Consider the following 115343-nt stretch of genomic DNA (forward strand, 5'->3'; position numbering starts at 1 on the left):
ATGCCGAGAAGACCGCGGAAGAGGCGCGCCTGCTCGGGTTCGACGCCGTCGCCTGCAGTGATCTCGAAGCCACGGCCCGGGTCGCCGACATCATCTCCTGCGCGACGCTTTCGAGCGAACCGCTGGTCCATGGCGCCTGGCTGAAACCCGGCGCCCATCTTGACCTGATCGGCGCCTTCAAGCCGAGCATGCGCGAAAGCGACGACGAGGCGGTACGGCGCGCGACGATCTTCGTCGACACGCGCGCCGGCGCTATGAGTGAGGCGGGCGACATCCTGCAGCCGCTGAAGGCTGGCGTCATCACGGAGGCAGACATCAGGGGCGACCTCTTCGACCTCGCCGCCGGCCGGCACAAGGGCCGTTCGGGGGACGAGGAGATTACATTGTTCAAGTCGGTCGGAGCGGCACTCGAAGACCTTGCCGGTGCGATCCTCGCCTACGAGACTGTCATGGAGCCCCTCGTTCTCCAGGAATTGTGATGGCTGTCGTCCTGCCGCGCCTCCCCGTCACCGAAAGCCTGCCGGCGATCGCAGCCGCGCTCCAGGCCAACAACCGGTCGATTCTGTCGGCGCCACCCGGCGCCGGCAAGACGACGATTGTGCCGCTGCATCTTCTCGATCAGCCCTGGCGCGGCGACGGCCGGATCATCGTGCTCGAGCCGCGGCGGCTGGCCGCGCGGGCAGCCGCCGGCCGCATGGCAAGCCTGCTGGGAGAGGGCGTCGGCGAGACGGTGGGCTATCGTATGCGTCTCGATAACCGCATATCGTCACGGACGCGCATCGAGGTGGTCACCGAGGGCGTGTTTGCCCGGATGATCCTCGAAGATCCGGAGCTTCCCGGCATTGCCGCCGTGCTGTTCGACGAGTTCCACGAACGCTCGCTTGACGCCGACTTCGGCCTGGCGCTGGCGCTTGACGCGCAATCGGTCCTCAGGCCGGACCTGCGCATCCTGGTCATGTCGGCGACGCTCGACATCGACCGGATAGCCGCCCTGCTCGGCGATGCTCCGATCATTCGCAGCGAGGGGCGGAGTTTTCCGATCGACATCCGTTATCGCGATCGGCCGGGCGGGGAACGCATCGAGGATACGGTGACATCGGCCATCCTGCAGGCGCATGCGACCGAGAGTGGATCGATCCTCGCCTTCCTTCCCGGACAGGCGGAAATCCGCCGGGTCGCAGAGCGGATGGAAGGGCGTCTCGACGCCGATACCTTGATCGCGCCGCTCTACGGCAATCTCAGCCAGAAGGAACAGGATGCGGCCATCCGCCCGGCGCCGGCCGGAAAACGCAAGGTCGTGCTCGCAACCTCCATCGCCGAAACATCGATCACGATCGACGGCGTTCGGGTGGTGATCGACAGCGGGCTGCAGCGCCTGCCGGTCTTCGAGCCATCGACCGGGATCACCCGCCTGGAGACGGTTCGGGTGTCGCGCGCTTCGGCCGACCAACGGGCCGGGCGCGCGGGGAGAACCGAGCCCGGCATCGCCATTCGCCTCTGGCACGCGGGCCAGACGGCGGCGCTTCCGGCCTTTACCCCGCCGGAAATGTTGTCCGGCGACTTGTCCAACCTGGTCCTCGACATGGCGCATTGGGGCGTGCTCGATCCACAAGCCCTGTCTTTCATCGATGCGCCTCCGGCCGCCGCGTGGAACGAGGCGCGTGCGCTACTTCGGCTGATCGGGGCGCTGGACCCATCCGGCGCGATGACCGCGAGAGGTCGCCGCATGCGTGACCTCGGCCTTCCTGTCCGGCTTTCCGCCATGGTGCTGGCCGGTGCGGACGAGGGCGCAGCCAGGCCGGCGGCCGAAATCGCCGTGCTGCTGACCGAACAGGGGCTCGGCGGCACGGGCATCGACATCGACGAACGGCTGCGCCTTTTCCGCCAGGACCGCGGCGACCGCGCCGTTTCGGCCCGAAAGCTCGCCCAGCGGCTCGCCTCTGGAGTCACTCAAGCGAAAGGTTCGACATCCTCTTTGACCGCCGCCTCCCCAACCGCAGGGCAATTGCTGCTGCATGCCTATCCCGACCGGATCGCGCTCAGGCGCGGCGGGCGAGGCCGCTTCGTGATGGCCAATGGCCGCGGTGCCGAAATCCCGGAGACCGAGCGGCTGGCAGGCGCCGACATGCTGGTGATTGCCGACCTGACCGGCCGCGCGGCGCAGGGCCGCGTGCTTGCGGCAGCGGAGATCCAGCGCGGGCAAATCGAGGTCACGCTTCCCGATGCCATCCAGCGCGGCGACGAGTGCTTCTTCGACCTTGCAAGCCGGCAGGTCCGCGCGCGGCGGATCACCCGTCTCGGTGCCATCGTACTAGACGAAACGCCCCTGGCGCGACCGACAGGCCCTGCCGCGGCCGCAGCACTCGCCGAGGGTGTGCGGCAGGTCGGGATCGGTGCCCTGCCCTTTTCCAAGGCTGCCGAGCAGTTGCGCCAGCGGGTCGGTTTTCTTCACCGCACGATCGGCCCACCCTGGCCGGACATGTCGGATGCGGCACTCCTCGAGACCCTCGAGGAATGGTTCACGCCCTATCAGTCCAATGCGCGTGGGCTTGACGACCTGTCGCCCGGCACGCTGTTCGACGGCCTGATGGCGCTGGTGCCCTATGGTTTGCAACGCGATCTCGACCGGCTGGCGCCCACCCATTTCACCGCTCCCACGGGCCAGAACCACCCTATCCGCTATGACGGAACAGAGCCCGTGCTTGCAATCCGCGTGCAGGAACTGTTCGGCCTCAAGACCCATCCGGCGATCGGCGGGGGCAAAATGCCGCTGGTGCTGGAGTTGACCTCACCAGCACACAGGCCCATCCAGACGACGCGCGACCTGCCCGGTTTCTGGGCCGGTTCCTGGAAAGACGTGCGGGCCGACATGCGGGGACGCTATCCGAAGCATCCATGGCCGGAGAATCCGGCTGAAGCCTTGCCGACGACCCGCGCCAAGCCGCGCGGCACCTGACATGACAGCATCAAGGAGGCTGAAGGGATGACCACACCGGACACGGCAATGCCATTCGGGCCATCAAGCCGGAGACTGCGCTTGCAGACTCTGGTTCGGCTGCGTTGGCTTGCGGTCGCAGGACAAGGCGTGACCGTGCTCATCGTCGCATTCGGGTTGAATTTCCCCTTGCCGCTCCTCACCTGCGCCGTGCTGATCGGAGCGCTGGCGGTCGCCAACTTCCTGCTTTCCGTTTGGTTTCCGCCGACCTATCGGCTCGAACCGATTGCGGCCTTTGCGGTGCTCGGCCTCGACCTCCTACAACTTGGAGCCTTGCTGTTTATCACCGGGGGTCTGGCCAATCCTTTTGCCCCGCTGATCTGCGTGCCTGTCATCATATCCTTTGCCTCGCAGCCGCTGCGGCATGCGCTAGCGCTCTTTGCGCTGGCCATGATGCTGATTTCGGCTCTCCCCTTCTCGCCCTATCCGCTTCCCTGGTACGCGGGCGACGCCCCGACACTCCAGCCGGTGATGCAGTTGGGCGTGTGGTTCGCCATCGCCTCGATGATGGCCTTTGCCGCGTTCTATGCCTACCGTGTTTCTCAGGAAGCCACGCTGCTTGCCGATGCGCTGTCGGCAACCGAGCTGGTTCTGCAACGGGAAAAGCATCTTTCACAGCTCGACGGGCTTGCCGCCGCCGCCGCACACGAGCTCGGGACGCCGCTGGCCACCATCAGCCTGGTGGCCAAGGAGATGGAGCGCGAACTCGGCAACGACGAACGATTCGGCGAGGACATCCAGCTCCTGCGCAGCCAGAGCGAGCGATGCCGCGACATCCTGAAACGCATCGCGACACTACCCTCCGAGAGCGAGGAGCACATGCGTCACCTGCCGCTCTCCTCGCTCATCGAGGACGTGCTGGCGCCGCATCGCGAATTCGGCATCAAGCTGGAACTGATCGAAAAGTCGGAGCGCGCCAAGGAACCCGTCGGCATCCGCAATGCTGCCATCCTCTACGGCCTTGGCAATCTGGTCGAGAACGCCGTCGATTTTGCCCGTGAAAAGGTCACGGTGACTGTGGAGCACGATGCGTCCAGGGTGGCGATCACCATCGAGGACGACGGCATCGGCTATTCGCCGGACGTGCTGCAGCGCATCGGCGAACCCTATGTGACGAATCGCCATCGCGACGACAAGGCGGGCGGCCTGGGGCTCGGCCTGTTCATCGCCAAGACGCTGCTCGAGCGCTCCGGGGCACGGCTGCGCTTTGAAAACCGCGGAGCGGAACGGCCGGGTGCCAGGGTCGAGATCGTCTGGCCACGGCATCGGATGGAAGCCTGAATACGGCAAAATGACTTTACCGCCTGGCCAATACTGGCCATAACCACACAGTGACGCTCAAGATCGCCCCGCAGGAATGCTCAGTCATGACAGAAAATACTCCGTCCGACCTCTCGCGCGCACCCGGCGAGGGCGTATTGGGCCCGAACCCGACCCTGCTGATCGTTGACGACGACGCCCCCTTTCTGCGGCGCCTGGCGCGCGCCATGGAATCGCGGGGCTTTGCCGTGGAGATGGCCGCTTCGGTCGCCGAGGGAATCGCCAAGGCGAAGGCAGCACCACCGAAATATGCGGTGGTCGACCTGCGGCTCGGTGACGGCAATGGCCTCGATGTCATCGAGGTGATCCGCCAGCAGAAATCCGATACCCATATCGTCGTGCTGACCGGCTACGGCAATATCGCCACGGCGGTGACCGCCGTGAAGCTCGGCGCGCTCGACTATCTGGCCAAGCCCGCCGATGCCGACGAGATCTTTCTGGCGCTGACCCAGCGACCGGGTGAAAAGGCCGAGGTGCCCGAAAATCCGATGTCGGCCGACCGGGTCCGGTGGGAGCATATCCAGCGCGTGTTCGAAAGCTGCGACCGCAACGTCTCCGAGACGGCGCGCCGGCTCAACATGCACCGCAGGACTTTGCAGCGCATTCTCGCCAAGCGCGCTCCAAGATAGGGCTTTAGTCGCGGGCCGGTGCACGCGCGGCCCATTCCGCCATCATCAGCCGCTGGGCGGCGGTGCGTGAAAAATCGAGGGTGACAGACCTGCGGGTGGCGGGTGGCAACTTGTGTTCCGGCGCCTCGCGTAGCAGATGGGCGCCGTAGCCATCCGAGAGCAGAAGGCCGCAATCCGCCGGAAAGATGTCGAGCGGCACGTCCGGATGGGTGGCGAAGAGCAGCCGGTCGCAATAGGCGCGGTAATCCGGCCATTTGCGGTCGACGCGAAAATCTTCGATCGAGGATTTTATCTCGATGATCCAGATCTCACCCCTTTCCGAAAGCCCGACCAGATCGGCACGGCGGCCGTTGGCGAGCGCCAGTTCGGGCAGCACCGCGAGCCGCATGTCATTGAGCAGGACCTGGACGCCACGGCGCACCAGCATGGCCCGCTCGGACTGGCGGCCATCGATTAATGGATTGTTTACCGCGATAGAGAGAATCGTCATGAATCATGTCCAAGGAAGCAGATCCGCATGTTGCAAAAAAACCATGTGCGGTCATTTTGCAGCGCCGGAGTGACCGGGTGGCTGCCCGCCACTTGCCAAGGCGCTTTTAATCAAAAATAAACCATAATCAAAGATGGTCGAGATCACCATCTCCCAGCCCGAATGAACGAGTTTTTCCCATGCGCCTCCGCAATGCTTTGACTGTGATCGGCCTCGTCGCGACGATCGGCCTCACCGGTTGCACGACCACGACTGATACCGCATCCGGCACGCCCGCAAAGGCCGAAACCACAACCGCCAAGATCTTCACCAATTCCTACGGGGCTGTCACGGACGCGGGCTACGCGCTACCGGCGATCCCGATCAATAAGGTCAACCAAAAGTTCCATCGTCAGATCGTCTCCTACCAGACGAAGGAACGGCCGGGCACGATCGTCGTCAATACGCGCGAGCGCTTCCTCTATTACGTTCTGCCGAACGGCAAGGCTGTTCGCTACGGCATCGGCGTCGGCAAGCAGGGGTTTGCCTGGCAGGGCGAAGCCTATGTCGCCTGGAAACAGGAATGGCCGACCTGGCATCCGCCGAAGGAAATGGCCCAGCGCAAACCGGACATCGCCCAGTATGTCGAAAACGGCATGGGCCCGGGACTTCGCAATCCGCTCGGCGCACGCGCCCTCTATCTGTTCAACGAGAAGGGCCAGGACACGCTCTTCCGCCTGCACGGCACGCCGGAATGGGCCTCGATCGGCACCGCCGCCTCGTCGGGCTGCATCCGCCTGATGAACCAGGACATCATCGACCTCTACAGCCGCGTCCGTCCGGGCAAGGGCGCCCGCGTCGTCGTCCAGCAGTAAGCGCTTCGAAGCGTTCCCATGCAAAAAGCCGCCGGATCGCTCCGGCGGCTTTTTCGTTTGCGCTTTGCTCGGCTCAGCCTGCGAGGCTGGCCTTCAGTTCGAGGCGGCGGCGATGCAGAACCGGCTCGGTATAGCCGTTCGGCTGTTCGCGGCCCTTCAGCACCAGGTCGAGCGCGGCCTTGAAGGCGATCGAGCCGTCGAAATTGCCGGCCATCGGCCGATAGGCGGGATCGCCCGCGTTCTGGCCGTCGACGACGACGGCCATCCGCTTCATCGTCTCGAGGATCTGCGCCTCGGTGACAACGCCGTGATGGAGCCAGTTGGCCATGTGCTGGGCGGAGATGCGCAGCGTCGCGCGGTCTTCCATCAGGCCGACATTATTGATGTCGGGAACCTTGGAGCAGCCGACCCCCTGGTCGATCCAGCGCACGACGTAGCCGAGAATGCCCTGGGCATTGTTGTCGAGTTCGCGCTGGATTTCTTCAGGCGTCCAGTTCGGGCGCACTGCCACCGGCACCGACAGGATGTCACGCAGATTGGCGCGCGGGCGGCTCTTCAGGCCCGCCTGGACGTCCGCAACATTGACCCGGTGGTAGTGCGTGGCATGCAGGGTCGCAGCCGTCGGTGACGGAACCCAGGCGGTGTTCGCCCCAGCCTTCGGATGGGCGATCTTCTGTTCCAGCATAGCCGCCATCAAGTCGGGCATGGCCCACATGCCCTTGCCGATCTGGGCATGACCAGACAGGCCACATTCCAGGCCGATGTCGACGTTCCAGTTCTCATAGGCCGCGATCCAGGCCGCCTGCTTCATGTCGCCCTTGCGGATCATCGGGCCGGCTTCCATCGAAGTGTGGATCTCGTCACCGGTGCGGTCGAGGAAGCCGGTGTTGATGAACACCACGCGCTCCTTGGCGGCGCGGATGCATTCCTTGAGGTTGACCGTCGTGCGGCGCTCCTCGTCCATGATGCCCATCTTGATTGTATTCGGTGCCATGCCGATCAGGGCCTCGACGCGCGAGAAGATCTCGCAGGCGAAGGCGACCTCTTCCGGACCGTGCATCTTGGGCTTGACGACATACATAGAGCCGTTGCGCGAATTGGCGCGTCGGCCGTTCGCGCCGATATCGTGCAGGGCGATCAGCGCGGTGACCGCAGCGTCCATGATGCCTTCCGGTACCTCGTTGCCGTCCCGGTCGAGCACGGCCGAGTTGGTCATCAGGTGGCCGACATTGCGCACCAGCATCAGCGAACGGCCGTGCAGCGTGAGGGTCGAACCGTCCGGCTTGGTGTATGTACGGTCTGCGTTCAGCGCACGAGTAAACGCCTTGCCGCCCTTCGAGACCTCCTCGGTCAGGTCGCCCTTCATCAGGCCGAGCCAGTTGCCATAGACGACGACCTTGTCTTCGGCATCGACGGCGGCGACCGAATCCTCGCAGTCCATGATCGTCGTGATCGCCAATTCGAGCCAGATGTCGTTGATATGCGCCGGATCGGTCTTGCCGATCATGCCGTTCGCATCGATGACGATCTCGGTGTGCAGGTTGTTCTTGACCAGCAGGACCGTCTCCGGCTGGTGGGCAGCGCCGTGATAGCCGGCAAGCTGCGCCGGGTCGGAGAGGCCGGTGACGCCACCATCGGACAGCGTGACGAACAGCGCGCCCTTGTCGATCGACAGGCCGGCGACATTGCTCCAGCTACCGGCGGCAAGCGGCGCCGAATCATCCAGCAGCTGCCGACCCCAGGCGATGACCTTGGCGCCGCGGACGGGATTGTAGCCCTTACCCTTTTCGGCGCCGTCGGTTTCGGCGATCGCATCCGTCCCGTAGAGCGCGTCATAGAGCGAACCCCAACGGGCATTCGCCGCGTTCAGAGCATAGCGTGCGTTCATGACCGGAACGACGAGCTGCGGCCCGGCGATCCGGGTGATCTCGGCATCGACATTGGAGGTGGAAACCTTGACCTCGCCGCCTTCCGGCAGGAGATAGCCGATCTCGCGCAGGAAAGCCTCGTAGGCATCCATGTCGATCGGCGCGCCATTCTGCTTGTGCCAGGCGTCGATCTTGGCCTGCATCTCGTCGCGCTTGGCCAAAAGCGTCCGGTTCTTCGGCGCGAGGTCGTGCACGATGGCCGACAAGCCCTTGAAATATATCTCCGGGTCGACCCCGGTTCCCGGCAATGCCTTGTCGATCAGGAACTGGTGAAGTTCGGTGTCGATGGAAAGTCCGTGGCTCTCGATCCGGCTCATGGCCCTGTCTCCTCGCAAATCTGGCTCTAGCTTTCGTGGTGAGACTTTGATCTGTTCTGATTGATTGTCAATCGAGCACAAATTACAAAGATTTGTGCCGGATTGGAAATTATTCTCCGTGGGCCAGGCGCGGCCTGCCGCTCGCCGTGGCGATGAAACGCGCTTCGATGAGCTTGCGGCTGCCGTCGATCTCGGGCGCATCGATCTCCTCGGCGAGGGCCAGCACCGCATCGACGGCGCCATTCTGCCGGGCATGTTCGAGCGCCCCTTGGCTTGCCCTTTCGCGCGCAGCCTCGAATGCCATTTCCTCGTCGGTGAATCGGCGGCCATCTCCGGCGCCGGACAGCATGAAGATGCCGTCCTCCGGCGCGGTGACGAAGACGGTGACGGTGGCACGGACCCGCCCCACCACCGCGCCGACCGCATTGGCGACATCCGCATCCGCCGGGACTTCGCAGGCCACCGACAGCATGTCGCCGATTGCCGGATAGTAGACCGGGGCCGAGGCGCCGAGCCCGACCAGCGGACGGTCGAGCGACAGGGCGAAGCGCACGATGCCGGCCTCACGCCGCAGCGCATGGTCGATCAGCAGCGAGCGGGCCGGATCGACATCGGCCATCCCGGCCTCGGGAAGGACGGCCGAGAGAATAACCTCCGCCGACTGGCGCGTCAGCCGGTCGACGATCCGCCTGCCAAGGTCCTCCGACGAGGTGGAAATCGGCTGGCCGGCGCCATTCCTGCGGCGCATCGCGAGCCTCAGCCCCAGATCCGCCGCCTCCCGATTCCACTGGCCCTGCCGGCCGAGCACATGCATGGCGTCCGAGGGCGTGATGCCACAGATATGCACGAGCCCGCGCGCCACCAGCCGATCAAGCGTCGCCAGCTGCGACGTTGCCGTCATCAGTTGATCAAGCGCCACGGGCTCCGATCCGATGCGAGCGAACAGCGCCGCTTCCTGCGGTGCCAGGCCGGCAGCCAGATGATCCGGCACGCCGGTGCGGACCGCAAGGCGCCCGTCGTGGCGCCCCATATGGGCCGCGCCCAGCTGCCGTTCGAGAACGTCGATGACCGCCTTTCCATGCAGGGTCGCCGCAAGGCTAAGCGGCAACAGCCGCCGGGGCCCGAGATCGATCCGCGCATTCATGCTGCGGTCGTCGATCCTTACCTCCGAATCACCGCCGAGGCCATAGGTGCGCATGGCCACCGCCTCGACCATGGTGCGGTATCCGCCGACCACGGCACCGTCCGCGTCAAGGCGTGGGCGTCCGTCCTCGAGGATCGCCACATCGGTGGTCGTACCACCAATGTCGGAGACGACGGCATTGGCAAGTCCGGTCAGATGGCGCGCGCCGACCAGGCTTGCCGCGGGCCCTGAAAGGATCGTCTCGATTGGTCTCAGCCGCGCCTCCGCCGCGGAGATCAGCGCACCATCGCCGCGCACAACCATTAGCGGCGCAACGATGCCGCGCCTCGCCAGGAAGTCCTCGCAGGCACCGACAAGCCGGTCGATCATCGATACCAGGCGGGCATTGAGCAGCGTGGTGAGCGCCCGGCGCGGACCGCCGAGCTTGGACGACAGCTCGTGGCTGCAGGTCACCGGCAGGGGGCAATGAGCGCGGATGAAATCCCGCACCCGGATTTCATGAGCCGGATTGCGCACGGCGAAATAGCCGGCAATGGCGAAGGACGAGACCTTTTCGCTCAGTTCAGGCAGAGCTTTTTCGAGGGGAGAGAGATCGAGCGGCGTCTCGGTGCCGTGCACATCATGACCGCCGGTGAGATAAATCACGGGATCGGAGCCGAGCGCATCGGCCAGACCGTCGCGCTTCAGGTCGTCGGGGCCAAAGCCGATCATGACGAGGCCGGCGCGTCCGCCCTGCCCTTCGACCAACGCATTGGTGGCAAGCGTCGTCGACAACGCCACCAGACCGATCGCCTCGACCGGGACGCCGGAGGTCTGGATGACCTTTTCCAGCGCTTCCGCAATGCCGATCGCCAGATCATGGCGCGTCGTCAGCGCCTTGGCCTTGGTGAGGATACCTTGTGTTTCGCTGTAGAGCACGGCGTCGGTATAGGTTCCGCCGGTATCGATGCCCAACAGGTAATGAAGTGTCACGCCAACTGCCCCGGTGGTTCAAGAGGATTTGCACGTAAGTGGATCAAGCCCTTATCGCACGGGCAAATGCCGCCGCAATAGCTGACAAACGGCAAATCATGGCCGCGAAACCGCAGCCCGCTCGGTGACACGCATCGGCAGACCGCCGGCCGGCTGCACCGTCAGCTTCTGCACTGGCCAGGGCCGAGTTTCATCAGTCATGTCGAAGCGATAGTGCCGCATCAGGACGGCGAGCGCGATGACGGCCTCCTGCAGGGCGAAGGTCGCGCCGATGCAGACCCGTGCCCCGGCGCCGAACGGCAGATATTGGAAACGGCCGATCCTTTCGCGGTTTTCAGGCAGGAAACGGTTCGGATCGAAGGCGCGCGGGTTTTCCCAGTAGAGTTCATGCCGGTGCAGCGTCCAGGGCATGATGAGGATCGTCGCGCCCTTGCGGATATCGATCGCCGTGCCGTCGGGCGCCTCGAAGTGGTCGTCCGCAACGGCCTGGCGGTTGATCGACGGAGCCGGCGGATAGAGCCTCAGCGCCTCCTCGAAGGCGGCGCGCACCAGCGGCATGCGCTCCAACCAGTTCACCGGATCCGCACCGCTGTCGAGCACGGCGTCGATCTCGGCCTCCATGCGATCCCGGATGTCGGGACAGTTGGCTATGCAGAAGAAGGTCCAGGCGAGCGCCCGGGCGGTGGTCTCGTGGCCGGCGCCGATGAAGGTCAGGATATTGTCCTCGACCTCCTCGGTCGTCAGGCCCTGCGGTCCTTCGACCTCGAGCAGCAGGGTGAGGAAATCGCGGGGCGCCGATTGCGGGTCCCGCGCGATCGCCGCCTTGCGCTTTTCCATGGTCGACCGGACCAGCGCGCGAAACTTGCGCAGCACGCCATGGCCACGCAGCCGGGCGAGCCGGGGAATCCACCCCGGAGCCGCCAGCATGTCGAGCGGATCGATGCGCCCCATATGGTGCAACAGCGCATCGACATCGCCGGCGACGTCATCGCCGTCGGTGGCAATCTCGCCGGAAAACAGCGTCTCGGAGAGGATGAGATAGGTGAGCCCGGTCATGTCGGCGGCGATGTCGCGCACCGTCCCTCGCGCATGGTCAGTCGCGTAGCGCGCGGCGAATTCCTCGCTCTTGTCCAGCATCTGGCGGGCAAAGCCGCGCGCATGGCGCGGGGTGAAGACGGGCGCCATCGCCTTGCGCGAGCGCTTCCATACGTCTCCCTCGGCGGTCAGCAGCCCGTCGCGCAGGATCGGACGCAAGACCAGCTGGCGTACCTTGTCCATCACGTAGTTGCTCGAATTGTCCACCAGCACGTGGCGGATCAGACCGGGATCGTTGACGATCACGGTGGTGCGGCCAAAGAACCGGGTCTCGATCCAGGGCAAGGTATAGGAAGGCACGCCCCAGAAGCTCGAGCGGGTTGCGCAAGACAGTGCGAATGATCTCGAGCCGAGACGGCGGTATGGGACGTGGCAGGGGTGCCGGCGGCTCGAATTGGTTGGGGTTGTCGATACCTTCCATGCCTCCGCTCCGGCTGTGGCTCGCCCAGCCCCGCGCGGACTAGAACAGGCCCTTGAGTTCATCCAGTCGGTCGTTGACCAACCACCCGTAGTAGTTCTCCTGCGGCCAGACGGGTGACCCAGCACCCGCGTTCCGCGCGGCAAGCACTCTCGCTCGCTGCAGCGAATTGCCGACGTTGAACAGAGTCGCCGTCACACCGGGATTTTTCGAAATGTCCATGCCAGCGACCGTGCTGTAGTCGTCGATCGCCTTACACAAGACACCCGCCATGAATGCGAGCGAAATGTCGGGATCCATGATCGCCTTGTAGACGCCGGCCGCGTCGTTCTCATCCAGTCTTGCGATGCCCGATTTCTGCGATACCAGATCCGAGACCATCAAGGCTGTCAGTGGATTGATCTGTCCGAGGCCAAAGGTCTGGCCCGCATAGAAGGGCTGGAAGAACACGGCGCTGAAGCGGTTGTTGGGATAGGATTTTCCCTCGACGCTGCGGCCGCGGAACTTGTCTTCCCAGACATCCTCGCGACAGGACCACAGCTTGTAGGAATCCTTCATCCCGGCGCATTCGGAAAATTCCGGGCGGGCGATAAAATCGGCAATCCGCTCGCCGTCATAGGCGAAACGGAAGCTGTTGCCGGCATAGGCTGCCGCCTTCACATAATAGCTCTGAAGACTGTCATAGGCATCGACGTTGAAGGTATGCTCGCCGACGATCGCGCCGACCATATGGATCGGATCGATGCCGTAGATCGCCGCCGTCTTCTTGATCTTCGACCGCAGCCGATCGTCGGAGGCCAGAAGATCGCGCACCTTCTCGTATTTCAGGTCGAACGTTGTCTTTCCGGCCTGAGTGCGCCGCACGGAAGCACCAGGGATCGAAGGCTGTTCAGCATTACGGTTGCCTTCAGGCACGACACGGAGAGGTCCCGCGTTCACGCCTGCCGGCGCAAGAACGAGCAGCGCCAGAAAGAATGCCCCAGTAATTCGACCCACGATACCATCACTCCAAGTTTTCAATAGGCAATTTGCTTCTCGGCTGCCACCCATACAGAAGCAAGGCCGTGATTGTCGATGTTGCCCTGCGTCACATTTGCGGCATTCCTTCGACGAAGGCCGCAATTTCTACTTGGCGCTACAGGATATAGCGCGACAGGTCGGCATCGGCGGCAATCTCGCCGACATGTTCGGCCACATAGGCCGAATCGATCATGACCTTCGAACCGCCGCGATCGGGCGCGTTGAACGAGATATCGTCCAGCACGCGTTCCATTACGGTTTGCAGGCGTCGTGCACCGATGTTCTCGACCGAGGTATTGAGCTTGACCGCAACATCGGCCAGCGCATCGATCGCATCTTCGGTAAAGTCGAGATCGAGTTCCTCCGTCGCCATCAGCGCCTTGTACTGGCGGATAAGGCTCGCCTCGGTCTCGGTCAGGATGCGGCGGAAGTCCTCCTTGGTGAGTGGCTTCAGCTCGACGCGGATCGGTAGGCGGCCCTGCAGTTCGGGCAGTAGGTCCGAAGGCTTCGACACGTGGAAGGCGCCCGAGGCGATGAAGAGGATGTGGTCCGTCTTCACCGGCCCGTACTTGGTCGACACGGTGGTGCCTTCGACCAGCGGCAACAGGTCGCGCTGAACACCTTCGCGCGAAACGCCTGCCCCCATGCCACCCTCACGGGCGGCGATCTTGTCGATCTCGTCGAGGAATACGATGCCGTCGTTCTCGGCCGAGCGGACGGCCTCGCGCTGGATTACTTCGTTGTCGATCAGCTTGTCGGACTCGTCGCGGACCAGGTCGGCATAGGAAGCCTTTACCGTGGTGCGTACTTTCTTGGTGCGGCCACCCATGGCCTTGCCGAACATTTCCGACAGGTTGAGAATGCCGACATTGCCACCCGGCATTCCGGGAACCTCGAAGCCGGGCATGCTGCTGCCGCTATCGGCGATCTCGATGTCGATTTCCTTGTCGTCCATCTCGCCGGCACGCAGTTTCTTGCGGAAGCTGTCGCGGGTTGCCGGGGAGGCTGTCGCGCCGACCAGCGCATCGAGGACGCGTTCCTCGGCGCCGGCATGGGCCTTGGCCTGGACTTCGGCGCGCTTCTTCTCACGCACCAGGCCGATGCCGACCTCGACCAGATCGCGGATGATCTGTTCCACGTCGCGGCCGACATAACCGACTTCGGTGAACTTCGTCGCCTCGACCTTGATGAAGGGGGCGCCTGCAAGCTTGGCGAGGCGTCGCGAGATTTCCGTCTTGCCGACGCCGGTCGGGCCGATCATCAGGATGTTCTTCGGCATCACCTCGTCGCGCAGATCTTCGTCGAGCTGCTGGCGGCGCCACCGGTTGCGCAGCGCGATCGCCACGGCACGTTTCGCCTCGTGCTGTCCGATGATGAAGCGGTCGAGTTCGGATACGATCTCGCGGGAGAAAAAGTCGTCATGTCGCTTGTTCCAAGAGTCGGAGGAAAGGGGATCAGTTGTCGCTGTCGAGCGACTCGACCACGATATTGTCGTTGGTATAGACGCAGATCTCGGCGGCGATCGCCATGGCCTGGCGAGCGATCTCCTCCGCCGACTTGTCGCTGTCCATCAGGGCGCGGGCAGCCGCCAAGGCATAGTTGCCGCCAGAGCCGATCGCCATCGCGCCATGCTCGGGTTCGAGCACGTCGCCATTGCCGGTGATGGCAAGGGTGATGGTCTTGTCGGCGACCAGCATCATGGCCTCGAGATTGCGCAGGTACTTGTCGGTCCGCCAGTCCTTGGCGAGCTCGACGGCGGCGCGCATCAACTGGCCGGGATATTGCTCGAGCTTCTTCTCCAGGCGCTCCAGCAGCGTGAAGGCATCCGCGGTCGCGCCGGCGAAACCGGAGATCACGTCGCCCTTGCCGATCCGGCGCACCTTGCGGGCATTGCCCTTCATCACGGTCTGGCCGAGGCTGACCTGGCCATCGCCCGCCATGATGACCTTTCCGCCCTTCCGCACAGTAATAATCGTTGTCATTTACGCACCTGTTGGCCCGGCTGCCGGGCGTTCGATTGGGAACGTGAAATCGTTCGGTTGATCCCTATGTAAGTGGACCTCGCGCGAATGCAATCTTGTGACGCATCGCGGCAAAACGCGGCCTGCTTTTGCTGGATATTTAACCGACCGCCTGATAAGGAACCCCTGACCAAGGCATGGAGCTGACCCTGATGGGCGAAACAATGATCCGTCGCACGGGAAGCATTTCCCGCAAAACCAACGAAACCTCCGTTTCGGTAGCCGTCAATCTCGACGGCACCGGCGCGGCCAGGATTTCCACGGGCGTCGGCTTCTTCGATCATATGCTCGACCAGCTTTCGCGCCATTCGCTCATCGACATGGAGATCGACGTGAAGGGCGACCTGCACATCGACGATCACCATACGGTCGAAGACACCGGGATCGCAATCGGCCAGGCCATCTCGAAGGCGCTCGGCGACCGGCGCGGCATCACCCGCTACGCCTCGATCGACCTTGCCATGGACGAGACGATGACCAAGGCGGCGATCGACGTCTCGGGCCGGCCCTTCCTTGTCTGGAACGTTGCCTTCAGCGCGCCGAAGATCGGCACCTTCGACACCGAACTGGTGCGCGAGTTCTTCCAGGCGCTGGCCCAGAATGCCGGCATCACGCTGCATATCCTCAACCACTACGGCGCCAACAACCACCATATCGCCGAGACCTGCTTCAAGGCCGTGGCCCGGGCATTGCGGACAGCCGTCGAAATCGATCCGCGCCAGGCCAGCCGCGTTCCGTCGACCAAGGGCACCCTCGTCTGAGGCCTGCCCGACAGGGAGCCAAGGAAAGCAGCTTGATCATCGCTTTGCGGCGTCTCGAGGCCTTGGCCCCACGGCGTCGCGTTTAGGAAAAGGACGTTCGACGATGCGCGTGGCGATCATCGATTATGGATCCGGAAATCTCCGTTCGGCAACAAAGGCCTTCGAACGTGCGGCGCGCGAAAGCGGCGTCGATGCTGTCATCGAGCTGCACAGACAAGGCCGATCGTGTGGCCACAGCCGACCGCATCGTGCTGCCGGGTGTGGGCGCCTATGCCGACTGCCGCCGTGGGCTCGACGCCGTCCCGGGCATGCACGAGGCGATCGTCGACGTTGTCGAGAAGAAGGCCCGCCCCTTCTTCGGCATCTGCGTCGGCATGCAGCTGATGTCGAGTCGCGGCCTGGAGAAGACAATCACGCCGGGCTTCGGCTGGATAAAGGGGGACGTGGTCGAGATGACCCCGGACGATCCGAGCCTCAAGATCCCGCAGATCGGCTGGAACACGCTCGACCTTCACCAGCCGCATCCACTGTTCGACGGGATCAAGACAGGGCCGGACGGCTTGCACGCCTATTTCGTCCATTCCTATCACCTGGCCGCGGAAAACCGGGACGACGTTATCGCCACCACGGATTACGGCGGGCCGATGACCGCCTTTGTCGGTCGCGCCAACATGGTCGGCGCCCAGTTCCACCCGGAAAAGAGCCAGGCGCTCGGCCTAAAATTGATCGCCAACTTCCTTTCCTGGCAACCGTAAGTCTCCTCGAGTATCGGACATTTCAGCATGATCCTTTTTCCCGCCATCGACCTCAAGGACGGCCAGTGCGTGCGGCTCAAGCTGGGCGACATGGAGCAGGCCACCGTCTACAACACCGATCCCGGCGCCCAGGCGAAAGCCTTCGAGGACCAGGGCTTCGAATGGCTGCATGTGGTCGACCTGAACGGCGCCTTTGCCGGGACAAGCGTCAACGGGACTGCGGTCGACGCGATCCTGAAGGCGACGAAGAACCCGGTGCAGCTCGGCGGCGGCATCCGCAGCCTCGAACATATCGAAAGCTGGCTCGAGCGCGGGCTCGCCCGCGTCATCCTCGGCACGGTCGCCGTGCGCGATCCGGCGCTGGTGATCGAAGCCTGCAAGCGCTTCCCCGGCAAGATCGCCGTCGGTATCGACGCCAAGGGCGGCAAGGTCGCCGTCGAGGGCTGGGCGGAAGCTTCCGAGCTGGGCGTGATCGAGCTTGCGAAGAAGTTCGAAGGGGCCGGCGTATCGGCCATCATATTTACCGACATCGATCGTGACGGCATCCTGACCGGCATCAACTGGGAATTGACGCTTTCGCTGGCCGACGCCGTGTCCATTCCGGTGATCGCCTCGGGCGGGCTTGCCTCGATGGACGACATCCGCCGGATGCTGGAACCGGATGCGGCCAAGCTCGAAGGCGCGATCACCGGCCGCGCGCTCTATGACGGCCGCATCGACCCGGCCGAAGCCCTGGCGCTGATCCGCGCCGCCTGCGCCTGAACGAGGATAGACCATGACGCTGAAAGCTCGCGTTATCCCCTGCCTGGACGTCAAGGACGGACGCGTCGTCAAAGGCGTCAACTTCGTCGACCTGATCGACGCGGGCGACCCGGTCGAGGCGGCCAAGGCCTATGATGCCGCCGGTGCCGATGAACTCTGTTTCCTCGACATCACCGCTTCATCCGACAATCGCGACACGATCTTCGAGGTCGTGGCCCAGACCGCCGACCAGTGTTTCATGCCACTCACCGTCGGCGGCGGCGTGCGCACGATCGCCGACATCCGAAAACTGCTGCTCTGCGGCGCCGACAAGGTGGCGATCAATTCGGCGGCGGTGAACAATCCGGATTTCATCGCCGAGGCGGCCGACAAGTTCGGTGACCAGTGCATCGTCGTGTCGATCGACGCCAAGCAAAGGCGCAAGCAGGAAGCCGGCGGCGACAATCTGAGCGCCTGGGAGATCTACACCCATGGCGGCCGCACGCCGACCGGCATCGATGCGGTCGAGTTCGCCAAGAAGATGGTCGAGCGCGGCGCCGGCGAATTGCTGGTCACTTCGATGGACCGGGACGGAACCAAGATCGGATATGATCTCGAACTGACGCGAACCATTGCCGATGCCGTGCGCGTACCCGTAATCGCTTCCGGCGGCGTCGGCACCCTCGACGATCTCGTCGCCGGCATCAAGGACGGACACGCGACGGCCGTGCTCGCCGCCTCGATCTTCCACTTCGGCACCTATTCAATCGCCGAGGCCAAGCAGTATATGGCCAGCCACGGCATCGCCATGCGGCTCGACTGAGCCCCAGCGAAAGGGATCTGTAATGCGTGACTTCTCCCTCACCGACCTCGAACGGATCGTCGCCGACCGGGCTCAGGCCCGACCCGACGAATCCTGGACGGCGAAGCTCGTCGCCGGCGGCCAGTCGAAAGCTGCCAAGAAGCTCGGCGAGGAAGCAGTCGAAACGGTTATAGCTGCGATCAAGGACGATCGCGAGAACCTCGTCTATGAGAGTGCGGATCTCATCTATCACCTGATGGTCGTATTGAAAATCGCAGATATCCCGCTTAAAGCCGTTCTCGACGAGCTTGAACGGCGGACGGCCCAGACAGGCCTTAGCGAAAAGGCCAGCCGGCAGGATCCATGACCATAGCGACACGGGACTCCGAGACGCCAGAGATGCTCGACCACTTTCAGGCAAACGGCTATTCGCCCTATCTGTTCTTTACAACGGAAGAATGGTCCCAATTCCGGGCCGATACACCGCTGACGTTGACCGCCGACGAGCTGAAGCGCCTCCGATCGATCGACGACCCGATCGACCTCGACGAGGTCCGGCGCATCTATCTGTCGCTGTCGCGTCTGCTGTCCGCCCATGTGGAATCGTCGCAAATGCTGTTTCAGCAGCGCAGTCGCTTCCTGAGTACGGCAGGTGTATCAAAGACACCCTTTGTCATCGGCATTGCCGGCTCGGTGGCGGTCGGCAAGTCGACCACCGCCCGTATTCTCAAGGAACTGCTGGCACGCTGGCCGTCGAGCCCGAAGGTCGACCTCGTCACCACCGATGGATTTCTCTATCCGAACGCCCATCTGGTCGAGCACAACATCCTCAATCGCAAGGGATTTCCCGAGAGCTACGATATTGGTACGCTGCTGCGCTTTCTTTCGGCGATCAAGGCGGGCCTGCCGAACGTCAAGGCACCGGCCTATTCGCACCTCACTTATGATGTGCTTCCGAACGAATACAAGATCATCGATCGACCGGATATCTTGATCTTCGAGGGTATCAACGTACTTCAGTCACGCGATTTGCCGGCAGACGGCAAGATCGTCCCGATCGTTTCAGACTTTTTCGACTTCTCGATCTACATCGACGCGGAGGAAGACCTCATTCATCGCTGGTATGTCGATCGCTTCATGAAGCTCCGGCAGACCGCATTCCGCGATCCGAACTCCTACTTCAACCGCTATGCCACGATCAGCGAAGAGGAGGCGCTGAGGATCGCCGAGGATCTGTGGAAGAATACCAACCTCAAAAATTTGCGTGAAAACATTCTGCCGACGCGACCACGCGCCGACCTCATCCTGCGCAAGGGCGACAATCACCTGGTTGAGCAGGTCGCACTCAGAAAACTGTAGGCGATACATAGCCGGCAGTTTACTCAATATCGCACTATGTTCGCCGGATTCAGCAGAGAGATCAGGGATTGACGCGCCTGAGCGTCAGATTGATGCGCCCACCGTTTTTCAAGAGTGTGGAAGTCCCCGGATAGATCCGGTCTACACCGTGGAAACAGAGGCGCCCCGCCCCACCGATGACGAAGACGTCTCCGCTCGTGAGCTTCAACGACATGGTCGGATCCTTGCGGTTCGTTCCTCCGATGCGAAAGAGGCAGGCATTTCCCAGAGAGACCGACACGACCGGTGCATCAAATGCCTTCTCGTCGCGATCCTGATGCAGGCCCATGCGGGCACTGTCGTCGTAGAAATTGACCAGGCATGCCTCAGGGTGCCTGTCACAGCCGGAAACCCGGTTCCAGATGTTGAGCAACGACGCGGGAATGGCGGGCCATGGCTCGCCCGTGACGGGATGGGTCGGCTGATAGCGATAGCCGCGTTCCTTGTCTGTGACCCAGCCAAGCGAACCGCAATTGGTCATGCGAACCGACATTTCCTTGCCCGTGCCAGGCATGGCAGGAACGAAGAGCGGTGCCACGGCAACGATCTCGCGGATCGCTGTAACCAGTTGTTCTTGACCAACCCTATCAATGAACTCCGGATGGTAGCGGAGCCCTTCGGGCAGCGTGCGCTTGGCTTTTTCAGGCATGGGCGAACGGCGGCCATTCAGCCGCCGCCTTCATTGGAATTTCAGTCAGCGAGAGGAGGAATGCGCAGGACCTGGCCGGGATAGATCTTGTCCGGGTGAGTGAGCATGGGCTTGTTCGCTTCGAAGATCAGGGTGTGCTTAGCCCCCTTGCCCTTGCCGTAATGCGCTTCGGCAATCTTCCACAAATTGTCGCCCTTCTTGACGGTGTAGAAGACCGGCGCTTTTGCGGCAGCGGGCGTGACCGCTTCGGCCTCAGCGATTTTCAGTTCATCAGCCTCGACCTTGGAGATCCCGAGCGTGTTGCCGACGGCAATAACCGCCTTTTCGAAGGCCGACTGGTCCTTTACGGTTCCCTTCAGAACCACCTTGTCCTCAACAACCGCCACTTCCACCTTGTCGGTGCCGAGATTGTGGGAGGCGAGTTCCTTCTTGACCGCCTCGACGTCCGGGGCAGCGTCATCGTCACCGATGCCGAGTTTCTTGCCTGCGCTCTTGATGAAGTCGAAAAAACCCATGATCACTTCCTCCGGGTAGGCGTTGCTCAAGATGAGTATACGGACACTGAAAGACTAGGTTCCATTCGTAGAATAGCAAGCTAATTTAGTCTCCGGAGGGCCGGCCGCGCATCTTCTTGACTTCCGATCGCCCCGATTTTTCCTTCAGCCTGCGCTCGACCGACCCCTTGGTGGGCTTGGTCTTCTTGCGCGGCGGCGGTGGCGGGGCGGCGGCGGCGAGGATCAATTCCTTGAGACGCTCCCGCGCATCTTCCCGGTTGCGTTCCTGGCTGCGGAAGCGGTTCGCCTCGATCATCAGCACGCCCTCCTTCGAGGCGCGCCGTCCGGCAAGCTTGATCGCGTTCTCCTTCACTCTTTCCGAGAGGGAAGGCGATCCGGAAATGTTGAAGAACAACTGAACCGCGGTCGAGACCTTGTTGACATTCTGCCCGCCCGGCCCGCCGGCCAGCACGAACTGCTCGGTCAGTTCCCAGCCGGCAAGGGTGATGCGGTTGTTGATGAAAAGCGCTTCGCTGGCCATGGTCGGTCTCCGCCTGCTCTATTTCACATTCGAGCGCCGCAGAAAACAGGAAAACCCGGCGGGTGGTTCCGCCGGGTTTCGTTCCTTCATCGAAAACTGTCTTACTCAGCGGCGATATTCACGCTCGGAGCAGCAGCGCGGACCGTGTGGTCGACGTGATCCTCGAACTTGGCGAAATTGGTGATGAACATCGCCACCAGTTTCTTCGCCTGCGCATCATATTCCTTACCGTCCGACCAGGTCGAACGCGGGTCGAGGATCTTGGAGTCCACGCCGTCGACGGCAACCGGAACGGCAAAGCCGAAGCTGGGGTCGATGCGCGTTTCGGCCTTCTTCAACTCGCCGCTGAGTGCACCAGCGAGCAGCGCACGGGTCGCCTTGATCGGCATGCGATGGCCGACACCGTAGGCACCGCCGGTCCAGCCGGTATTGACCAGCCAGCAATCGACATTGTGCTTGGCGATCAGGTCGCGCAACAAGTTTCCGTACTCGGCCGGATGGCGCGGCATGAAGGGTGCGCCGAAGCAAGTCGAGAAGGTAGCTTCCGGTTCGGTCACACCCTTTTCCGTACCGGCGACCTTGGCGGTGTAGCCGGACAGAAAGTGGTACATGGCCTGTTCCGGGGTCAGGCGCGCGATCGGCGGCAGAACACCGAAGGCATCGGCGGTCAGCATGATGATCGTCTTCGGATGGCCGGTGCGGCCAGTGTCCGATGCATTCGGGATGAAGTGCAGCGGATAGGCGCAGCGGGTGTTCTCGGTGCGCGAGGCATCGTTGAAGTCCGGAACGCCAGCTTCATCGAGAACGACATTCTCGAGAACGGTGCCGAAGCGCTTGGTGGTCGCATAGATTTCCGGCTCGGCCTCGGCCGACAGGCGGATGGTCTTGGCGTAGCAGCCGCCTTCGAAGTTGAAAATGCCGTGCTCGCCCCAGCCATGCTCGTCGTCGCCGATCAGCGTGCGCTTCGGGTCGGCCGAAAGCGTGGTCTTACCGGTACCGGAAAGGCCGAAAAAGACGGCCGCATCACCCTTGGGGCCAACATTGGCCGAGCAGTGCATCGGCATGACGCCCTTGGGCGGCAGCATGTAGTTGAGTGCCGTGAAGACAGACTTCTTCATTTCACCGGCATAGGACGTACCGCCAATCAGGACGATGCCATTGGTGAAGTCGCAGGCGATGACCGTGTCGGAGCGGCAACCGTGACGGGCCGGGTCGGCACGGAAGCTCGGAAGCGTGATGATCGTAAGCTTCGGCTGGAAGTCGTGCAGCGCCGAGCGCTCGGGACGGATCAGCAGGTTGCGAATGAACAGCGAATGCCAGGCAAGTTCCGTGACGACGCGGGTCGGTAGCTCGTTTTCGGCATCGGCGCCGCCAATCAGGTCCTGGACGAACAGGTCCTTGCCGGCCGCATGAGCCAGCATATCCTTGTGCAGGATGCCGAAGTGCTCGGGAGACATCGGTTTATTGTTGTCCCACCAGATTTCGCCATCGGTGTGAACATCGCGGACAATGAATTTGTCCTTGGCCGAACGGCCGGTGTGCTGTCCCGTTACCGCGCAGAGCGCGCCATCGGCGGTCAGCACGGCCTCGTTGCGGCGAATCGCCTCTTCGTAAAGGTCGCGCTCACGGAAATTGTAGTAGACGCGAGCCGCATCACCCAAACCGATCGCTGCTACCCCTACGAGGGGATTATTTACACCAAGCTCCTCCATGAGCGCGCATCCTTATATTAGGAAAGTGACGTTGAATTTCCGGGAAACTAGTGTCCGAGTTTTCAAAACGCAATAAGCAAATCTAAAAACAATCAATAATTTCAAATATTTAATCGATTTAAATTGAAATATCGTATTTTAAATCGGTTTGCACGCAGGCCTTTTGGTTGCCGTGCATCGGGAAATGCACATCATTTCCCAGGTGCGCCCGCGGGGCCCCTTTATCTTTGCCACAATTTGTTCCACCTTTATACTCAATAAGCGCATCCCAACGTCGCCATAACCTGGGCTGGGGACATTGCCAGGAGTCGCGCTTCATGATGACGGAGACCAATAATATGCAGACGATCGCGCTCGTTGACGACGACCGCAATATTCTCACTTCCGTATCGATCGCGCTCGAAGCCGAAGGATACAAGGTCGAGACCTATACCGACGGCGCCTCTGCGCTTGACGGTTTGCTTGCGCGTCCGCCCCACCTCGCCATCTTCGACATCAAGATGCCGCGCATGGACGGCATGGAACTGCTGCGCCGACTGAGACAGAAGTCAGACGTGCCCGTGATCTTTCTGACCTCCAAGGACGAGGAGATCGACGAACTCTTCGGCCTCAAGATGGGCGCCGACGATTTCATCACCAAGCCTTTCTCCCAGCGGCTGCTGGTCGAGCGGGTTAAGGCCATCCTTCGCCGCGCGGCAAGCCGCGAGAACATTGCGGCCGGTGGCTCTGCAAAGTCCGGCGCCGAGCAGCAGGCCCGCACCCTTGAGCGCGGGCAGCTGGTGATGGACCAGGAGCGCCACACCTGCACCTGGAAGGGTGATCCGGTGACGCTCACCGTCACCGAATTCCTCATCCTGCAGTCTCTTGCGCAACGGCCCGGCGTGGTGAAAAGCCGCGACGCGCTGATGGATGCGGCCTATGACGAGCAGGTCTATGTTGACGACCGTACCATTGACAGCCACATCAAGCGCTTGCGCAAGAAATTCAAGATGGTCGACACCGACTTCGACATGATTGAAACACTCTACGGAGTGGGCTACCGCTTCCGCGAAGCAGCGTAAGCACCAAAGCCGTCGCAAACGGGCCGTTGGGGCAAAAGGGTAGAGATTGGTCAAGCACGTTTCCGATGGGGCAAACGACGAACTGGACAGCCTGACCGAACAGCGCCGTTTTCCGGTTCATCCCTTCACGCTCGTGCGCCGTATATTTGGACATGCGCTGTTTTCCAGCCTGACGCGGCGCATCGTGTTCTTCAACCTCGCCGCCCTCATCGTTCTTGTCGGCGGCATCATGTATCTCAACCAGTTCCGCGAGGGCCTGATCGATGCGCGCGTCGAGAGCCTGCTGACCCAGGGCGAGATCATTGCTGGCGCAATCTCCGCGTCCGCCTCGGTCGATACCAACTCAATCACCATCGACCCTCAGAAGCTCCTGGAACTGCAGGCGGGCCAGAGCATCACGCCGGTTCCGAACGACGAAGACCTCGAATTTCCGATCAATCCGGAACGTGTCGCTCCCGTGCTGCGCCGGCTGATCTCACCGACACGCACCCGCGCCAGGCTTTTCGACGCCGACGCAAACCTGCTGCTCGATTCGCGCCACCTTTATTCGCGCGGCCAGGTTCTGCGCTTCGACCTTCCCCCTCTTGAAGACGACACATCGAGTCTCACCGACAGGATCGCACGTATCTTCAACATGGCGCTGCAGCCATCCAACCTGCCGGTCTACAAGGAAGCGCCTGGCGGCGACGGATCTATCTATCCGGAAGTGATGAACGCGCTGACCGGCGTACGCGGCGCCGTGGTCCGGGTGACCGACCAGAGCGAGCTGATCGTTTCGGTCGCCGTTCCGGTCCAACGTTTCCGCGCCGTGCTCGGCGTACTGCTGCTCTCCACCCAGGCTGGCGACATCGATAAGATCGTTCATGCAGAACGGCTTGCCATCCTGCGCGTCTTCGGCGTTGCGGCGCTCGTGAACATCGTCGTGTCGCTCCTTTTGTCCTCCACTATCGCCAATCCCTTGCGGCGGCTCGCCGCCGCCGCCATACGGGTACGCCGCGGCGCCAAGGAACGCGAGGAGATCCCCGACTTTTCCGCACGCCAGGACGAAATCGGCAACCTTTCCGTAGCCTTGCGCGAAATGACCAACGCGCTTTACGATCGTATCGACGCGATCGAGAGCTTTGCAGCCGACGTCAGCCACGAACTGAAGAACCCCCTTACCTCGCTACGCAGCGCAGTCGAAACGCTGCCGCTCGCCAAGAACGACCAGATGCGCCAACGCCTGATGGATGTGATCCAGCATGACGTGCGCCGCCTCGACCGGTTGATCAGCGATATTTCCGATGCCTCGCGCCTCGATGCCGAACTGGCGCGCAGCGATGCCAAACCGGTCGATCTGGAAGTGCTCCTGTCCAATCTTGTCGAGGTCTCGCGACAAATCAGAAGTACTAAAAAGCCGGTGGAACTCGATTACATCATCGACCAGAAGTCGGGGGCCAAGGCGCGCTTCATCGTCCCCGGCCACGATCTCAGGCTCGGCCAGATCATCAGCAACCTGATCGAGAATGCCCGATCCTTCGTACCGGAAGTGGGTGGCAAGATCACGGTGAAGCTGTCGCGGACGCGTGGCCGCTGCCTCATCCAGATCGAGGACAATGGACCAGGCATCCAGGCCGAGGACATCGACCGGATTTTCGAGCGTTTCTACACCGACCGTCCCGAAGGCGAGAGTTTCGGCCAGAATTCCGGACTCGGCCTGTCCATCAGCCGACAGATTGCCGAGGCGCATGGCGGCACGTTGAGGGCCGAAAACATCATCGAACCTGCAAGCGGGTGCATTCTCGGTGCCCGCTTCATTCTCTCGTTGCCGGTTGAGGCAGCGTCTTGAGTGCCCGTAGCGCCAACATCCACGCAACGGCGATTGTCGTCGGCACGACCGGCCTCGTCTTCCTCGGGCCTTCGGGATCAGGAAAATCGCAACTCGCCTTCGATTGCCTCACCGAGGCGCGCCTCCATGGACATTTCGCGGCGCTGGTGGCGGACGACCAGGTGTTCGTTTCGCGCTTCGGCGCCCATCTTGTCGCTTCACGACCGGCCACGATCAGAGACCTGATCGAACTGCGCCACGGCGGCATAGCGCGCATTGGCAGCATTCCCAGGGCCGTGCTTCACTATGCCATAATACCCGTCGACCGGCTGAGCGTTGAGCGTTTGCCCCCTGGAAAAGCAAAGGCGAACCTTTTAGGTGACATGAGCCTGCCTAGGCTCCAGGTCCCGACCGACCTGCGCTTGCCTTTCTCCTTCATAAATGCCTTGATCCTGTCCTGAATTCGACCCTGCACAGCTAAGGGTGCCGCAGTTTGCGCTTGAACTTCAGATTTTCATCGCCAAGATGGCGTCCCACTGATGGACGAAGTATCTGCGGTGCGCTATCTCCGCCATCTGTGTGCAGGCAAGGGGTAATAGAAGAATGATCGGACTTGTGCTTGTCACCCATGGCAAGCTGGCTGAGGAATTTCAGCATGCAGTAGAGCATGTCGTTGGCCCACAGAATTTCATCGAGACCGTTTGCATCGGCCCTGATGACGATATGGATCAACGGCGCCAGGACATTCTGGACGCGGTCATGCGTTCCGACGACGGACACGGCGTCATCATTCTCACCGACATGTTCGGGGGCACGCCTTCCAATCTCGCCATATCCGTAATGAACACCGGCCGGATCGAAGTTATCGCCGGCGTTAACTTGCCGATGCTGATCAAGCTGGCGGGCGTGCGTGGCGAGAACAACATGGAAAAGGCGTTGGCGGACGCATCCGATGCCGGCCGCAAGTATATCAATGTCGCCAGCCGTGTCCTTAGCGGCAAGTGATCGTTTCGAAAGCTCTCCATGCCGCATTCCCGGGAACTTCTCATCATCAACAAACGCGGTCTCCATGCGCGCGCGTCGGCGAAATTCGTCCAGACGGTGAGCAGCTTCGATGCGACCGTCCATGTGACCAAGGATGGTACCACGGTCGGCGGAACTTCGATCATGGGGTTGATGATGCTGGCGGCAAGTCCGGGCTGCTCGATCGTCGTCACTGCGACGGGCGGCCAGGCCAGCGCGGTTCTCGATGCGCTGCAGGCACTGGTCGCTGACAAGTTCGGCGAGGAAATCTAACCGATACCCAGTCATATAAAGACATAAAGACTTCTTTATGTCTTCTTGCCTTTTGCTTAGATCCCTGCTAGATCCGCATCGGAAACCCGTCTTTTGCAGAGGGGTCACGCATGGTGCTTGCCTCCCGTCCAGAGCGGAGACTGGGCCTGCGCCGTCATCCTAGCCGGAGAGCTTCATGACCGCACACAACGACTACATCGTCGCAGATATTGGCCTCGCCGATTTTGGCCGCAAGGAAATTACAATCGCCGAAACGGAAATGCCCGGCCTGGTTTCCTGCCGCACCGAGTTCGGCACGAGCCAGCCTCTCAAAGGCGCTCGCATCACCGGCTCGCTGCATATGACGATCCAGACCGCCGTCTTGATCGAGACCCTGGTCGCGCTCGGCGCCGAAGTCCGCTGGGCTTCCTGCAACATTTTCTCGACCCAGGACCATGCCGCCGCCGCCATCGCCGCCGCGGGCATTCCGGTCTATGCGATCAAGGGCGAGTCGCTCGAGGACTACTGGACCTATACCGACCAGATATTCCAGTGGCGCGACGGCGGTCTGTCGAACATGATCCTCGACGATGGCGGCGACGCCACCATGTACATTCTGCTCGGCGCACGCGCTGAGGCGGGGGAGGATGTGCTTTCCAATCCGGGTTCGGAGGAAGAAGAGATCCTCTTCGCCCAGATTAAGAAGCGCCTCCAGGCATCGCCGGGCTGGTTCACCAAGCAGCGCGACGCGATCCGCGGCGTGACGGAAGAAACCACCACCGGTGTGCATCGCCTCTACGAGTTGAGCAAGAAGGGTCTCCTCCCCTTCCCCGCCATCAACGTCAACGATTCAGTCACCAAGTCGAAGTTCGACAACAAGTATGGCTGCAAGGAGTCGCTGGTCGATGGCATTCGCCGCGGCACGGACGTGATGATGGCCGGCAAGGTCGCCGTGGTCTGCGGTTACGGCGATGTCGGCAAGGGTTCGGCAGCATCGCTGCGCGGCGCCGGCGCTCGCGTCAAGGTGACGGAAGTCGACCCGATTTGCGCTCTTCAGGCAGCAATGGACGGTTTCGAAGTCGTGACGTTGGAAGATGTCGTCTCTTCAGCCGACATCTTCATCACCACGACCGGCAACAAGGATGTCATCCGCATCGAGCATATGCGCGAGATGAAGGATATGGCGATCGTCGGCAATATCGGCCACTTCGATAACGAGATCCAGGTCGCGGCCCTGCGCAACTTCAAGTGGACAAACGTCAAGCCGCAGGTGGACATGATCGAGTTTCCCAAAGGCAACCGCATGATCCTGTTGTCGGAAGGCCGGCTGCTCAATCTCGGCAACGCCACCGGACACCCGTCCTTCGTCATGTCGGCCTCGTTCACCAACCAGGTTCTCGCTCAGATTGAGCTCTACACGAAGCCGGGAGAATACCAGAATCAGGTCTACGTGCTGCCGAAGCACCTCGACGAGAAGGTCGCTCGCCTGCATCTCGAAAAGCTCGGCGTCAAGCTGACCGAGCTGTCGGAAGAACAGGCAGCCTATATCGGCGTAACGACACAGGGCCCGTTCAAGGCAGATCACTACAGGTATTGATAATCTCCTGAATAACCACAAAATCTAGTAGCCGCAGCCTTGACAAAAGCTGCGGCTTCTTTTTTGGACCTGACCCTTCCCGCAGATTCCCTTAGGCAGTATTGTTCTAGGACTTGATTCGTGGCGCGCCCATCAGGTGCGTCGGCGAAATGGGATGTCTTGTCGACGATGCGGCACATAGGACGGAGACAGACCGAATATGTCGGTAAAAAAGAGCGGTCCGAGCGATCGGCATACGGCAGCGGGTATTGATCCCCGGGCTTCGCATCCGGGCCAGGAACAGCGTGGAAGAAGCGCCTCAACCGGTGAAAAGCCTCGTTCGCGCTCCGGGCGTGGCCTCATGCCCCGCTTCTGGACCGCCTGCATGGGCGGAACGATCCTTGCGGGGCTTTTCGGTCCGAGCCTAGCGCAGACGAGGGCGGGCATGCCGCCGGTTGAAAAGCTCTTCACTTCGGTCGAAATGGTCGGCTATGCCCTCGTGCTCGGCATTCTCTCGGCCGCAATGCTTTCCGCCGGCTGGCTGATCCGCCAACGCGGCCGGCTCGAGGCCGAAGGCGCCGAGATGCGCTCGGCACTTTCCGATGCCAGCCAGCGTATTTCCCGCTACGAGGCTCTCATCGCCGACAAGAACCGCCGGATCGTCATCTGGGACGGACAGAACGGCAAGCCCGAATTTCTCGGCCAGTTGCCGTCCGAAACCGGGGCGCCTCAGACCGACAGCGAGTTTCTCGCCTTCGGACGCTGGCTGAAGCCGGCCTCGGCGGGCGAGTTGGAAAGAGCGATCGAGGCCTTGCGCCACAGGGCCGAGAGTTTCGACGTCGTTGCAGAGACACATCGCGGTGAAGTCATAGAGGTGCAGGGACGCCTCTCGGGAGGGCGGGCCTTCGCCCGATTCGTTGCCCTCAACAATCTGCGCGCCGAACTCGCCGAACTGAAGATCGAACGCAACCGCCTGAGAAACTCCATCGCGACATTCGAATCGCTGCTCGATGCGATCGAGCAGCCGGTCTGGCGGCGCGATGCGGAAGGTCGCCTGACCTGGGTCAACCACGCTTATGGCGAAGCGGTCGAAGCCGGCTCGCCCGATCAGGCCGTACGCGAAAACCGCGAGATCCTGTCCACCCTGACGCGTGAAAAGATCAAGGCAAGTGCGACGCCGGAATCACCGTTCCACGACGTTGTTTCCACCGCAGTCCGCGGCAAGCGGACCTTCTTCGATGTCGTCGATATCCGCGAGTCGTCCGGCTCGTGTGGAATGGCCATCGACGTCAGCGGCGAGGAAGCGCTGCGCGAGGAGCTGGCGCGGACGCTAAAGAGCCATGCCGAGACGCTCGAGCATCTCGAAACGCCCGTTGCCATCTTCGATGGCGAGCGGCGGCTGCAGTTCTTCAACCAGCCGTTCCAGAAGCTCTGGGACCTCGAACCGCGGTTCCTCGAATCACACCCCGATCATAGCGAACTGCTGGATCGGCTGCGCTCGGCGCGCAAGCTGCCGGAACAACTGAGCTGGAAGGCGTGGAAGGAGAACACACTTTCGGTCTATCGCTCGCTCGAGACCCAGACCGATCTGTGGCACCTGCCCAACGGCCAGACGCTGCGCATCATCGCCTCGGCCCATCCGCAGGGCGGCGCGACCTGGGTGTTCGAGAACGTCACAGCGCAGTTCGACCTGGAAAGCCGCTACAATACACTGCTCAGGGTCCGCGGCGAAACGATCGACCACCTGTCCGAGGGTGTAGCCGTGTTCGGTCCCGATGGTCGCATCGAGCTTCTCCAATCCCGCTTTCCGCGCGCTCTGGGGAATCACCGAAGCCGACTCGAAGCAGGGCACCCACATCAAGGCGATCGAAGCCGCCTGTGCACCATCCTATGATGGCGCCGACGGCTGGAAGGCCTTCGCCAAGATGATCACCAGCTTCGAGGACGAACGGCCTTCAAGCCAGGGTACGCTGGAACTCTATTCCCGCCTGGTGCTCGACTACGCGGTGACGCCGCTGCCGAACGCCCAGACCATGCTGACCTTCGTCAACAAGACCGACAGCGTTCTGGCCGAGCGGGCTCTGAAGGAAAAGAACGAGGCCCTGCGCAAGGCCGACGAGCTGAAGAACGACTTCGTCCAGCACGTCTCCTACGAATTGCGCTCCCCGCTCACCAACATCATCGGCTTCACCGACCTTTTGAAAACGCCGGCGATCGGGCCGCTCAACGACCGCCAATCGGAGTATATCGACCACATCTCCACCTCGTCATCGGTACTGCTGACCATTGTAAACGACATCCTCGATCTCGCCACTGTCGATGCCGGGATCATGCGGCTAGACTATGCGGACATTGATCTCAACGAGTTGCTCGACGATATCTCGATGCAGATGACCGATCGCCTGCAGGAGAGCAATGTCTCGCTCGAGATCGCGGCCTCCGCCCATCTCGGCCACATCGTCGCCGATCAGCAACGGCTAAAGCAGATCCTCATCAAGATCCTCACCAACGCGGTTAATTTCGCACCGGAAGGCTCTTCGATCGAACTCAAGTGCTGGCGCGAGGGGCCTGACTTCGTCTTCACCGTCCATGATAGCGGATGCGGTATGTCGAAAGAAATGCTGGCGACCGTGTTCAACCGCTTCTCGACCAATGCCAAGTCCGGCAAGCGCAGCGGCGCGGGTCTCGGTCTCTCCATCGTCGAGAGCTTCGTCAACCTGCACAACGGCCAAGTGTCGATCGATAGTGAGCCCGGTCGCGGCACGACGGTTTCCTGCCGCATTCCCTCCGCGATCGTCGAGCCGCAAGCCATCGCCGCCGCCGAATGACCGACACACCATCGAGCGTTTCGCTGCACCTTGCCACAGAGGCCGATACTATTCGCCTGGGCGAGGAACTGGCCCTGGTGGTGAAACCTGGCGATTGCGTGGCACTCTGGGGCAATCTGGGTGCCGGCAAGTCGACACTGGCGCGCGCACTGCTGAGGGCGATGGCCGATGACGACTATCTCGAAGTTCCGAGCCCGACATTCACACTGGTCCAGAACTACGACCTACGCTTCCCTGTAGCGCATTTCGATCTCTATCGTCTGTCGGATCCGGCCGAACTCGAGGAGATCGGCTTTGCCGATGCGCTCGACAACGGCGTCTGCCTCGTCGAGTGGCCTGACAAGGCCGGTACGAGCCTGCCCGAGGCCCGCATGGATATCACCTTTGGTTTCGACCCTGCCGGCGGGCGTCAGATCACGATCCAGGCGACACCCACCCAGCTTGCACGCATAAAGCGCGTGCTTGCGATCCGGCGGTTCCTGGACGCGCATGGATATGCTGACGCGCGGCGACGTCACCTGACCGGGGATGCCTCGACCCGCGCCTATGAATACATCTATCCGGTGGACGGAAGCGCCCGGCGCATCCTCATGGATTCTCCGCGCCAGCCCGACGGGCCACCGATCCGCGACGGCAAACCCTATTCGCAGATCGTCCATCTCGCAGAAGACGTCTATCCCTTTGTCGCCATCGACCTTGCCTTGCGCGAACGGGGATTTGCCGCGCCGCAAATTTACGAGAGCGATTGCGAGTCGGGCTTGCTGCTAATCGAGGATCTCGGCCCGGACACCCTACTCGACGGTGACGGCAAGCCGATTGAGGAACGATATCGCGAGGCCGTTGCCTGTCTGGCCGCGCTGCATGCCGTCGCATTCGACCGCGACATTCGGCTTCCAACTGGCGGCGTGCATCACGTGCCGGATTATGATCGCACGGCGATGAAAATGGAAGCCGAGCTGCTGATCGACTGGCACCTGCCGTGGAAGCGCAACGGCACCCCGGCGACGGATGCCGAACGCGCTGAATTTCTGGCGATATGGGACGGTCTGATCGATCAGCTCGCCACCGCCGAGAAGACGCTCGTGCTGCGCGACTTCCACTCACCGAACATCATCTGGCGCGGCGAGCAGCAGGGCATCCAGCGGATTGGCCTCATCGATTTCCAGGACGCAATGATCGGCCCCTCGGCCTATGACCTCGTGTCGATCGTGCAGGACGCCCGCGTCACTGTCGAGCGCGACATCGTCGATCAGCTGATGGCCGACTATCTGGCACTGCGCCGCAGGGAACCCACCTTCGACGAAGCGAACTTTCTCAAGGCCTGGGCCATCATGTCGGCGCAGCGCGCCTGCAAGCTCAACGGGCTCTGGGTCCGGCTGATGAAACGCGACCACAAGCCGGGCTACATGAAGCACATGGACCGCACGCTCTGGCACCTTTCGGTCGCCTTCGAGCATGAGGCTCTCACCCCCTTGCGCGACTGGTGTACAAGGGTTGGAATCGGTAAGACCGAATCACGTCCGCAGGCACGATGAAGATCACCAACGCGATGGTACTCGCAGCCGGGCTCGGCACCCGGATGCGGCCGATTACCAATCGAATGCCGAAGCCGCTGGTCCCCATCGCCGGCAAGCCGATGATCGACTATGTGCTCGACACGCTCGCCGAGGCCGGAGTCGAGCGTGCGGTGGTCAATGTCCATCACTTCGCCGAACAGATGGAAGCCCATCTCGCGGGCTATCGCGGCCTGGAGATCCTCATTTCGGACGAGCGCGCCCAGCTGATGAATTCCGGCGGCGGGCTGGTCAAGGGACTTAAACTGCTCGATCGCACCCCCGCCTTCGTGATGAACGCCGACCTGTTCTGGATCGGCGACGATCGGGCGGAAAAGTCCAATCTTGCACTCCTCGGCGATTTCTTCGAGCCGGCACATATGGACATGGCGCTCCTCTGCGTACCGCTAGAGAGGACCACAGGCCACAATGGCAAAAAGGACTTCTCGCTCGGCGCCGATGGAAGGCTCAAGCGTTACGAGGATGGCGATCCCAATCCGGTGGTCTATGCCGGCGCGATCACGCTCATGCCGGAATTGTTTGACGATGCACCGGACGACGCCTTCAACCTCAATATCTATTTCGATCGGGCCATCGCCAGTGGCCGGCTCTACGGCGTTGTGATGACGGGCCAGTGGCTGACGGTCGGCACGCCGGAGGCAATCGGCGAGGCGGAGGAGACCATCCGGCGATTCGGCCACTCCGGCGACGGAGCCTGAGCGATGAGCCAGGCGCACCAACCGCGTGTCCTGACGATACCGGCGGGGCTTCCCTTCCTGAAGGTGCTCGCCGAACGACTGCTCGACGGCACACTCGCGCCGGGCTACCGCTATGAGCCCACCGATCCCCTATCGCTGGCCAAGGTGACGATCCTCGTTCCGACACGCCGCGCTGCCCGTGTCCTGCGATCGGAATTTGTCGAGCTCCTCGGAGGCCGCTCGGCCATTCTGCCGAATATCCGCCCGCTCGGCGAGACCGACGACGATGCCGGTTTCCTCGACGCCGACGCACCGGCACTGCTCGACCTCGCTCCCCCAATCAGCGGCACCGTGATGCTGCTGGAGCTTGCCCGCCTCATCCTGGCCTGGCGCAACCAGCTGCCAGCCATCGTCCGTAGCATTCATGCCGACACGCCGCTGGTCGCTCCGGCAAGCCCGGCTGACGCCGTCTGGCTGGCGCGTGCGCTCGCCGAACTGATCGATGCAATCGAGACGGAGGGCTGCGACTGGGCCGATCTCGCCAAGCTCGATGTCCGCGACTTCGCCTCGTGGTGGCAGCTGACCGTCGAGTTCCTGAAGATCGCCACAGCCTTCTGGCCGGCACGGCTCGAAGAATTGATGCGGTCCTCGCCCGCCCGCCAGCGCGACGCCGTGTTGAAGGCAGAGGCACAGCGCCTCTCCCGGCTTGAGGACGGGCATCCGGTGATCGTGGCCGGATCGACAGGTTCGATCCCCGCTGCGGCCGACCTCATCGCCGCCATAGCCGCGCGGGGCGAAGGCGTGATCGTGCTCCCCGGTCTTGATGGCACGATGCCGCCCGAGGACTGGCTGAAGGTCGGGCTCGAGCCAGAAGCCGGGCGACCGGCGGAGCCGGCGAGCCGCGGGCATCCGCAATACGGGCTGTTCCGGCTCCTCAGGCGGCTGAATGTCGACCGATCCGAAGTCGGGTCACTCGGCACCGTGGACGCCGCCCTGGCGGATCGGGCCGAAATCTTGTCGCGGGCCATGGCGCCGGCCGGCGCGACCGACGGCTGGCAGGCCTGGCGATCCGCCTTCGGCGATGCCCGGATCCACTCGGCCTTTGCCGAGGTTTCACTGATCGAGACCGCCAATGAGCGGGAGGAAGCCACCTCGATCGCGATTGCCCTTCGTCTTGGGCTTGAAAAGCCGGGTTCCAACGGCGGCGAAAGCCGAGTGGCACTGATCACCCCCGACCGTGCCCTCGCCCGAAGGGTCACGGCCGAACTTGCCCGTTTCGGCATCGTCGCCGACGACTCGGCGGGGACGCCTTTCAGCGCCACCCAGCAGGGTGTACTGACTCAGCTCATGCTCGAAGCAGCCCTTCGCCCGGGCGATCCGGTAGCCCTCGTCTCCGTCCTGAAACATCCCCTCGCCCGCTTCGGCATGAGTTGTGAGACCTATCGCGCCGCAGCTGACGCCCTGGAAGCGATTTCGCTTCGGGGGGGCATTCAGGCGGTCGATCTCAGCGAACTCCCGGCCCTATTCGAAGGCCGGCTCGCCGACCACCTTGTCGACCGGCATGCACCACAATGGCGCCTCTCGCTTCCCCCGGAATCGATCGAGGCCGCACGCGACCTTGCGGCCCGAATCTCCCGAGCAGTTGAGCCACTGGTGTCGGTGCTGGTCCGGATTGCCGACGGGCGGGTGTTGACGGACAAATTGCCACTCGGCGACTGGGCCGCGCGGACCGGCCGCACCCTTGAGGCAGTCTGCGCCGACGAACGCGGCGATCTGTCGGCCCTGTGGTCGAACGAGGCAGGGGAAACCCTGGCGACCCAGCTCGGCGAGATCATGGCGGCGGACGGGCTGATCGAGGCCGACGGCCCGCAATGGATCGACATCTTCGCCGCGTTGACGGCGAGCCAGGCTGTGAAGCCCAAAGCGATGCGCCATCCCCGCGTCTTCGTCTTCGGCACGCTCGAGGCGCGCCTGCAGAGCGTCGACACGCTGGTGATCGGTGGCCTGAATGAGGGTTCCTGGCCGGGCCAGACCACCAATAATCCGTTCCTGTCGCGCATGATGAAGGCGGAGATCGGTCTGGAGCCGCCGGAACGGCGGATCGGCCAGCTCGCCCACGATTTCGAAATGGCGAGCGGCACCCGCCATCTCGTCTATTCTCGTGCGCTACGCCAGGGCTCCGCTCCCACCGTCGCCTCCCGTTGGCTGCAACGGCTGCTGGCATTGGGCGGTCAGGATTTCGAGCGCAGATTGAAAGCCCGCGGCGACATTTTCCGCCACTATGCCGCTCTGATCGACCGCAGTGACAGCCAGGCTCCCGCACAGCGCCCCGCCCCGAAGCCGCCCGCCGAATTGCAGCCGACGCAATTCTCCTTCAGCGAAGTCGGACCGTTCCGTCGTGACCCCTATGCACTCTACGCCCGACGCATTCTCCGGCTCGACCCGGTCGACGGTTTCAACGAGGATCCGGGCGCGGCCGAGCGTGGCACGCTTTATCACAAGATCGTCGAGCGATTCGTCAGCGAAGGCCATGACCCGACCAGCCCCGATGCGGCTCAGGCGATGCAACGCATCACCGACGAACTCTTCGACGCCCAACACCTGCCGATCCATATTGACATCGTCTGGCGCCAGCGCTTCGCCGCCATTGCCCGTGCCTTTCTCGACTGGGAACGTGACCGCCGACCGGAAATCAGCAGGACGCTCACCGAGGTGCGCGGGCGGATCGAGCTTGCGAACGGCATCATGCTCACCGGCGTCGCCGACCGCATCGACCTCAGGAGTGCGGGACATGCCGACATTATCGACTACAAGACGGGCCTCAGCCCCAGCCCGGCGCAGGCCCGCAGCCTGCTCGATCCGCAGCTGGCACTGGAGGCGGCAGCGCTTCGGGCAGGGGCGTTCCGCGACGCCGGCCGGTTGACGCCGGAAAACCTTCTCTATGTCCGCCTCAAGCCCGCGCACAGCCTGATCGTCGATCTGGTCAATAACGAACTCTCCGGCCGCGGTGACAACAAGAAATCGGCGGTCGATCTGGCCGAGCAATCGGTGGAGGAACTGGCCAAATTCGTCGAGGCGCTGCGCAGCGGCGAACGCGGCTTCGTCTCACGCCTTTTACCGGCGCAGCAGAGTGATTTCGGCGGTGAATACGATCATCTGGCGCGGGTAGCCGAATGGTCGACCGCCGAAAGCGAGGAGGCAGTTGATGTCGAATGATGATGCGATACTGCCCTCCGGCAACGACCCGGCGATCTGGCTTGACTGGACGAGCCTGCAACAGGCGGTCGCCTCAGACCCGGCGCGCTCGGCCTGGGTCTCCGCCAATGCCGGATCGGGCAAGACCCACGTTCTGACCCAGCGGGTGATCCGCCTTCTGCTCGCCGGCGCCCGCCCCTCCTCCATCCTCTGCCTGACCTATACCAAGGCTGCGGCTTCAGAAATGTCGAACCGCGTATTCTCGCGTCTTGCCGAATGGGCGACTCTGCCGGACGAGGAACTGGCCAAGCGGCTTTACACGATCGAGCAGCGGCAGCCGGATCGCCTCAAGCTTGCCGAGGCGCGCCGGCTTTTCGCCCGGGCTTTGGAGACGCCAGGTGGCCTCAAGATCCAGACCATCCATGCCTTTTGCGAGGCGCTGCTGCACCAGTTTCCGCTGGAGGCCAATGTTGCGGGCCATTTCACCGTGCTCGATGACCGCGCCGCCCATGCGGTTCTGGCTGAAGCCCGCCGCTCGCTGCTGACCGCCACCTCGTCTGAGGATGACGCGGCACTGGCCGAGGCCTTTTCCCAGGTCCTCAGCATTGCCGACGAGTACGGGCTTGAAACACTGCTCGGCGATCTGGTCGCCAACCGCCATGCCGTGCGCGCCTTTGTCCGGACAGCGGAGACACGCGGCGGCGCGGATGCGCTTCTGCGCAAGGGGCTGGATATTGACGCAGACGCCACGGAGGACAGCCTGCTCGCGAAAAGCTGGCCCCTGCCCCCGCTCGATGGGCCGACGCTGACGTCCTATATCCTTCTCGCACGAGAAAAGGGGGGCTCCACGGTCCAGGAGATTGCCGAGCTTCTGGAAAGTGCTGTGCACGAGCCCGATCCGCGCAAGCGTCTTGGCCTCGTGGAGGCCGCTTTCTTCACCAAGGCCGGAAAGCCAAAGGCGGACAAGTCGCTGATCGCCAAGGCGATGAGCACGGCGGCGCCGCAGCTTCACGATGCTGTACTCGAAGCGCGCGACCATTTCGCCGCTATTCAGGATCGACTGCGCACATTCCGCATGTACCAGGCCACCATGGCGGCGCTGACGCTTGCCGCTCGTCTCGATGACGACTACGAGGAGCTGAAAAAGAAGCGCAGCCAGCTCGACTTCGAGGACCTGATCGTGCGCACTTCCGAACTGCTGCTGCGCAGCGACGTGGGCCCCTGGGTGCACTACAAGCTGGACCAGGGTATCGACCATATCCTCGTTGATGAAGCCCAGGATACCAGCCCCGTTCAGTGGTCGGTCATCCGCTCGCTGCGTGAGGACTTCTTTTCCGGTGAGAGCGCGCGCAGCCTGACACGCACCTTTTTCGCCGTTGGCGACGAGAAACAGTCGATCTATTCCTTTCAGGGCGCCAGACCCGAACGCTTTTCCGAAGAGGCCACGGCCACGGCCCGGGCCGTGGCAGCGGGCAGTCAGACCTTCAGTACCATACGCCTGCCCCTGTCGTTCCGCTCCACTTCGGCGGTGCTGTCAGCGGTCGACCAGGTCTTTTCCGTTGCGGAGAACGCTCGAGGCCTGAGTGCCCTCGGCGAAGATGTGGTTCACATGTCGAGCCGGATGGGCCATCCTGGCTCGGTCGACCTGTGGGACATGATCGCGGCAGAAGCCGCAGCCAAGAGCGAAGACTGGACCGCCCCCTTCGACGCAACGCCGGAGAGTGCTCCGTCGGCCGTGCTGGCTCGTCGCATCGCTTATGTCGTTGAGCAATTGATCGCCCAGGAGACGATCATCGACAAGGGCAAGCGAAGGCCGATCCGGCCGGGCGACATTCTCGTCCTGGTGCGCAAGCGCGACAGCTTCGTCAATGCCCTTACCCGCGCCCTCAAGCGGCGCAACAATATTCCGGTCGCCGGTGCCGACAGGCTAAGACTGACCGCGCATATTGCCGTGCAGGATCTGCTGGCGCTCGGCCGCTTTGTTCTGCTTACGGCTGACGACCTATCGCTTGCCGCGCTGATCAAGAGCCCGTTGTTCAACCACAGCGAAGAAGAACTATTCGAACTGGCGGCAAATCGCCCGGCGCATTGCGACCTCTGGGCCCACCTGCAGCAGATGGCGGAAGGGGAAGCGAACCGCTGGAGCGGAACGGCACAGCGGCTCCGCACATTCCACGCCCTGTCGCAATCGCTGCCGGTGCATGATTTCTATGCCCGCGTTCTGGGCGTGCATGGCGGCCGGCGCGCCTATCTTGCTCGCCTCGGCACGGAGGTGAGCGACATTCTCGACGAGTTCCTCAGTTTTGCCCTGGCCTTTGAAACAGCCGGACTGCCAGGCCTGCAAGCCTTCGTCTCCGCTCTCGAAACCGAGGCGCCGGAGGTGAAGCGCGAACAGGACAAGGACCGCGACGAGGTGCGGGTCATGACAGTTCACGCTTCGAAAGGGCTGGAGGCTCCGATCGTGTTTCTGGTCGATGGCGGCGGCAAGCCCTTCAATCACAGCCATCTTGCCAAGTTCCGCCTGATCGAGGGCGAGGACAGCGTGCCGTCGTTTCCCGTCTGGGTGCCGAACAAGGCGCTCGGGAATACCTTGGTGGATGCCGACGTTGAACGACGCAAGCGGATGGCGGAGGAGGAGTATCGGCGCCTCCTCTACGTCGCAATGACGCGAGCCGCCGATCGCCTGATCGTCTGCGGCTATCGTGGTGTTCGCGAGCCCGGCGAGGTCTGGCACCAGATGATTGCCGACGCTCTGCGCGACAAGGCGGATTTCTGCCGCGAGGTTGAATACTCCGGTCCGGACGGACCATGGGAAGGATTGACCTGGCGCCTTCCCGACGCCCCGAGGGAGTTCGAAAGCGAGACCGAAAAGGTTGTCGACAAGCACGGGGATCTTCTGCCCGATGCGCTTCTCAGCCCTCTGCCGGTGAGCCCGGGCTTGCCGCGTCCCCTGAGCCCTTCAGGTGCCGGCGCGATCATCATCGACGAAGCCGATGACGCACTGGTCACCTCGCCACTATTTGGCGAACGCGAATTAAAAGGCATTTCCTTGCAGAAGGGCCGCCTGATCCACCGGATGCTACAGATGCTGCCGCAAGTCGCGGCGGGCCAACGGGAAACGGCCGCCCGCCGCTACGCGGCACGGGCTGCCCGTTTCTGGCCGCCTGCGGAGCGCGCTAAACTGGTCGAAACCATCATGGCGGTTCTCGACCACCCGGCTCTTCAGTCCATCTTCACGTCCCATGCGCAGGCAGAGGTTTCGGTCATGGGCAGTTTCACGCTTAACGGGGAAGAGCGCGCAGTTTCCGGACGCATAGACCGTATGGCCGTGCTCGACGGCCGGGTTGTTCTGGTTGACTACAAGACGAACCGAAACCCACCCCGCAGTTCCGGCGAGGCTCCCCTGTCGCATCGCGCGCAGCTCGCGATCTACCGCGAGATACTTCGCCCCCTCTATCCGGGCAGCACATTCGATTGTCTTCTGGTCTACACCGAGACAGGCTCCGTCGTTTCTCTAGGGGAAGACACGCTGTCGCAGTCCCTTGCCGCGCTCAAGACATCGTGAGATACCGCATATTGAAAATATGCTGCGAGACATCACATATCTAGACATAAATCGATACCGGCAAAGGAGCAGCCCATGGCTACGGTAAAGGTCGACAATTCCAATTTTCAGGCCGAAGTTCTCGACTCGGCGGAGCCCGTAGTCGTTGATTTCTGGGCCGAATGGTGTGGTCCGTGCAAGATGATCGCGCCGAGCCTTGAGGAAATCTCCGTCGAGATGGCCGGCAAGGTGAAGGTTGTGAAAGTCAACATCGACGAGAACCCGGAAATCGCTGCCAAGTTCGGCGTTCGCTCGATTCCGACGCTCGCGATATTCAAGGGCGGCGAAGTGGCCGATATCAAGGTCGGCGCCGCGCCGAAGACGGCCCTGTCCAGCTGGATCGTCGGCGCAGCCTGATCAGCTGCAAGTATCAAGAATATGAAGGAAGCCGGGATCAGCCCGGCTTTTTTCATTTGGGGGGCGTCCCGTTGTCGGCAAGGACATTGCCGACGAGATAGAGGGAGCCACCAATCAGGATGCGTGGCGGCGGCGCATCGGGATCAATCCGCTCGGAGATCTCCCGAAGGGCCTCGGCTACCGATTCCATAGGTGCCGCCACCAGACCGGCGTCAAAAGCCGCCTGGGCCAGTGCGACCGGATCAAGCGCTGCATCCGTTCCGCGGATCGGCACGGTGAACACATCCTGGGCTATGTCGGCGAATGCGCGGAAATAACCGACAGGATCCTTGGTGTTGATCATCCCCGTGATCAGATAGAGCGGACGCGATTGGCGCTCCTCGAAGCCGGCCATGGCTTCGGCAATCGCCTCGCCGGCGCCGGGATTGTGGCCACCGTCAACCCAGATCTCCGCTCCGGCCGGCGCAAAGGCGATCAACCTGCCCTCGATCAACCGCTGCAGGCGGCCGGGCCAATCAACGGATGTCATCGCCCCCTCGGCAGTGGCATTGGTGACCTCGAAGCCTGCGGCCTTTACGGCACGGACCGCTGCAGCAGCGTTGCCGTGCTGATGACGCCCGGGGAGCCGTGGCAGCGGCAGGTCCATCAGGCCGAATTCATCCTGGTAGACAAGCCGGCCGAATTCCTCGTGCGCCCCGTAGTCCTGGCCGAAGACCGCCAACGGACAGCCCAGCCGCTCGGCCGTCGTCACGAGGACGTCGCGTGCAGACTCATATTCCTGCTGGCCGATGACGACGGGCCTACCCCTTTTCATGATGCCGGCCTTTTCTGCGGCAATCAGCTCGACCCGATCACCGAGATAGGGCTGATGGTCGAGCGAAATCGGCATGATGACCGAAACGGCCGGGCTCTCTATGACATTGGTTGCGTCGAAACGGCCGCCGAGGCCGACTTCGATGATCGCCACATCGGCCGGCTGCTCGGAGAAAAGCAGGAAGGTCACGGCCGTCAGTATCTCGAACACCGTGATCTTCTGGCCACTATTGGCGGCAGCGACCCGGCGCAGCGCATCGGCAAATACTTCGTCGTCGACGAGCTGACCCGGCCCGCCCTTGACTCCAATGCGATAACGCTCGTGCCAGCGCACCAGATGCGGCGAGGTATGAACATGCACGCTCAAGCCCTGGGCTTCGAGCAATGCCCGACAAAAGGCCGTAGCCGACCCCTTGCCATTGGTGCCGGCTACATGGATGACAGGCGGCAGCCTGTCCTGCGGATTGCCGAGCAGTTCCAGCAGCCGCCAGATGCGAGTAAGGGAAAGGTCGAAACCCTTGGGATGCAATCCCATGAGTTCGTCGATCAGCTGTTCTGCCTTGCTTGAGGCGGGCTCTGCCATGCTCTTGATTCCGCTCTTTGCCTCGGTCGGCAGACCAAGCCTCGGCTTCAAGCCGAGGCTTTCTCCGGAAGCGCCTTGGTAGCAGACGCGGTGGCATCGGCGTTCACTGGACGCTTCAGCATGATCTTCAGCACTTGCGCGAGCAACGACGGGATGTCGTGGCGCTTGGCAACCATGTCGATCATGCCGTGTTCCAGCAGGTATTCAGAGGTCTGGAAGCCTTCCGGCAGTTTTTCGCGGATCGTCTGCTCGATCACGCGCTTGCCCGCAAAACAAATCTCGGCGCCCGGTTCGGCGATGTGAAGATCGCCCAGCATGGCGTAGGAGGCCGTCACGCCACCAGTGGTCGGATTGGTCAGGACAACGATGTAAGGAAGACCCGCCTCCTTCAGCATGTCGACAGCGACCGTGGTGCGAGGCAGCTGCATCAGCGATAGGATGCCTTCCTGCATGCGCGCGCCGCCAGAGGCCGGGAACATGACGAGCGGGCATTTTTCGGCAATGGCGCGTTCGAACGCCTTCACGATCGCCTCGCCGGCAGCAATGCCGAGCGAACCGCCCATGAAGTTGAATTCATGCACAACGGCAACGAGCTTGACGCCCTCCACCGTGCCGACGCCAGCAAGAATGGTGTCTTCCTGGTCGGTCTTGATCCGGCTGTCCCTGAGACGGTCGGCATATTTCTTCGAATCGCGAAACTTCAGGGGGTCCTGTGCCACTTTCGGCTGCGGCAGGGCCTCGTAGCGGCCATCATCGAAGAGATCGGTCAAGCGTGCCTTGGCCGGCATCTTCATGTGATAGCCGGAGGCAGGGATCACCCACTTGTTCTCTTCGAGGTCCTTGTGGAAGACCATCTCGCCGGTTTCGGGGCATTTGATCCAAAGATTGTCGGGAACCTCGCGGCGGCCCAGCATGGAATTAATCCGCGGGCGCACGTAATTGGTAATCCAGTTCACTTGACTAACTCCTGACTGTCCCAGTCCATATGGGAAGACTATTCGGCGGCGGCAAGGCGGGCGGCATGAACGCCGGCCGATAGGCCGCGCACGAAGGTGGCAACCGACTGCACCGTATCGGCAGACGCTTTGCCATCCTTGTCGAGCGAGGTCGCAACCTGATTGACGATCGCGGTGCCAACAACCACGCCGTCGGCATTGGCGCCGATCAGGCGGGCATGCTCGGCGGTCTTGACACCGAAGCCGACGCAGACCGGAAGATCGGTCTGGCTCTTGATGCGGCCGACCGCACCGGCGATCTTCGACGGATCGGGCAGCGCCGAACCGGTAATGCCGGTCATCGATACGTAATAGACGAAACCCGACGTGTTGGTCAGCACCTTGGGCAAGCGCTTGTCATCGGTCGTCGGCGTCGTCAGACGGATGAAGTTGATATCCCGCTTTCGGGCCGGGATGCACAGCTCATTGTCCATTTCGGCGGGCAGGTCTACGATAATCAGGCCGTCGATGCCGGCTTCCAGCGCGTCGTCAAGAAAGCGTTCGACGCCGTAGACGTAGACCGGGTTGTAATAGCCCATGATGACGATCGGGGTCGTGTCGTCACCCTTGCGGAATTCGCGGGCCATCTGCAGCGTCTTCTTCATCGTCTGGCCGCCCTTCAGCGCGCGCTGGCCGGCCAACTGAATGGCCGGGCCATCGGCCATCGGATCGGAAAACGGTGCGCCGAGCTCGATCACATCGGCGCCGGCGGCAGGGAGCGCCTTCATGATCTCCAGAGAGGTCTCATAGTCCGGGTCGCCGCCCATGAAATAGGTGACGAGCGCCGGCCGGCCCTCAGCCTTCAGTGCGGCGAATTTCTTGTCCATACGAGCGGTCATGTCAGAGCCCCATACCCAGAATCTTGCCGACGGTGAAGATATCCTTGTCACCGCGGCCACAGAGATTCATCACGATGATCTGGTCCTTGTCCATCTTCGGCGCACGCTTGATGACTTCGGCAAGCGCATGGCTCGGCTCGAGCGCGGGAATGATGCCCTCGGTGCGCGTCAGCATCTGGAACGCAGCCAGCGCCTCCGTGTCCATGATCGGCACGTATTCCACGCGACCCTGATCTTTCAGCCAGGAATGCTCCGGACCGATGCCCGGATAGTCGAGGCCGGCCGAGATCGAATGGCCTTCCTTGATCTGCCCGTCGCCGTCCTGCAGCAGATAGGTGCGGTTGCCATGCAGGACGCCCGGCGAACCGGCCGTCAGCGATGCGCAATGCTCTTCTCCCTCAAGGCCCTTGCCGCCGGCTTCGACGCCAACGATCTTGACCGAAGCGTCGTCGAGGAAGGGATGGAACAGTCCGATGGCGTTCGACCCGCCGCCGACGGCAGCCACCAGCATGTCCGGCAGCCGGCCTTCCGCCGCCATCATCTGTTCCCGGGTTTCGCGGCCGATGACAGACTGGAACTCGCGGACCATTTCCGGATAGGGGTGCGGACCGGCAGCGGTGCCGATCATGTAATAGGTGTCGTCGACATTGGTCACCCAGTCGCGCAGCGCCTCGTTCATCGCGTCCTTGAGCGTGCCGTGGCCGGCCGTTACCGGCTTGACCTCCGCACCCAGCAGCTTCATGCGAAAGACGTTCGGCGCCTGGCGCTCCACGTCGGTCGCGCCCATGTAGACGACGCAAGGGATGCCGAAACGCGCGGCAACAGTTGCCGAGGCGACACCATGCTGGCCGGCGCCGGTCTCGGCGATGATGCGGGTCTTGCCCATGCGCTTGGCGAGCAGGATCTGGCCAAGGCAGTTGTTGATCTTGTGGCTGCCGGTGTGATTGAGCTCGTCGCGCTTGAAATAGATCTTCGCGCCGCCCAGCTCTTCCGTCAGCCGCTCGGCGAAATAGAGCGGGCTCGGACGACCGGTGTAATGCGTGTTGAGGTGCGCGAGCTCGGCCTGGAATTCCGCATCGGTCTTTGCCCTTTCCCACTCGGCCTGCAGGTCGAGGATCAGCGGCATCAGGGTCTCAGCGACAAAACGGCCGCCGAAGATGCCGAACAGGCCATCTTCGTCGGGTCCTTCACGGAAGGAATTGGGTCTCGGTGTCTCGTTCACTGTGCGCTCCCTGAAACCGGCTCGCGAACCGAAGCCCGTTCGACTGCCGCGAAAAACTCGTCCATCTTGTCCAGATCCTTGACGCCCGGTGCACTCTCCACCCCGGACGACACATCAATGCCGCGCGCGCCGGTTTCCCTCAGCGCATCGGCAATGTTGTCCTTGTTGAGCCCACCGGAAAGCATGTAATCGACATCCTCGTCAAGCGTTCGCAGAACCCGCCAGTCGAAGGAAACGCCGTTGCCACCCGGCAGATCGGACCCTGCCGGCGGCTTGGCATCGAACAGGAACCGATCAGCAATTCCGATATAGGGCTCGATCCGCTTAAGGTCATCGGGCTCGCGGATGGAAAATGCCTTCATCACAGGAAGACCAGTGACGGCCTTGATGGTCAGCACCCGCTGCGGGCTCTCCGCACCATGGAACTGCAGGATGTCCGGCCGCACAAGCGCGATAATCTCGTCGAGGTCGTCATTGTCGGCATCGACGGTGACCGCCACGATCTTGGCCCTGCCCCTTACCCGATCGGCCAGCACGCCGGCGAGGTCCGGCTCGATGTTGCGTGGGCTCTTTGCGAAGAAAATGAAGCCGACATGTGTCGCGCCCCGTTCGACGGCACGATCCACCGCCTCCGGCGTCTTCAATCCGCAGATCTTGATATCGGGTCTCATGGCAGCGGAAGTCGCACGAAAACGCAAAAGAGTCGAGCCAATTTGCGACGGCGGCGGTTCAGCCTGACGACTTCAATCGAAGTCGATGGCGTGGAGCTGGGTGCCGTGCCGCTTCAGCCAGGTCTTGGCGGTCTCCATGTGCGGGCAGAGATCGCGGCACAGCGCCCAGAAGGCCGGCCCGTGGTTCATCTCCCTCAGATGGGCGACCTCATGGGCGGCAAGATAGTCGATCACCGGCGGCGGCGCCATGACGATGCGCCAAGAGAAACTGAGGGCCCCGTCCCAGGAACAGGAACCCCAGCGGCTGCGGGTATCCTTCATCGTCAGCGATTTGTACGGACGGCCGACGGCCCTGGCATGGCCGGCGACGAGGACTTCCAGGTCACGTCGCGCTTCCTTCTTGAAGAAATCGCCGACACGGCGTCCGAGATGCTCCTCCATCCCGCTGACGCTCAGAACCGGGCCGATCTCGGAATCGATCGCCTCGGTCAGGCCGCGCAATCGGCCGGAATGAATGATGCGGTGGGGCACGCCACGCAACAGGATCTCGGCACCGTCGGACAGGCGCGTGTCGGACGAAAACTTCGCAAGTTTCACTTCGAGCCAGCCGCGATGGCGTTCAAGGAAATCGACGATCTCGCGTTCCCGCAGACCCGGTGGAACGGTCATCTTCAAGCCCCGTCCGCCCGGCTCTATGCGCAGCGTGATGCGGGTGGCGCGGGGATTGCTGCGGATCACCAGCGGCATCTCACGACCGCTCACGTCGAGCACTCGGCGCGAGGTCGCCGGCGATTTTGGCCGGGCGGGTTTCTGCAGGAAGGAAAACATGGGTCCCGTCTTAGCCGATTCGCCGATTGCGCGCATGGAAAAGCCGGCACGCCAAGGTGCCGGCTGATTGCTGTCAGAGAGGATCAGACGCCTGTCGCGCCGGAAGCTGCGTCATCACTACGGCGTTCGGCCGAGCGTGCACGCATGAAGCGGTCGAATTCTTCCTGATCCTTGGCGCGGCGCAGTTCGCGCGCATAGCGGTCAAAGTCGGCGCGCATCTCATCGAGCTTGCGGCGTTCCTCTTCCAGGCGGTCGAGTTCGGCCTTGCGCCAATCGTCGAAGGCCACATTGCCGGTCGTGAAATGGGGACCGCGGAATCCGCCGCTGCGGCATTTGCTGAACAGGCCGTCGGCCGTCTGGTTGGCGTTCTGCTTGAACGAGCGGAAACGGTCGCCAAAGACAATATAGGCCAACATGGCTAGGCCAAGCGGCCAGAACACCATGAAGCCAAGCACCATCAAGGCAACGGTCGCCGGCGTCCAATCCGGCCGAAGCAATGCTGACTGGTTCATCATCGATTACCCTCGCTTTCGTCGGTGGCAACATGCCGTCCGATGAAAGCGATGTGGTAAACGCTCTCCTTGTGTTCAAGGAGAGCGTTTTCGCAATCGGCTAATGTACTGAAACTCTCACGGAAAACGTGCGCGTATCAGGCAGACTTGCCGCCCTTGATAACGCGCTTGACTGGGCTCTGCTTTGCACCGCGCGACTGCTGAGTGGCAAATGCGATGATGCGCGGGGCAATTTCCTTGCGGAATCGCGAACCGTTGAACACCCCATAATGGCCGACATCCGGCTGGAGATAGTGCATTCGCTTCGCGTCAGGAATATTCGGGCAAATGGTCTGGGCCGCGCGGGTCTGACCGACCCCGGAAATGTCGTCATTCTCGCCCTCGACCGTCAACAGAGCAACATTGCGGATCGCCTTGGTATCGACCAACCTGCCCCTATGCAGCATCTCCCCCTTCGGCAGGGAGTGCTTGATGAAGACGGTATCAACCGTCTGCAGATAGAATTCCGCGGTCAGGTCCATCACGGCCAGGTATTCATCGTAGAAGTCGCGGTGTTTCTCGGCCAAATCCCCGTCATTCTTGACGAGGTGCATATAGAAGTCCTTGTGGGCGATCATGTGCCGGTCGAGGTTCATCGACATGAAACCAGACAATTGCAGGAACCCCGGATAGACGGACCGCATGAAACCAGGCTGCGGCCAGGGAACGTTCATGATCACATTGTCGCGGAACCAATCGAGCGGCTTGTTCTGGGCCAATTGATTGACAGCAGTCGGATTCATCCGTGTGTCGATCGGGCCGCCCATCAATGTCATGGACGACGGATAGAGTGGGTCATTCTTGGCTTCCATCACCGCCACGGCGGCAAGCACCGGCACGGATGGCTGACAGACGGCAACCACATGCGTATCGGCACCGAGGTGATGAACCATCTCGATCACGTAGTCGATGTAGTCGTCGAGATCGAAGCCTCCATCCGTGACCGGAACCATGCGGGCGTCGATCCAGTCGGTGATGTAGACGTCGGCGCTCTGCATCAGCGCTTCAACGGTACCCCGCAGCAGCGTCGCATAGTGACCCGACATCGGGGCGACGACCAGGATACGAGGACCCGGTTCTGCACCGGCGGGCAGGTCGCGGTGGAAGTGGATCAGATTGCAGAACGGCTTCTGCCAGACGATTTCTTCCCGAACCGTCACCGTTTGGCCGTCGACCGTGGTCATGGGCAGGCCGAACTCGGGTTTGCCATAGCGCCGCGTCACGCGTTCGAACATTTCGAAGCCGGCGGAAAGCGTTCGCCCGACCACCGAATGGGAAAGCGGGTTGAACGGATTGCTATAAGCGAGCCGCATGGCATCGGCTGTGGCCCGGAAGGGGGCTATCGCCGCATGGTTCATTTCATAGAGCTGGTAGAACATGAACTTCGCCGCCTTTTGTTTCCGCGGTATCGCGGATTCCCGTCAATATTTAAAACTAGCAGAGTTTGGTTAATTAGGAACAGCTTTGTTGTTGGCCTGCCCCCTGATATCAGGGGGAAGCGACATTGATTGACAATTGCACGAAGGCGTTAAAGTTCCACCGGGGAACTCAGTTAATTTACCGCGTGCAGCTTAAACTGCCTCTCGGGAAGGTCAGGTCTTGCCTGCCCTCCCCCTCGCGCTGCATTTAAATAGGGCTAGCCCGTTCCCTTGCAGCAAGCGATCCCGCCTCACATAGCCTGGAGATCATCGCCTTCATGACCACAAGCAACAACCGCACTTCAGATTTCGACATCGACCCTATCTTCCTCGATCGCTGGTCGCCGCGTGCCTTCAACGGCGAGCCCATGGACCGGACGGCGCTCCTGACAATACTCGAGGCGGCACACTGGGCGCCGTCGGCGAGAAACTATCAGCCTTGGCGTTTTATCTATGCGTTGAACACAGATCCGGAATGGGATGGCTTTGTCGGTCTGTTGAACGAATCAAACCAAGTCTGGGCCAAGTCCGCATCCGCACTGGTCTTGTTGTTTTCGGATACACTGAGCCGCAGGAATGATGGTTCCGAGCCCAGGCCACTGCGCAGCCATAGCTTCGATACCGGGGCGGCCTGGGCGATGCTTTCGCTGCAGGCGGTACGCTCTGGATATCTTGCCCATGCCATGGGCGGTGTCGATTTCGATCGGGCGCAGAGTGAACTCGGCGCGCCGGCGGGCTTCCGGGCTGAAGCTGCGGTAGCCATCGGCAAGCTAGCCAACCCAGCCGACCTACCGGATCACCTCAAGGCGCGTGAAGTGCCAAACGGTCGCAAGAAGCTCTCCGACGTTGCCTTTTCCGGGGCCTTCCCGCGCGATTGAGCAAATTAGCGCGCATTAACCAAGCGTTTCACGTGAATCACTCGTTAGCCGGCCTCACATGCCATCATTAAATGTCGAGGTTGGCTACGCTCAAGGCATTTTCCTGAATGAACTCTCGGCGCGGCTCGACTTCGTCGCCCATGAGTCGCGCGAACAGACTATCGGCATCGGTCGCGTCATTGACCCTGACCTGCAGCAACGAGCGGACGTTCGGATCGAGAGTCGTCTCCCAAAGCTGCTCGGCATTCATCTCGCCGAGACCCTTGTAGCGCTGCATCGTCAGGCCCTTGCGACCGACCGCAAAGATTGAGGTCAAAAGTGCGCGTGGTCCAGAAATCTCCGTCTTGTCTTCCTTGCGCTGAAGGACCGGCGGAATCCCGTAGATCTCGTGCAGGCGCGCCGCCATCTGATCAATATGGCGGGCATCCACCGAACCGATCAGGGCATTGTCGAGGTTTGCTGTTTCCTTGACACCACGCACCATGCGTTCGAAACGCAGACCACCCTCTTCCGTCACATGGCCGGTCCAGCCGCGCTCGGTCTCTTCGGCGATGAGATCAAGGCGTTTTGCCACATCGGCGGCAGTCATTTCGGCCCGTTCGAGGTTGTCCGTGAGTTCGGGATTGAGTGCGCCGGAGATGGCGGCCTGTTCGATAACGTTGCGATTGTAACGCGAATGCAGGTTCTCGATCAGCGAGCGAAGGCGCAACGCGTCCTGGATGACTTCGCGCAAATCGTGACCGGCGCGGACTTCGCCATTGCCGAGGTTGAGCGTCGTGTCCTCCAGGCCCATAGAAATCAGGTAATCCTCCAGTGCCTTCTCGTCCTTGAGGTATTGCACCGATTTGCCACGCGCGACCTTATAGAGCGGCGGCTGGGCGATGTAGATATGTCCACGTTCGATCAGCTCCGGCATCTGACGGAAGAAGAACGTCAGCAACAGGGTGCGGATATGGGCGCCGTCCACGTCGGCATCGGTCATGATGATGATCTTGTGGTAGCGGAGCTTGTCGGCGTTGAACTCGTCCTTGCCGATCGAGGTGCCGAGAGCGGTGATCAGCGTACCGATTTCCTGGCTCGACAGCATGCGATCGAAACGAGCGCGCTCGACATTGAGGATCTTGCCTCGGAGCGGCAAGATTGCTTGGGTCTCGCGCGAACGGCCCTGCTTGGCCGAGCCACCTGCCGAGTCACCCTCGACGAGGAAGAGTTCGGATTTCGACGGGTCACGTTCCGAGCAGTCGGCCAGCTTGCCGGGAAGCGAGGCGATGTCGAGAACCCCCTTGCGCCGCGTCAGCTCACGGGCACGTCGGGCGGCCTCGCGCGCGGCGGCAGCCTCGACGACCTTGCCGACGAGAATCTTCGCATCCGCAGGATGCTCTTCCAGCCAGGTGCTGAGCGCTTCGCTCACCAGGCTTTCAACCACGGGGCGAACTTCCGAGGAAACCAGTTTATCCTTGGTCTGCGACGAGAACTTCGGGTCCGGCACCTTGACCGAGAGTACGGCGGTCAGACCTTCGCGGCAGTCGTCCCCGGTGAGGCTGACCTTCTCTTTCTTGGTGATGCCGGAACTGTCGGCATAAGAGGTGATCTGGCGGGTCAGCGCACCACGGAAACCGGCCAAATGCGTGCCGCCGTCGCGCTGCGGAATATTGTTGGTGAAGCACAGCATGTTCTCGTGGTAGCTGTCGTTCCACCACATGGCGACTTCGACGGTAATCCCGTCCTTCTCGCCGCGGATGGCGACTGGCTTCTCGACGAGCGGCTTTTTCGCCCGGTCGAGATAGACGACGAAGGCCTCGAGGCCGCCGTCATAGACCATCTCTTCCTGGCGAATGTCGGAATGTCGCTTGTCGGTCAGCAGGATGCGGACACCGGAATTGAGAAACGCGAGTTCACGCAGGCGATGCTCGAGCGTGCCATAATCGAATTCAATATTGGTGAAAGTCTCCGGGCTTGGAATGAAGGTGACTTCCGTGCCTGAACGGCCTTCATACTCGCCCGTCACTGCCAGGGGCGCATCGGGGACGCCATGGGTGAAGCTCATCTCGCAGATCTTGCCGGCACGGCGAATCTTCAGCTTGAGCGTGACGGAGAGCGCGTTCACAACGGAGACGCCCACGCCGTGCAGACCGCCTGAGACCTTGTAGGAATTCTGGTCGAACTTGCCGCCGGCATGCAGCTGGGTCATGATGACCTCGGCCGCCGAAACACCCTCGCCTGTGTGGATGTCCGTCGGAATACCGCGGCCATTGTCCGTCACGGTGACCGATCCGTCGGCATTGAGCGTCACGGTAACGATGTCGGCATGACCGGCCAGTGCTTCGTCGATCGCATTGTCGACGACTTCATAGACCATGTGATGGAGACCGGAGCCGTCATCCGTATCACCGATATACATGCCGGGGCGTTTGCGGACAGCGTCCAGCCCCTTCAGCACCTTGATCGAATCTGCACCATATTCGGCCGGTGCTTCATTCTCAGTGATCGGTGTGTCGGTCATTCAGTGATCTTTCCAGTCATAGGTCCAAAAGGCTTGATCCTCGAATCAGCGGCTTCAAGCGCATGGACTATAGGAGGTTTGAGGCAAGTTCCAAAGCCGGGACAGGGAAATCCCGTGGATATGCGGCGTTTCTCACGCCGTCACAAAGACTTTTCCGCTCCTTCGAGCAGATTTCTCAAATCCTTTACCACATCGGGGGAAAGGAGGCGAATCTTACGCGCCAGTTCGTTCGCCAATGCGGTATATTCGGCGGGCATGCCCGACGTGTCGACTACCACGCGTGGATCGGATGCGTCGGCAATCAGGAACAATTCCTCCGCTTCATCCCAGATGATGTTGAAATAGCCGGCAACGCGCTGGAGGAAGTCAAAATTCGGCCGACCCCGCCGCCCGTGTTCCAGCGCCGAAAGATAGGCCGGCGAAACGCCAAGCGCGGCCGCCATATCTTTCTGCGACACGCCTTTTCTTTCACGAAGGCGGCGCAAGGCCAGGCCGAAGGGGGTCATCGCCGCTCTCCCGCGCTGCGCGACAGGCGAACGTAAAGCGCGCCCTCGCCGCCATGTTGACGCGCCGCCGTCTCGTAAGACGAGATCAGATAGCGAAACTCGGCCTTGGAGAACCATAGGGGCACCGCCCGCTTGAGAGCACCGTCGCTGCCGAGCGAACTGCCCTTGCCGGTGATCACCAAAACATGGCGCAGGCCGCGCTCATGCGCCCGGATGAGGAAGTCGAGAAGGATGCCGTGTGCCTCGCTCTGGATCAGGCCGTGCAAGTCGATGCGCGCCTCCAGCGCCAGGTGGCCGCGCGACAGCTTGCGCTTGACGGGCTTTTCCAGCGGATGATGAACCCGGTCTGGTTTTTTCTCCAGTTCGGCGTTTGCTGCGGGTTGGGGCACAGTAGAGACCATCCGGGGAGTGCTGGGCTGTGCCATCGGCTCAGAAAGCTCTTCCTCAAACTCCAGAAGATCCTCGAGGCGCCCTGGCATTGGCCGGGTGGAACGCGCAACCTTGCCCCACAGGATACGCTCTTCCGCGCTGAGTTTGCCTCTACCCGCCACTAGCCGAACCTCGATGCCGCCTGCTTTGGGACCAATATATAGAAATCCGCCGCATTGCGCACCGCGCCCGCCAACTCGCCGGCCTCATCGCCGGAGCCGGTGAAGATATCGCCGCGAGCCGCACCGACAATCGCTGATCCGGTCTCGAGCGCCAGCATCAGACGCGCAAAGGGCTTTCCTTCATCAAGCCGGGTCAGGCTCTGCGCGTGAATGAAGAAGGGGTAGCCGAAGCTGTGGATCAGCCGGTCAACCGCGAGCGAGCGGCCAGCGATCAAGGGCACCTTCGCAGCGGCAATCGGCCCCAGGCGCGTGTCTTCGACCTCCGCTTCGCGAAAAAAAATATAGGATCGATTGTGCCAGAGCACTTCATCGACCTCATCTGGATGAGTCGCCAACCAGCCTCGGATCGCCTGCATGGAAATCCCGGTCATCGGGATCTCGCCGCGATCAACCAGAAGCTTGCCAATCGCCGAAAACGGGTGGCCGGCTTTGGCCGCATAGGTAATGCGTTTCAAGGTACCGTCAGGAAAGCACAGTCGCGCGGCACCCTGCACGTGGGCAAAAAAGACATCGACCTTCGATCTCGCCCAAGCGATTTCCAGGCCTCTTCCCTCAAGGAATCCCTGGTCGATCATACGTCGGTCGGGATAGGCCGAAATCCCGTCCGCCGTCTTGCGGCCGAATACATAGTTGCTGTCGAGACCGGAAGGACGGTTGGTTTCGTCAAGATCAACCAGATCGTCCGGCCGGCGATAGAAGGGAAAACGGTAGACCTGGTCCGAACGGTTAGAAACCTCAACTTCCGGTTCGTAAAAGGCCGTGACGAAACCACGCGCACCTTCTTTCAACTCAATCAGGAAAGGCCGACATTCGGCCTCGAAGAACCCGCGCGCTTCATCGGCATTGGCAGGCCGCAGCTTCGCCGCCGCCTCCAGCAACGGCATGAGATCATGCGAGGACAATCCACTCGCGCCGGTGCGATAGGGTTTGACGTTGAGTATATGTTCCCGACAGGTAGCAAGCGCAGTGAACAACGCTCTTGGATCGTCCTCCGCCCAGCCGGGCAAAGCATCGAAGCCAACCGGCCGGAGACCAAAATCCATGAGAGCCGCCTTCACGCGTCCGCTTCGGTGGCGACCAGCTTCCAGTTGGGATCTCGCGAACGGATCTCGCGGGCAAAAGTCCAGAGGTCGTTGACTTCAGTCACCTGCTCCGCATCGCCATCGATCAGCGTTCCGGCCTTGTCATAGGTTGCGGTGATCAATTGGCAAATGACGCGAACGGTAATCTGTTCCTCGTCGCCCCGGACGACAGCCTGGGTGATTTCAGCCTTCTCGATCCCGACAAAGGTGGACTTCACCACCTCACCGCGAGACTCGCGATCGGCTATCACAGATTCGAAACCTTCGAACACTTCCCGCGACAGGAGATTCTTCAGCGTCTTGCGATCCCCGTCGGCAAAGGCCATGACGATCATCTCGTATGCCATCCGGGCGCCGTTCAGGAATTCTTTCGGATTGAAGCTCGGATCGTGCTGGATCAGTTCGCGCAGCGATGTATTCAGCGCCGTACCCGGCTTGGCAAAAGCATCGATGGCGGCAAAACGCTCATCGCCACTGACCTCGTCGCGCTTTGGCAACGTGACAACCTTGCCGTCATCGCCACCCGGGCCCTTGGCCAGATCGCGAGGGCTGTAGGGATCATAAGGCGGTTTCTCGCTACCCGTCCGACGACCCAGCACGTTACGCAGCTGCAGAAAGATCAAAACAGCCGCGACAAGAAAGAAGAGAGTGACAAAATCGTTGGAGCCCATGGCAATCGGTCGGCCTTGTTTAAATTCTCGGTCGTGACACCCATATAGTCTGCGAATGCTAATCATTCAAATAGCCAATCGGCTTTCTTTGAAATGCCGATGAGAACCTGTTCCCGCGTCCTGTGTCCCTGACGCGAATTCTAACCGGAGTGAACCATATGCGACTGCCGCTGGCGATCCTGCTTCTTCTGCCCCTGGCGGAGATCGCCGCTTTCGTCGTCGTCGGCAGGTACGTCGGCGTTCTGACGACACTTGGTCTGACAGTGCTCGCTACCGTCGTCGGCCTCGCCTTGCTGCGCATCCAAGGCGCGGGCGTCCTGCGGCGCCTGCAGACAGAGAGCCAAAGCGGCACCGATCCGGCGCGCGAGATCGTGCACGGCGCGATGATCGTCATCGCCGCCTTCCTCCTGATCATCCCGGGCTTCCTGACCGACATGGTCGGTATCCTGCTCTTCGTACCCTTTCTGCGAGACTTCGCCTGGTCGCTGATCAAGCCCCATGTGACGGTCATCCGCGAAGGCCGCTTCTCCTATCGATCCTCGCCACAGGGTCCCGCTTCGCCCCGATCCACCATTATCGACCTTGATGAAGACGACTACCGCCACGACCCCAACCGGCAGTCACCATGGTCGGTCGATGACGGACGAAAGGACTGAGACGGCCGAACAGGGGTTCCGGTGCGAGGGTTGTAAGGCCCGTAGTGAAATGTTAGATGGCCTCACCAAATCCAGCTGCGAGGAATGCCCTATGGCCAACGACGATCAGGGAACTGCAAGCCCCTCCCTCAATATTCTTGCTCAGTACATCAAGGATCTTTCCTTTGAAAATCCGGGCGCGCCGCGTTCGCTGCAATCGCGCGACAAGGCCCCGGCCATTAATATCAACGTGAACGTCAACGCCAATCCGCTGTCGGATTCCGATTTCGACGTCGTGCTCGCGCTCAACGCCGAGGCCAAGGAAGGCGACAAGGTTCTGTTCGCGGCCGAGTTGATCTATGGCGGTGTTTTCCGCGTCACCGGCTTCCCGCAGGAGCACATGCTGCCGGTCCTCTTCATCGAGTGCCCGCGCCTGCTCTTTCCGTTTGCCCGCCAGATCATCGCCGATGCCACCCGCAATGGTGGCTTCCCGCCGCTCTTGATCGATCCGATCGATTTTGCCCAGATGTTTGCTCAGCGCGTGTCCGAAGAACAGGCCCGCGCCAAGGTCCAGGCCGTACCGAACTGATCTCGAACGATTTTCGCAGGAAATGCAAAAAGGCCCGGTCGATCCGGGCTTTTTTATGGGTCAGCTGTACTTTGCCCAGATGGCGTTCTGTCCAAGGCGCGCCACGAGTGCGGCGTGACCATCCTGCTCGGTTGCGGAGATCCGAGGCGGCAGAGCGCGCAGACGCTCGTAACGGACATCGATGACCTCGACCTCCTCGCCGTGTTGGGGGCGCCCCTCTTCCACCGGCATCAAACCGAACGCCGCCTGGCGGCCCCCAAGCATTTCGATATAGACCTCGGCCAGCAGCTCGGAGTCGAGAAGAGCGCCGTGCTTGGTACGGTGCGAATTGTCGATGCCATAACGACGGCAGAGGGCATCGAGCGAGTTCGGCCCCATCGGATGCTTGCGGCGGGCCAGCGCCAGCGTGTCGATCACCACCTCCGCCGGTACTGGCGGGCGGCCGAGCCGCTCGAACTCCGCATTGATGAAGCTCATGTCGAAGCTGGCGTTGTGCGCCACCCAGCGTGCGCCATCAAAGAATTCCAGCAACTCGTCGACAATCCGGTTGAAGGTCGGCTTGTCCTTCAGGAAGTCGTCAGTGATCCCGTGCACAGCCAAAGCATCCGGGTGGACCCGCCGGTCGCCGGGATTGATATAGACGTGGAAGCTGCGTCCCGTGGGGAAATGGTTCAGCAGTTCGATGCCACCGATTTCGATTACACGGTCGTTCTTGAATTCGAGGCCTGTGGTTTCCGTGTCAAAGATGATCTCACGCATCTGCTTCTTTCCCTTTGCCGGCCCTGATAGCTGCGATGACTTGCGTAACCTGCTGCCTTGCCAGTTCGATTCCATGGCCGGTGTCGATCACGAAATCAGCTCGGCGCCTTTTTTCATCATCAGGAATCTGACGCGACGAGATCATTTCGAATTTCTCCAAGGTCATTCCGGGCCTTTCGAGCACCCGCCGACGCTGGATTTCCGCGTCACAGCTGACAACGACAACCACATCGACGCGTTCAGCACCGCCGGTCTCGAACAGGAGAGGAATGTCCAGTACCGCCATGTCGGCACCGGTAGCGCGCTGTTCATCGAGAAAACGCCGCTCTCTTTCACGCACCAGCGGATGAACGATCGCCTCAAGTTCTTTGAACTTAGCCGGATTCTTTGCCAGATTCTCCGCCAGAGCCGCCCGATCGACCGCACCGCTCTTGACCGCCTCAGGAAAGAGCTTGCGTAAAGGCTCCACCGCTTCTCCCCGATAAAGCTCATGCACCACGCGGTCCGCATCGTTCACTGGGATGCCCTCCTGCGCAAACAGACCGGCAGTCGTCGACTTGCCCATGCCAATCGATCCGGTAAGTCCCACGACGATCATGCGCGCACCTCCATATCCGCGATGATCAGATCGCGAAGCGTTCGATCCACAACCGGTCGAATACCGAACCACTTTTCGAAACCTGGAACCGCTTGGTGCAACAGCATTCCGAGACCATCCACAGTCGCCAGGCCCAGCCGCTGAGCCTGCTCGAGAAAGGGAGTCATCAATGGCACATAGACAATATCAGTCACGACGGCACTGGGCGCTAGCCCATCGAATGCGAGTAGCGGGGCGTCCGCTCCGCCCATGCCGAGCGAGGTTGTGTTGACGAAAAGGTCGGCTCCACGCATTACCTCGTTGCACGCGGCAAGCGGGTGCGCATGGATACGCGAACCAAAGCGATGCACCAGCTCCTCGGCCCTGTCCACGGTGCGATTGACGACATGGATCTCAGCGAATGCGCGTTCTCTGAGGGCCTGGACAATAGCGCGGCTTGCTCCGCCAGCCCCAAGCACAACCGCCTTTTTGCCGCCATCCCAACCGGGATGGCGATCATCAAGATTGGCAAGGAAGCCTATGCCATCGGTATTGGTCGCCTTGAGCCGGCCATCTTCCAGCCAGAGCGTATTGGCCGCCCCGAGTTCTACGGTCAAGTTGTCCGCTTCATCGGCATATCGAAAAGCTGCCTCTTTGTGCGGGATGGTAACGTTTCCACCGCAGAAGCCGAGCGCACCACTCTTCAGATCGGTGATAAAACTCGCAAACCCTTCAGGCGCAACTTCGATCCGCTCGTAGCTGCCGGCAATATCCAGCGTCTTCAGCCAATAGCCATGGATCAAGGGTGAGCGCGAATGCGTTATCGGATATCCGACGACAAACGCGCGATGGTTAATTGTTTCACGTAAATCAGGCATCGAGTTCCCCAAGGGCGCGCAACTGTCCCAGCAGCGGCAACAACGGAAGACCCAAGATAGTGAAATAGTCGCCGGCGATGGAATCGAATAGCTGGATTCCGATCCCCTCCAATTGATAGCAACCAACGCTCTTCATCACCGAGTCTCCACAACGTTCAAGATAGAGTTCGAGGAACGCGTCGGAGAAATCCCGCATCGCAAGGTCAGCAGTCGAAAGGTGACGCCACACTTCCCTACCCTCTTGCACCAGAACGACGGCGCTGTTCAATCTATGGACGTTGCCTCTCAGTGTTCGGAGGGTAGAGGCCGCCTCATGGCGGTCGGCGGGCTTATGGAAAACCCGCTGCCCAAGTGACATCGTCTGGTCACAGCCGATGACGAGTGCCTTGGGAAAGCGGTTGCTAACCTCGAGTGCCTTTTGCAGTGCGAGTTCGAGCGCGAGTTCGCCTGGCCCAAAGGACCGATGCGCAATAAAATCTTCGAACGCACGTTCATCGATTTGCGCCGCGACCGCTTGAAAAAACAGGCCGGCATTTTCCATCAGCATGCGACGTGACGGGCTCGCCGAGGCGAGAACGAGTGTTTCGGCCATGGCAACAGCATTTCCTGAAGCAGTTATCCGCTGGATTCGGCTTAGCGCAGCTTAAACCGAAGGGCAACGATGGCCGCTGCTGTTTCCTCAATCGAACGACGGGTCACGTCGATGATCGGCCAGCCGTTGCGGGCACAGAGCATGCGCGCGTACTTGAGTTCCTCGGCAATGGTCGCTCGATCGATATAATCGCTTCGATCATAGCCTGGAGTGGCACCGAGTTCCCGGTTTTCCCGCACCTGAGAGATACGGTCGGACGTCGCGATCAGTCCGACGATCAGTGGTTTGCTCGCGCGCATGAGGCTTTCCGGCAGCGGCACGCCGACGACGATCGGGATGTTCGCGGTCTTGATGCCGCGGTTCGCCAAATAGATGCTGGTTGGCGTCTTCGAAGTACGGCTGATTCCTATGATGACCACATCGGCCTCGTCATAGTCATCGGGTGACTGTCCGTCATCGTGATCCATGGTGAAGTTGAGCGCTTCGATACGCGCAAAATACTCCGCATTGAGCACATGCTGCGCCCCGACGCGTCCACGCGATGGTGCACCGAGATAGGTCTGAAACTTCTCTATGACTGGCGCGAGCACGTTGACGCTGGGTACGCCCATATCGCGACAGGTCGTATCCAGCATGTCGGCGAGATCCGGATCGACAATGGTATAGAGCACGATCCCTGGTTCCCCGTCGATCGCCTCCAACACCGGCACCAGCTGCCGTTTGGAGCGGATCAAAGGATAGACGTGTTCGATCGCGTTGGAAAACTTGAACTGCGCCGCAGCTGCCCTGCCCGCTGAAATGAGAGTTTCGCCGGTGGAGTCAGAAATCAGATGGAGATGAAAGAAGTTTTTCCGGTTCTCCACGTTGTTCTCGGCCACCTGTTGATAAATCGGGAGAAGCAGACCTAGCGGCGTAGGCTGCCGCGGGGCAAGGGGAAAAGTGCCAACTTGTCCACATCGGCTCGTGGCTTGGCTCGTTTCCAGCGCACTTGTGGATTGTGGTAAGAAGCTGCAGTTGTTCTTCCATATTCACAACTTATCCACAGGTCCGGCATTTCATGCGAGGCCGCTAACCACCTAGAAATGCACGGTTTAATCAGCTTTTCCCCAAAATCAGAGACAGGTGATGCTTGGTTCTCCAATCACGCATTGCGCTCACTGCATACGCGGGTTCATCTGTGGATCTGCTTTAATCCTTGATAGTCACAAACTCTTAGAAATAGAAGAAGATTCAATTATCTTTTCTTTTTTAAGAGGGCTGGCACAGTGAGCGGCACTGAACGGAAAATTCTCGAAGTTCTGAGCGGCAAGTCGATTACACCACCGCCGATCTGGCTGATGCGGCAGGCGGGACGTTATCTTCCTGAATATCGCGAAACGCGTGCACGAGCCGGGAGCTTTCTCGATCTTTGCTACACGCCGGACTACGCTGTGGAGGTGACGCTTCAGCCGATTCGTCGCTATGGCTTTGATGCGGCCATCCTCTTCTCCGACATTCTCGTCATTCCTGATGCCTTGAATCGCAATGTGCGCTTCACGGAGGGACATGGTCCGCAGATGGATCCGATCGACGCGGACGGCGTCTACAAGCTGGCGCCGGCTGGGTTTATGAACCACCTTGTTCCTGTTATCGAAACTGTGCGGCGGTTGCGTGCGGAACTGCCGGATGAAACGACCTTGCTCGGCTTCTGCGGTGCCCCTTGGACAGTTGCGACCTACATGATTGCTGGGCACGGCACTCCAGATCAGGCGCCGGCTCGCCTGTTTGCCTATCGATATCCGGAAGCCTTTGACTATCTCCTCGATCTTCTTGCGGATATGTCGGCAACCTATCTCGTCGCTCAGATCGATGCTGGCGCCGATGCGGTGCAGATCTTCAATTCCTGGGCCGGTGTTCTCGGCGAGGAAGAGTTCGAAAGGTATTGCGTCCGCCCGATGGCGCGCATCATCGCCTCGGTCAAGGCGCAGCGACCTGGTGGCAAGGTGATCGCTTTCGCCAAGGGTGCAGGTCTGCTGTTGCGCGATTATCGGCAAAAAATTGGTGCCGACGCCATCGGTCTCGATTGGACGGTGCCCTTGAGCTTTGCGGCTGAACTGCAGAGGGATGGCCCCATACAGGGCAATCTTGATCCTATGCGGGTTGTTGCCGGCGGACGGGCCCTCGAGGAAGGGATTGACCGCATCCTGGACAAGCTCGGCCATGGTCCGTTGATTTTCAATCTCGGTCACGGCATTACGCCTCAGGCTGACCCGGAAAATGTAACGGCATTGGTCAGGCGCGTGCGCGGACTGAAGGATTAACCGCATGGAGCGGCAGACGGATTCGGTCCCTGGTCGAAAGGCGGCCATCAAGGCGGCGACTGCTTTGGCGTTTTTCGGCGCAATTGCCATTGCGATTGTGATTTTCGGCGCCGATGCCGCTTACCCCTGGATAAAGGCGCTGCATGTCATTGCCGTCATCTCGTGGATGGCTGGCATGCTCTACATACCGCGCCTCTTCATTTATCACGGAGATTGCAGTCCTGATTCGGACCAGGCGCGCACGTTCAGCGTCATGGAACAGCGCCTGATGAAGGTGATCATGAATCCGGCCATGGCAATCTCGTGGATATTGGGCCTGTACATCGCCTGGACAGTATTCGAATTCCAGGGTGGCTGGTTGCACGCCAAACTGGCGGCGACCGTCGTGCTTTCCGGTGTGCATGGATATTTTGCAAAATCGGTCAAGGCCTTCGGTCGCGGCGAATATGTGGGCAACGCCCGCTTCTGGCGTCTGATGAATGAGGTTCCGACACTGCTGATGATTGCAATTGTCGTTCTGGTGATCGTCAAACCGTTCTGAACGGCACCGGGATTGAGGCCGGAGCCATTATTTTCGGTAGATTTTGCTTTTCGCTTGCGGCGCAAAGGCTGAATCGCTATTTTCGCGCAATCTCATCTTCTCGGCTTGCGTAGCATTCTGTCATTTGCGGCCTTCGCGATCGTACCGAATTCCAGCGGCTCGCCTTCCCCTTAAAAAAATTAGAAGAACGTGGTCCATCTTCATGGCTGAAATGAAGCTACAAGAACTCAAGAGCAAATCTCCGACTGATCTCCTGACCTTCGCCGAATCTCTTGAAGTCGAAAACGCCAGCACGATGCGCAAGCAGGAGCTGATGTTCGCGATCCTCAAGATGTTGGCTGCGCAGGATGTGGAAATCATCGGTGAAGGTGTCGTCGAGGTTCTGCAGGATGGTTTCGGCTTCCTCCGGTCGGCGAACGCCAACTATCTTCCCGGTCCGGATGATATCTATATTTCACCCTCGCAGATCCGGCGTTTCTCACTCAAGACAGGCGACACGGTCGAAGGACCGATCCGCGGTCCAAAGGAAGGGGAACGCTACTTCGCGTTGTTGAAGGTCAACACCATCAATTTCGAGGATCCGGAGAAGATCCGGCATAAGGTTCACTTCGACAACTTGACGCCGCTTTATCCTAACGAGCGGTTCAAGATGGAACTGGATGTTCCAACATCCAAGGATCTCTCTGCGCGCGTGATCGATCTGATTGCTCCGCTCGGCAAGGGTCAGCGCGGTCTGATCGTCGCGCCGCCGCGCACTGGTAAGACCGTTCTCCTTCAGAACATTGCGCATTCGATTACCGCAAACCATCCTGAATGCTATCTCATCGTCCTGCTGATCGATGAGCGTCCGGAAGAAGTGACCGACATGCAGCGTTCGGTTCGCGGCGAGGTTGTGTCATCGACATTCGACGAGCCGGCCGTCCGCCACGTGCAGGTTGCTGAAATGGTCATCGAGAAGGCCAAGCGTTTGGTCGAGCATGGACGCGACGTTGTCATCCTGCTCGATTCGATCACGCGCCTGGGCCGCGCTTACAACACCGTAGTTCCGTCATCCGGCAAGGTTCTGACCGGTGGCGTCGATGCCAATGCGTTGCAGCGCCCGAAGCGCTTCTTTGGCGCCGCCCGCAACATCGAAGAAGGTGGTTCGCTGACGATCATAGCGACCGCCCTGATCGATACCGGCAGCCGAATGGACGAAGTTATCTTCGAGGAGTTCAAGGGTACTGGTAACTCTGAAATCGTCCTGGACCGCAAGGTCGCTGACAAGCGCATCTTCCCGTCCATGGACATTCTCAAATCCGGCACCCGTAAGGAAGATCTGCTCGTTCCGCGCCAGGACCTGCAGAAGATCTTCGTTCTGCGCCGGATTCTCGCACCAATGGGTACGACGGATGCCATCGAATTCCTGATCGACAAGCTCAGGCAAACCAAGAATAATGCCGATTTCTTCGATTCTATGAACACCTGAGGACGATCGCCTCCGGTCAGAGTTTGTTGCGAGCGGCAGGTCATCCTGCCGCTCAATTCGCTTCCGTAGCAAAACCCGTGACCCCTATCTAGGTCAATATCCATGTTTCGCCAAAATCGGGAAACGATCTTCGCATTGTCATCCGGCGCCTTACCCTCGGGTGTGGCGATCGTCCGTGTGAGCGGGGCTCAGGCGCCTATCATCGGCGAGGAACTCGCTGGACCATTGCCGGCGCCACGACAAGCGGCTCTCCGACCAATTCGGTCCCGCAACGGATTACTTCTGGACCAGGGACTGATCCTGTGGTTCCCCGCTCCGCGCTCCTTTACCGGAGAAGATTGTCTGGAGTTGCATCTTCACGGTGGGCGAGCCCTGGTCCGCGCAGTTCTGGAGGAACTGGCTTCGTTCGATCACTGCCGAATGGCTGAGGCTGGCGAGTTCTCGCGCCGTGCCTTTGAGCATGGCAAGCTTGACCTGGTTGAGATAGAGGGCCTGTCCGATCTGCTGGCAGCCGATACGGAGATGCAGCGTCGCCTCGCTGTCGAGCAGAGTTCCGGACATCTTTCGGCAGTTTATGAGGGTTGGCGGGCGAAACTTGTCGAGGCTCGGGCGTTGATCGAAGCCGAGCTTGATTTTTCCGACGAGGGTGACATTCCCGGGTCGGTGTCGGAGCGCATATGGCAGGACATGCGCGATTTTGTCGGACAACTTGAAAAGGCGCTGGCGCATCTCAAAACGGGCGAGATCATTCGGGACGGATTCAAGGTCGTGATTGCCGGGCGGCCAAACGCGGGCAAGTCCAGTTTACTTAACGCGCTGGCCGGAAGGGACGTGGCTATTGTCACGGAATATGAAGGCACAACCCGCGACATCCTGCACTGCGAGCTCGATATTGGCGGCTATGCGGTAAACTTCTATGATACGGCTGGGCTTCGGGATACTGCCGAGCCAGTGGAGCTTGAGGGGATACGGCGGGCGCTGGCGAAAGTTGAGGAAGCGGACCTCGTGCTTGCTCTGAGCGATGTAACCAACCCGACCAATTATATTGATATTCCCCCGGGCCTCTCTTCCATCCGTGTGCTTACCAAGTCTGATCTGCTAATTGATTCGGATACGAAACCGAATGCTGACGTTTTGTTGTCAAGCACGACTGGCTACGGCATTGCTGATCTGAAGCGGATGGTTCTCGCCTTTGTGGAAGAACGCGTAGGTACGTTTTCCCTTGCGATTCCTAGCCGCCTCAGGCATGGACAGCAACTTCTCGAAGCAATCGAGGAAGTGCAGCTGGCGATCGATGGTGGCCACCTGGGGCTTGAGGTTCGGGCAGAGCACCTAAGGCTAGCGTCCGATGCGCTTGGCCGTATCACTGGCCGTATTGATGTGGAGATGCTACTCGGGAAGATCTTCTCCGAGTTCTGCGTTGGCAAGTGATTCACGTGAAACAGAGAATTCGGTAGACTGCTGCCTGAGTGTTTCTACCGGTCGAGGAACGGACATGACAGACCTGTCGTTTGATGTCGTCATCATCGGTGGCGGACATGCTGGCTCGGAAGCGGCAAGTGCTGCCGCGCGCATGGGCGCGAGGGTTGCCTTGATTACCCATCGGGCCGATGCCATAGGCACCATGTCGTGCAATCCGGCGATCGGAGGGCTGGGCAAGGGTCATCTGGTGCGTGAGATTGATGCCCTGGACGGCATCATGGGGCGTTGTGCGGATCTTGGCGGTATACAGTTCCGCATGCTTAATCGCCGAAAGGGTCCCGCTGTATGGGGGCCGCGCACGCAAGCCGACCGGAAGCTCTACCGTCAGGCGGTCCAATCTGCTTTGGGGGCACTGGGAAATCTCACGATTCTCGAAGGTGATGTGACCTCCTTCGCTGTCGATCCAACCGGCGCGGTTCGCTCGGTCAGCCTTGGTGACGGTCGAGAGATTGCGTGTGGTGCAGTGGTCTTGACCAGCGGTACCTTCCTGCGTGGCCTCATTCACATCGGTGACCGTAAAATTCCAGCGGGCCGTGTTGGAGAGGCACCTTCGGTGGGGTTGAGCGCGGTGCTTAATGCGGCAAATCTCAGGATGGGACGGCTCAAGACCGGGACCCCTGCCCGGCTGGATGGCAAGACCATCAACTGGAGCATTCTTGACAGCCAAGAAGCCGATTCGGACCCGATACCATTTTCCTTTATGACGGATCTGATCACCACCCGGCAGATCAGTTGCGGGATTACCCGCACTACCGATGCGACGCACAAAATCATTAGAGAGAATATACATCGCTCGGCGATGTATTCTGGACAGATAGAGGGCGTCGGGCCACGCTATTGCCCTTCGATTGAAGACAAAATTATGCGCTTCGGTGATAGGGATGGTCATCAGATCTTTCTAGAGCCTGAGGGTTTGGATGATGATACTGTCTATCCTAACGGAATTTCTACATCTCTGCCCGAAGAGGTTCAGGAAGCCTTCATTCGTTCTGTCCCTGGACTAGAGAACGTACACATTATTCAATCCGGTTACGCGATTGAGTATGATTATGTCGATCCGCGCGAGCTTCGGCCGACGCTGGAAGTCACAAAGATACCTGGCCTTTTCCTGGCGGGGCAGATCAATGGGACGACAGGCTACGAGGAAGCGGCCGCACAGGGACTTGTAGCCGGTATCAACGCGGCCAGACTTGCTGGTGGACGTGAAGGTGTCGTGTTTAGTCGGACGCAATCCTATATCGGTGTGATGATTGACGATTTGACGAGTGCCGGGGTCACGGAGCCCTATCGGATGTTTACTTCGCGCGCGGAATATCGCCTGACGCTGCGCGCAGACAACGCGGACATGCGTTTGACACCTTTGGGAATGGAGCTTGGTTGCGTAGGAAGTGAGCGCGAAAGACGGTTCGTGCCCTATGAACAGCAGCGCCGGTCGGTCTACGAGCAGCTGGAGCGCCTCAGTGCGACGCCGGGTGAGTTGGAGAATGCCGGGATAGCGGTGAATCAGGACGGCAAGCGGCGTTCTGCGCGAGAGCTTCTGTCCTATTCCAATGTCGACTGGGAGCAGATTTGCCAACTTTGGCCTGAGATGCGGACGGTCCCGGAAAGTGTTGCGACCGGAGTTTCAATTGATGCGCTTTATGCTCACTACATTGTCCGCCAGACGGCGGACATCGTGAACGTTCAGCACGAAGAGGAACGGCACATTCCGCCAGAATTTGACTATTCCGCACTTCCTGGGCTGTCAAATGAGCTGAAGCAGAAGCTCTCTGCTGCGCGTCCATGGTCTGTGTTCCAGGCAAAGAAGATCGATGGTATGACACCGGCGGCACTATCACTCCTTATCGCATATTTGCGAAAGAGCGAGCCGTTGCGCAAAACGGGATAAGCATGAATACGAAGAATGCTTCTGACATTGGCATAGACGTTTCACGTGAAACACGCGAGAGGCTCGAACGTTTCGCGAGTCTTTTCCAAAAATGGGCATCGACTATCAATCTGATAGCGCCATCGACCAAGGGCAGTCTATGGCACAGACACATCGCCGATAGTGCGCAGATCTTCAGGATAAGTCCGGAAGCGAAACATTGGCTGGATCTCGGAAGTGGAGGCGGCTTTCCAGGGATGATCACGGCAATTCTTCTTGCAGAGAAGGGTGAAGGTTGGGTCGATCTTGTCGAAAGCAACCACAAGAAGGCCAGCTTTCTTCGTATGGCGATCGCCGAGACAGGCGCCCGAGCCGCCGTCCACCCAATTAGAATCGAGGAGGCGCAGCAGAAGCTGCTGGAAAGCGATGCGATTTCTGCTCGGGCGCTGGCCGACCTCGACCAATTGCTTGCCTTTACCGAGCCCTGGGCGAAGCGCAATCCGCTATTGCAGTGCTACTTTCACAAAGGCCGGGATTACCGGGCGGAGATCGATAAAGCCCGTGGTCGCTGGAGCTTTGATCTGGTAATACACGAGAGTGCCATCGAGCCCGACTCCGTCATACTGGAGCTGGCGACAATCCGGCGCATTAGTCAACCAGCGTCAGGTGCGGAATGACTCTCGAGAGAAACCGGATCATCACCATTGCAAACCAGAAGGGTGGCGTCGGCAAGACGACGACCGCTATCAATCTGGCGACCGCCCTTGCCGCTATCGGCGAGCGTGTTCTGATCGTCGATCTTGATCCGCAGGGCAATGCCAGTACAGGTCTTGGCATTGATCGCCGCGATCGAAAGCTCTCTTCCTACGACATGCTGATCGGTACACATTCCGTGAGTGAGGCCGTGCTGGATACAGCCGTGCCGAATCTGTCGATCGTTCCTTCGACGCTTGACTTGCTCGGTTTTGAGATGGAGATCTCCCAGCAGGCGGATCGTGTCTTTCGCCTCAAAAAGGCGCTCGGCACCGACGAAGCTCGTCGCTACAGTTATGTGCTGCTCGATTGCCCGCCCTCGTTCAACCTGTTGACCATGAACGCAATGGCCGCTGCCCACTCAGTGCTGGTGCCGCTTCAATGTGAGTTCTTCGCGCTGGAAGGATTAAGCCAGCTCCTGGAGACGATCAACCAGGTACGCCAGACAGTCAATCCGACGCTCGATATTCAGGGTATCGTGCTCACAATGTTCGATGCACGCAATAATCTTGCACAGCAGGTTGTCAACGACGTACGGATGCATTTGGGCGAGAAGGTTTATACGACACTGATCCCACGAAATGTCCGCGTTTCCGAGGCGCCATCCTATGGCAAGCCAGCTATCCTCTACGATCTGAAATGCGCCGGCAGTCAGGCCTATTTGCAGCTGGCCTCCGAGGTTATCCAGAGGGAAAGACAGCGCAAGGCAGCGTAACCGCCGGCGTTAATAAGTTATGGAGCATAATATATGAGTGACGATCTTTCCAAGCGGCGACTGGGCCGGGGATTGGCGGCCTTGATCGGTGAAATGGATCAGCCGCTGCCGGTCGGTGGAGAGCGCCCCAGCGTCAATCCCGACCGCTTGGTTCCAATCGAATTCGTTGCTCGCAACCCGAAGAACCCCAGACGTTATTTTGATGAGGCCGAGCTGCAGGACCTTGCCGGATCGATCCGCCAGCATGGCATCGTTCAGCCGGTGGTCGTGCGGACGCGCGACAAGAATCGTTTTGAGATCATAGCCGGCGAACGACGCTGGCGTGCCGCACAGCTCGCCGGTTTGGTCGAAATTCCGGTGATCGTTCGCGACGTCGATGACCGTACCGCGCTTGAGCTTGCGATCGTCGAGAACGTCCAGCGTGCCGATCTCAACCCGCTTGAAGAAGCCCTCGGCTATGAGCAACTGATCGCCGAGCACGGCTATACGCAGAACGATCTGGGCGAAATTATCGGCAAGAGCCGTAGCCACGTGGCTAACAGCCTGCGCCTGCTGAAGCTGCCCGAACCGGTGCGTGATATGCTGGCTGCGGGCAGCCTATCTGCCGGCCATGCGAGGGCGCTCGTGTCGACGCCAGACCCAGTCACCCTTGCCAAGACGATCGCCACCAAGGGCCTTTCGGTCCGGGAGGCCGAGAAGCTGGCGCAAACCCACATCAAGGCCGAGAATGCGCCTCCTGCCGAACCGCGCGAGGCCAAGGATTCCGACACGGTGGCGCTGGAACGGAGCCTGACCGACCGTCTCGGGCTGGCTGTTGTCATCAACCATAAGGGCAGCGGCGGGCAGATCAGGATTTCCTACAAGTCGCTTGAACAACTCGAGGAGATCTGCCGACTGCTCGAGGGTCGCGGCTGATTTCGCTCAAGCGCGGCGGTTGCGTCGTGCTGATTGCAGCGTTGTCGAAAGAAGCGTCTGGATTGCCAAATTGTCCTCAAGAGCCGCCTTCTGGCGGCTCTGCAATATGGTGGACTGAATACGGCTCGCTTCGCGGGCAATATCCCTGGATGTCCAGTTGCGCAAGGCCCGCTCGATGATCGGCTTGCGGCGAAAGTGAATACCCCGTCCGTGCGATTGCATGACCTGGCCGGCCTGCTGCTGGTGTTCTTCCATCTCGATCCGCATTTGTTCCAGCTGCTGGAACTGCCGCATGCAGGACTGCAGGACAAGAAAAACCGGCGTCTTTGAGGTAATGATCTTCTGGATTGCATGAAGGAAGGCATCTGGCTCCCCGGAGAGCACCGCATCGATGACCTCATCGGTCGAAATCGCACTCGCATCGCCGATGATCTCTGTCACATGCGATTCGTCTATCATCGGTTCATGCAGGCAGTAGAGCGCAAGCTTGCGGATTTCATTGCGTGAGGCAATGCGGTCACCGCCGAGCGATTCGCTCAGCAATTGCCGTGCAGCCGGCGTGATCCGCTGCCCGGCGGCTGCCAGTTCGATGTCGATTAGGGTGTTTAGCGCCTTGGCGTCGTCCTGGTAGCACGGGATGATCGCGACAGTTCGTGCCGGTTCGGCCATCTTGCGTAGAGCCGACCCCTTCTTCAGATCGCCGGCCTCGATGATGACCGTGCAATTTTCTGGCGGCGTTTGGGCAATAATCTGCAGTCCCTCGACTAGTGCCCTTTCATTGGCCGCACCACGGACCCAGACCAGCTTGTCACCACCAAAGAGGCCGAATGAATTGACCTCATCGATGAGTCGGCCGGGGTCTGAAGTGATGTCTGCGACATCGAGGCGGGTCAACGCGAAACTGTCGGCAAGATCGATCCCGGTCGTGGCAGCAATTTGTGCGGCCCGTTCTGCTACCAGGCCACGATCCGGACCATATATCAAAAAGACCCGATAGAACTGCACCGATTTCTGCAGGAAGCCTTCAAACTCGTGGGATTTGACTTCCACCATAATCCGGGCGCCCTTAGCGCCCGAGAACCATGGCGAGATCGGCCCGGATGAGTTCCGCAAGCTCTCGAGCTGCGCGGTTCTCGGCATCGCGAACAGCTCTGAGCTTGGCGAACTGCTGAGCCGGGAAATCAACCAGCGAAACAACCTGCCGACGCCCGGCCTTGAGCACGGTGTTATCCATGATGCGTTCCAACGTGTAATCCGCCGAAACGGTGACACGGCCTGCCTTGGCTGTGTCGGATGACCGTTCGAGCAAAACGCCTGTAACCACGGATTCGACCTTGAGGTCGACCCTGTATTGCGGGGCGACCGGCTCGCCGGTTCCTCCCCGGGTCATGAAGATGAGCTGGTTGCGGACTTCCAGCTCGACACGATCGTCGGCATCCGAATAGGCGATCGTACCGAGATTTTCCCGGGTCGCTGCGGTGTCGTCATAAAGCGGACGCACCTGGCAAGACGCCAGAAGCATTGAAAGGCCGATGCTGAGCAGAAGGCTGGTCCGGCGAACCGGAACGCGGACGGGGTCAGACGACAATGTTCACAATCCTCAACGGAACGACGATGATCTTCTTTGGAGCCTGCCCGTTCAGGGCTGATTTCACGGTGTCGAGTGCAAGAACCGCATTCTTGACGGTATCTTGGTCCGCGTCGCGGCTGATTGTCAATTCCGCGCGTTTCTTGCCGTTGATCTGTACCGGAAGCACGATCTCATCCAGTTGGATCAAGTCCGGATCGTAGGCAGGCCAGGCGGCGGTGGCAATAAGATCTTCGCGTCCGATCACTTTCCAGCACTCTTCCGCAAGATGCGGCGTCATCGGGCTAATCAGCTGGATCAGGATCTCAGCGGCATTCTTGACGGCGGCGATCATGGTCGCATCCGCCTTGCCGTTGGCGGCGTCCGTCAGCGGTCCGGCGAGCGCGTTGACCAGTTCATAGATGCGCGCCACCGCCTTGTTGAAGGCCAGCTTGTCGTAGTCGCCCTGAACGGCGGCAAGTGTCCGATGCGCTGCTTGGGACACGGCCAGGGCTGGCCCCTCCTTAGCCGGATTCGCCACCACAGTAGACATCGCTTCAGCAGCCTCCGAAATCAGGCGCCAGACACGCTGAACGAAACGATGGGCACCCTCGACGCCCGATTCCGACCAGATAACGTCGCGATCGGGTGGAGAGTCGGACAGCACGAAGAAGCGGGCCGTATCGGCACCGTAGGAGGCGATGATGTCGTCCGGGTCGACGACGTTCTTCTTCGACTTCGACATCTTCTCGATCGAGCCGATCGTTACTTCCTCGCCGGTTTCGAGCAAGATGGCGCGCCGCGCGCCATCGACTTCATCAATACGAATTTCGGCCGGCGCCACCCACTGGCTCTGCGCGCCCGCGCCCAGCTTGTAGGTCTCGTGCACGACCATGCCTTGGGTGAACAGACCCTTGAAGGGCTCGCTCAGGTTCACATGGCCTGTCTCGCGCATGGCGCGGGTGAAGAAGCGCGAGTAGAGCAGGTGCAGGATCGCGTGCTCGATGCCGCCGATGTACTGGTCGACGGGCAGCCAGTGGTCGGCGATCGCCGGAACCGTCGGCAGATCCTCGCGCGGCGCGGTAAACCGGGCGAAATACCAGCTCGAATCGACGAAGGTATCCATGGTGTCCGTCTCCCGACGGGCATCCTTGCCGCATTGCGGGCAAGTGACATGGCGCCATGTCGCATGGCGATCAAGCGGATTGCCGGGCACGTCGAAGGTCACATCGTCCGGCAGCTTGACCGGCAGGTCCTTCTTCGGCACGGGAACGACACCGCAGGCCTCGCAATGGATGACCGGGATCGGGCAGCCCCAATAGCGCTGGCGGGAAATACCCCAGTCACGCAGGCGGAACTGGACCTTGCGTTCGCCCTGCGGCGCATTGCCGAGCGTTGTGGAGGACAGTTTTTCTGCCACCAGCTTGAAGGCTTCCTCCGTATCCAGACCGTTGAGGAACCCAGAATTGATCATGATTCCTTCGCCGTCATAGGCGGTCTTATCTACCGAGAAGGTGGCGGCATCACCGTCCTTGGGCATGACCACCGGCACGACCGGTAGGTTATATTTACGGGCAAAATCGAGGTCGCGCTGGTCGCCCGACGGGCAGCCGAATATCGCGCCGGTGCCGTAATCCATGAGGACGAAATTGGCGACATAGACCGGCAATTCCCAGTCGGGGTCGAAGGGATGACGAACCTTGATGCCCGTATCCATTCCTTTCTTTTCGGCTGTCTCAAGCGCAGCAAGCGACGTGCCCGCGCGACGGCATTCGTCACAGAAGGCTGCGATTTCAGCATTGTTCTCCGCGACTGCCTTGGCCAGCGGATGATCGGCGGCGATGGCCAGGAAAGAGGCGCCAAACAAAGTGTCGGGGCGCGTCGTGTAGACGGTGACTTCGGAATGGCCAGCAGGGGCCGCGCCGGTGATCTCCCAACGTAGCGTCAGGCCTTCCGAGCGGCCGATCCAGTTCTTCTGCATCAGGCGCACTTTTTCCGGCCACTGGTCGAGTGTATCCAGCGAGTTGAGCAGGTCCTGGCTGAAATCGGTGATCTTGAAGAACCACTGGGTCAGTTCGCGCTGCTCGACAAGCGCGCCGGAGCGCCAGCCGCGGCCCTCTATGACCTGCTCGTTGGCAAGGACCGTGTGGTCGACCGGGTCCCAATTGACCTTCGACTGCTTGCGGTAGACCAGCCCCTTCTCCATCATGTCGAGGAACAGGTATTGCTGGCGATGGTAATATTCAACGTCACAGGTCGCGAACTCGCGCGACCAGTCGAGGGACAGGCCCATGGACTTTAACTGGCCGCGCATGGTGGCAATATTCTGGTAGGTCCAGTCCTTCGGGTGGACCTTGTTCTGCATGGCCGCGTTTTCGGCCGGCATGCCGAAGGCATCCCAACCCATCGGATGCAATACGTTGTAACCGCGGGCACGCTTGTAGCGCGCAACGACGTCGCCCATCGCATAATTGCGGACATGACCCATATGAATTCGCCCCGAAGGATAGGGGAACATCTCGAGGACGTAGTACTTTTCGCGCTTGTCGTCGTTGTCCGTGACGAAGACGCCGGCTTCGGACCATTTCGCTTGCCAGCGGGGCTCGGCATCGCGCGGATTGTAACGTTCGGTGGCCATATTTCGCATTTCCGGAATAGCTAGGAAGGATGTGCCGACCTTCACCACGAAACCGGCCAAGCGTCAAGTTTTCGAGGCAATTGCGGCGATATGCGGGGCACTGTCAGAATCTATGACAAACTACTCGGCCAGCTGCGCTTGCGTTGCGGCGGCGGCCTGGGCGATGATGGTCGCCCTGGTGCATTATGGACGGATATAGCTATGACGATTGAAGAGAGACTGGCCGATGTGCGGGCCAGGGTGAAGAAGGCGGCCCAGGAAGCCGATCGTGAGCCGGATTCCGTACAGTTGGTTGCGGTGTCAAAAACCTTCGATGCGGATCACATACGTCCCACCATTGCTGCGGGACAGCGAATATTCGGCGAGAACCGCGTCCAGGAGGCGCAGTCCAAGTGGCCGGCGCTAAAGCAGGAAACGACTGGTATTCAACTACACCTGATCGGACCGCTGCAATCCAACAAGGCGGCCGATGCTGTAGCCCTGTTCGACGTGATCGAGACTGTCGATCGTGAGAAGATCGCCCGGGCCCTGGCTGACGAGGCAAAACGTCAGGGCCGTATGCCGCGCTTCTATGTGCAGGTGAATACCGGCCTTGAACCGCAGAAGGCGGGCATTGCCCCGGACGATGTCGCAGCTTTCCTCACACTGTGCCGCGGTGAGATTGGCTTGGCGGTCGAAGGGCTGATGTGCATTCCGCCGGCCGATGAATATCCCGGACCGCATTTCGCGTTGCTTGCCAGGCTCGCTGCCGAAAATGGTCTCGACAAGCTATCGATGGGGATGTCCGGAGATTTCGAGACGGCGATCGGCTTCGGAGCGACCAGCGTGAGGGTCGGTTCCGCGATCTTCGGAACGCGTTGACGGCACGTCCCGCAGCGGGTCCGCTTCCGCGTTCGGAGACATACCGCTTTCGTCTACTTTCCAGAGGCGGGCCTGCTCCTTAGTATTGCGGCAAAATACAAAATGGTCTCGCGCCGCATCGGGAGGATTTCATGCAGAGCAAGTATCTGGAAACCTATCAATCATGGATGGGTGACCCCGAGGCATTCTGGAAGGTCCAGGCGGAAAAGCTCGACTGGTTCAGGCCCGCCGATAAAGTGTTCGATGGAGAGGCTGGTGTCTACGGCCGCTGGTTCGTGGGCGCCGAGACCAATACCTGTCACAACTGTCTTGATCGCCATGTTGCGGCCGGCCTCGGCCCGCAGAATGCTATCATCTACGACAGCCCGATGACGGGTGCGAAGCAGAGTTTCACCTATGACGATGTATTGGTCGAGGTCAAAGCGATTGCCGCAGTCCTGAAGAACCACGGCATCGGTAAAGGCGATCGTGTCATCATCTATATGCCAATGATCCCGGAAGCGGTCTTCTCCATGCTGGCCTGCGCCCGCATCGGCGCGATCCACTCTGTGGTGTTCGGCGGCTTCGCCGCTCATGAACTCGCGACCCGGATCGATGACTGCGACGCCAAGGCGATCATCAGCGCAAGCTGCGGTCTGGAGCCGGGCCGCGTCGTTCCCTACAAGCCCCTGCTCGACCACGCCATCGACATGGCGCAGGGAAAGCCGGAATACTCTTTCGTCCTGCAGCGCGACCAACTGCACGCGCCGCTGCGCTATGAGCATGGCGACGTCGACCTCGCCAAGGCGGTGGAAGTCGAGAAGGTCAACGGAACCGAGGTCGCATGCGAGCCCGTCGCGGCTACGGATCCGCTCTACATCCTCTATACGTCCGGAACAACCGGCCAGCCGAAGGGTGTCGTTCGCGACAATGGCGGTCATATGGTGGCGCTGGCCTGGACCATGGAGAACATTTACGGTGTTAAGCCGGGCGAAGTGTTCTGGGCCGCGTCCGACATCGGATGGGTCGTTGGCCATTCCTATATCGTCTATGCGCCACTGCTTTGTGGCAACACCACGATATTGTTCGAGGGTAAGCCGGTCGGAACGCCGGATGCCGGCACTTTCTGGCGCGTCGTGGCCGATCATGGCGTCAAGACGCTGTTCACCGCTCCGACGGCTTTCCGCGCAATCCGCCGCGACGATCCGGACGGTGAGTTTGTCCGCAAATACGACATTTCCGGCCTGCGCGCCCTCTTCCTTGCGGGCGAGCGTGCCGATACGGAAACGATCAAATGGGCCGAGAAGGTTCTCAATGTTCCGGTGATCGACCATTGGTGGCAGACCGAGACCGGCTGGCCGGTTGCCGCGAACCCGGCCGGTCTCGGCCTGCTTCCGGTCAAGTACGGTTCCCCGGCGGTGGCCATGCCAGGCTATGCGATCGACGTGCTTGACGATGCGGGCCATCCGGTTCCGAACGGCACACTCGGCAACATTGTCGCCAAGCTGCCGCTGCCGCCCGGCTGCCTGGTCACCTTCTGGAACGCCGACGACCGCTTCCGTTCGGCCTGCCTCGAGGAGTTCCCCGGATACTACAAGACGGCCGATGCCGGTATTGTCGATGAGGATGGCTATATCTACGTGATGGCGCGCACCGACGACATCATCAACTGCGCTGGCCATCGCCTGTCGACGGGTGCGATGGAAGAAGTCTGCGCGATGCATCCGGATGTCGCCGAATGCGCCGTCATCGGCATCGCCGACGAACTGAAGGGCCAGATCCCTTGCGGCTTCCTGGTGCTGAAGCACAATGTGAACCGTGATTTCAAGGTGATCGAGCGTGAAATCGTCCAGTTGGTTCGCGACGAGATCGGCCCGGTCGCCGCTTTCAAGAACGTGATGAAGGTCGAGCGCCTGCCGAAGACACGTTCCGGCAAGATCCTGCGCGGCACGATGCAGAAGATCGCCGACGGTATGCCATGGAAAATGCCGGCGACCATCGATGATCCGGCAATCCTCGACGAGATCACCGAAGTGCTGAAACAGCACGGCATGGCGAAGTAGTCGCCCCTCATACAAAAGCCCCGGTCAGTGGTGAACTGACCGGGGCTTTTCCGTTTCATGCGATGCGGAAATCAGAAGCGGTGGTCGTCCTCGTCTTCAACATTGTCCGACTTCAGCGACTGAAGCTTGGCGAAGACAGCATTCGCGTCGATTTCCTTTTCCTTCTCTTCGCGGTAGCCGAGATCGAGGTGCTCGGTTTCGCTGGCCGACTGGAGGGTTGCGCCGAGTTCGGCAGCGGTCGGCAGAGGACGGCCCTTGGATGCCTTTTCGACTTCCATGTCGAGATCGATCTGGCTGCAGAGGCCGAGCGTGACCGGGTCCATCGGCGTCAGGTTTGTCGAGTTCCAGTGGGTGCGGTCACGAATCTGCTCGATCGTCGACTTGGTGGTGCCAACGAGGCGCGAGATCTGCGCATCCTTCAGTTCCGGATGGTTGCGCACGAGCCAGAGAATGGCGTTCGGTCGGTCCTGACGTTTTGAGACCGGCGTGTAGCGCGGACCACGGCGCTTGGAATCGGGAACGCGAACCTTCGGTTCGGAGAGCTTCAGCTTGTGATTGGGATCCTTCTCCGCCCTGGCAATCTCGTCGCGTGACAATTGCCCGGTGGCGATCGGATCGAGACCCTTGATGCCCTGCGCTGCTTCGCCGTCTGCGATTGCCTTCACCTCAAGCGCGTGAAGCTTGCAGAACTGCGCGATCTGGTCGAATGACAGCGCGGTGTTGTCGACAAGCCATACGGCCGTCGCTTTCGGCATGAGCAATGTCTGAGCCATGGAAACAATCCTTCTCTGCGTCCGCGCCGGGTGCCGCGGGCCGTGGGTCTCAACCACAATTTCCGGAATTCAACGGCTATATAGCTCCAAAAGTCGTGGAATGCAATTCATCTGCTTGCGAATGACCTTTGTCTAATTGCTGTAGCGTCTCTAGCTGCTATGAATGGCGCACAGAGGTCTTAGGGGGAGTGCCTGGGACCATCGAATAGTTGGCGCGTCAACATGAGGAGGTGTTCATGTCAGCCAAGAAATATCCAGTGCTGAAATCGGCGAAGAGCCGGGCCCTGATCGACAATGATAAATACCTGAAATGGTATGAAGAGAGCATCGAAGACCCGGATAAGTTCTGGGACAAGCATGGCAAGCGGATCGACTGGTTCAAGCCCTATACCAAGGTGAAGAACACCAATTTCAAGGGCAAGGTGTCGATCAAGTGGTATGAGGATGGCCTCACCAACGTTTCCTATAATTGCATCGATCGCCACCTGAAAACTCATGGCGAGCGCACAGCGATCATCTGGGAAGGTGACAACCCCTATATCGACAAGAAGATCACCTACAACCAGCTTTATGACAATGTTTGCCGCCTGGCGAATGTAATGAAGGAGCAGGGCGTCAAGAAGGGTGACCGCGTCACCATCTACATGCCGATGATCCCGGAAGCCGCCTATGCGATGCTCGCCTGCGCCCGCATCGGCGCTATTCATTCGGTGGTGTTCGGTGGTTTCTCGCCAGAGGCGCTCGCCGGTCGTATCGTCGACTGCGAATCGACCTTCGTCATTACCTGCGACGAGGGTTTGCGTGGCGGCAAGCCGGTTCCGTTGAAGGAAAACACTGATACTGCCATCGACATCGCCGCCAAGCAGTATGTGATCGTCAACAAGGTTCTTGTTGTCCGTCGAACCGGCGGCAAGACTGGCTGGGCGCCGGGCCGCGACCTCTGGTATCACGAGGAAACCGCCAAGGCTAAGCCGGACTGCCCACCGGTCAAGATGAAGGCGGAAGATCCGCTGTTCATCCTTTATACCTCCGGTTCGACCGGCAAGCCGAAGGGTGTGGTTCACACCACCGGCGGCTACCTCGTCTATGCCTCGATGACGCACGAATATGTCTTCGATTACAAGGATGGGGAGATTTACTGGTGCACGGCCGACGTGGGTTGGGTGACCGGTCACTCCTACATTGTCTACGGACCGCTCGCCAATTGCGCGACCACGCTGATGTTCGAGGGCGTGCCGAATTTCCCGGACCAGGGTCGGTTCTGGGAAGTCATCGACAAGCACAAGGTCAATGTCTTCTACACCGCGCCGACCGCGATCCGTGCGCTGATGGGTGCAGGCGACCAGTTCGTCAAGCGTTCGTCGCGTTCGTCGCTGCGCCTGCTCGGTTCGGTGGGCGAGCCGATCAATCCGGAAGCCTGGGAATGGTATTACAACGTCGTCGGTGAGCAGAAGTCGCCGATCGTCGATACCTGGTGGCAGACTGAAACCGGCGGCATCCTCATTTCGCCGCTGCCGGGCGCGACTGAGCTGAAGCCGGGTTCGGCCACGCTGCCGTTCTTCGGCGTCAAGCCGCAGCTTGTCGACAACGAGGGCAATGTGCTCGAGGGCGCGGCCGACGGCAATCTCTGCATCACCGACAGCTGGCCGGGCCAGGCGCGCTCGATCTATGGCGATCATCATCGCTTCGCCGAAACCTATTTCTCTACCTACAAGGGGAAGTATTTCACCGGCGATGGCTGCCGCCGCGACGAGGACGGCTATTACTGGATCACCGGGCGCGTCGACGACGTTCTGAACGTCTCCGGCCACCGCCTCGGTACGGCCGAAGTGGAATCGGCACTGGTCTCGCACCACTTCGTTTCCGAAGCTGCGGTCGTCGGCTATCCGCATCCGGTCAAGGGTCAGGGCATTTATTGCTATGTCACGCTGATGTCCGAGCATGATGGTGACGATGCCTTGCGCCAGGAGCTGGTGAAGCATGTGCGCACCGAAATCGGGCCGATTGCAACGCCCGACAAGATCCAGTTCGCGCCAGGCTTGCCGAAGACCCGCTCGGGAAAGATCATGCGCCGCATCCTGCGCAAGATCGCGGAGGACGATTTCGGCGCGCTCGGCGACACCTCGACGCTGGCCGATCCGGGCGTTGTCGATGACCTGATCGCCAACCGACAGAACAAGATCGCCTGATCGCTCTTTTAACCTTTGATCAAGGCCTCTCCGCCCGGAGGGGCCTTTTTCGTTTCTCCGTCAGCAGCCGATCGCCCGGCGAATCTCATCAACCTGCTCGCGCGAATGGCAGATATTTTCGCATGGAATGCCGTCACTGTCCGCATCGGCGCGTCGGTAACCGCTGCACCACAGCTCCACCGCCTCCCGGCAGTTCGTCACCTGCTTGCAGGTACGCCCTGCGGCCAGGGTATAGGGAGTATCCCGATCTGCCGACATGTAGCCTTCAGCTCTCGCCTGGGGCAGCAGCAAGTTCAGTGAAATCAGAAGCGTGGGAAGGGCGCGTTTGACAGTTATCTCCATCGACGATGAAATTGCGACTGTCCACTCTTCGTTCACAGCCCGCACTTGCACGCGAAGCCGTTCAAGGGCAAGCGGCCACCTTCTTTCGTCCGCCCCGGTAGGGATCAACGAGACCGGCGGAGAGCAAGGCGGTTGCCGGATTGCTGCCGTCGGCGAGAAGGATCGCCGCGACGACGCGCCCGTAATATTTGTCACCGGATATGTCAGTGAGCGCAACGACCGGCGAGGCCTTCAACAGGTCGGTAAGGGTCGATTGCGCCTGTTGCGCGGCACTGCGGACTGCCGCGCAGCGCGATTTCAGTTCCGGCGCGTCGATACCGCGTAGCCGCACATAGGTTGTCACATGATGATTGGGCCAGGGCATGGCACTCACCAGAACCGTGTCCCCGTCGACCACGCGGATGAGTTCGGCTGCGACCGGACCGGCGATCTTCTCGGCCGCCTCGGCGTTTCCACCGAACACGATCGTGCTCAGCAGGGCCAGTAGAATGCAGTTCGTGGCGGAGAAAAGACGATTGCGCATGAAGGGAACATATTCCTATCATGCGTGCCAATCAATAGGCTTTTATTCTGGTCAGAAGTCGATGGCCCTGCCCTTGATCTCCCAGTCACCGAAGCGCGCCGGATCAGCGCCGCCGCGTCCGCCTATTTCTGGCGCGGGGTCGGTCTTCTGTTCGGTCTTCCGGCGTTCCTCCGCCTCGGCCAAGGCGCGCTTCGCCGCCTCGGTCAGCGGCTTGCGCGGCGGTTGTTCGACGCCTGGCTGTTCCGTTGCGGCCCGCAGATTGTCATTGTCGGCATTTGCGCTCATGTCTGATTCATTCCGGCGATCATTGAAACTTGGCTTGGGCAATTTACATCTAGTGCAGTCCGGCGCGCTAACCAAGCCGTGAATTGTTCCTGCCGACGGAGAGAAGCGATGAATATGATGCGTACCGCCATGCTGCTCGCCTTCATGACAGCCTTGTTCATGGGGGTCGGATACCTGATCGGCGGCCAGACGGGCATGCTGATCGCCTTCGTCGTCGCTGCGGGCATGAACTTCTTTTCCTACTGGAATTCCGACCGCATGGTGCTGTCCGCATACCATGCCCAGGAGGTCGATGAACGCACCGCTCCCGAGTTCTATCGAATGGTCCGTGATCTGGCGGCAAATGCCGGTCTTCCAATGCCCCGCGTGTATGTCTTCGACAATCCGCAGCCGAATGCCTTCGCTACCGGCCGCAACCCGCAGAACGCGGCAGTCGCTGCCTCGACCGGCCTCCTTCGGCGCCTGACGCCCGAGGAGGTCGCTGGTGTAATGGCCCATGAACTGGCCCATGTCGAAAACCGTGACACCCTGACCATGACGGTGACGGCGACACTGGCCGGTGCGATCTCCATGCTGGCGAATTTCGCCTTCCTGTTCGGCGGCAGCCGGGATGACCGCAACAATCCGCTCGGTTTCGTCGGCGTGCTGATAGCCATGATCGTCGCACCGCTCGCAGCCATGCTGGTACAGATGGCGATCAGCCGGACCAGGGAATATGCCGCCGACCGTCGCGGTGCGGAAATCTGCGGCAGCCCGCGTTCTCTTGCCTCTGCTCTGGAGAAGATCGCCGGTGATGCCTCGCATATCGAAAACGACGACGCCGAACGCAATCCGGCGACGGCGCATATGTTCATCATCAATCCGCTCTCTGGACAGCGCATGGACAACCTGTTTTCCACGCATCCGGACACGGAAAACCGGATTGCGGCTCTGCTCGAGATGCGGGAAACAGGCATTGGGGGATCGACGCGGCCGGAGCGCACTGCTAATGCGCCCCGTAAAGCGCGTTCCGTTCCGAACACCGGATGGGGCCGCGGCGGCTCCGAACCACCCAAAGGTCCATGGTCTTGAACGACGAGAAATCGCGCGGAAAATCGAAGAATTCCAATCCAGGACGCCGACCGGGTTCTGCACGACGGCTTGAACATGCCCCCAAGGCCGGGCTCGACGCCCGGATCGCGGCGACCAAAATCCTCGGCGCGGTGATCGACAAGAAGACTTCGCTCGACGGCATGCTGGATGCCGAACACGGTAATCCCGCGATACGCGACCTCTCCGAAGCCGACCGGGCTTTGGTGCGGGCCATGCTGCACAGCGCGCTGCGACACCTTCCCCGCATCGAGGCGATCCTCAACATCCTGCTCGATACGCCGCTGCCGGAAGGCGCCCGCTCACTCAAGCACCTGCTGATTATCGCGGCCGCCCAGATGCTCTATCTTGACGTTCCGGATCATTCGGCAGTCGATCTCGCCGTTGAGCAGGCCAATCGCGATCCGCGCAACCGTCGTTTCGCCAAGCTGGTGAATGCGCTGCTTCGGCGAATCGGCCGCGAGAAGGAGGCGCTCCTTGCGAATGTCGCAAAGCTACCCTGCCTGCCCGCCTGGTTCCTCGAGCGGCTGACCGCGATATACGGTCGCGATGCGGCGCTGGCCATCGCCGAAGCACAGTTGCAGCCGGCGGCAATCGATCTGACGGTCAAGCATGATGCGGCCCTCTGGGCCGACAAGCTGAACGGCAAGGTCCTTCCGACCGGCAGCGTGCGATTGGAGAAGTTCCGTGGTGCCATTCCAACGCTTGAGGGTTTCGATGACGGTGCCTGGTGGGTGCAGGATGCTGCCGCGGCCATGCCGGCCCGGCTGTTCGGCGACATTCGCGGCAAGCGCGTCGCCGATCTTTGCGCAGCACCCGGCGGCAAGACCGCGCAGCTGATAGCCATGGGCGCCGAAGTGACCGCCGTCGAGCAGTCCCAGTCTCGTCTGAAAAGGCTCGAGGGCAATCTGGCGCGTCTCGGCATGCAGGCCGACTGCGTGCTGGCCAGCCTCCTCGATTTTCGGCCGGAGCAGCTCTTTGACGCGGTCCTGCTCGATGCGCCCTGTTCTTCGACGGGAACCATGCGGCGCCATCCAGATGTGCCCTGGACCAAGGGGCCGGCCGACATTGTCAAGCTAGCGGAACTGCAGGAAAGACTACTGCGCCATGCCTTGACGCTCGTCGGTCCGGGCGGCATCGTGGTCTTCTCCAACTGTTCGCTTGATCCGCTCGAGGGCGAGGATATGGTCGCCCGCGTACTGGCTGACTGCCCCACTTGCCGGCGCATCGAGATAGAACCCGCAGACTGGCCAGATCTCGAAGAGGCGATCACGCCGCGCGGCGAATTCCGCACGACCCCGGCCATGCTGCCGAAAGAGGGTGGTCTCGACGGATTTTATGCTTGCGTCATCGCTAAAATTTAACGGAAATTTCACTAGAATTGTTAGACTTTGAAGGAATGCGCGGGCGCCGGCTCATTGAGCACGTGCTGCGGCGGTCGGTCGACGGACGAGATCCGAACACCGAGGCGGATGATGGAGCGGATCAGGGCGGGATGGCCATTCGCGGCCTCGGCGCTGGAGTGGATCCAGCGCCACGGCTTGGGAATACGATGCGACTGACGCAACGCCAAAGGCTGGTCTATCTCTATCTCGCGGAAGCGTGCCGGCGGGTTCTCTGCGTTCTTGCGCCACCACGGGCGCTGTCGATCGGTCTGCCAGGTGCTGCGCCGGGACGGCTGATTGTTGCCCCGACCGATCTGCGTGCTATCGATCCTTTTGTCGCGGAAGAAATCTACCAGGGACGCTTTCCCCTTGCCGGGCGGGTCCTCGATGCCGGCAACCAGTCGCCTTTTCTGCTGGAATTGCCCTCCCATCATTTCGCCGTGCGGCTCCATGCCTTTTCGTGGCTGCGGCACATCCGGTCTGATAAGAGCGCTGAGGCCTGCGCCAATGCTCGGGCGATCGTCGACGACTGGATCGAACTGCACGGATCGCGCGTCGACGGCATCGCCTGGGAAGCCGATGTGATGGCTCAGCGAATCATTGCCTGGCTTTCCCATTCGACCGTAGTGCTTCAGGATGCCGACAGCGGCTTTTACCGGCGCTTCCTGTCCAGTCTTTCCTTCCAGGTTCGCTATTTGCGTCGGCGTGCGCGATACGCGCCGGCAGGTCTTCCGCGCCTCAGGCTGCGCATCGCGCTTGCCATGGCCTCGATCTCGATGGAAGCGCGGCCCTCGACGATCAGACGGGCGGCACGTGAGCTCAACCGGGAGATCGATCGGCAAATCCTGCCGGACGGTGGACATGTGTCGCGCAATCCGCAGGCGGCGGTCGACCTGTTGTTCGACCTTTTGCCACTCAGACAGACCTATATCAATCTCGGCCATGATGTGCCGGTGAAGCTGATCCCGGCGATCGACCGGATGTATCCGGCAATCCGCTTTTTCCGGCATCAGAGCGGAGACCTCGGCCTGTTCAACGGGGCAAGTTCCACGCTCGCCAACGACCTGATGTCGGTGCTGCGGTACGACGAAACCGCTGGCCAGCCGTTCAAGGCGTTGCCCCATTCGCAATATCAACGGATGGCTTCTGGCGGTACGGTACTTCTGGCGGACACCGGCCTGCCGATTTCCGCCGACCTTTCGCGAACCGCCCATGCTGGCAGCTTGTCGTTCGAACTGTCCTCGGGTCGGCATCGCTTCATCATCAACAGTGGTTCGCCGCGGTTTGCCGGCGAAAAGCTCAGGCAGCTGGCGCGCACCACGGCTGCCCATTCCACCGTTTGCATCGGCACGGCTTCCTCGGCGCGATTTTCTCAGTCCGATTTTCTTGGGCCGGTGATGGTGGCCGGCGTGTCGAAGGTTGATGTTTCGCGTCAGACCGGGCCTGACGGGAGCGACCGCCTCTGCGCCAGCCATGACGGCTATCTGACGAAGTTCGGTCTGCTTCACGAGCGCGAGATCCGCCTCAACGAGACGGGCAACAAGATTGCTGGACGGGACCGGTTCTTGGAGCCTGATGGCACGCCCTCGACCGTAGCCCCGCCAGAGCCGGCGGTTGCCCGCTTTCATATTCATCCGGCAATCACGCTCGAGCGTATCGACGAGCGCAAGGTCCGCATGCTGGCGCAGGACGGCGAGAGCTGGACATTTTCGATCCCGGCAGGAGAACTTGCGATCGGCGAGGATATCTTTTTTGCCGATGCCTCGGGTGTTCGTCCGTCGCAACAGCTGGAGGTGGCCTTTCAAGGCCCGGAAATACGCTGGTTTCTCGCCCATCACGCATAGAATGGTTCCATCCGCGGGGAAGCTGTGCTAGGCGGCGGCATCGCGCTCGCGATCTCCCTTCTTCATGCGGCGCGGCAGTTCAGATCGGAGCAGAACCATGGCCGTCGTATCCAAGAAAATCCCCGTTCCCGACCGCGTCAGAATCCGCACCGCCTTGCTTTCGGTTTCCGACAAGAGCGGCATTGCGGAACTGGCGCAGGCGCTGAATGCCATGGGCGTAAAGCTTCTGTCGACCGGCGGCACGCACAAGGCGATCGCCGCGGCCGGTCTGCCGGTCACCGACGTCTCCGAAGTCACGGGTTTCCCGGAGATCATGGATGGCCGTGTCAAGACGCTGCATCCGAACGTGCATGGTGGCCTGCTGGCAATCCGTGACGACGAGGACCATGTCGCCGCAATGCGCCAGCATGGCATCGAGAGCATCGATCTTGCCGTCATCAATCTCTATCCCTTCGAGGAAGTCCGCGCCGCCGGCGGCGATTATCCGACGACCGTCGAGAACATCGATATCGGCGGCCCGGCAATGATACGTGCCTCGGCCAAGAATCATGCCTACGTCACCGTGCTGACTGATCCGTCGGACTACCCGGCCCTGTTGGACGCTCTCAAGGCCGACGATTGCCAGACGACCTATGCGCTGCGCCAGCAGTTCGCCGCCAAGGCTTTTGCCCGCACCGCCGCCTATGACTCGGTGATCTCCAACTGGTTCGCAGAGGCCCTGTCGATTGACATGCCGCAGTATCGCGCCATTGGCGGTTCCCTCAGGGAAGCCATGCGCTACGGCGAAAACCCGCACCAGAGCGCCGGGTTCTATGTCACCGGCGACCAGCGCCCGGGAGTTGCCACCGCGACCCTGCTGCAGGGTAAGCAGCTTTCCTACAACAATATCAACGATACCGACGCGGCCTTCGAACTCGTCGCCGAGTTCCCGGCCGAAAAGGCCCCGGCCTGCGCCATCATCAAACATGCCAATCCTTGCGGGGTGGCAACCGGTCCGAGCTTGGTGGAGGCCTACAAACGGGCGCTCGCCTGCGATTCCACCTCTGCCTTTGGCGGAATCATCGCGCTCAACCAGATGTTGGACGCTGAGACGGCGGAGGAGATCGTCAAGCTGTTCACCGAAGTGATTATTGCACCGTCGGTCACCGACGAGGCCAAGGCGATCATTGCCGCCAAGCCGAACCTGCGGCTTCTGACCACCGGAGCGCTTCCGGATCCGCGCGCCCGCGGCATCGTGGCCAAGACTGTTTCGGGCGGACTGCTCGTCCAGTCGCGAGACAATGTCATGGTCGAGGACCTTGAGCTCAAGGTGGTCACCAAGCGCGCGCCCACCCCGACCGAGCTCGAAGACATGAAGTTCGCTTTCAAGATCGCCAAGCACGTCAAGTCGAACGCGGTGATTTATGCGAAGGACGGTCAGACGGCTGGTATCGGAGCTGGCCAGATGAGCCGCGTCGATTCCGCCCGCATCGCGGCGCTCAAGGCCGAGGATGCGGCCAAGGCGCTCGGCTTGGCAGAGCCGCTGACCAGGGGCTCTGCGGTTGCCTCGGAAGCCTTCTATCCCTTCGCCGACGGTCTGCTCGCGGCAATCGCCGCCGGTGCCACCGCCGTCATCCAGCCCGGTGGCTCGATGCGGGATGCCGAAGTCATCGCTGCTGCCGACGAACACAATGTCGCGATGGTCTTCACCGGCATTCGCCATTTCCGCCACTGATCGCGGATCGTCGCGATGGACAGGAAGAAGGCCCGGCAAACCGGGCCTTTTTCATGCTTCCAGCGGCTTTGCCGGATGGGCGGCGGGATAGGGCGTCTTCAGCAGAATGAGCAGGCCGCCCAACAGGAAGACGATCAGGCTCGCCATGCCGATGCGCGCCGATCCCGTCCAATAAGTGAGCAGCGAGAAGGAAAGCGTCGCCATGAAGCTCGTGGCGCGGCCGGAGAGCGCGTAGATGCCAAAATAGCGGCCTGCTTCCGCTGGGCTGACGCTGCGGGCCAGATAGGAGCGCGAGGAGGCCTGCACAGGCCCGAAGGAGATGCCGATCAAAAGGCCATAGAGAATATAGGCCTTTTCTGCCGGCGTCGAAAACAGGCCATCGGTCGTTTCGATCGGCAGGCCGATCAGCCCGAACAAGGTGAAGTCCGGTCCCGTCGAGATCATCCCGAAGGTCGCAGTCAGGAGGAGCAAGAGCGCCAGCACGACGACGAATTTCGATCCAAGCCACCGGTCAAGCGAGCTCGCCGCCACGCAGCCGAAGATGGCGATGACATTGAGGATGATGCCATAGATGCCGATTTCCATCGTATGCCAGCCGAACATCGCCGCGGCGAAGATGCCGCCGAGGATGAGCAGGCCATTGACACCGTCCTGGTAGAGCATCCGCGCGATCAGGAAACGGAAGATACCGGCCCTTCCCTTCATTTCCTTGAGCGTGCTTCCGAGTTCGGCGAGCCCGGAGCGCACCGCTTTGGCGAGCGGCTTGCCGCGGTTCGCATCCGGCGTGAAGAAGAACATGGGCAGGATGAAGACGAGGTACCACAGCGCCGAGATCGGCCCGGTAATCCGCGCGTCCTCGCCTGTCGCCGGATCGAGTCCGAACAATGGTATTGCGCCTAGAATGGTCCTGCCGGTGTCCGGGTTTGCCGCAATGAACAGGACGACGCTGATCAGCACGATCATGCCGCCGAGATAACCCATGCCCCAGGCTATGTTGGAAACGCGCCCCACATCCTTCTGGCCGATAAGCCGTGTCATCATCGAATCGTTGAAGACGATCGAGAATTCGGCGGATGTCGTGGCAAGGACCATGAGAAGGACGATAAAAGCGACCGAAGAGCCGGGCGTGGCCGTCCAAAGGAGGCAGAGGGCGGCGATCTTGATCATCGCGAAAAAGGCGATCCAGGGCTTTCGTGAGCCGGATTCGTCAGCGATCGATCCGAGGATTGGCGATAGCACGGCGATGATGATCGACGAGATCGTCGCCATGTTGCTCCAGGTCGCCTGGGCGGCGATCGGATCGCTGGTCATCCGAGAGACGAAATAAGGTCCAAAAATGAAAGTGGTAATCACCGTGAAAAAGGGCTGGGCTGCCCAGTCGAACAGCATCCAGCCCACCACGCCGCGGCTGTAAATCCCTTCACCGCGGCGGCGACCCATTGCATCTGCCATGTCGGTCACGCGAAGTCCCTTCCTCGATACCCCGAGGCGAAGACTGTCATCTTGACCAGTCGTTCGCAAGATCGCTTAACAAGCCAGCGGCGACGGTGATCTTTGCCAGGCTGGCCTCGTTCGTCTCGCTTAGCGCTGCGAGCTCGCGCCCGACATGCTCGACCCGTTGACGAGCAGCCGCAATCCACGCCGCGACGGGCTGTTTTGCTCCGCCATGGTGGGTGAAGGCAGAGACGACGATGTTGCGCCGTGCCGCGGCGATCTGATCGAGGCTGCGGGCCAGTGCCAGGCTTTCATAGTGATCGCTGCTGACGATCCGGCTGCCGGCAACAAGGATCCGGTCGACGCGGAAGACATCGGAGATGGCGAAGAAGCCTTCGATGACCCGCGATAGCGGGGCCTGCGTGCGCGCGGCGATCTGCATCACCTCCGGCACGAGCAGGAGGGTGAGTAGACCAACGACCTCTTCGGCCAACTCGGCGGGAGCGCCCGCCTCCAGCAGTTCCGTGACCTCGTTTTCCAGCATGGCCCGCAGGTTGGCCGGAAGCGTCGCATCGAAGGTCTGCTTGGCGGATTTGACCGCGATCTTCAGCCGCGTCAATGCATCGGAAAGGTCGCCGCTCGTCATGCCGGTCTCGACCAGAACGCGGGTAACCCCCGTATAGACGCGTGCGGCGAGCGCATGAAGCCTGTTCTGGGTTTCGCCGGGGATTCTGGCGTCGAGGGCGTCGATCTTTTCCCAAATCACCGGCAGTTGCAGTCCGTCGCGGGTGATCAGCGCGGCCTTGACGATCTCCGGCGGTAGCGCGCCCGTGGCATCGCCAATGGCGGCGATAAATCCTGGGCCGCCGCGGTTGATCACGTGGTTCGCCAGCACGGTTGAGATGATTTCGCGATGCAGCCGGTGTCCGGCTATGTCTGCCGCATAGGTCTTGCGCATGCGGGCCGGGAAGTAGTTGGTGAGCGCGCTCTCGCAATAGGGATCGTCCGGCAGATCGGATGCGACCAGTTGGTCGAACAGCACGATCTTGGCGTAGGACAACAGAACGCCGATCTCCGGGCGGGTCAGCGGCTTGCCGGACGCGTAGCGCTCGGCAAGTGTCGGATTGTCCGGCAAGGTTTCCACCTTGCGGTTCAAACGGCCGAGTTCTTCGAGATAGTTCATCAGGCGGCCGAGTTCTTCGCGATTGGCAGCGCCTTTTCGCTCCGTCAGCGAGATCGCCAGCGTCTGCAGGTAATTGTTGCGAAGAACCAGTTCGCCCACTTCGTTGGTCATTTCGGCGAGCAGCTTGTCGCGCTTGTTTCGGGTCAACCGCTCGTCGGCGAGTGCCGAGGAAAGGGCGATCTTGATGTTGACCTCGACGTCGGAGGAGTTGACTCCGGCCGAATTGTCGATCGCATCCGAGTTCAGACGTCCGCCGGCGAGGGCATAGGCGATGCGGCCCTTCTGGGTGACGCCGAGATTGGCGCCCTCGCCGATCACCTTGGCGCGCACGTCCGCGCCCGTCACCCGGATCCCGTCGTTGGCCCGGTCGCCAACCTCCGCATCGGTCTCCTCGGTTGCCTTGATATAGGTGCCGATGCCGCCGAACCAAAGCAGGTCCACCGGTGCCTTCAGAATTGCGCTCATGATGTCCGAGGGCGTCGCCACTGCCTTGTCGAGGCCGATCGCGGCAGCCGCCTCGGGCGTCAGCGTCACGGATTTTTCCGTGCGGGAGATAATCATGCCGCCCTTTGACAGCAGCGTCTTGTCAAAGTCCTGCCAGCTTGAACGTGGCAGTGCGAACATGCGTTTGCGCTCGGCAAAGGTTACGGCCGTGTCCGGATCGGGATCGATGAAGATGTCGCGGTGGTCGAAGGCGGCGACCAGCCTGATCTTCTCCGACAGGAGCATGCCGTTGCCGAAAACGTCGCCCGACATGTCGCCGACGCCGGCCACGGAAAATGGCGTCGTCTGGATGTCGATGTCCATTTCGCGGAAGTGACGCTTGACCGCCTCCCAGGCGCCGCGCGCCGTGATGCCCATCTTCTTGTGGTCGTAGCCGGCCGAACCGCCGGAGGCGAAGGCATCGTCGAGCCAGAAACCGGCCGCTTGGGCCAGACCGTTCGCCGTGTCGGAGAAGGTTGCCGTACCCTTGTCGGCGGCGACGACGAAGTAGGGATCGTCCTCATCGCGGCGTACCGTATCGGCGGGGGATACGATATTGCCGCCGACGATGTTGTCGGTGATCGACAGCATCGTCGTTATGTAGGTCTTGTAGGCCTCGGTGCCGGCGGCAATCCAGGCATCGCGGCTGGCGCCGATCGGCAGTTGCTTGGGAAAGAAGCCACCCTTGGCGCCGACCGGCACGATGACGGCATTCTTCACCTGCTGTGCCTTGACGAGGCCCAGCACTTCGGTGCGATAGTCCTGGGCGCGATCCGACCAGCGAAGACCGCCACGTGCCACCTTGCCGAAGCGCAGGTGAACACCCTCGACCTCGACACCGTAGACGAAGATTTCGCGAAAAGGCCGAGGTTCCGGCAAGCCCTCGAGACGCTGCGGGTCGAACTTGAAGGCCAGCATGGGGCGGTTCCCCACGGCGTAGGCCTGCTGGAAATAATTGGTGCGGAGCGTCGCTTCGATGGAGTTGATGTAGCGGCGCAGAATGCGGTCCTCGTCGAGGCTCGGCACCGACGCCAGCGCCGTTTCGAGCGTTTCGCGGCATTCCGCCAGCTTGCGCTGGCGCGCCTTGTCACCAAGTTTCGGGTCGAACGTGAGTTCGAACAGAGAGAGGATCGTTGCAGCGATAGCCGGATGCTTGTTGAGCGTGTCGGCGATGTGGCGCTGCGAGTAGACGAAACCGCATTGGCGCAGGTGCGCGGCATAGGCGCGTAGAACATTCGCCTGACGGCCGGTGAGCCCGGCTGTCAGTACCAGCCGGTTGAAGGCATCGTTGTCGAGCGTGCCGGTAAAGGCGAGAACGAAGGCTTCCTCAAGCAGGGGTCCTTGCGATGCAATGTCGAAGCCGCGGTCGCCCTGTACCTGGAGTTCCATGTCATGCAGCACGACAAGGTCTTCATTGCCTGTCCCTTCGTCCAGACCGATGTCGAAGGTTCGCTCGCTGATGACGTGGAAGCCCAGGTTTTCGAGGAGCGGGACGCGGCGGGACAGCGGCAGGTGGGCGCCGGCATGGAAGATCTTCAGATAGAGGAGAACCCCTTGCTCGCCGTCGACTTCATGGAAGGCGATAGAAATTGGCGCACCCTCACGGCAAGCCTGGATATGGCGCAGGTCTGCCACTGCGTCTTCAGGGCTGAAGGCCTCCTGGAAGGCCTGGGTGACCGCGAGCTGAGGCGCATCGTCTCCGGCGAGCGTGGTAAACCGGTCGAGCCAGCGTGCCGTGATCTCCCGCACGGCCTGTTCCAGCCGGGCCTGGGCGATGCGTGGGGTCTTTCCCTCGGACCGGCCGATGATGATGTGCACGCGCGCCACGCCGCCCTCGGGGAAAGCCGGATAATAGGCTGAGACATGGCCATCGTAGACCGTCTTGAAATAGGCGCCGATCTTCTCACGGATCGATGAATTATAGTCCTCCCGCGGTACATAGACGATCAGAGACACGAAGCGGTCGAACTGGTCGATGCGCGGCAGCACGCGCACGCGGGGGCGCTCCGCGAGATCATTGATCTGCTCTGAGAATTTGGCCAAAAGGTCAGTGTCGATCTGGAACAGATCGTCACGCGGATAGGATTCCAGCGTGTTTTCCAGGATACGGCCAGAATGGCTCTGCGGGTCGAAGCCGAAATGGCTGATCACCTTTTCAACCTTGGCACGCAAGAGCGGGATCTGGTTGACCGAGCGGGTATAGGCGGTCGCCGTAAACAGGCCGACGATGCGAAGCTCGCCGGTTACCTTGCCGTCAGGCCCGAAGCGCTTGATGCCGACATAATCCATGTAGGCGCGCCGGTGGACTACTGATTTCACATTGGCCTTGGTTACGATAAGGAAGTCCGGGCCCTGCAGGAAGGCGAGGATTTCTGGCGTCGTGGTCACCGCATGTTTCCCCTGGCGCAGGACGAGCACGTCCGGATCGGAGAGGATCCCGAGCCCCTGGCCATGGCTGCGCTCGACCTTGGCGTCGGCGCCTTCGCCGGAATAGGTGTATTCGCGCATGCCGAGGAAGGTGAAATTGTCCTTGCGCAGCCAGTCCAGGAAGGCGAGGGCTTCGTCACGATCGGCCTTGCGGCGTCCGGCGATGGTGGTTGAAAGTTCCTGTATCGCCGTGTCGAGCAAGGCGAGCATCGGCTTCCAGTCGTTGAAGGCGAGTTTGACACTGGCGAGCACAGTGAGAAGATTTTCCTCAAGCGCTCGCGACTGTTCAGGGTTAAGCGGCGCGAGATGGATCTGCATGTAGCTGATCCGGGTTGCCCCTTCTGCCTCGTGTTCCGGCATGGACAGGCTGATCTCCCCGCCTGGCGCCAGTGTCAAGATCGGGTGAACCGCCATGGCAATGTCGCGGTGAAGGCTTGTCACTTCGCCCATCACCGAATCATAGAGGAACGCCTTGTTGCGATCGACGATCGAGAGGATGCTGACGGGCATGCCGCCAGGCGTCACCTCTGGTGTCGTCTCAATTGTGATGCGCGGTGCTTTGCCGTCCCAGGCTGCCAGATCGCCGGCCGCACGCACAGCGGAGAAGGCCAGCATTTCCGGGGTATAGAGATCGAGATCGTCATTGCTGGCGCGACCAAAGAGAATTCCAGGGTCGACGAATACCTCGCCGTTGGCCACCGCTATGCGCCGTGCGCTCTCGAACTGCTGCTCTCTCCGGGATTTCCTGCTCGCGACCATTGTTCACTCCCTCAATGCCATCCGCATGTTGCACGCTTGTACAATAAAATCTCTTGCCAAGACATGTATGCTTTTCCAATTCCGATGGAAATTTGCGGCGGTTCGTTGCGCGATAACTAGGATGCACAGATTGACAGCCGCGGCCCTTATGCCCGATCAACGACGCCACAATATGGATTTCAACCATGACAGAATATGCACCCGGCGCGGTGATCGTCATTTCGAGCCACGTCGTTCGCGGCTCTGTCGGCAACAGGGCTGCGGTCTTCGCGCTCGAGAGCCTCGGTTTTCCCGTCTGGGCTCTCCCGACCATCGTGCTGCCCTGGCACCCCGGTCATGGTCCATCGACCCGGCTCACCTTTGCCGAAGATGAATTTGATCATGCGATCGACGACCTCATTCGCGCGCCCTGGCTGTCCGAGGTGAAGGCCGTGTTGACCGGCTATTTCGGCAATGCTGCCCAGCCGCGTTCGGTCGCCCGTTTGATCGAGGCACTGCGCGAGCGCAATCCTGACCTTCTCTATGTCTGCGATCCGGTGATGGGTGACGTCGGCGGTCTCTATATCCGCGAGGAGACGGCCGTAGCGATCCGCGACGCGCTGATCCCGCTTGCTTCTGTCGCCACGCCCAACCGCTCCGAGCTGGAATGGCTGGTGGGCGGCACATTGTCGAGCAATGCCGAGATCATTGAAGCCGCCCTGTCGCTCGGTCCGTCGCGCATGCTGGTCACTTCGGCTGTCCCAATGATGGCGGGAGGCACCGGCAACCTTTATCTCAGCGGAAAACACGCCCTGCTCGCTGAACACAGGTTGATCGACAATCCCCCTAACGGCCTCGGTGACCTCACCTCGGCTCTCTTCCTGGCACGGCTCCTCGCAGGCGTCTCTGACGAGAGGGCCTTGCAGCTGACGACGGCAAGCGTCTTCGAAGTGCTGGCCCGCACTGCCAAGCGCGGGGGAGATGAACTGACACTCGAAAGCGATGCGTCGAGCCTTGCCACGCCGATGGCGCTCATCCAGATGCGCCGCCTCGTTCATCCGGCCCAGCGCCCGAAGCGGAGCTGAGCGCTATTCGCATTTCGGGTTTGCGTTCGAAGCTTGCGTGAAACTGTTGCTATCAAGGCCGCGGCACGCTAATCGGGAAGCATGAAGCGCTTCCCATCCACCCTCCTCAACGGTTATCGTAACTTCATGAGCGGGCGCTATGCCGGCGAGCGGGAGCGATATCGCATCTTGGCCGACCAGGGCCAGAAGCCCCACACTCTGGTGGTCGCGTGTTGCGACAGCCGCGCCGCGCCGGAGACGATCTTCGATGCCGGTCCAGGCGAATTGTTCGTCGTGCGCAACGTCGCGAACATGGTCCCCCCCTACGAGCCGGATGGCCAATATCACTCTACCTCGGCAGCCCTGGAATTCGCTGTCCAGGCCTTGCGGGTGCGTGACATCATCGTCATGGGCCATGGCCGATGTGGCGGCATCCGCGCCGCGCTCGATCCAAAAGGGGAACCGCTTTCGCCGGGCGATTTCATCGGCAAGTGGATGGGCTTGGTCAGGACTTCTGCCGAGCAGATCCAGGGCAATTCGGTGATGACGGATACCGAGCGCCAGACTGCACTGGAGCGCATCTCGATCCGCAACTCGATCGCCAATCTGCGGACCTTTCCCTGCGTGAAGATCCTTGAGGAGCGTGGCAAGCTGCAGATCCACGGAGCCTGGTTCGACATCGCCAATGGCGAACTCTGGATCATGGATCCGGAAAGCCGGGATTTCGTCCGTCTCGACGGGTGACTGAGAGACGCGCCAAAAGGCGCGCCTGAAAGTCTACGGTCCTATTGGCCGTCGATCTGTGCGCCGATATGGGCAATCGCCTGCTGGTAGACGGTGGCGGCGTTCCACTGCTGAATCGCGCGATAATTGGGCTGGCCGGGCTGGTAGCCGGCGCCCGGCTGCCAGCCGTGGCCGCGCAGGAAGTTGGCCGTCGAGGCAAGGGCGTCGGCTCGCGAGCCCACCAGATCGACCCTTCCGTCGCCATCCCCGTCCACGCCATATCTTACCACGCTACGCGGCAGGAACTGCGTCTGGCCAATCTCACCATGGGCAGCGCCCCGCGCGTTGACGGCCAACGAGCCATTGCCGACGAGTTGCAGTGCGGCGTAGAACTGATCGGTAAAGAAGTCAGAGCGACGGCAGTCATAGGCGAGCGTCGCCACGGCAGAGAGAATGTGCTCCTTGCCCATGAAGGAGCCGAAGCCGCTCTCCATGCCCCAGATTGCGATCAGCGGCCCAGCCGGCACGCCGTAGCGCTGTTCGATCTTGGCGAACAGTGCAGCGTTGCCCTTCTTCATGCTTTTGCCACGAGAGATGATGGTGGCTCCGCCGCGCTTTTGCATGAACTGGTCGAAGGAGAGCTTGAAGCTCCTTTGCCCGCGGTCGGCGCGGATTGTCGCGTTACTATAGGAAACACTGGCCAGGACCTTGTCCAGCACTCTCGGGCTCACGCCTCTCGCGGCCGCTTCGTTCCTGAAATCCCGTTTCCATGCATCGAAACCGGTGGCCGAATTGCCGCATTGCGCGGCATAGGCCGCACCGCCGGCCGACGAAACCATGGCCGCTGTGAGAAACGCCGCCGACAGGAACTTGGACAGTCGCATTTATTGCCTCGTATTCTTGCGATTTGACTTGGTTGCAACATGCCAGCGCGCACTGACTATGTCACGCCGGGTTCAGCTGTTTCGACGCTAGTTTCGCGTATCTGCCGATCACGAAATCATGAGCTTCGCCGGCCCCGCGCTCAGAAGCGCCGGGGCCGATAGATGGATGGATCAGGCCGCGGCCTTTTTCGGCTTGATCAGACCGCGATTGATCAGCAGTTCGGCGATCTGTACAGCGTTCAGAGCCGCACCCTTGCGCAGGTTGTCGGAGACGATCCACAGGTTCAGGCCGTTCTCGACGGTCGCGTCTTCGCGGATGCGGGAGATGAAGGTCGCATCCTCGCCGGCGCATTCGAGCGGTGTGATGTAGCCGCCATTCTCGTGCTTGTCGATGACGAGGCAGCCGGGCGCCTCGCGCAGGATCTCGCGGGCCTGATCGGCGGTGATCTCGTTTTCGAATTCGACGTTGACCGACTCCGAGTGACCGATGAAGACGGGCACGCGCACGGCGGTGCAGGTTACCCTGATCTTCGGATCAAGCATCTTCTTGGTCTCGGCGAGAACCTTCCACTCTTCCTTCGTGTAGCCGTCTTCCATGAACGCGTCGATGTGCGGGATGACGTTGAAGGCGATGCGCTTGGTGAACTTCTTCGCCTCGATCGGATCGGCGACGAAGACGGCGCGGGTCTGGGTGAAGAGCTCGTCCATGCCTTCCTTGCCGGCGCCGGACACCGACTGGTAGGTGGAGACGACGATGCGCTTGATCTTGGCGAAGTCATGCAGCGGCTTCAGCGCCACGACGAGCTGGGCGGTCGAGCAGTTCGGATTGGCGATGATGTTGCGCTTCCTGAAGTCGACGATGGCATCCGGGTTCACTTCCGGAACGATCAGCGGAACGTCGGCGTCGTAGCGCCAGGCCGAAGAGTTGTCGATCACCACGCATCCCTGGGCGCCGATCTTCGGCGACCACTTCTGCGAGATCGTGCCGCCGGCCGACATCAGGCAAATGTCGGTGTCGGAGAAATCGTAGTTCTCAAGGTTCTGGACCTTCAGAACCTTGTCACCAAAGGAGACTTCCGTGCCCTGGGAGCGGGCGGAAGCGAGCGCCACCACCTCGTTGGCCGGAAAGCCGCGCTCGGAAAGGATATTGAGCATTTCGCGCCCGACATTGCCGGTGGCGCCTACGATAGCGATCTTGAAACCCATTTATATGCTCTCTTTCTGTCTCTCCTCGGATGGTGAGGGGGGAGCCGCGCTTCAAGCGCGCCTTCCTTGTCCCCGGCCGTGCCGGGGAGAGAGCGGGGGCCAGAGACGTCAGACGGTTTTGGTCGTCGTTTTGGCCTTGGTCGTGAATGAAACGGAAAAACGCATATCCATCCCGGCGCCGTGCGCCGGGCCCGATCCGTCTGCGATGTGCGAGCAGAAAGAATACATGAGCGAATCCCTATTCCGGCCGAGCTATTAAAAGGTTTTGCGCGAAAGTCAAGCAAAAGCCGGGGCCGGATGCTGGCGGAAACTCCTTCCGTTGCTCGGATTTCGTGCGGACAAGCCGTCGCGGCTCCCGTGCAGTGAATGTCTTGTGCGCACGCCCGAGGATCGACGCTGATCTGGCGATGAGCCGCTTGAAGAGCCGATGCCGCTATGGAAGACTGGATCTATACAACTCGCGCTGCTGGTATTCCCATGACAATTACACTGCGAACCGCCTGTGCGGCAGACCTTGCCGCGATCACGCGGATCTATTCCGATGCGGTCCTTTCGGGCACTGCGAGCTATGAGCTTGCCCCGCCGGACGAAACCGAGATGGAGAAGCGATTCGAGTTAATCACGAGTCAGGGCTACCCCTATATCGTTGCGATAAACGAGATCGGCGCGGTGCTGGGCTATGCCTATGCCTCGGCGTTTCGCACGCGGCCCGCCTATCGCTGGCTCGTCGAGGATTCGATCTACCTAGCGCCGGAGGCGCGGGGGAAGGGGATCGGCAAAATGTTACTCGAGGAACTCGTCCGGCGTTCGACCGATCTCGGCTTTCGCCAAATGGTCGCCGTTATCGGCGGTGCGAGCCTCGCGTCCATTGCCGTTCACCGGTCCTGCGGGTTCCGAATGGTGGGAACGCTCAATGGCAGCGGCTTCAAGCTCGGCCAATGGCTCGATACGGTTTTCATGCAGCTCGCGCTGGGCGAGGGAGACACGACCCCCCCGGACGCGTCGCGTTATCCGGGCACGCTGTTTGCCGGTTGAAGCCTATTCGACGAGCTTCAATGCCTTGTCGAACACCTTCAGCACCTGTTTCAATTCATGTCCGCGCTTGAGGATACGCCCATCCGCAGCGACGACGGAGAAAGCACCTTGCTTGGCGGCGAATTTGGGGTTCTTCTCGATCCGGTAGAGAGGATATTCTCCCGAGCGCTTGAACACCGAAAAAACTGCCCTGTCCTTGAGGTGGTCGATTGCATAATCGCGCCAAACGCCTTCACCCACCATCTTGCCGTAGATCCACAATATGGCGTCCAGTTCGCGACGGTGGAAGGTGACGGGAAGAGGATCGAGGGTCTGGCGATAGTCGCGGATATCGACGACAGACGCTGCATTCTGCCCCTGATTCCCGATTTCCTCGGATCCTGTTTCCGACTGATCGCTCTTCAATGTTTTACAACCTCGCCTTTGTGACGGATGGACGACAGTCTGCCTCACGGGATCGAAATTGCAAGTCTCGGCACGCGGGTCCGCCGATGACCGTGCCGCCTGCGTCCGGCATTCGACCGCGCCCTCTAGGAGAGTTGCGGTCAAAGGCGAAGTTAAGGGAAGCTCGCGATGGGCCTTGACGGCGCGGAACATCCTGCCCTTCAACCGCGCCGCCGGATGTCGAACTCGCGGATCACCAGTTCGCGCATGCGCGTTGCGATCGGGCTCATCCTTTTGCCGCCGAGGCTGATCAGGTGGTATGGAGCAACCGCGATCGATTGCCGAACGTCGAGCTGCAGGAGGCCGGAACCCTTCGTCTGCCGGCAGAGCAGGTCGGAGACCTCACGCGACATCGGAGCGATGGCATTCGAGGCGGCCAGCATGGCGATCATCACCAGCAATGACGTGGTGTTGACGATGTTGGAAGGGATCGGCGCACCCTGAGCCACGAACACGGCCTCCAGCGCCTGGCGTACCGGGGCCCCTGGCGCCTGCATCACCCAGGGGAAATGAACAAGGTCGGCCATCGTCAGATCCTCGGCATTGGCCAATGGATGGCTTTGGTGCACGAGAAGATCCACTTCCTCCTCGAGCACGCCAGTGATGTTGAATTGCCTTGCATCGACACCGGCAGGGATGCGCCCCAGAACGAAGTCAAGCTGGCCGGAAAGCAGGTCGGCGATGAGCGGCCCGCTCGGCGCGACCTCGACGTGGATATCGGCTGTCCCGGCTTCCGTCTTCAAGGCCTGGATCGCCGGCACGACAAAAGCGACCGCACCGCCGGTGACTGCTCCGACGCGGACTGTGCCGGTCAGCCCGCGTCGGATCGCATCGACCTCGCGGGCGGCTTCGCGGATCTCCTCCAGAAGATTCTCGGCTCGCCGCGCCAGCGCGCAGCCGATCGCGGTAGGCTCCATGCCCTTGGGGGTGCGTGCGAAGATCGATGCGCCGACATGGCGCTCGATTTCGGCCAACATTCGCGATGCGGCAGGCTGGGTAATCGAAAGTGCATTGGCCGCCAGGCTCAGCTGACCGTAGTCGGCAATGGCGCGGATCAGGCTGAAATGCTTGGGTAGCAGACGGTTGGCCAGTTTCTCGGGCATGAAGAACATATCAATTACGGTATGCAGAATGTCAAACTAATCATTTGAACGGTATATCCGAAGGGCTATGACTCGGCTCGGATCAGGCGGGCCTCGTGTTGCCGCCGGTTCTTGCACTGTACGGTTGCCAGACGGAGCTGGGGCCGGACGATCAGCCAGGGAGGAATTCCGTGAAGAAAATTACCACTCTTATTGCGTCTGTCGCGCTGGGCATTTCGGTGTTCGCGTCGCAGGCAATTGCGGAAACGAAGGGCGTTGTTGGCATTTCGATGCCGACCAAGACGTCGACGCGCTGGATCTCGGATGGCGAGACCATGGAAAAACTGTTCAAGGAAGCCGGCTATCAGCCCGACCTGCAGTTTGCCGATGACGATATCCCGAACCAGCTTGCCCAGATCGAGAACATGGTGACCAAGGGTGCCAAAGTCCTCGTCATCGGCGCGATCGACGGCACTACACTGTCGGACATCCTGCAGAAGGCCGCTGATGCGGGCGTCAAGGTCATCGCCTATGACCGCCTGATCCGCGACAGTGGCAATGTCGACTATTATGCCACCTTCGACAATTTCCAGGTCGGCGTCCTGCAGGCAACCAGTCTGGTCGAAGGCCTGAAGGCCAAGTTCGCTGACACCAAGCCGTGGAATGTCGAGCTGTTCGGCGGTTCGCCGGACGACAACAACGCCTTCTTCTTCTATGATGGGGCCATGTCGGTCCTGCAGCCGATGATCGACAGCGGCGAAATCGTTGTGAAGTCTGGCCAGCAGGGCATGGAGCAGGTCGGCACGCTGCGCTGGGATGGCACCGTCGCGCAGGCTCGCATGGAGAACCTCCTGTCCTCGAACTATACCGAAGACAAGGTCCATGGCGCTCTGTCGCCCTATGACGGCCTGTCGATCGGCATCCTTTCAGCTCTCAAGGGCGTCGGCTACGGCTCGGGCGATATGACCATGCCGGTCGTCACCGGTCAGGACGCGGAGCTTCCGTCGGTCAAGTCGATCCTCGCCGACGAGCAGTACTCGACCGTGTTCAAGGACACCCGCGAACTCGCCAAGGTTGCTGTCTCGATGGTCGATGCCGTCATGGAAGGCAAAGAGCCGGAAGTGAACGATACCAAGACCTACGACAACGGCGTCAAGGTCGTTCCCTCCTACCTGCTCAAGCCGGTTGCCGTGGATAAGGCCAACGTCAAGGACGTCATGGTTTCCTCCGGTTATTACACCGCCGAGCAGATCGACAACTGACGCGCTGATTGAGCTGGGTCCGCGATTCGTCGCGGGCCCATTTCATATAGCATTTAGGGAGCTTGCGTCGTTGGCTTGACGATAACGTCGCCGCGTCGCGCCGGAATTCTGCCCATGGACAACATCATTCTCGAGATGCGCGGCATCACCAAGACGTTTCCCGGCGTAAAGGCCTTGGACAATGTCAGCTTCAAGGTGCGCGAAGGTGAGATCCACGCGCTGGTCGGCGAAAATGGTGCCGGCAAGTCGACCCTCATGAAAGTACTTTCCGGCGTCTATCCCGCCGGCACCTATGACGGCGAGATTCATTTCGACGGAGAAGCGCGCCGCTTCTCGACGATCTCGGACAGCGAAGAACTCGGCATCATCATCATTCACCAGGAACTGGCACTGGTCCCGCTCCTGTCAATTGCCGAGAACATCTTCCTTGGCAACGAGATTGCCACCAATGGCGTGATCAATTGGCAGGCGACCTTCTCGCGCACCCAGGAATTGCTGGCCAAGGTGGGCCTCAAGGATTCACCCTCGACGCTCATCACCGACATCGGCGTCGGCAAGCAGCAGCTCGTCGAAATCGCCAAGGCGCTTTCCAAGAAGGTCCGTCTGCTCATCCTCGATGAACCGACCGCCTCGCTCAACGAGACCGATTCAGACGCCCTGCTCAAGCTGCTGATCGAATTCCGCAGGCAGGGAATGACCTCGATCATCATTTCCCACAAGCTCAATGAAATCCGCACGGTGGCCGATCAGATCACCATCCTGCGTGATGGCGGTACGGTCGAAACGCTCGACTGTCACACCCAGGAAATCACCGAGGACCGTATCATCAGCGGCATGGTCGGCCGCGCCATGGAAGACCGCTACCCGCCGCGTGAGCCGAAGATCGGCGAGACGCTGCTCGAGGTGAAGAACTGGAACGTGTTCCACCAGAACCATCGCGATCGGCAGTTCCTGCACGAGGTGAATTTCACCGTGCGCGCCGGCGAGGTGGTCGGCATTGCCGGGCTCATGGGTGCTGGGCGGACCGAAACGGCGATGAGCCTGTTCGGCAAGTCCTGGGGCCACAGGATCACCGGCCAGGTCCTCATGCACGGTAAGCCGGTCGATGTCAGCACGATCCCGAAGGCGATTGGTGCCGGTCTTGCCTACGTGACCGAGGACCGCAAGCATCTTGGCCTCGTGCTCAACAATAACATCATGCACAATACCACGCTCGCCAATCTCGAAGGCGTGTCGCAGAACGGCTTTATCGACGAGCGCAGGGAAGCCAGGGTCGCTTCGGACTACCGGTCCAAGCTGCGCATCCGGTCCCACTCGATCTACCAGGAAACCGTCAATCTCTCCGGTGGCAACCAGCAGAAGGTCGTGCTGTCGAAATGGCTGTTCACCGATCCGAAGGTCCTCATTCTCGACGAGCCGACGCGCGGCATCGACGTCGGGGCGAAATTTGAAATCTACACCATCATCAACCAGCTTGCCGCTGAAGGTAAGGGCATTCTGATGATCTCGTCGGAAATGCCTGAACTGCTGGGAACCTGTGACCGGATCTACGTGATGAACGAAGGCCGGATCGTCGCCGAGTTCCCGAAGGGAGAGGCGAGCCAGGAATCCATCATGCGTGCCATCATGCGCTCGGGGGAGAAACACTAATGGCAATCGATACCCGCACAGAAACCCCGAAAGTCTCCGTCGGCGACTATTTGCGCAAGAACATCCGCGAATACGGGCTCTTGCTCGCGCTGGTCGTCATCATGCTGCTGTTCCAGTTCCTGACCGGCGGCGTCCTGTTCAAGCCGGTGAACATCACCAATCTGGTGCTGCAGAACTCGTTCATCATCATCATGGCGCTCGGCATGCTGCTGATCATCGTTGCCGGGCATATCGACCTGTCCGTCGGCTCGATCGTCGCCTTCATCGGCGGCATATCGGCGATCATGCTGGTCAAATGGGGCTGGCACTTCTCTCTCGTCGTGCCGCTTTGTCTGTTGATCGGCGCCGCCATGGGTGCCGCTCAGGGCTATTGGGTCGCCTACCAGAAGATCCCCTCCTTCATCGTCACGCTCGCCGGCATGCTGGTCTTTCGCGGGCTGACCTATGTGGTGCTGGGCGGCCGGCCGATCGGCCCGTTCCCGAAGGAATTCCAGCTTCTGTCGACCGGTTTTATCCCGGACTTCCTGTCGTTCACCGATCCGGCGACAAGCACGGTCAAGAATTATGTCGCACTGATAACCGTTCTCGCGCTGGTTGGCTGGGCGATCTATTCGGGCCTAAGGAATCGCCGGCTCAACGAGCAGCATGGAACACCCAACGAACCCTTCGTTTTCTTCGCCGGCCAGATGACCGTCATCAGCGTGGTCGCGGTATTCCTCGGCTTCCAGCTGTCGACCTATCGCGGCCTGCCGAACGTGCTGGTCGTAATGGGCGTCCTCATCGCCTTCTACACCTTCGTTACCACCCGTTCGACGATCGGCCGACGCATCTATGCCATGGGCGGCAACGAGAAGGCGGCCAAGCTCTCCGGCATCAATACCGAGCGGCTGACCTTCTACACCTTCGTCAACATGGGCGTGCTTGCCGCCCTTGCCGGCATGATCATCGCCGCCCGCCTCAATTCGGCGACGCCGAAGGCCGGCGTCGGCTTCGAACTCGACGTCATCGCCGCCTGCTTCATCGGCGGCGCCTCGGCCTCGGGCGGTGTCGGCCGTATCATCGGGGCGGTCATCGGCGCCTTCATCATGGGCGTGATGAACAACGGAATGTCGATCATGGGTATCGGCATCGACTACCAGCAGCTGATCAAGGGGCTGGTGCTTCTGGCGGCCGTATTCTTCGACGTCTACAACAAGAACAAAGCAGTCTGAGGTAAGATTATGCATCTCTCGCAGTTGAAGGACGGTGGCGTGATTTGCCGCCAAGGGCAGCAGGCACGCCTGGTTCCCGGCTTTTCTTCCACCTATGAACTCGCGAAGAACGCGGTGGAGGCCGGCATGTCGCTTGCCGCCTGCATTGCCGGTCGCGGTGAGGGTGAAGTGGTCGACCTGGCGCAGCTGGCCGCCACCGGCAAGCTCGACTGTCCGGTCCGCCATCCCGATGCGGCCCACATGTTCCTGACCGGCACGGGGCTCACCCACACCGGTTCGGCATCGACCCGCGACAGCATGCATGCCGATACCGTCGGCATGAGCGATTCGATGAAGATGTTTCGCATGGGCCTCGAGGGCGGCAAGCCCAAGGCCGGCGAAACCGGCGTCCAGCCCGAGTGGTTCTACAAGGGCACGGGCGTCAATGCGGTCGCCACCGGCGAGCCCCTCGTGTCGCCCTCGTTTGCGCTCGACGGCGGCGAAGAGCCGGAAATCGCCGGCTTCTACCTGATTGGCAAGGACGGCACGCCGTTCCGCCTCGGCTTCTCGATTGCCAACGAATTCTCCGACCACGTCACCGAGAAGATCAATTATCTCTACCTCGCCCATTCCAAGCTGCGCCCGGCGTCGTTCGGCCCGGAACTTCTCGTCGGGCCGTTGCCGGCGCATATCGAGGGCACCTCGCGCATTCTGCGCGACAACAAGGTGATCTGGGAAAAGCCGTTCCTCTCGGGTGAGGACAACATGTCCCACACGATTGCCAATCTCGAATACCACCACTTCAAGTACGACCTCTTCCGTCAGCCGGGCGACCTGCATGTGCACATGTTCGGCACGGCGACACTGTCGTTCGCCGACGGCATCAAGGCCGAGGACGGCGATGTGTTCGAGGTCCAGGCGGGTGCGTTCGGCCTGCCGCTCAAGAATCCGCTGGCGCGTGCCGCCGCCGGAAATCCTGACGTAACCATGCTCTGAACACGGGTGCCGCGCGCGGCGCCACGCCACCAGCAAAGAGACAGAGAACAGCCATGAGCGCTTTCAAACCGGCAATTTGGCCCCGCAAGCTGCGATCCCAGGAATGGTTCGGCGGCAATACACGCGACAACATCTACCATCGCGGATGGCTGAAGAACCAGGGTCACCCGCACGACCTGTTCGACGGTCGTCCCGTGATCGGCATCATGAACACCTGGTCGGATCTGACCCCGTGCAACGGACACCTGCGCGAACTCGCCGAAAAGGTGAAGGCGGGTGTGTGGGAGGCCGGCGGCTTCCCGGTCGAGGTGCCGGTCTTTTCGGCATCGGAAAACACCTATCGCCCGACAGCGATGATGTATCGCAACCTCGCCGCGCTTGCGGTCGAGGAAGCGATCCGCGGCCAACCGATCGACGGCGTCGTGCTGCTGGTGGGCTGTGACAAGACCACGCCGTCGCTGCTGATGGGGGCGGCTTCCGTCGACCTGCCGGCGATCATGGTGTCCGGCGGGCCGATGCTGAACGGCTATTTCCGCGGCGAACGGGTCGGTTCGGGCACCCATCTGTGGAAGTTCTCGGAAGCCGTGAAGGCCGGCGAGATGACGCAGGAGGAATTCCTCGAGGCCGAGGCCTCGATGTCGCGCTCGACCGGCACCTGCAACACCATGGGCACGGCCTCGACCATGGCCTCCATGGTCGAATCGCTCGGCATGACGCTGTCGGGCAATGCCGCGATCCCGGCCGTCGACAGCCGCCGCCGGGTGATGGCGCAGCTGACCGGCCGCCGCATCGTGCAGATGGTCAAGGACGACCTGAAGCCTTCCGACATCCTGACCAAGGCAGCGTTCGAAAATGCCATCCGCACCAATGGCGCGATCGGCGGCTCGACCAATGCCGTCGTGCACCTGCTGGCCATTGCCGGCCGCGTCGGCATCGATCTGTCGCTGTCGGACTGGGACCGCTGTGGCCGCGACGTGCCGACGATCGTCAACCTCATGCCGTCGGGCGAGTACCTGATGGAAGAGTTCTTCTACGCCGGCGGCCTGCCGGTGGTGCTGAAGATGCTCGGCGAAGCCGGCAAGCTGACCAAGGATGCGCTCACCGTCTCCGGCGGAACGATCTGGGACGAGGTCAAGGACGTCCGCAACTGGAACGACGACGTCATCCGTCCGGTCGAGCGCGCGCTCACCCAGCAGGGCGGCATTGCCGTGCTCAAGGGCAATCTGGCGCCGAAGGGCTGCGTGCTGAAGCCGTCGGCCGCCTCGCCGCATCTGATGCAGCACCGCGGCCGCGCCGTGGTGTTCGAGGACATCGATGACTACAAGGCGAAGATCAACGACGAGGCCCTCGACATTGACGAGAACTGCGTCATGGTCATGAAATATTGCGGGCCCAAGGGTTATCCGGGCATGGCCGAGGTCGGCAATATGGGCCTGCCGCCCAAGGTGCTGCGCAAGGGCATTACCGACATGGTGCGCATTTCTGATGCGCGCATGTCCGGCACGGCCTATGGCACGGTTCTGCTGCACACATCGCCCGAAGCTGCCGTGGGCGGTCCGCTCGCGGTGGTCAAGAACGGCGACATGATCGAGATCGACGTTGCCAATCGCCGCATCCATCTCGACATTCCCGATGAGGAACTGCAACGCCGTCTCGCCGCCTGGCGCCCGGCCGCCGAACCGCCGGCCAGCGGTTATGCCCGCATGTTCCACGAGCATGTCGAGGGTGCCGATACCGGCGCCGATTTCGACTTCCTCAAGGGGTGTCGCGGCTCGGCTGTCGGCAAGGATTCACACTAGGGAAACGGCCATGCAAGACCGCATTTCGATCGCCCTCGTCGGCATCGGCAAGATTGCCCGCGACCAGCATATCCCGTCGATCGCCGCGGGGAGCGATTTCGATCTGAAGGCGGCGGTGAGCCGTCACGGCAAGGTCGAAGGTATCGAGAACCACACGGATTTCGATGCTTTCCTCGCCACGCGCTCGGGCATCCGCGCGGTTTCGCTCTGCACACCGCCCGAGGTGCGCTTCGACATGGCCCGCAAGGCGATTGCCGCCGGCCATGACGTGCTGATGGAGAAGCCACCGGCAACCACGCTCGGCGAGGCGGAAGCGCTGGCGGATCTCGCCCGAAAGGCCGGCGTCACCCTCTTTTCCACCTGGCATTCGCGCTTTGCCCTCGGCGTCGCGCCGGCCAAGGCCTGGCTTGCCGACAAGGCAATCCGCTCCATATCCATCGTCTGGAAGGAAGACGTCCGTCGCTGGCATCCCGGCCAGGCCTGGATCTGGGAGCCGGGCGGCTTCGGCGTCTTCGATCCCGGCATCAATGCGCTGTCGATCCTGACCGAGATCGTACCCGGCCGGGTTCTTGTTGAAAAGGCCAGCCTGTCCTTCCCGGCCAATCGCAAACAGCCGATCGCCGCCGACATCGCCATGCGCACGCTCGGCGGTGCGCCGATTGCCGCTGCGTTCGACTGGCGTCAGGAAGGCCCGCAGACTTGGGATATCACGGTCGAGACCGGCCAGGGGACATTGCGCCTCTCCAAGGGTGGTGCCGAACTGTTTATCGATGGGATTGAAAACTCGGCTGGACCCGACCGGGAATATGCCGGTATCTACGAGCGCTTCGCCGCGCTCATCCGGGCGCGCGAGAGCGACGTTGATTTCCAGCCGCTGCGATTGGTGGCGGACGCCTTCCTGTGCGGAGAGCGCCTCGAGGTCGAGGCCTTCGAAGACTGATCGATTAAAGGGATAATTGCCATGGCTTATGAATTTACCGGGAAGCACCTGATCGCCGGCCGCTGGGTGGCGGGCAGCGAGACCTTCACCTCCTCGCCTGCAGAAGGTCCGGTGCGGAATTTCTCCTTCGGTTCGGCCGCCCTGGTGGACGAGGCCGTGCGCGCCGCGGAAGAGGCCTTCGAGAGCTATGGCTATTCCAGCCGGGCCGAGCGCGCCGCCTTTCTCGAGGCCATCGCCGAGGAGATCGACGCGCGCGGTGACGACATTACCGAAATCGGCTCCGGCGAGACCGGCCTTCCCAAGGCGCGCCTCGTCGGCGAGCGTGGCCGCACCGTTGGCCAGCTGCGGCTGTTCGCAGCGCATATCCTCAAGGGCGATTATCTCGACCGCCGCCATGATGCAGCGCTGCCGGATCGCCAGCCCCTGCCTCGCCCGGACCTCAAGATGATGCAGCGGCCGATCGGCCCGGTCGGCGTGTTCGGCGCCTCCAACTTCCCGCTCGCCTTCTCCACGGCCGGCGGCGACACGGCATCGGCGCTGGCCGCCGGTTGCCCCGTCGTGGTCAAGGGTCACGAGGCCCATCCCGGTACGGCGGAGATCGTCGCTGCCGCCATTGATGCCGCCATCAAGCGTTGCGGCGTCCATCCCGGTGTGTTCTCGCTCGTCCAGGGCGGAAACCGCGAGGTCGGCACCGCGCTGGTCCAGCATCCGCTGATCAAGGCGATCGGCTTTACCGGTTCGCTCGGCGGCGGCCGTGCCCTGTTCGACCTCTGCGCCCAGCGTCCAGAGCCCATTCCCTTCTTCGGCGAACTCGGTTCGGTCAATCCGATGTTCCTGCTGCCGCAGGCCATGGCTGCACGCGGCGAAGCGATCGCCAAGGGCTGGGTCGGTTCGCTCACCATGGGTGCCGGCCAGTTCTGCACCAATCCGGGCATTGTCGTCGTGATCGAAGGCGAAACGGCCGATGCCTTCACCAAAGCCGCCGAACAGGCGCTCTCGGCGGTCGCCCCGCAGACCATGCTGACCGAGGGTATTGCCGATGCCTATCGCAAGGGCGCGACGAAGATTGCTTCCGTCGAAGGCGTGCGGTCCGTGCTCACCTCGACCTGCGACCTGCGCAATGCGACGCCCTATCTCTTCGCTACGACAGGCAAGGAATGGCTCGCCAATCATGCGCTCGGCGAGGAAGTGTTCGGCCCGCTCGGGATGATCGTCACAGTGACCGACACCGACGAGATGCTGGCCGTCGCCCGCAGCCTCGAAGGCCAGTTGACGGCCTCGCTCCATCTCGAAGCCGGTGACGAGGCGCTCGGCGCCAAGCTCCTGCCGATCCTCGAGCGCAAGGCCGGCCGCCTGCTCGCCAACGGTTTCCCGACCGGTGTCGAAGTCGCCGATGCCATGGTGCATGGCGGTCCTTATCCGGCCTCGACCAATTTCGGCGCCACCTCGGTCGGCACGATGGCGATCCGCCGTTTCTTGCGGCCGGTCTGCTACCAGGACATCCCGGTCGCCCTGCTGCCGGAAGACCTGCACTAAGGGACGTAACAAGATGAGCACGCAGGCCGCGGCGGCACTGGTCGACTGGGGAACGAGCAATCTGCGCGTCTGGCTGGTCGATGCCGCGGCGGGCGTGCTCGGGGAACGGCAATCGCCGGAAGGCATGGGGACGCTGACACCGGACCGTTTCGCCGGCGTGCTGGAGACCCATCTCGCCGCGCTCGGCGGCGCTCCCGATTTGCCGGTGGTCGTCGCTGGCATGGCGGGCGCCCGCGCCGGCTGGATCGAGGCGCCCTATGCCGAGACGCCGGCCGGCCTGACGGATCTCCATATTCAGGCCGTATCCGCACCCGGCATCGATCGCGACGTGCGTATCCTGCCCGGCGTTTGCCAGCGCGGCGCCGGCGCCGAAGACGTGATGCGTGGCGAGGAGACACAGCTTCTCGGCGCCGTCGCGTCCGGGCTCTGCGACGCGCTTTTCTGCCTGCCAGGAACCCACTCGAAATGGGTGTCCCTGCAGGAAGGCCGAATCAGCCGTTTCACCACGGCGATGACCGGCGAACTCTTCCAGCTCATTAGCCGGCAATCGATATTGCATCTATCGATTGGCGAGGGGCGGGCCTCCGCCGGCCACCCGGCTTTTGGCCAGGCGGTCGAGGAGGCGCTCGATCCTGATTTCAGCCTCACCACGCGCCTGTTCTCGATCCGCGCCCGGGGTCTGCTTGCCGGCGCCGACGAGGCCAGCGCGGCTTCGCGCCTGTCCGGCCTGCTGCTCGGCGCGGAAATTGCCGCCATGCGGCCAAGGCTTGGCGAAGGCCAATGCGTGCAGCTGATTGGCAGCGGTGCGCTGACAGAGCTTTATGCCGCCGCTCTTACGCTTGCCGGCGTCGAAACGGTATCGCTCGATGGCGGGGAACTGGTCCGCAAGGGCCTGTTTTCCGCTGCGCGCGTCCTCTTTCCCCATCGTTTCGCGGAGATCCTGCCATGACCAGCCCCGCCATCGCCTGGCCGTCCCTCAAGCGCAATCTGGTTGCCATCCTGCGGGGCATCCGGCCCGAGGAGATCGAGGGCGTGGTCGAGGTTCTGGTCGAAGCCGGATTCGAGGCGATCGAGGTACCGCTCAACTCGCCGGAGCCGTTTGCCTCGATCGAGAAGGCGCGGCGCCTCGCGCCCGCGTCCTGCCTGATCGGCGCCGGGACGGTGCTGGAGGTCCCGCAGGTCGACCGGCTGAAGAGTGTCGGCGGCAATCTGCTGGTGACGCCCAATGTCGAGCCGGCTGTCATCCGCCGCGCCGTCGAGCACGGCATGGTCACCATGCCCGGCGTCTTCACGGCGACCGAGGCACTGCTGGCCACCCGGTCGGGTGCCGCTGCCCTCAAGTTCTTCCCCGCCAGCGCGCTCGGGCCGGCCGGCATCAGCGCCATCAGCGCCATCCTGCCCAAGGGCCTGCCGATCGGCGCGGTCGGCGGCGTGTCGGACGCCGATTTCGCCGCCTATCTCAAGGTTGGCGTCAGCTGTTTCGGCCTCGGCTCCAGCCTTTACAAGCCGGGTGACAGTGCGGCAACGGTGGCGGAAAAGGCGAAGCGCACGATCGCCGCCTATGATGCCGCCGTATCGGCCTGACGGCCTCCCACAGGTGTCCATCCGCCGAAGGCCCCGGCCGGCATCAGCTGGTAGACGTCAAACTATTCAACTCCACATGCCGCGCATGCGCGCGCCGACATCAAGCCGGATCTGACGCGCGTCGCGCGTGCCTGGAGCGGTCGGCTGCGCCACCGGCCAGGCGGCCGATTCGAAGAATTGCAGCAGGGTCGCTGGAATGAAGCGCGTGCGCGCCGCATAGACATGCCGGTCCCCTTGCGCGTTCTGCCCGTGGGTGAAGAAGCGCTGCGGTACGGTCAAGTGTAGGCTGTCCTTGGCCCGCGTCATCGCCACGTAGAGCAGCCGCCGTTCTTCCTCGATCTCCGCCGTGGTACCGACTGCAAGGTCCGAGGGGATGCAGCCGTCGACGCAGTTCAGCACGAAGACGGACTTCCATTCCTGGCCCTTGGCCGAATGGATGGTCGAGAGGATCAGATAGTCCTCGTCTAGCAACGGCACGCCCGCCTGGTCGCTGGTCGCGTCCGGCGGATCGAGCGTCAGTTCGGTGAGGAAGTGCTCGCGCGAGCCGTAGCCCGAGGCGATCTGGCCGAGCTGCACGAGGTCCGCCTTGCGCGTCTCGGAATCCTCGTGGATGCGGTCGAGATGCGGCTCGTACCACAGCCTGGCGATCTCGATCTCGCCTGGCCAGCCCGCCTGGCCCTTGCCCATTTGCGTGAGCATGTCGACAAAGCGGCCCCAGTCCTCGCCGGTGCGCGGTGGCGGTGGGATTTCGGCGAGCGCTGCCAGCGGATGCGGATCGGCGGCAATCGCGTCGAGGATCTTCGAGGCGGTCTGCGGACCCACCCCCGGCAGGAGCTGCATCAGCCGGAAGCCGGCAACCTTGTCGCGCGGGTTCTGGGCAAAGCGCAGTGCCGCCAGAAGATCCTTCACATGCGCCGCGTCGAGGAATTTCAATCCGCCGAACTTGACGAAGGGAATGTTGCGCCGGGTGAGTTCGATTTCCAGCGGGCCGGAATGGCTGGACGTGCGAAACAGCACGGCTTGGTCCTTCAGCGTCAGGCCGCGCTCGCGGTTCTCCAGGATCTGCTCGACGATGTAGTTGGCCTGCTCGGCCTCGTCGCGCACGCTGACCAGCCGCGGCCGGTCCTCGGACTGGCGCTCGGTCCACAGGTTCTTGGTGAAGCGCTCGCGGGTAAGGTCGATCACCCCGTTGGCGGCGGCCAGGATCGGCTGGGTCGAGCGGTAGTTGCGGTCGAGCGTTATGATGTCGGCCGGCGGGTCGAAGCTTGCCGGAAAGTCGAGAATGTTGCGGATCGTCGCGGCGCGGAAGGAATAGATCGACTGGGCGTCGTCGCCGACCACGGTCAGCCCGCGTCCGCCCGGCTTCATCGCGGTCAGGATGGAGGATTGCAGCCGGTTGGTGTCCTGGTATTCGTCGACCAGGACATGGTCGAACCTGCCACCGATTTCGGCCGCAAGTTCCGGCTCGCTCACCGTCTGCGCCCAGTAGAGCAGCAGGTCGTCGTAATCGAGCACGTTCTGCGCCTGCTTGGCCTCGACATAGGCGGCAAACAGCGCCTTAAGCTCCTTCTCCCAGGTTCCGCACCAGGGATAGGCGCCTTTCAACACTTCGGAGAGGGGCGTTTCGGAGTTCACCGTGCGGGAATAGATGGCGAGACAGGTGCCCTTGGCGGGAAAGCGGCTTTCCATCTTCGACAGACCGAGATCGTGCCGCATCAGGTTCATCAGATCGGCGGAATCTTCCCGGTCGTGGATGGTGAAGCCGGGATCGAGGCCGATTTCATAGGCATAGTCGCGCAGGATGCGGGCGCCGATGCCGTGAAAGGTGCCGGCCCAGGTAAGGGCATCCGTCAAGACCGCAGCATCATTGCCCAGTACCTTGCGGCAGATCCGCTCGACACGGCGGCTCATCTCGCTTGCGGCGCGGCGGGAAAAGGTCATCAGCAGGATGCGGCGCGGATCGGCGCCGTTGAGGATCAGATGCGCGACCCGGTGGGCAAGCGTATTGGTCTTGCCCGAGCCGGCGCCGGCGATGATCAGAAGAGGGCCGTCGCCCTTGGTGGCCTCGGGTCCGATGCCATGCTCGACAGCGCTTCGCTGCCGGTCGTTCAGCGTCTCGAGGTGGTTTGCGTTCATCCGCCGACGACATCCTTGCTCATTCAGAAGTCTGGTTTGCCCGACATTGCCCGATTTGGCAAGAACAGAGAGTGAACCGGACAATGCTCAAGTTAACATCGGAGAAAGAAAAGCGTGCGGGATAAATCGGTTAGATATGCAACCGGTGATTTCGGCTAGGCGCCGCAATTTGGACAAAACAGCGCCCAATTTGGGGGAGAAATTGATCGCTCTTGGTTGGCGTCAAGCACGCCAAGAGGGTCCGGTCTGGCGCATTGACCCCTTACCCCCAGCCCCCCAATGCTTCCAGGCCGGACCCGCCTAGTTCTCAGGATTTCGTTTCCGCCGTCAGCATCGTCGCGCCGAATATGGCCGCGGGCTCGCCTTGGGGTCCGCTCGATTGCAGCAAGATCGCGCAGCCGTCGGCCATGTCCGAATCTATCATCTTTGCCGGCAGCACGAGATCGAGAGCGGAACCGTCCCACACGCCCACGGTCTGGACGTCTATGACGCTGTTCCAGTAGTCGATCGTCTTTCCCATGTTCTCGCCCTTCAGCACCTCGACGGTCTGTTTGCGGCGAAAATAGACGATCACTACGTCGGCCTTGCCGTTGCCGACGCCGATATTGATTTCCAGTTCGTCGCCCTTGCGACCGGCATGGATTGGCACGGTCAGACCCTTACCGCGCGCCCGCATGCCGTCGAGCTTCCCTTCGATCGTCTCCGCGTCCGTTCCCTTCAGGTGGTCCCGTCCGTTGACCACGGCCTGCGGTGTATAGACACCGTTGCGACCGAGGCTGCGGGCATAGGCGTATTGCCGCGCGGTGTTTTCCGGCGTGGCCAGCGTGTCGGCCCAGCCGAGATAGTTCCAGTAGTCAACGTGATAGGAGAGTGCCACGACGCCGCCCTTGCGAGCCAATGTTTGCAGCGCTGCGTCGGCCGGGGGGCATGAACTGCAGCCCTGGGAGGTGAAGAGCTTCGACCACGCCCTTCGGCACGGTTACCTCGTCGGCGCGCGTGGCGGAAGCGACGACGATGGTGCAGAAGAGAGCCAGACCGGAGGCGATCCTGAAGATCATGGAGCAAAACCCGTTCAACGCTTCCCCGAAAGCGCCATGAGACACATTCGTCAGGTCGCTTTCTTTGTCGTTCCAGCAATAACCCGTCATCGATGCAGGTCAAAGTCACGATGGGGTGAGGCAAGCGTCAACAGCGGACCGCCAGCCACACAAAAAAACCGCCGGGTTTGTCGCCCGGCGGCCCTTGTTTGTTTGCGTCTCGGCTTAAGCGGCCAGATCGCGCAGGACGGTCTGCAGGATGCCGCCGTTGTTGACGTAGGTGACTTCGTCAAGCGTATCGATGCGGCAGATCAGCGGGATCTCCTTCACCGAACCATCGGCATAGGTGATCTTGGCGATCTTCTTCTCGCGCGGCTTGATCTCGCCGTCGAGGCCTTCGATCGTCACGGTCTCGTCGCCCTTGAGGTTGAGCGAGGCCCAGGTGGTGCCTTCCTCGAAGCAGAACGGGACGACGCCCATGCCGACCAAGTTCGAGCGGTGGATGCGCTCGAAGGATTGGGCGACCACGGCGCGAACGCCGAGCAGATTGGTGCCCTTGGCGGCCCAGTCACGCGACGAACCGTTTCCGTATTCCACGCCGGCGAAGATGACGAGCGGGACGCCCTCCGCCTTGTACTGCATGGCGGCGTCGTAGATCGACATCTCTTCCTTGGACGGATAGTGGATGGTGTAGCCACCTTCCTTGCCGTTCGGGCCGAGCATGTGGTTGCGGATGCGGATATTGGCGAACGTGCCGCGCATCATGACCTCATGGTTGCCACGACGCGTGCCGTACTGGTTGAAGTCGGCAACGCCGACGCCATTCTCCATGAGGTAGGCACCAGCCGGCGAGGCGGCCTTGATCGAACCGGCCGGCGAAATGTGGTCGGTGGTGATCTTGTCGCCGAACAAGCCGAGAACGCGGGCGTTGGCGATATTTTTGAGGCCGGCGCCGGTCTTGCCCATGCCGACGAAGTAGGGCGGGTTCTGCACATAGGTCGACTTGTCGTCCCAGGCATAGGTCTGGCCTGCCGGGATCTGAACGGCCTGCCAGTTGGCGTCGCCCTTGAACACGTCCGCGTACTTCGATTCGTAGAGTTCGCGGGTGACGTACTTCAGGATGAATTCCTGGATCTCGTGCGACGTCGGCCAGATGTCCTTGAGGAAGACCGGGTTGCCGTTCTGGTCTTCGCCGAGCGGCTCGGTGGTCAGGTCCTTCTGGACGGTGCCGGCGAGCGCGTAAGCCACGACGAGCGGCGGGGAAGCCAGGTAGTTGGCCTGGACGTCCGGCGAGATGCGGCCTTCGAAGTTGCGGTTGCCCGACAGAACGCCCGCCGTGATCAGGCCCTTGTCGTTGATCGTCTTCGAGATCGGCGCCGGCAGCGGACCGGAATTGCCGATGCAGGTCGTGCAGCCGAAGCCGACGAGGTTGAAGCCCAGGGCGTCCAGCGATGCCTGGAGGCCCGACTTGGCAAGATATTCGCCCACGACCTGCGACCCCGGTGCGAGCGAGGTCTTCACCCAGGGCTTGGACTTCAGGCCTTTGGCGACGGCGTTGCGGGCCAGAAGGCCGGCAGCGATCAGGACGCTCGGGTTCGACGTGTTGGTGCAGGAGGTGATCGCGGCAATCGCCACGTCGCCATGGCCGATGTCGTAGTCGGTGCCTTCGACCGCATAGCGGTTCGTCAGCTGGCCCGGCTTCTTGTAGTCGTTCTCAAGCGCGACCGCGAAGTTGGAAGCGATCGTTTCGAGCGGAAGGCGGCCTTCGGGACGCTTCGGACCGGCCATCGACGGCACGACGTCGCCGAGGTCGAGTTCGAGCGTGTCGGTGAAGACGAGGTCGGAACCATCGTTGTCGCGCCACATGCCCTGAGCCTTGGAATAGGCTTCGACCAGGGCGATGCGGTCCTTGGTGCGGCCGGACATCGTCAGGTAGTTGATGGTTTCGCCGTCGACCGGGAAGAAGCCGCAGGTCGCGCCGTATTCCGGGCCCATGTTGCCGATGG

Annotated in this window: 94 protein-coding genes and 4 pseudogenes (2 of these 98 only partly in view); 53 read left to right on the forward strand and 45 right to left on the reverse strand. The window is 61.3% G+C overall.

Annotated elements, in window-relative coordinates:
- From ACWPVA_RS16970 to ACWPVA_RS16985, 4 genes are all read left to right on the forward strand, one after another.
- On the forward strand, positions 1 to 479 hold the 3' end of the coding sequence (locus ACWPVA_RS16970; RefSeq protein WP_454288792.1) for an ornithine cyclodeaminase family protein. Its footprint begins 484 nt before the window's first position; only the last 479 of its 963 coding nucleotides appear in the window; its start codon lies off the left edge, out of view; the stop codon is at positions 477 to 479.
- Positions 479 to 2956, forward strand: a complete 2478-nt coding sequence (gene hrpB, locus ACWPVA_RS16975; RefSeq protein WP_454288793.1) for an ATP-dependent helicase HrpB — start codon at positions 479 to 481, stop codon at positions 2954 to 2956. The genes ACWPVA_RS16970 and hrpB overlap by 1 nt, the downstream gene beginning before the upstream one ends.
- Positions 2957 to 2983: 27 nt before the next feature.
- Positions 2984 to 4276 carry an ActS/PrrB/RegB family redox-sensitive histidine kinase gene (locus ACWPVA_RS16980; protein WP_454288794.1) on the forward strand — a complete coding sequence of 431 codons (1293 nt, stop codon included), beginning with the start codon at positions 2984 to 2986 and terminating at the stop codon, positions 4274 to 4276.
- A gap of 86 nt (positions 4277 to 4362) precedes the next feature.
- Positions 4363 to 4944 (forward strand): ActR/PrrA/RegA family redox response regulator transcription factor, encoded by a 582-nt coding sequence (locus tag ACWPVA_RS16985; protein WP_454288795.1) that lies wholly within the window; start codon positions 4363 to 4365, stop codon positions 4942 to 4944.
- A 4-nt stretch (positions 4945 to 4948) separates the two neighbouring features.
- Here ACWPVA_RS16985 and ACWPVA_RS16990 read toward each other — a convergent pair whose 3' ends face one another.
- Positions 4949 to 5434: an MmcB family DNA repair protein gene (locus ACWPVA_RS16990; RefSeq protein ID WP_454288796.1), complete on the reverse strand. Its 486-nt coding sequence runs from the start codon at positions 5432 to 5434 to the stop codon at positions 4949 to 4951.
- Positions 5435 to 5613: 179 nt separating this feature from the next.
- Between ACWPVA_RS16990 and ACWPVA_RS16995 the strand changes: the two genes are divergently transcribed.
- Entirely contained in the window at positions 5614 to 6288 is a 675-nt protein-coding gene (locus ACWPVA_RS16995; protein WP_454288797.1) for a L,D-transpeptidase, read from the forward strand.
- 73 nt (positions 6289 to 6361) lie between these two features.
- Here the strand turns inward: ACWPVA_RS16995 and ACWPVA_RS17000 are convergent, their stop codons facing one another.
- From ACWPVA_RS17000 to hslV, 6 genes and pseudogenes are all read right to left on the reverse strand, one after another.
- The gene (locus ACWPVA_RS17000; protein WP_454288798.1) at positions 6362 to 8533 is read right to left on the reverse strand and encodes a malate synthase G; all 2172 of its coding nucleotides are present in this window, start codon (positions 8531 to 8533) and stop codon (positions 6362 to 6364) included.
- 109 nt (positions 8534 to 8642) lie between these two features.
- Positions 8643 to 10649, reverse strand: a complete 2007-nt coding sequence (locus ACWPVA_RS17005) for a hydantoinase/oxoprolinase N-terminal domain-containing protein (protein WP_454288799.1) — start codon at positions 10647 to 10649, stop codon at positions 8643 to 8645.
- A 96-nt stretch (positions 10650 to 10745) separates the two neighbouring features.
- Positions 10746 to 12165: pseudogene (locus ACWPVA_RS17010) on the reverse strand (cytochrome P450).
- Positions 12166 to 12204: 39 nt separating this feature from the next.
- Positions 12205 to 13212: a DUF1402 family protein gene (locus ACWPVA_RS17015; protein WP_454288800.1), complete on the reverse strand. Its 1008-nt coding sequence runs from the start codon at positions 13210 to 13212 to the stop codon at positions 12205 to 12207.
- Positions 13213 to 13297: 85 nt separating this feature from the next.
- Positions 13298 to 14581 carry an ATP-dependent protease ATPase subunit HslU gene (hslU, locus tag ACWPVA_RS17020; protein WP_454289626.1) on the reverse strand — a complete coding sequence of 428 codons (1284 nt, stop codon included), beginning with the start codon at positions 14579 to 14581 and terminating at the stop codon, positions 13298 to 13300.
- 55 nt (positions 14582 to 14636) lie between these two features.
- On the reverse strand, positions 14637 to 15164 hold the full coding sequence (gene hslV / locus ACWPVA_RS17025) for an ATP-dependent protease subunit HslV (RefSeq protein WP_454288801.1): 528 nt from the start codon (positions 15162 to 15164) through the stop codon (positions 14637 to 14639).
- A gap of 191 nt (positions 15165 to 15355) precedes the next feature.
- Between hslV and hisB the strand changes: the two genes are divergently transcribed.
- The 6 genes and pseudogenes from hisB (at position 15356) to coaA (ending at position 19621) form a co-directional block, all read left to right on the forward strand.
- Positions 15356 to 15964 (forward strand): imidazoleglycerol-phosphate dehydratase HisB, encoded by a 609-nt coding sequence (gene hisB, locus ACWPVA_RS17030; RefSeq protein ID WP_454289627.1) that lies wholly within the window; start codon positions 15356 to 15358, stop codon positions 15962 to 15964.
- A gap of 103 nt (positions 15965 to 16067) precedes the next feature.
- Positions 16068 to 16719, forward strand: a pseudogene (hisH, locus tag ACWPVA_RS17035) (imidazole glycerol phosphate synthase subunit HisH).
- Between the two features lie 27 nt (positions 16720 to 16746).
- Positions 16747 to 17481, forward strand: coding sequence for a 1-(5-phosphoribosyl)-5-[(5-phosphoribosylamino)methylideneamino]imidazole-4-carboxamide isomerase (hisA, locus tag ACWPVA_RS17040; RefSeq protein ID WP_454288802.1), 735 nt, complete (start codon positions 16747 to 16749; stop codon positions 17479 to 17481).
- Positions 17482 to 17494: 13 nt separating this feature from the next.
- Positions 17495 to 18283 (forward strand): imidazole glycerol phosphate synthase subunit HisF, encoded by a 789-nt coding sequence (gene hisF, locus ACWPVA_RS17045; protein ID WP_454288803.1) that lies wholly within the window; start codon positions 17495 to 17497, stop codon positions 18281 to 18283.
- A gap of 22 nt (positions 18284 to 18305) precedes the next feature.
- Positions 18306 to 18629 (forward strand): phosphoribosyl-ATP diphosphatase, encoded by a 324-nt coding sequence (locus tag ACWPVA_RS17050; RefSeq protein ID WP_454288804.1) that lies wholly within the window; start codon positions 18306 to 18308, stop codon positions 18627 to 18629.
- On the forward strand, positions 18626 to 19621 hold the full coding sequence (gene coaA / locus ACWPVA_RS17055; protein ID WP_454288805.1) for a type I pantothenate kinase: 996 nt from the start codon (positions 18626 to 18628) through the stop codon (positions 19619 to 19621). The genes ACWPVA_RS17050 and coaA overlap by 4 nt, the downstream gene beginning before the upstream one ends.
- 61 nt (positions 19622 to 19682) lie before the next feature.
- Here coaA and ACWPVA_RS17060 read toward each other — a convergent pair whose 3' ends face one another.
- The 4 genes from ACWPVA_RS17060 to ACWPVA_RS17075 all read right to left on the reverse strand — a co-directional run bounded on the left by ACWPVA_RS17060 (position 19683) and on the right by ACWPVA_RS17075 (position 23056).
- The gene (locus ACWPVA_RS17060) at positions 19683 to 20309 is read right to left on the reverse strand and encodes an alpha-ketoglutarate-dependent dioxygenase AlkB family protein (RefSeq protein ID WP_454288806.1); all 627 of its coding nucleotides are present in this window, start codon (positions 20307 to 20309) and stop codon (positions 19683 to 19685) included.
- A 41-nt stretch (positions 20310 to 20350) separates the two neighbouring features.
- Positions 20351 to 20824 (reverse strand): peptidoglycan-binding protein LysM, encoded by a 474-nt coding sequence (gene lysM, locus ACWPVA_RS17065; RefSeq protein WP_454288807.1) that lies wholly within the window; start codon positions 20822 to 20824, stop codon positions 20351 to 20353.
- 85 nt (positions 20825 to 20909) lie between these two features.
- The gene (gene arfB / locus ACWPVA_RS17070; RefSeq protein WP_454288808.1) at positions 20910 to 21344 is read right to left on the reverse strand and encodes an alternative ribosome rescue aminoacyl-tRNA hydrolase ArfB; all 435 of its coding nucleotides are present in this window, start codon (positions 21342 to 21344) and stop codon (positions 20910 to 20912) included.
- A 101-nt stretch (positions 21345 to 21445) separates the two neighbouring features.
- The gene (locus ACWPVA_RS17075) at positions 21446 to 23056 is read right to left on the reverse strand and encodes a phosphoenolpyruvate carboxykinase (RefSeq protein WP_454288809.1); all 1611 of its coding nucleotides are present in this window, start codon (positions 23054 to 23056) and stop codon (positions 21446 to 21448) included.
- Between the two features lie 338 nt (positions 23057 to 23394).
- Here ACWPVA_RS17075 and ACWPVA_RS17080 point away from each other — a divergent pair, with 338 nt between their 5' ends.
- The 12 genes and pseudogenes from ACWPVA_RS17080 to trxA all read left to right on the forward strand — a co-directional run bounded on the left by ACWPVA_RS17080 (position 23395) and on the right by trxA (position 41010).
- Positions 23395 to 24117 (forward strand): response regulator transcription factor, encoded by a 723-nt coding sequence (locus ACWPVA_RS17080; protein ID WP_454289628.1) that lies wholly within the window; start codon positions 23395 to 23397, stop codon positions 24115 to 24117.
- Between the two features lie 82 nt (positions 24118 to 24199).
- Complete coding sequence (locus tag ACWPVA_RS17085) at positions 24200 to 25945, forward strand: stimulus-sensing domain-containing protein (RefSeq protein WP_454289629.1); 1746 nt, start codon at positions 24200 to 24202, stop codon at positions 25943 to 25945.
- A complete protein-coding gene (locus ACWPVA_RS17090) occupies positions 25942 to 26385 on the forward strand; it encodes an HPr kinase/phosphorylase (RefSeq protein ID WP_454288810.1) in 444 nt (147 codons plus the stop codon). Before ACWPVA_RS17085 ends, ACWPVA_RS17090 begins: the two co-directional genes overlap by 4 nt.
- Before the next feature lie 142 nt (positions 26386 to 26527).
- On the forward strand, positions 26528 to 26929 hold the full coding sequence (locus ACWPVA_RS17095; protein ID WP_454288811.1) for a PTS sugar transporter subunit IIA: 402 nt from the start codon (positions 26528 to 26530) through the stop codon (positions 26927 to 26929).
- Between the two features lie 18 nt (positions 26930 to 26947).
- Positions 26948 to 27220 (forward strand): HPr family phosphocarrier protein, encoded by a 273-nt coding sequence (locus tag ACWPVA_RS17100; RefSeq protein WP_454288812.1) that lies wholly within the window; start codon positions 26948 to 26950, stop codon positions 27218 to 27220.
- A gap of 175 nt (positions 27221 to 27395) precedes the next feature.
- The gene (gene ahcY, locus ACWPVA_RS17105; RefSeq protein ID WP_454288813.1) at positions 27396 to 28796 is read left to right on the forward strand and encodes an adenosylhomocysteinase; all 1401 of its coding nucleotides are present in this window, start codon (positions 27396 to 27398) and stop codon (positions 28794 to 28796) included.
- Between the two features lie 340 nt (positions 28797 to 29136).
- Positions 29137 to 31603: pseudogene (locus ACWPVA_RS17110) on the forward strand (ATP-binding protein).
- Positions 31600 to 33138 (forward strand): tRNA (adenosine(37)-N6)-threonylcarbamoyltransferase complex ATPase subunit type 1 TsaE, encoded by a 1539-nt coding sequence (tsaE, locus tag ACWPVA_RS17115; protein ID WP_454288814.1) that lies wholly within the window; start codon positions 31600 to 31602, stop codon positions 33136 to 33138. Before ACWPVA_RS17110 ends, tsaE begins: the two are co-directional and overlap by 4 nt.
- Positions 33135 to 33875 carry a nucleotidyltransferase family protein gene (locus ACWPVA_RS17120; RefSeq protein WP_454288815.1) on the forward strand — a complete coding sequence of 247 codons (741 nt, stop codon included), beginning with the start codon at positions 33135 to 33137 and terminating at the stop codon, positions 33873 to 33875. The genes tsaE and ACWPVA_RS17120 overlap by 4 nt, the downstream gene beginning before the upstream one ends.
- A 3-nt stretch (positions 33876 to 33878) precedes the next feature.
- Positions 33879 to 37070, forward strand: coding sequence for a double-strand break repair protein AddB (addB, locus tag ACWPVA_RS17125; RefSeq protein ID WP_454288816.1), 3192 nt, complete (start codon positions 33879 to 33881; stop codon positions 37068 to 37070).
- Positions 37060 to 40614 (forward strand): double-strand break repair helicase AddA, encoded by a 3555-nt coding sequence (gene addA, locus ACWPVA_RS17130; protein WP_454288817.1) that lies wholly within the window; start codon positions 37060 to 37062, stop codon positions 40612 to 40614. The genes addB and addA overlap by 11 nt, the downstream gene beginning before the upstream one ends.
- A 75-nt stretch (positions 40615 to 40689) precedes the next feature.
- Entirely contained in the window at positions 40690 to 41010 is a 321-nt protein-coding gene (gene trxA, locus ACWPVA_RS17135; RefSeq protein WP_454288818.1) for a thioredoxin, read from the forward strand.
- 52 nt (positions 41011 to 41062) lie between these two features.
- Here the strand turns inward: trxA and ACWPVA_RS17140 are convergent, their stop codons facing one another.
- The 8 genes from ACWPVA_RS17140 to ACWPVA_RS17175 form a co-directional block, all read right to left on the reverse strand.
- Complete coding sequence (locus tag ACWPVA_RS17140; RefSeq protein WP_454288819.1) at positions 41063 to 42406, reverse strand: bifunctional folylpolyglutamate synthase/dihydrofolate synthase; 1344 nt, start codon at positions 42404 to 42406, stop codon at positions 41063 to 41065.
- 47 nt (positions 42407 to 42453) lie between these two features.
- Positions 42454 to 43362 (reverse strand): acetyl-CoA carboxylase, carboxyltransferase subunit beta, encoded by a 909-nt coding sequence (accD, locus tag ACWPVA_RS17145; protein WP_454288820.1) that lies wholly within the window; start codon positions 43360 to 43362, stop codon positions 42454 to 42456.
- Positions 43363 to 43400: 38 nt separating this feature from the next.
- A complete protein-coding gene (gene trpA, locus ACWPVA_RS17150) occupies positions 43401 to 44240 on the reverse strand; it encodes a tryptophan synthase subunit alpha (protein WP_454288821.1) in 840 nt (279 codons plus the stop codon).
- A gap of 1 nt (position 44241) precedes the next feature.
- Positions 44242 to 45462 (reverse strand): tryptophan synthase subunit beta, encoded by a 1221-nt coding sequence (trpB, locus tag ACWPVA_RS17155; RefSeq protein WP_454288822.1) that lies wholly within the window; start codon positions 45460 to 45462, stop codon positions 44242 to 44244.
- Positions 45459 to 46133 carry a phosphoribosylanthranilate isomerase gene (locus ACWPVA_RS17160; RefSeq protein WP_454288823.1) on the reverse strand — a complete coding sequence of 225 codons (675 nt, stop codon included), beginning with the start codon at positions 46131 to 46133 and terminating at the stop codon, positions 45459 to 45461. Before ACWPVA_RS17160 ends, trpB begins: the two co-directional genes overlap by 4 nt.
- Positions 46134 to 46205: 72 nt before the next feature.
- Positions 46206 to 46961 (reverse strand): M48 family metallopeptidase, encoded by a 756-nt coding sequence (locus ACWPVA_RS17165; RefSeq protein ID WP_454288824.1) that lies wholly within the window; start codon positions 46959 to 46961, stop codon positions 46206 to 46208.
- An 83-nt stretch (positions 46962 to 47044) separates the two neighbouring features.
- Complete coding sequence (locus ACWPVA_RS17170; RefSeq protein ID WP_454288825.1) at positions 47045 to 47473, reverse strand: DUF2852 domain-containing protein; 429 nt, start codon at positions 47471 to 47473, stop codon at positions 47045 to 47047.
- Between the two features lie 137 nt (positions 47474 to 47610).
- On the reverse strand, positions 47611 to 48891 hold the full coding sequence (locus ACWPVA_RS17175) for a polyhydroxyalkanoate depolymerase (protein WP_454288826.1): 1281 nt from the start codon (positions 48889 to 48891) through the stop codon (positions 47611 to 47613).
- A 317-nt stretch (positions 48892 to 49208) separates the two neighbouring features.
- On the opposite strand from ACWPVA_RS17175, the gene ACWPVA_RS17180 reads away from it, so the two are divergent.
- Entirely contained in the window at positions 49209 to 49808 is a 600-nt protein-coding gene (locus tag ACWPVA_RS17180; protein WP_454288827.1) for a nitroreductase family protein, read from the forward strand.
- 67 nt (positions 49809 to 49875) lie between these two features.
- Here the strand turns inward: ACWPVA_RS17180 and gyrB are convergent, their stop codons facing one another.
- From gyrB to ACWPVA_RS17205, 5 genes are all read right to left on the reverse strand, one after another.
- Positions 49876 to 52311, reverse strand: a complete 2436-nt coding sequence (gene gyrB, locus ACWPVA_RS17185) for a DNA topoisomerase (ATP-hydrolyzing) subunit B (RefSeq protein WP_454288828.1) — start codon at positions 52309 to 52311, stop codon at positions 49876 to 49878.
- Positions 52312 to 52451: 140 nt separating this feature from the next.
- The gene (locus ACWPVA_RS17190; protein WP_454288829.1) at positions 52452 to 52817 is read right to left on the reverse strand and encodes a helix-turn-helix domain-containing protein; all 366 of its coding nucleotides are present in this window, start codon (positions 52815 to 52817) and stop codon (positions 52452 to 52454) included.
- The gene (locus ACWPVA_RS17195) at positions 52814 to 53368 is read right to left on the reverse strand and encodes a Smr/MutS family protein (RefSeq protein ID WP_454288830.1); all 555 of its coding nucleotides are present in this window, start codon (positions 53366 to 53368) and stop codon (positions 52814 to 52816) included. Before ACWPVA_RS17195 ends, ACWPVA_RS17190 begins: the two co-directional genes overlap by 4 nt.
- Positions 53368 to 54471 carry a murein transglycosylase A gene (gene mltA / locus ACWPVA_RS17200; RefSeq protein ID WP_454288831.1) on the reverse strand — a complete coding sequence of 368 codons (1104 nt, stop codon included), beginning with the start codon at positions 54469 to 54471 and terminating at the stop codon, positions 53368 to 53370. The genes ACWPVA_RS17195 and mltA overlap by 1 nt, the downstream gene beginning before the upstream one ends.
- Positions 54472 to 54482: 11 nt before the next feature.
- The gene (locus ACWPVA_RS17205; protein WP_454288832.1) at positions 54483 to 55181 is read right to left on the reverse strand and encodes a Tim44/TimA family putative adaptor protein; all 699 of its coding nucleotides are present in this window, start codon (positions 55179 to 55181) and stop codon (positions 54483 to 54485) included.
- 158 nt (positions 55182 to 55339) lie between these two features.
- Between ACWPVA_RS17205 and ACWPVA_RS17210 the strand changes: the two genes are divergently transcribed.
- Entirely contained in the window at positions 55340 to 55837 is a 498-nt protein-coding gene (locus ACWPVA_RS17210; protein ID WP_454288833.1) for an FxsA family protein, read from the forward strand.
- 91 nt (positions 55838 to 55928) lie between these two features.
- Complete coding sequence (gene secB, locus ACWPVA_RS17215; protein WP_454288834.1) at positions 55929 to 56405, forward strand: protein-export chaperone SecB; 477 nt, start codon at positions 55929 to 55931, stop codon at positions 56403 to 56405.
- 60 nt (positions 56406 to 56465) lie between these two features.
- Here secB and dnaQ read toward each other — a convergent pair whose 3' ends face one another.
- Genes dnaQ through ACWPVA_RS17240 form a run of 5 tightly spaced genes read right to left on the reverse strand, consistent with a single transcriptional unit; the run spans position 56466 to position 60074 of the window.
- A complete protein-coding gene (dnaQ, locus tag ACWPVA_RS17220) occupies positions 56466 to 57164 on the reverse strand; it encodes a DNA polymerase III subunit epsilon (RefSeq protein WP_454288835.1) in 699 nt (232 codons plus the stop codon).
- On the reverse strand, positions 57157 to 57762 hold the full coding sequence (gene coaE / locus ACWPVA_RS17225; protein ID WP_454288836.1) for a dephospho-CoA kinase: 606 nt from the start codon (positions 57760 to 57762) through the stop codon (positions 57157 to 57159). Before coaE ends, dnaQ begins: the two co-directional genes overlap by 8 nt.
- Positions 57759 to 58619: a shikimate dehydrogenase gene (locus ACWPVA_RS17230; RefSeq protein ID WP_454288837.1), complete on the reverse strand. Its 861-nt coding sequence runs from the start codon at positions 58617 to 58619 to the stop codon at positions 57759 to 57761. The genes coaE and ACWPVA_RS17230 overlap by 4 nt, the downstream gene beginning before the upstream one ends.
- Positions 58612 to 59211 (reverse strand): Maf-like protein, encoded by a 600-nt coding sequence (locus ACWPVA_RS17235; RefSeq protein ID WP_454288838.1) that lies wholly within the window; start codon positions 59209 to 59211, stop codon positions 58612 to 58614. Before ACWPVA_RS17235 ends, ACWPVA_RS17230 begins: the two co-directional genes overlap by 8 nt.
- Positions 59212 to 59252: 41 nt before the next feature.
- Positions 59253 to 60074, reverse strand: a complete 822-nt coding sequence (locus tag ACWPVA_RS17240) for a pyruvate, water dikinase regulatory protein (protein WP_454289630.1) — start codon at positions 60072 to 60074, stop codon at positions 59253 to 59255.
- Positions 60075 to 60476: 402 nt separating this feature from the next.
- Here ACWPVA_RS17240 and hemE point away from each other — a divergent pair, with 402 nt between their 5' ends.
- From hemE to ACWPVA_RS17280, 8 genes are all read left to right on the forward strand, one after another.
- Entirely contained in the window at positions 60477 to 61511 is a 1035-nt protein-coding gene (hemE, locus tag ACWPVA_RS17245) for a uroporphyrinogen decarboxylase (RefSeq protein WP_454288839.1), read from the forward strand.
- Positions 61512 to 61515: 4 nt separating this feature from the next.
- Positions 61516 to 62052 (forward strand): protoporphyrinogen oxidase HemJ, encoded by a 537-nt coding sequence (hemJ, locus tag ACWPVA_RS17250; RefSeq protein ID WP_454288840.1) that lies wholly within the window; start codon positions 61516 to 61518, stop codon positions 62050 to 62052.
- 202 nt (positions 62053 to 62254) lie between these two features.
- The gene (gene rho / locus ACWPVA_RS17255; protein WP_454288841.1) at positions 62255 to 63520 is read left to right on the forward strand and encodes a transcription termination factor Rho; all 1266 of its coding nucleotides are present in this window, start codon (positions 62255 to 62257) and stop codon (positions 63518 to 63520) included.
- Between the two features lie 102 nt (positions 63521 to 63622).
- Positions 63623 to 64951 carry a tRNA uridine-5-carboxymethylaminomethyl(34) synthesis GTPase MnmE gene (gene mnmE, locus ACWPVA_RS17260; RefSeq protein ID WP_454288842.1) on the forward strand — a complete coding sequence of 443 codons (1329 nt, stop codon included), beginning with the start codon at positions 63623 to 63625 and terminating at the stop codon, positions 64949 to 64951.
- Between the two features lie 64 nt (positions 64952 to 65015).
- Positions 65016 to 66890: a tRNA uridine-5-carboxymethylaminomethyl(34) synthesis enzyme MnmG gene (mnmG, locus tag ACWPVA_RS17265; protein ID WP_454288843.1), complete on the forward strand. Its 1875-nt coding sequence runs from the start codon at positions 65016 to 65018 to the stop codon at positions 66888 to 66890.
- A 2-nt stretch (positions 66891 to 66892) separates the two neighbouring features.
- Entirely contained in the window at positions 66893 to 67546 is a 654-nt protein-coding gene (gene rsmG, locus ACWPVA_RS17270) for a 16S rRNA (guanine(527)-N(7))-methyltransferase RsmG (protein WP_454288844.1), read from the forward strand.
- Entirely contained in the window at positions 67543 to 68337 is a 795-nt protein-coding gene (locus ACWPVA_RS17275) for a ParA family protein (RefSeq protein ID WP_454288845.1), read from the forward strand. The genes rsmG and ACWPVA_RS17275 overlap by 4 nt, the downstream gene beginning before the upstream one ends.
- 33 nt (positions 68338 to 68370) lie before the next feature.
- Positions 68371 to 69252: a ParB/RepB/Spo0J family partition protein gene (locus ACWPVA_RS17280; RefSeq protein WP_454288846.1), complete on the forward strand. Its 882-nt coding sequence runs from the start codon at positions 68371 to 68373 to the stop codon at positions 69250 to 69252.
- Between the two features lie 6 nt (positions 69253 to 69258).
- Here the strand turns inward: ACWPVA_RS17280 and holA are convergent, their stop codons facing one another.
- The 3 genes from holA to leuS are packed head-to-tail and all read right to left on the reverse strand — an operon-like array spanning position 69259 to position 73457.
- Positions 69259 to 70305: a DNA polymerase III subunit delta gene (gene holA / locus ACWPVA_RS17285; RefSeq protein WP_454288847.1), complete on the reverse strand. Its 1047-nt coding sequence runs from the start codon at positions 70303 to 70305 to the stop codon at positions 69259 to 69261.
- Between the two features lie 13 nt (positions 70306 to 70318).
- On the reverse strand, positions 70319 to 70840 hold the full coding sequence (gene lptE / locus ACWPVA_RS17290; protein WP_454288848.1) for an LPS assembly lipoprotein LptE: 522 nt from the start codon (positions 70838 to 70840) through the stop codon (positions 70319 to 70321).
- The gene (gene leuS, locus ACWPVA_RS17295) at positions 70830 to 73457 is read right to left on the reverse strand and encodes a leucine--tRNA ligase (protein ID WP_454288849.1); all 2628 of its coding nucleotides are present in this window, start codon (positions 73455 to 73457) and stop codon (positions 70830 to 70832) included. Before leuS ends, lptE begins: the two co-directional genes overlap by 11 nt.
- A gap of 201 nt (positions 73458 to 73658) precedes the next feature.
- On the opposite strand from leuS, the gene ACWPVA_RS17300 reads away from it, so the two are divergent.
- Positions 73659 to 74318, forward strand: a complete 660-nt coding sequence (locus ACWPVA_RS17300) for a YggS family pyridoxal phosphate-dependent enzyme (RefSeq protein ID WP_454289631.1) — start codon at positions 73659 to 73661, stop codon at positions 74316 to 74318.
- Between the two features lie 131 nt (positions 74319 to 74449).
- Positions 74450 to 76360: a propionyl-CoA synthetase gene (locus ACWPVA_RS17305; RefSeq protein ID WP_454288850.1), complete on the forward strand. Its 1911-nt coding sequence runs from the start codon at positions 74450 to 74452 to the stop codon at positions 76358 to 76360.
- A 71-nt stretch (positions 76361 to 76431) separates the two neighbouring features.
- Here the strand turns inward: ACWPVA_RS17305 and ACWPVA_RS17310 are convergent, their stop codons facing one another.
- The gene (locus ACWPVA_RS17310) at positions 76432 to 77133 is read right to left on the reverse strand and encodes a DUF1013 domain-containing protein (RefSeq protein ID WP_454288851.1); all 702 of its coding nucleotides are present in this window, start codon (positions 77131 to 77133) and stop codon (positions 76432 to 76434) included.
- Positions 77134 to 77369: 236 nt separating this feature from the next.
- Here ACWPVA_RS17310 and acs point away from each other — a divergent pair, with 236 nt between their 5' ends.
- Entirely contained in the window at positions 77370 to 79322 is a 1953-nt protein-coding gene (gene acs / locus ACWPVA_RS17315) for an acetate--CoA ligase (RefSeq protein ID WP_454288852.1), read from the forward strand.
- A 60-nt stretch (positions 79323 to 79382) separates the two neighbouring features.
- Here the strand turns inward: acs and ACWPVA_RS17320 are convergent, their stop codons facing one another.
- From ACWPVA_RS17320 to ACWPVA_RS17330, 3 genes are read right to left on the reverse strand one after another with little or no spacing between them, the layout of a single operon-like run.
- A complete protein-coding gene (locus ACWPVA_RS17320) occupies positions 79383 to 79700 on the reverse strand; it encodes an excalibur calcium-binding domain-containing protein (RefSeq protein ID WP_454288853.1) in 318 nt (105 codons plus the stop codon).
- 25 nt (positions 79701 to 79725) lie between these two features.
- Positions 79726 to 80187, reverse strand: a complete 462-nt coding sequence (locus tag ACWPVA_RS17325; RefSeq protein ID WP_454288854.1) for a thermonuclease family protein — start codon at positions 80185 to 80187, stop codon at positions 79726 to 79728.
- Positions 80188 to 80238: 51 nt separating this feature from the next.
- Positions 80239 to 80472 (reverse strand): DUF1674 domain-containing protein, encoded by a 234-nt coding sequence (locus ACWPVA_RS17330; RefSeq protein ID WP_454288855.1) that lies wholly within the window; start codon positions 80470 to 80472, stop codon positions 80239 to 80241.
- Positions 80473 to 80580: 108 nt separating this feature from the next.
- Here ACWPVA_RS17330 and htpX point away from each other — a divergent pair, with 108 nt between their 5' ends.
- From htpX to purH, 4 genes are all read left to right on the forward strand, one after another.
- On the forward strand, positions 80581 to 81543 hold the full coding sequence (htpX, locus tag ACWPVA_RS17335; RefSeq protein ID WP_454288856.1) for a zinc metalloprotease HtpX: 963 nt from the start codon (positions 80581 to 80583) through the stop codon (positions 81541 to 81543).
- Positions 81534 to 82925, forward strand: a complete 1392-nt coding sequence (locus ACWPVA_RS17340) for an RsmB/NOP family class I SAM-dependent RNA methyltransferase (RefSeq protein ID WP_454288857.1) — start codon at positions 81534 to 81536, stop codon at positions 82923 to 82925. Before htpX ends, ACWPVA_RS17340 begins: the two co-directional genes overlap by 10 nt.
- 188 nt (positions 82926 to 83113) lie before the next feature.
- Positions 83114 to 84790 carry a heparinase II/III family protein gene (locus ACWPVA_RS17345; protein ID WP_454288858.1) on the forward strand — a complete coding sequence of 559 codons (1677 nt, stop codon included), beginning with the start codon at positions 83114 to 83116 and terminating at the stop codon, positions 84788 to 84790.
- 97 nt (positions 84791 to 84887) lie between these two features.
- Entirely contained in the window at positions 84888 to 86504 is a 1617-nt protein-coding gene (gene purH, locus ACWPVA_RS17350) for a bifunctional phosphoribosylaminoimidazolecarboxamide formyltransferase/IMP cyclohydrolase (protein ID WP_454288859.1), read from the forward strand.
- Positions 86505 to 86555: 51 nt separating this feature from the next.
- On the opposite strand, the gene ACWPVA_RS17355 is transcribed toward purH, so the two are convergent.
- A complete protein-coding gene (locus ACWPVA_RS17355; RefSeq protein ID WP_454289632.1) occupies positions 86556 to 87956 on the reverse strand; it encodes an MFS transporter in 1401 nt (466 codons plus the stop codon).
- Positions 87957 to 88002: 46 nt separating this feature from the next.
- Positions 88003 to 92790, reverse strand: coding sequence for an NAD-glutamate dehydrogenase (locus ACWPVA_RS17360; RefSeq protein ID WP_454288860.1), 4788 nt, complete (start codon positions 92788 to 92790; stop codon positions 88003 to 88005).
- 185 nt (positions 92791 to 92975) lie between these two features.
- On the opposite strand from ACWPVA_RS17360, the gene pdxY reads away from it, so the two are divergent.
- Together pdxY and ACWPVA_RS17370 are read left to right on the forward strand one after the other, a co-directional pair.
- A complete protein-coding gene (pdxY, locus tag ACWPVA_RS17365; protein ID WP_454288861.1) occupies positions 92976 to 93854 on the forward strand; it encodes a pyridoxal kinase PdxY in 879 nt (292 codons plus the stop codon).
- Between the two features lie 81 nt (positions 93855 to 93935).
- Complete coding sequence (locus tag ACWPVA_RS17370) at positions 93936 to 94577, forward strand: carbonic anhydrase (RefSeq protein ID WP_454288862.1); 642 nt, start codon at positions 93936 to 93938, stop codon at positions 94575 to 94577.
- A 41-nt stretch (positions 94578 to 94618) separates the two neighbouring features.
- On the opposite strand, the gene ACWPVA_RS17375 is transcribed toward ACWPVA_RS17370, so the two are convergent.
- Positions 94619 to 95440, reverse strand: coding sequence for a lytic murein transglycosylase (locus ACWPVA_RS17375; RefSeq protein ID WP_454288863.1), 822 nt, complete (start codon positions 95438 to 95440; stop codon positions 94619 to 94621).
- A gap of 171 nt (positions 95441 to 95611) precedes the next feature.
- The gene (locus tag ACWPVA_RS17380) at positions 95612 to 96646 is read right to left on the reverse strand and encodes an aspartate-semialdehyde dehydrogenase (protein ID WP_454288864.1); all 1035 of its coding nucleotides are present in this window, start codon (positions 96644 to 96646) and stop codon (positions 95612 to 95614) included.
- Between the two features lie 477 nt (positions 96647 to 97123).
- Here ACWPVA_RS17380 and ACWPVA_RS17385 point away from each other — a divergent pair, with 477 nt between their 5' ends.
- Positions 97124 to 97681 carry an N-acetyltransferase family protein gene (locus tag ACWPVA_RS17385; RefSeq protein ID WP_454288865.1) on the forward strand — a complete coding sequence of 186 codons (558 nt, stop codon included), beginning with the start codon at positions 97124 to 97126 and terminating at the stop codon, positions 97679 to 97681.
- Between the two features lie 3 nt (positions 97682 to 97684).
- Here the strand turns inward: ACWPVA_RS17385 and ACWPVA_RS17390 are convergent, their stop codons facing one another.
- Both ACWPVA_RS17390 and ACWPVA_RS17395 read right to left on the reverse strand, forming a co-directional pair.
- Positions 97685 to 98050, reverse strand: a complete 366-nt coding sequence (locus tag ACWPVA_RS17390) for a DUF2794 domain-containing protein (RefSeq protein WP_454289633.1) — start codon at positions 98048 to 98050, stop codon at positions 97685 to 97687.
- Positions 98051 to 98286: 236 nt separating this feature from the next.
- Positions 98287 to 99228: a LysR family transcriptional regulator gene (locus ACWPVA_RS17395; RefSeq protein ID WP_454288866.1), complete on the reverse strand. Its 942-nt coding sequence runs from the start codon at positions 99226 to 99228 to the stop codon at positions 98287 to 98289.
- 170 nt (positions 99229 to 99398) lie between these two features.
- Here ACWPVA_RS17395 and chvE point away from each other — a divergent pair, with 170 nt between their 5' ends.
- The 9 genes from chvE to ACWPVA_RS17440 all read left to right on the forward strand — a co-directional run bounded on the left by chvE (position 99399) and on the right by ACWPVA_RS17440 (position 110164).
- The gene (gene chvE / locus ACWPVA_RS17400; protein ID WP_454288867.1) at positions 99399 to 100469 is read left to right on the forward strand and encodes a multiple monosaccharide ABC transporter substrate-binding protein; all 1071 of its coding nucleotides are present in this window, start codon (positions 99399 to 99401) and stop codon (positions 100467 to 100469) included.
- 114 nt (positions 100470 to 100583) lie between these two features.
- Entirely contained in the window at positions 100584 to 102119 is a 1536-nt protein-coding gene (gene mmsA, locus ACWPVA_RS17405; RefSeq protein ID WP_454288868.1) for a multiple monosaccharide ABC transporter ATP-binding protein, read from the forward strand.
- Complete coding sequence (gene mmsB / locus ACWPVA_RS17410; protein WP_454288869.1) at positions 102119 to 103330, forward strand: multiple monosaccharide ABC transporter permease; 1212 nt, start codon at positions 102119 to 102121, stop codon at positions 103328 to 103330. The genes mmsA and mmsB overlap by 1 nt, the downstream gene beginning before the upstream one ends.
- 9 nt (positions 103331 to 103339) lie before the next feature.
- Positions 103340 to 104305 (forward strand): AraD1 family protein, encoded by a 966-nt coding sequence (gene araD1, locus ACWPVA_RS17415; RefSeq protein ID WP_454288870.1) that lies wholly within the window; start codon positions 103340 to 103342, stop codon positions 104303 to 104305.
- A 53-nt stretch (positions 104306 to 104358) separates the two neighbouring features.
- Positions 104359 to 106104, forward strand: a complete 1746-nt coding sequence (araD, locus tag ACWPVA_RS17420) for an L-arabinonate dehydratase (RefSeq protein WP_454288871.1) — start codon at positions 104359 to 104361, stop codon at positions 106102 to 106104.
- A 10-nt stretch (positions 106105 to 106114) separates the two neighbouring features.
- Positions 106115 to 107044, forward strand: coding sequence for a Gfo/Idh/MocA family protein (locus ACWPVA_RS17425; protein ID WP_454288872.1), 930 nt, complete (start codon positions 106115 to 106117; stop codon positions 107042 to 107044).
- Between the two features lie 21 nt (positions 107045 to 107065).
- Positions 107066 to 108580, forward strand: coding sequence for an aldehyde dehydrogenase (NADP(+)) (locus ACWPVA_RS17430; RefSeq protein WP_454288873.1), 1515 nt, complete (start codon positions 107066 to 107068; stop codon positions 108578 to 108580).
- A gap of 13 nt (positions 108581 to 108593) precedes the next feature.
- A complete protein-coding gene (locus ACWPVA_RS17435; RefSeq protein ID WP_454288874.1) occupies positions 108594 to 109529 on the forward strand; it encodes a 2-dehydro-3-deoxygalactonokinase in 936 nt (311 codons plus the stop codon).
- On the forward strand, positions 109526 to 110164 hold the full coding sequence (locus ACWPVA_RS17440; protein WP_454288875.1) for a 2-dehydro-3-deoxy-6-phosphogalactonate aldolase: 639 nt from the start codon (positions 109526 to 109528) through the stop codon (positions 110162 to 110164). The genes ACWPVA_RS17435 and ACWPVA_RS17440 overlap by 4 nt, the downstream gene beginning before the upstream one ends.
- Positions 110165 to 110230: 66 nt before the next feature.
- Here the strand turns inward: ACWPVA_RS17440 and ACWPVA_RS17445 are convergent, their stop codons facing one another.
- The 3 genes and pseudogenes from ACWPVA_RS17445 to acnA all read right to left on the reverse strand — a co-directional run.
- A complete protein-coding gene (locus ACWPVA_RS17445) occupies positions 110231 to 112300 on the reverse strand; it encodes an ATP-dependent helicase (RefSeq protein ID WP_454288876.1) in 2070 nt (689 codons plus the stop codon).
- Between the two features lie 307 nt (positions 112301 to 112607).
- Positions 112608 to 113358 (reverse strand): annotated as a pseudogene (locus tag ACWPVA_RS17450) (DUF1223 domain-containing protein).
- A gap of 204 nt (positions 113359 to 113562) precedes the next feature.
- Positions 113563 to 115343: the 3' portion of an aconitate hydratase AcnA gene (gene acnA / locus ACWPVA_RS17455; RefSeq protein WP_454288877.1), read on the reverse strand. Its footprint extends 913 nt past the window's final position; 1781 of the gene's 2694 nt are visible here — the last part of the coding sequence; its start codon lies beyond the right edge, outside the window; its stop codon occupies positions 113563 to 113565.

The organism is Rhizobium arsenicireducens (assembly GCF_964021225.1).

Excerpts from the sequence above, each read along its gene's own strand:
- rsmG (WP_454288844.1), top strand. The coding sequence starts at position 66,893 with ATGAATACGAAGAATGCTTCTGACATTGGCATAGACGTTTCACGTGAA.
- ACWPVA_RS17280 (WP_454288846.1), top strand. The coding sequence starts at position 68,371 with ATGAGTGACGATCTTTCCAAGCGGCGACTGGGCCGGGGATTGGCGGCC.
- hslV (WP_454288801.1), bottom strand. The coding sequence starts at position 15,164 with ATGACAACGATTATTACTGTGCGGAAGGGCGGAAAGGTCATCATGGCG.
- ACWPVA_RS16985 (WP_454288795.1), top strand. The coding sequence starts at position 4,363 with ATGACAGAAAATACTCCGTCCGACCTCTCGCGCGCACCCGGCGAGGGC.
- ACWPVA_RS17435 (WP_454288874.1), top strand. The coding sequence starts at position 108,594 with ATGAGCACGCAGGCCGCGGCGGCACTGGTCGACTGGGGAACGAGCAAT.
- ACWPVA_RS17190 (WP_454288829.1), bottom strand. The coding sequence starts at position 52,817 with ATGACCCCCTTCGGCCTGGCCTTGCGCCGCCTTCGTGAAAGAAAAGGC.
- ACWPVA_RS17165 (WP_454288824.1), bottom strand. The coding sequence starts at position 46,961 with ATGTTTTCCTTCCTGCAGAAACCCGCCCGGCCAAAATCGCCGGCGACC.
- ACWPVA_RS16990 (WP_454288796.1), bottom strand. The coding sequence starts at position 5,434 with ATGACGATTCTCTCTATCGCGGTAAACAATCCATTAATCGATGGCCGC.
- ACWPVA_RS17385 (WP_454288865.1), top strand. The coding sequence starts at position 97,124 with ATGACAATTACACTGCGAACCGCCTGTGCGGCAGACCTTGCCGCGATC.
- addB (WP_454288816.1), top strand. The coding sequence starts at position 33,879 with ATGAGCCAGGCGCACCAACCGCGTGTCCTGACGATACCGGCGGGGCTT.
- ACWPVA_RS17305 (WP_454288850.1), top strand. The coding sequence starts at position 74,450 with ATGCAGAGCAAGTATCTGGAAACCTATCAATCATGGATGGGTGACCCC.
- ACWPVA_RS17375 (WP_454288863.1), bottom strand. The coding sequence starts at position 95,440 with ATGCGACTGTCCAAGTTCCTGTCGGCGGCGTTTCTCACAGCGGCCATG.
- coaE (WP_454288836.1), bottom strand. The coding sequence starts at position 57,762 with ATGATCGTCGTGGGACTTACCGGATCGATTGGCATGGGCAAGTCGACG.
- ACWPVA_RS17440 (WP_454288875.1), top strand. The coding sequence starts at position 109,526 with ATGACCAGCCCCGCCATCGCCTGGCCGTCCCTCAAGCGCAATCTGGTT.
- mnmE (WP_454288842.1), top strand. The coding sequence starts at position 63,623 with ATGTTTCGCCAAAATCGGGAAACGATCTTCGCATTGTCATCCGGCGCC.
- arfB (WP_454288808.1), bottom strand. The coding sequence starts at position 21,344 with ATGGCCAGCGAAGCGCTTTTCATCAACAACCGCATCACCCTTGCCGGC.
- araD (WP_454288871.1), top strand. The coding sequence starts at position 104,359 with ATGAGCGCTTTCAAACCGGCAATTTGGCCCCGCAAGCTGCGATCCCAG.
- ACWPVA_RS17300 (WP_454289631.1), top strand. The coding sequence starts at position 73,659 with ATGACGATTGAAGAGAGACTGGCCGATGTGCGGGCCAGGGTGAAGAAG.
- ACWPVA_RS17205 (WP_454288832.1), bottom strand. The coding sequence starts at position 55,181 with ATGGGCTCCAACGATTTTGTCACTCTCTTCTTTCTTGTCGCGGCTGTT.
- htpX (WP_454288856.1), top strand. The coding sequence starts at position 80,581 with ATGAATATGATGCGTACCGCCATGCTGCTCGCCTTCATGACAGCCTTG.
- mnmG (WP_454288843.1), top strand. The coding sequence starts at position 65,016 with ATGACAGACCTGTCGTTTGATGTCGTCATCATCGGTGGCGGACATGCT.
- ACWPVA_RS17355 (WP_454289632.1), bottom strand. The coding sequence starts at position 87,956 with ATGGCAGATGCAATGGGTCGCCGCCGCGGTGAAGGGATTTACAGCCGC.
- holA (WP_454288847.1), bottom strand. The coding sequence starts at position 70,305 with ATGGTGGAAGTCAAATCCCACGAGTTTGAAGGCTTCCTGCAGAAATCG.
- ACWPVA_RS17050 (WP_454288804.1), top strand. The coding sequence starts at position 18,306 with ATGCGTGACTTCTCCCTCACCGACCTCGAACGGATCGTCGCCGACCGG.
- ACWPVA_RS17140 (WP_454288819.1), bottom strand. The coding sequence starts at position 42,406 with ATGGCAGAGCCCGCCTCAAGCAAGGCAGAACAGCTGATCGACGAACTC.
- ACWPVA_RS17170 (WP_454288825.1), bottom strand. The coding sequence starts at position 47,473 with ATGAACCAGTCAGCATTGCTTCGGCCGGATTGGACGCCGGCGACCGTT.
- hisB (WP_454289627.1), top strand. The coding sequence starts at position 15,356 with ATGGGCGAAACAATGATCCGTCGCACGGGAAGCATTTCCCGCAAAACC.
- ACWPVA_RS17425 (WP_454288872.1), top strand. The coding sequence starts at position 106,115 with ATGCAAGACCGCATTTCGATCGCCCTCGTCGGCATCGGCAAGATTGCC.
- ACWPVA_RS17380 (WP_454288864.1), bottom strand. The coding sequence starts at position 96,646 with ATGGGTTTCAAGATCGCTATCGTAGGCGCCACCGGCAATGTCGGGCGC.
- ACWPVA_RS17275 (WP_454288845.1), top strand. The coding sequence starts at position 67,543 with ATGACTCTCGAGAGAAACCGGATCATCACCATTGCAAACCAGAAGGGT.
- hemJ (WP_454288840.1), top strand. The coding sequence starts at position 61,516 with ATGGAGCGGCAGACGGATTCGGTCCCTGGTCGAAAGGCGGCCATCAAG.
- ACWPVA_RS17160 (WP_454288823.1), bottom strand. The coding sequence starts at position 46,133 with ATGAGACCCGATATCAAGATCTGCGGATTGAAGACGCCGGAGGCGGTG.
- ACWPVA_RS17210 (WP_454288833.1), top strand. The coding sequence starts at position 55,340 with ATGCGACTGCCGCTGGCGATCCTGCTTCTTCTGCCCCTGGCGGAGATC.
- ACWPVA_RS17430 (WP_454288873.1), top strand. The coding sequence starts at position 107,066 with ATGGCTTATGAATTTACCGGGAAGCACCTGATCGCCGGCCGCTGGGTG.
- rho (WP_454288841.1), top strand. The coding sequence starts at position 62,255 with ATGGCTGAAATGAAGCTACAAGAACTCAAGAGCAAATCTCCGACTGAT.
- ACWPVA_RS17445 (WP_454288876.1), bottom strand. The coding sequence starts at position 112,300 with ATGAACGCAAACCACCTCGAGACGCTGAACGACCGGCAGCGAAGCGCT.
- pdxY (WP_454288861.1), top strand. The coding sequence starts at position 92,976 with ATGACAGAATATGCACCCGGCGCGGTGATCGTCATTTCGAGCCACGTC.
- gyrB (WP_454288828.1), bottom strand. The coding sequence starts at position 52,311 with ATGACCGACACACCGATCACTGAGAATGAAGCACCGGCCGAATATGGT.
- ACWPVA_RS17370 (WP_454288862.1), top strand. The coding sequence starts at position 93,936 with ATGAAGCGCTTCCCATCCACCCTCCTCAACGGTTATCGTAACTTCATG.
- acs (WP_454288852.1), top strand. The coding sequence starts at position 77,370 with ATGTCAGCCAAGAAATATCCAGTGCTGAAATCGGCGAAGAGCCGGGCC.
- coaA (WP_454288805.1), top strand. The coding sequence starts at position 18,626 with ATGACCATAGCGACACGGGACTCCGAGACGCCAGAGATGCTCGACCAC.
- ACWPVA_RS17060 (WP_454288806.1), bottom strand. The coding sequence starts at position 20,309 with ATGCCTGAAAAAGCCAAGCGCACGCTGCCCGAAGGGCTCCGCTACCAT.
- ACWPVA_RS17015 (WP_454288800.1), bottom strand. The coding sequence starts at position 13,212 with ATGGGTGGCAGCCGAGAAGCAAATTGCCTATTGAAAACTTGGAGTGAT.
- mmsB (WP_454288869.1), top strand. The coding sequence starts at position 102,119 with ATGGCAATCGATACCCGCACAGAAACCCCGAAAGTCTCCGTCGGCGAC.
- lysM (WP_454288807.1), bottom strand. The coding sequence starts at position 20,824 with ATGGGTTTTTTCGACTTCATCAAGAGCGCAGGCAAGAAACTCGGCATC.
- ACWPVA_RS17120 (WP_454288815.1), top strand. The coding sequence starts at position 33,135 with ATGAAGATCACCAACGCGATGGTACTCGCAGCCGGGCTCGGCACCCGG.
- ACWPVA_RS17180 (WP_454288827.1), top strand. The coding sequence starts at position 49,209 with ATGACCACAAGCAACAACCGCACTTCAGATTTCGACATCGACCCTATC.
- mltA (WP_454288831.1), bottom strand. The coding sequence starts at position 54,471 with ATGGATTTTGGTCTCCGGCCGGTTGGCTTCGATGCTTTGCCCGGCTGG.
- secB (WP_454288834.1), top strand. The coding sequence starts at position 55,929 with ATGGCCAACGACGATCAGGGAACTGCAAGCCCCTCCCTCAATATTCTT.
- leuS (WP_454288849.1), bottom strand. The coding sequence starts at position 73,457 with ATGGCCACCGAACGTTACAATCCGCGCGATGCCGAGCCCCGCTGGCAA.
- tsaE (WP_454288814.1), top strand. The coding sequence starts at position 31,600 with ATGACCGACACACCATCGAGCGTTTCGCTGCACCTTGCCACAGAGGCC.
- ACWPVA_RS17095 (WP_454288811.1), top strand. The coding sequence starts at position 26,528 with ATGATCGGACTTGTGCTTGTCACCCATGGCAAGCTGGCTGAGGAATTT.
- ACWPVA_RS17230 (WP_454288837.1), bottom strand. The coding sequence starts at position 58,619 with ATGCCTGATTTACGTGAAACAATTAACCATCGCGCGTTTGTCGTCGGA.
- ahcY (WP_454288813.1), top strand. The coding sequence starts at position 27,396 with ATGACCGCACACAACGACTACATCGTCGCAGATATTGGCCTCGCCGAT.
- hisA (WP_454288802.1), top strand. The coding sequence starts at position 16,747 with ATGATCCTTTTTCCCGCCATCGACCTCAAGGACGGCCAGTGCGTGCGG.
- ACWPVA_RS17075 (WP_454288809.1), bottom strand. The coding sequence starts at position 23,056 with ATGGAGGAGCTTGGTGTAAATAATCCCCTCGTAGGGGTAGCAGCGATC.
- ACWPVA_RS17345 (WP_454288858.1), top strand. The coding sequence starts at position 83,114 with ATGCGACTGACGCAACGCCAAAGGCTGGTCTATCTCTATCTCGCGGAA.
- purH (WP_454288859.1), top strand. The coding sequence starts at position 84,888 with ATGGCCGTCGTATCCAAGAAAATCCCCGTTCCCGACCGCGTCAGAATC.
- mmsA (WP_454288868.1), top strand. The coding sequence starts at position 100,584 with ATGGACAACATCATTCTCGAGATGCGCGGCATCACCAAGACGTTTCCC.
- ACWPVA_RS17395 (WP_454288866.1), bottom strand. The coding sequence starts at position 99,228 with ATGCCCGAGAAACTGGCCAACCGTCTGCTACCCAAGCATTTCAGCCTG.
- ACWPVA_RS16995 (WP_454288797.1), top strand. The coding sequence starts at position 5,614 with ATGCGCCTCCGCAATGCTTTGACTGTGATCGGCCTCGTCGCGACGATC.
- ACWPVA_RS17330 (WP_454288855.1), bottom strand. The coding sequence starts at position 80,472 with ATGAGCGCAAATGCCGACAATGACAATCTGCGGGCCGCAACGGAACAG.
- trpA (WP_454288821.1), bottom strand. The coding sequence starts at position 44,240 with ATGACCGCTCGTATGGACAAGAAATTCGCCGCACTGAAGGCTGAGGGC.
- trxA (WP_454288818.1), top strand. The coding sequence starts at position 40,690 with ATGGCTACGGTAAAGGTCGACAATTCCAATTTTCAGGCCGAAGTTCTC.
- ACWPVA_RS17360 (WP_454288860.1), bottom strand. The coding sequence starts at position 92,790 with ATGGTCGCGAGCAGGAAATCCCGGAGAGAGCAGCAGTTCGAGAGCGCA.
- ACWPVA_RS17325 (WP_454288854.1), bottom strand. The coding sequence starts at position 80,187 with ATGCGCAATCGTCTTTTCTCCGCCACGAACTGCATTCTACTGGCCCTG.
- ACWPVA_RS17340 (WP_454288857.1), top strand. The coding sequence starts at position 81,534 with ATGGTCTTGAACGACGAGAAATCGCGCGGAAAATCGAAGAATTCCAAT.
- ACWPVA_RS17235 (WP_454288838.1), bottom strand. The coding sequence starts at position 59,211 with ATGGCCGAAACACTCGTTCTCGCCTCGGCGAGCCCGTCACGTCGCATG.
- ACWPVA_RS17175 (WP_454288826.1), bottom strand. The coding sequence starts at position 48,891 with ATGTTCTACCAGCTCTATGAAATGAACCATGCGGCGATAGCCCCCTTC.
- ACWPVA_RS16980 (WP_454288794.1), top strand. The coding sequence starts at position 2,984 with ATGACCACACCGGACACGGCAATGCCATTCGGGCCATCAAGCCGGAGA.
- ACWPVA_RS17000 (WP_454288798.1), bottom strand. The coding sequence starts at position 8,533 with ATGAGCCGGATCGAGAGCCACGGACTTTCCATCGACACCGAACTTCAC.
- ACWPVA_RS17100 (WP_454288812.1), top strand. The coding sequence starts at position 26,948 with ATGCCGCATTCCCGGGAACTTCTCATCATCAACAAACGCGGTCTCCAT.
- araD1 (WP_454288870.1), top strand. The coding sequence starts at position 103,340 with ATGCATCTCTCGCAGTTGAAGGACGGTGGCGTGATTTGCCGCCAAGGG.
- ACWPVA_RS17310 (WP_454288851.1), bottom strand. The coding sequence starts at position 77,133 with ATGGCTCAGACATTGCTCATGCCGAAAGCGACGGCCGTATGGCTTGTC.
- hrpB (WP_454288793.1), top strand. The coding sequence starts at position 479 with ATGGCTGTCGTCCTGCCGCGCCTCCCCGTCACCGAAAGCCTGCCGGCG.
- dnaQ (WP_454288835.1), bottom strand. The coding sequence starts at position 57,164 with ATGCGTGAGATCATCTTTGACACGGAAACCACAGGCCTCGAATTCAAG.
- addA (WP_454288817.1), top strand. The coding sequence starts at position 37,060 with ATGTCGAATGATGATGCGATACTGCCCTCCGGCAACGACCCGGCGATC.
- hisF (WP_454288803.1), top strand. The coding sequence starts at position 17,495 with ATGACGCTGAAAGCTCGCGTTATCCCCTGCCTGGACGTCAAGGACGGA.
- ACWPVA_RS17080 (WP_454289628.1), top strand. The coding sequence starts at position 23,395 with ATGCAGACGATCGCGCTCGTTGACGACGACCGCAATATTCTCACTTCC.